Raw genomic sequence first — 110,840 nt, 5'->3', positions numbered from 1 at the left:
CTCTTCGAGGAACATCGTGGACGCCGCGGTGCGGTCGCTGCGTATCAGGCAGAACCTGGCGTCCCGCTGACGGGCCAGCAGGGTCGAGGCGATCGACAGCACAGGGGTGATCCCGCTGCCGCCGACCACCGCCGCGAAGTGCCCCGGCCGCGGGTGCAGGACGAAGCGCCCGGCCGGGCTCATCGCCTCCAGGACGTCGCCCACCGCGAGTTCCTTGTGGGCGAAGGTCGAGAACTCGCCCTCCTCCACGAGCCGCACGCCCACCCGCAGGGTGCGCGGCGCGGCCCCGTGCGGTGCCGGGTCGCACAGTGAGTACGTCCGCCGGATCTCGCGGCCGTCGGCCGTGCGGCGCAGGGCGATGTGCTGGCCGGGCGTGTAGCGGTAGATCTCGCCCAGTTCCTCGGGCACATCGAGGGTGACGGCCACCGCGTCGTCCGTGAGCCGGTCGACCTCCGCCACCCGCAGCGGGTGGAAGGCGCCATGCGCCCCGGGGACGGGTGCCATCTACAGCTCCTTGAAGTGGTCGAACGGCTCGCGGCAGCTCTCGCAGCGGCGCAGCGCCTTGCACGAGGTGGACGAGAAGCGGTTGAGCAGGACGGTGTCGAGGGAGCCGCAGTGCGGGCAGCGCACCGCGAGCTCCAGCGGTATCGGCCCGCCGCCGGGCGCGGCCTGCCGCGGGGGAGCGATGCCGTACTCGGTGAGCTTGCGGCGGCCCTCGTCGGTGATGGCGTCGGTGGACCAGGGCGGTGAGAGCACCGTGCGGACCGACACCTCGGTCATGCCGCGCTCGCGCAGCACCTGCGTCACGTCCGCGGCCATGGTGTCCAGGGCGGGGCAGGCGGTGTAGGTCGGGGTGAGCTCGACCTCGACGCTGCCGGGGCCGGTGAGGTGGACGCCGCGGAGGATGCCCAGGTCCTGGAGGGTGAGGACGGGCAGCTCGGGGTCGGGCACGGCGCCGACGGCCGCGCGCAGCTCCGCCTCCAGCGCGCTGAGGCCCGCGGTCACCATGTCGCCCCCGGGTGTGCGCGGTGCAGGTGCTGCATCTCCGCGAGCATCCGCCCGAAGGGCTCGGTGTGGATGCCCTGCCGGCCGGCCCCGGCGGACCAGGGTGTCGTGCTGGGGCCCTCGGGGAGCGTCAGCGTGGCCCGGCCGAGGACGTCGGAGAGGGCGGCGAGCCAGGGCTCGCGCAGCTGCGGGAGGGCCACCGGCAGGCCTTCGACGGGCTGGAACATCTCGCCGGTGTAGCGCCACAAGGTGTCCAGGGCGCGCTGCATCCGTGTCCGGCTCTCCTCGGTGCCGTCGCCGAGGCGCAGGGTCCACTGGACGGCGTGGTCGCGGTGGTAGGCGACCTCCTTGACGGCCTTGCCGGCGAGCGCGGCGAGACCGGTCACCTCGGGGCCGCCCTTGGCGCGGGCCAGTTCGCCGTACATCAGCTCCTGGTACAGGGAGAAGTAGAGCTGGCGGGCGATGGTGTGGGCGAAGTCGCCGTTGGGCTGCTCGACGAGCTGGAGGTTGCGGAACTCCCGCTCCTCGCGCAGGTAGGCGAGTGCGTCCTCGTCACCGGCGAGGGACAGCAGCACGCGGGCCTGGCCGAGCAGGTCGAGGGCGATGTTGGCGAGGGCGACCTCCTCCTCCAGGACCGGGGCGTGCCCCGCCCACTCCCCCAGGCGCTGCGCGAGCACCAGCGCGTCGTCCCCCAGTGCGAGTGCGGCGTTCACAGGTGCTCCACTCCCTCGGGGATCTCGTAGAAGGTCGGGTGGCGGTACGGCTTGTCCGCGGACGGGGCGAAGAAGGGGTCCTTCTCGTCGGGCGAGGAGGCGGTGATCTGGGTGGAGGGGACCACCCAGATGGACACGCCCTCGCTGCGCCGGGTGTACAGGTCGCGGGCCTGCCGCAGCGCCATGGTGGCGTCCGGGGCGTGCAGGCTGCCGGCGTGGGTGTGGCTCAGTCCGCGTCGGCTGCGGACGAAGACCTCCCACAGCGGCCACTCCTGGGCGCTGGTCGTCATCGCTCTCCCCCTTCGGTCCCGGCCGTGCGACGGGCCGCTTGCTGCTTGGCCGCATGGGCGGCGGCCGCCTCGCGGACCCACGCGCCCTCTTCGTGGGCGGTGCGCCGCTGGCTCAGGCGCTGTTCGTTGCACGGCCCGTTGCCGCGCAGGACTTCCTGGAACTCGGTCCAGTCGATGGCTCCGTAGTCGTGGCAGCCGCGCTCCTCGTTCCACCGCAGGTCGGGGTCGGGGAGCGTGAGGCCGAGGATCTCGGCCTGGGGGACGCAGATGTCCACGAAGCGCTGCCGCAGTTCGTCGTTGGAGTGCCGCTTGATCTTCCAGATCGTGGACTGGGCGGAGTGGGCGGACTCGCCGTCGGGCGGGCCGAACATCATCAGCGAGGGCCACCACCAGCGGTCGACGGCGTCCTGGGCCATGGCGTGCTGCTCGGCGGTGCCCTTGCTGAGGGCGAGCAGCAGCTCGTACCCCTGGCGCTGGTGGAAGGACTCCTCCTTGCAGATGCGGATCATGGCGCGGGCGTACGGGCCGTAGGAGCAGCGGCACAGCGGCACCTGGTTGGTGATCGCGGCGCCGTCCACGAGCCAGCCGATGGCGCCGACGTCGGCCCAGGTCAGCGTGGGGTAGTTGAAGATCGAGGAGTAGCGCTGACGGCCGGCGTGGAGCTTGTCGAGCAGCTCGTCGCGGCTGACGCCGAGGGTCTCGGTGGCGCTGTAGAGGTACAGGCCGTGGCCGGCCTCGTCCTGGACCTTGGCCATGAGGATGGCCTTGCGCCGCAGGGAGGGCGCGCGGGTGATCCAGTTGGCCTCCGGCTGCATGCCGATGATCTCGGAGTGGGCGTGCTGTGCCATCTGCCGGACCAGCGTGGCCCGGTAGGCGTCCGGCATCCAGTCGCGAGGCTCGATCCTCGCTTCGGCGGCGACCGCCGCGTCGAATGCGGCGAGGAGTCCGGATCCCGTCTCCGTGGTCTCCGTGCTCTCCCCGGCCGCGGCCGCTGTCGTCATGCGAGGCCCCTTCCCTCCCGACCGACCGATCGTTCGGTTCAATGGTCGGGGGTGCCCGGGAGGGTGTCAAGGCCGGGCGGGGCCTGTGGAAAACCGCGAGCGAGGGGCCGCCGCACCCCCTCGTGGCGCTGCCGCGCCGGCCGCCGCGGAGCCCGCCGGCCGGTACCGAAGGCCGGGACGGCTGTACCGCCGCTGCGTGGCATGAGTACCGTTCCGTGCTGAGTGAACCGCGCGGGACGCCGGACCCGCCGGATGTACCGGACACACCGGACGCACGGGAACAGGAGCGAGAGCCACCATGGAGCCACCCGAAGGGCCCGGGGGAGCGACCGGGATATTCGCGCTGTCGCGGCCCTCCCGGATCGCGGTCGCGTTCGCGCTGGCCGCGGCGCTGGTCGGGGTGGCCGTGCACCTCCTCATGGTGTTCCTGCACGTCGCCCCGGAGAACACCCTCTCCAAGCAGCACGGCGACCTGGTCGGCGACTACGTCTACCCCGAGTTCGAGCAGAACTGGAAGCTCTTCGCGCCCAACCCGCTCCAGCAGAACATCCACGTCTGGGCGCGCGCCGAGGTCCGCAAGGCGGACGCCGGCGAGTCGACCACCGGCTGGGTCGACCTCACGGCCATGGACATCGCCGCGATCCGGCACAACATCGCCCCCAGCCACACCCAGCAGAACGAGCTGCGCCGGGCCTGGACCTTCTACAGCACCACGCACGGCGACCAGAACAAGCCGATCGGCCTGCGCGGCGACCTCAGCCGCGAGTACCTGCAAAGGATCGTGGAGCGGCGCCTCGGCCCCCGGCTCGACGGCGGCGACGTGGAACGCGTCCAGGTGCGCACCGGCACGACGGCGGTCGCCGCACCGGTCTGGAACCCCGAGAACACCGACACGCGCACCACCTTCCAGGTGCTCCCGTGGTGGATCGCGACCCCGCGGAGCCAGTCCGCCGCCGCGGGGCAGGAGGACGCGTCGTGACCGAGCCCGTGAACACTCCGGACCACTCCGTTGTCCCGGCTCCCTCGCCCGTTCCCGACCCCGCTTCCGCGCCCGTTCCCACTCCGTCCGAGGTGCCGTCGCCCTTCGCGGGCCTGGCCACCGCGGCCGACCGCGGGCTGACACGCGCCCTCGTCCGCGTCACCGGCACCGCCATCGGCCCGTACCAGAGCGCGGTCGTCCGGATCGGCATCGCGCTGACCTGGCTGCTGTTCCTGCTCCGCGAGTTCCCGCACCGCGACGAGCTCTACGGACCCGACGGCGTGTGGGGCTGGGCCCAGGCGAGCCGGCTGATCGCGGACAACCACGCCTTCACCGTCCTGATGTGGAGCGACGGTCGCGTCTGGTTCGAGTTCGTCTATGCCGCCGGCATCGCCGCGAGCGTCATGCTGCTGCTGGGCTGGCGCACCCGGACCGCCTCGCTGCTGTTCATGATCGGCGTGCTGTCGCTGCAGAACCGCAGCGTCTTCATGGGGGACGGCGGCGACAACGTCGTCCACCTGATGGCGATCTACCTGGTCTTCACCCGCTGCGGCCAGGTGTGGTCGCTCGACGCCCGCCGCCGCGCGCGCAGCGGGGACGAGCAGCAGGGCGAGGCCACCGGGATCGCCCTGTGGATCGTCCTGGGCCTGTTCCTCCTGATCGCGCAGTTGCTCGGCAGCACCGGCCTGACCTGGGCCGACGGGATGCTGCCGTGGCTCGGCTGGACCCCGTTCCTCTGGGGCGTCCTGCTGCTCCAGGCGGTGTGGTGGGCAGTGCGCCGCTATGCGCCCGGTGAGCCGCGCACGCTCCTCGACGTGTTCGCCAACATCACGCACAACGCGGCGATGCTGGTCATCGTCGTCGAGGTGTGCCTGATCTACGCCACGGCCGGCTGGTACAAGATCCAGGGCTCGCGCTGGCAGGACGGCACCGCGCTGTACTACCCGCTCCACCTGGACGACTTCAGCCCGTGGCCGGAGCTGTCGCACGCGATGGCGAGCAGCGGCCTGATGGTCATGGTGATCACGTACGGGACGGTGATCGTCCAGGTCGCCTTCCCGTTCACCCTCTTCAACCGCCGCGTGAAGAACGTGCTGCTCGCGCTGATGATCGTTGAGCACGCCTCGATCGCCGTCGTCCTCGGCCTGCCGATCTTCTCCCTGGCGATGATCGCGGCCGACGCGGTCTTCCTTCCGACGGGTTTCCTGCGCTGGGCCGGCGACCGCGCCGGCCGGCTGGTGCGCCGGGGACGCGCGGGCCGTGGCGACGCCGGCGGGCGCCCCGTGGTGCCGGCCCCCGGCCGCGGCACCGCGGAGCCCGCGGCTACGGACCTTCCGGTGTGACGACGGCCGTGTCCGGCAGCCAGTGGAACAGGGCCATGCCGACCGTCGTCGCGAGGTTGAAGCTGGAGACCTGGGGGCGCATCGGCACGGCCAGCAGCCGGGTGGCCCGGGCCCGCAGACCGGGCGAGATCCCGTGCCGCTCCGAGCCGAAGGCCAGCAGCGCGTCGTCGGGAAGGGGCACGCGGCGGATGTCCTCGCCCTCGGGGTCCAGGACATAGAGCGGTCCGGGGGGCAGCGCGTCGGGGGCCAGCCGCTCCACCGCGGTCGCGTAGTGCAGCCCGGCCCCGGCCCGGACGACGTTCGGGTGCCAGGGGTCCAGGTCGTCGGGGCCGCCGACCGTGACGACTCCGGTGGCGCCGAAGCCCGCCGCGAGACGGATGACGGCGCCGACGTTGCCGAGATTGCGCGGGCCGTCGAGGACGACGACGGGCGCCTTGCGCGGCTGCTCGGACAGGACGCGCAGATTCGCCTCCCGGCCGGGGCGCGCGGCGAGGGCGGCGATGCCCGTCGGGTGGATCCGGGGCACGAGTTCGCGCAGGACGTCCGCGGGGACCTCGACGGCCTGGGTGTCGACGGCCGCGGCCACGTCCTTGGCCAGGTCGGCCGCCAGGGCCAGGACCGCGGCCTTGTCGGACGTGAGCACGGTGTGGATCCGGGCCCCGAAGCGCAGCGCGTGCTTCAGCGCGTGGAAGCCGTCCAGCAGGACGGCTCCAGGTGCGGCCTCCCGCCATTCCCGGGTGATCCGCCGGGTGTCGTCCGTGCTCATGGCCTCAGCCTAGGGGCAGCGCTCAGGCCTCCCGGACCGGCGGATTGGCGGGGGAGAACTCGGGGGCGCCCCAGCGCAGGGTGCTCAGGCCGGGCAGTTCGACGGCCTCGGTGACGGTGAAGTCCACGCCGCGTCCGTCCTCGCCGTCCGGGTCGCCGTCCCACGCGACGCGGGCCGTGCCGGTCAGCATGAGGACGCCGCCGGTCCGCCAGTCGGGGAAGAGCAGCCCGGTCGCGGGCCGGGTGGTGATGTTGCCCAGCGTCATGAACATGGAGTTGCCGCTGTAGTCCGGCCAGCGCAGCCGGTGGCCGTCCGTCACCGTCACGAAGCCGGGGTTGCCACCGCGATGGGAGGCGTCGGCGGCACCGTCGGGGCCGGATGTCGCGACGAAGAAGGTGTCCGCGGCGCGGATCCATTCCTGCTGGGCGGCGGTCAGCCCGCTGCCGTGCGTGGCCCGGCCGCCCGTGGCCGGGGGCAGCCCCGCGGCGGTCAGCTCGCGTCGCTGGATGTACTTGGGGCAGTTGGCGTACACCTGCTCGGTGCGGATCAGCAGGCCGTCGCCGTCCGGGCGGGCGGTGCCGTTGACCCGCATACGGCGCCGGGTCTCCGGTTCGACGGCGATCGTCCCGACCCGGGCCGGGCCCGCGAGGGCGGCGGCCAGCGGATCGTCGGGGTGCGGCCGGGCGGCGACGGCGACCGTGTGCGCGTCGGGGGAGCGCACGAAGCCGGGCGGGCCGGTGAGCAGCGAGGCCCACAGCCGTCCCCGCGCGTCGGCGGCGCCGACGACGATCATCCGGCGCTGTTCCAGGAAGGCCGCGGCGACGGCGGGGACGTCGTCACGGATGCCGCGGCCCACATGGTCGGCGCGGACCAGGACGCCGGCGCGGGTCTGCACGGCCCGCTCGCCGGGGTGGTAGGTGCTCGCCGTGTCGGTCGTCATGCCGTGGTCCTTCCTGGACAGCGGGTCGGGACGTGCGCGTGTGCGTTGCGCGCGGTTAGAAGAACCCGCAGGTGGGGGCTTCCGCGTGCGGTGCGGGGGCGGTGTCGGCGCCGGAGGCGGTGAAGATCTCCAGCCGGATGCCGTCCGGGTCGGCGAAGAAGATGCCGCCGGACGGGGCGCCCTCGCCGTGCGGGACCACGCCGTCGTGGGCGAACGAGGCGCCGAGCTCGCGCAGCACGTCCTCGGCGGCCCGGACCTCCTCGACCGAGTCGACCTGGAAGGACAGGTGGTGCAGGCCCGGCCGGGATGCGGCGAAGTCGCCCTCGCTCTGCTGCCACAGGGTCAGGACCAGGGCGCCGCCCAGCGAAAGGAACGCCCAGCGGCGGTCCCCGTCGGCGCCCTCGGCGGCATCGAAGCCGAAGACCCGCTGGTAGAAGGCGAGGGAGCGGTCGAGGTCCGTGACGTTGAGGCCGACGTGGCCCGTCTGCAGGGAGGTGGGTGCGGCGGCTGTGGTCATGGGGGCGGTGACTCCCTCGGTCGTGGTCGCCCGGCTCGTCCGGGTTAACCGTTCTCTACGAACGTAAGGGTTAGCCTGGAGACGGTCAACCGGTATCAACCCCTAAGGGGGTTAGAGTGGGGGGCATGTCGTCGCCCGTGATCGACCCGCGTCCGCTGCCCGGGGAACCCCTTTCGCTGGACCTCCTCAACACGCGGTGGATGACCGGTGACGGGCCGCGGGACCTGCTGGCCGAGCCCGACGGCCTGACGGTCTGGCTGGCGGCGAACAAGCTGGCGGGGCACTGCCCGCAGGATGCGGCGGCACGGGAGGCGCTGCTCGCCGCCCGGGAGGCACTCGCGGTGGCGGTGCGCGATCCCGGGGCGCCGTCGCGGGAGGCACTGGACGGGCTGAACGCGGTACTCGCCCACGGGCGGGTCCGGCGCCTCATCGGGCCCGACGGACGCCCGGCGGAGGAAGTCGAGACCGACCTGCCGGCCTGGCGGGCACCGTGGATCGCCGTCAACGACTACGTGGAGCTGCTGGCCGCCGATCCGGGGCGGATCCGGGCCTGCGCCCACGACCGCTGCGTCCTGCACTTCTTCGACACCTCGCAGAACCGCCGGCGCCGCTGGTGCTCGATGGCGGTGTGCGGCAACCGCGCGAAGGCGTCGCGGCACCACGCGCGCACAAAGGAGCCCCGTCCGGAGTGACAGGGCTCCTCCGGACGGGGCAGTGGTGCGGGCGCTCGCGGATCAGGCGGGGCGGCGGACCTCGATGACCCGGAAGCGGTTCGCGACGAAGGCGCCGTCGCACAGCGCGGCATTGGCGGCGGGGTTGCCGCCCGAGCCGTGGAAGTCGGAGAAGGCGGCCGTCTGGTTGACGTACACCCCGCCGGTCAGGTTGAGGGAGAGCTGGGCGGCCTCCTCCAGGCAGACCTCCTCGACCTTCCCCTCCACCTCGGGGGAGGTCGTGTAGGCGCCGACCGTCATGGCGCCCTTCTCGCGGACGGTGCGCCGCAGGAGCTCCAGCGCGTCGTCCGTGGAGTCCATGGCCACGGCGAAGGACACCGGCCCGAAGCACTCCGACATGTAGGCGGCCTCGTCGTCCGGCTTGGCGCCGTCCAGCTTGACCATCAGCGGGGTGCGGACCACGGCGCCGGGGAACTCGGGGTGGGCGACCTCGCGCGAGGCGAGGGCGACCTCGCCGAGAGAGGCGGCGGCCTCCAGCCGGGCCTTCACATCGGGGTTGACCAGGGCGCCGAGCAGGGCGTTGGCGCGGGCGTCGTCGCCGAGCAGACCGCTCACGGCCGCCGCGAGGTCGGCCGTCACCTCGTCGAAGCTCTTGTGGCCGGCGTCGGTCGGCACGCCGTCGCGGGGGATGAGGAAGTTCTGCGGGGTGGTGCACATCTGGCCGCTGTAGAGCGACAGGGAGAAGGCCAGGTTGGACAGCAGGCCCTTGTAGTCGTCCGTGGAGTCGATCAGGACGGTGTTGACGCCGGCCTTCTCGGTGTAGACCTGCGCCTGGCGGGCGTTGGCCTCCAGCCAGTCGCCGAAGGCGGTGGAGCCGGTGTAGTCGATGATGCGGATCTCCGGCCGCAGGGCGAGGGTCTTGGCCAGGCCCTCGCCGGGGCGCTCGGCCGCCAGGCACACCAGGTTCGGGTCGAAGCCGGTCTCGGCGAGCACCTCGCGCGCGATGCGCACGGTCAGCGCGAGCGGCAGCACGGCCCGCGGGTGCGGCTTGACCAGCACGGGGTTGCCGGTCGCCAGGGAGGCGAACAGGCCCGGGTAGCCGTTCCATGTCGGGAAGGTGTTGCAGCCGATCACCAGCGCGACGCCGCGCGGCACCGCCGTGAAGGCCTTGCGCAGGACCAGCGGGTCCCGCTTGCCCTGCGGCTTGGTCCACTCGGCCGCGCCCGGGGTGCGCACCTGCTCCGCGTAGGCGTACGCGACGGCCTCCAGACCGCGGTCCTGGGCGTGCGGGCCGCCGGCCTGGAAGGCCATCATGAAGGCCTGGCCGGAGGTGTGCATGACGGCGTGGGCCATCTCCGTGGTGCGCGCGTTGATCCGCGCCAGGATCTCCAGGCACACCAGGGCGCGCGTCTCGGGGCCCGCCTCGCGCCAGGCCGGCATGGCGGCCCGCATCGCGGGGAGCAGCACGTCCACGTCGGGGTGCGGGTACTCGGTGCCGAGCTCGATCCCGTACGGGGAGAGCTCACCGCCGGTCCAGCCGTCGGTGCCGGGCTGCCCCAGGTCGAAGCGGGTGCCGTGGAGCGCGTCGAACGCGGCCTTGCCGGTCTCCGCGTCGGCGTATGCCTTGGGGTGCTCGGGGTACGGAGACCAGTACTCGCGAGTACGGATTGCCTCGAGGGCCTTGTCGAGCGTCTCGCGATGCTTTTCGATCAGCGGGACAGCGGTGAGAACGGCAGCCATGGGGGCCAACTCCTCGTCGAGCTGGTGCTACGGGTGGGCAGGGTGCTGGCAACACGGCTAGATTAACCGAATGTTCGGTCGGGACAAGGGGGCCTGCCGAACCTGTGGACAAGTGGCGAGGAGCAGAGGCGACGATGAGCGCTCTTGACCGATCCAGCACGATCGCCGTTGTCGGCACGGGCACCATGGGCCAGGGAATCGCGCAGGTGGCGCTGGTCGCGGGGCACTCGGTGCTGCTGCACGACACCGGCCCGGGCCGTGCCGAGCAGGCCGAGCGGGCCGTCGCGGAGCGGCTGGACCGGCTGGTCGAGAAGGGCCGCATGACCCCCGGGGAGCGCGACGCGGCATGCGGCCGGCTGGCCGCCGCGCCGGCGATCGAGGACCTGGCAGGAGCGTCGCTGGTCGTCGAGGCGATCCTGGAGGAGCTCGGCGCCAAGCAGCAGCTCTTCACCGCGCTGGAGAGCGTGGTCGCGGAGGACTGCCTGCTGGCCACCAACACCTCCTCCCTGTCGGTCACCGCCGTGGGCGGCGCGCTGCGCCGGCCGGGCCGCCTGGTGGGGCTGCACTTCTTCAACCCCGCCCCGCTGCTCCCCCTGGTGGAGGTGGTGTCCGGCGCCGCCACCGACGAGGCGGCCGCGCAGACCGCGTACGACACGGCCGCCGCCTGGGGCAAGACTCCGGTGCGCTGCACCGACACCCCCGGTTTCATCGTCAACCGCGTCGCGCGCCCCTTCTACGCCGAGGCGTTCCGCCTGTACGAGGAGCGGGTCGCGGACCCGGCCACCATCGACGCGGTGCTGCGGGAGAGCGGCGGCTTCCGCATGGGGCCGTTCGAACTGACCGACCTGATCGGCCAGGACGTGAACGAGGCGGTCACGCGGTCGGTGTGGGACTCCTTCTTCCAGGACCCGAAGTTCACCCCGTCCCTCGCGCAGCGCCGCCTGGTGGAGTCCGGGTGGCTGGGGCGCAAGGCGGGGCACGGCTGGTACGACCACGCGCCGGGCGCGACGCCGCCCCTGCCGCACACGGCCGGGCCCGAGGACCCGCCCTCCAAGGTGACCGCGCACGTGAGCCCGTCCGGTCCGGCGGGCCGGCTGCCCGGGATGATCGCCGAGGCGGGCATCGAGGTGGTGGCCGGCGACGTCTCCGACGCCTCCGACGCCTACCTGGAGCTGCCCGGCGGCGGGCGGCTCTACCTGGCCAACGGCATCCAGGCCACGCCGGACCACCTGGAGGACGACGACGCCGGCGACTGGGTGCAGTTCGACCTGGCGCTGGACTACCGTGCCGCCACCCGTATCGCCGTCGCACCCGCCGACACGGCTCGTCCGGAGACGGTGCGGGCCGCGATCGGGCTGTTCCAGGCGCTGGGCAAGGAGGTCAGCGTCATCGACGACGCACCGGGCATGATCGTCAGCCGTACCGTGGCGATGCTCGTGGACTTCGCCGCCGACGCGGTCGCGCGCGGTGTCGCCTCGCCGCAGGACATCGACGCCGCGATGCGGCTGGGCGTGAACTACCCGCGCGGGCCGCTGGCGTGGGGCGACGAGCTGGGCCCGGCGTGGGTCGTCGAGGTGCTGCGCGGTCTGCACGAGGCCTGTCCCACCGGCCGTTACGCGCCGTCCCGCCTGCTGAACCGGCGCGCGGCGGCCAAGGGGGGACTGCTCTAATCATGACCATGGCACCGCGCGACACCTCCGCCCCGAAGCGGGACACCTACACTCCGGACTCGCTGCTCGCCGTCGCCGTGCAGGTCTTCAACGAGCGCGGCTACGACGGCACGTCCATGGAGCATCTGTCGCAGGCCGCGGGCATCTCCAAGTCCTCCATCTACCACCATGTGCGGGGCAAGGAGGAACTGCTGCAGCGGGCCGTCGGGCGCGCCCTGGACGGCCTGTTCGGCATCCTGGAGGAGCCGGCGGCGCGGCGCGGGCGCGCCGTCGAGCGCCTGGAGTACGTCACGCGGCGCACCACCGAGGTGCTGATGACGGAGTTGCCCTACGTCACGCTGCTGCTGCGGGTGCGCGGCAACACCAAGACCGAGCGCTGGGCCATGGAGCGCCGCAGGGAGTTCGACCACCGGGTCGCCGATCTGCTGAAGTCCGCGGTGTCGGAGGGCGATCTGCGGGTGGACGTGGCGCCGAGGCTCGCCACCAGGCTGCTCTTCGGGATGATCAACTCCCTTGTCGAGTGGTACCGGCCGCATGTGCCGGGCGCCGGGAACGCGGGGCCGGCGGCGGAGGCGGCGGAGCAGGAGGACGCGGCGGTCGTGGACGCCGTGGTGCGCCTGGCGTTCGACGGGCTGCGGATATCTTGACGTTGGTCTAGTCCAACCCTCACGCTCGGCGCATGCTGCCCTTGACGGTCCGTGCCCGTGTACGCGCCCCGCTGGCCACCGCCGTGCTGCTGCTTCTCGCGGGCTGCGGGGGCACGGGAAACGGGAAGGCCGCCGCCGGGGCAACGCCGCCGGAGGACTTCGGGTGTCTCACCGAGGCACAGGCCAAGTCCGGGACCACCTCCTACGACGACACCGAGGGCAACCCGGTGGACGCCTGGCTCGGCGGCAAGGGCGCCGCGGCCGTGCTGCTGATGCACCAGTCGGACGGCGACCTGTGCCAGTGGATGCCGCAGGCGGAACTGCTGGCCGGGGACGGCTACCGCGTGCTGGTCGTCGACTCCAACGGCAGCGAGGTGCCCGAGGTCGTCGCCGGCGTGGCCCTGCTGCGCGCCAAGGGCGCCCGGCATGTGCTGCTCATGGGCGCGTCCAAGGGCGGCACGGGCGTCCTCGCGGGGGCCGTGGAGGTGAACCCGCCGGTCGACGCCGTGGTCTCGCTGTCCGCCCCCGAGTACTACGGGGTGACGGACGCCGCTTCCGCGGTCCCCCGTCTGACGGCGCCGGTGCTCTACATGGCCGCGGCCGGCGACACCGAGTTCGCCGAGGCCGGCAAGGCCCTGCACAAGGCGACGACGAAGGCCCCCGAGAACCGGCTGGAGATCGTCGGCGGCCCCATGCACGGGGTGGGCATGCTCACCGACGACGCCAACTGGGCCACCGTGACGGACTTCCTGGCGAAGTACGCGGGCGGCTCCGGCGGGGGCGGCGCCGGCTAATCGGTCAGTACCCGGTCGGTCTCCTCGAAGACCAGCAGAGTGCGGCTGCTGAGCACCTCCGGCACCGCCTGGATCCGGGTGAGCACCAGCTCCCGCAGGCTGCGGTTGTCCGGCGTGTGCACGAGCATCAGCACATCGAAGTCCCCGCTGACCAGGGCGATGTGCGCCACCCCCGGCAGCTCCAGCAGCTTCTCGCGCACGGTGCGCCAGGAGTTCTGCACGATCTTCAAGGTGATGTACGCGGACGCGCCCTGACCTGCCCGTTCGTGGTCGACGCGGGCGGTGAAGCCGCGGATGACGCCGTCCTCGATGAGCCGGTTGATGCGGGCGTACGCGTTCGCCCGTGACACGTGGACCCGCTCGGCGACCGACCGTATCGACGCCCGGCCGTCCTCCTGGAGGTAGCGCAGGATCGTGCGGTCGATCGCGTCCAGCGGCCGGACCGCCGCGGCGGGGTCGGCCGCCGCCGCGGGCTGGGCCTCGGGGGAGCTCCCCCGAGAAATTTGGGAATCCGTCACGCCCCCGAGCCTCCCTACCATGGACGTACTGGCTCCATCTCAGGCTGTGCAGAACCGTTTGTCCACAGGCGGAACACACCTGTAGCCAAACTGCCTCCGGCGACCGAACAATCGGTAGGGGGAGCGATACCCGCTGCCCCGATTCGAACACGCCCACGAGGAGGTGCTCGCGATGACCGTCCTGGACCAGCCTGTCTGGCACCCCCGCACCGATCCGGCGCCGCTGCTGCCCGATGCCGAGCCGTACCGGCTGCTCGGCACCCCTGCGGCCGGCGCCCTCGATGCCGGACTTCTGACCTCGATGTACGGACAGCTGGTGCGCGGCCGCCGGTACAACCGGCAGGCCACCGCGCTGACCAAGCAGGGCCGGCTCGCCGTGTACCCCTCCAGCACCGGCCAGGAGGCCTGCGAGATCGCCGCCGCGCTCGCCCTGGAGCCGCGGGACTGGCTGTTCCCCAGCTATCGCGACACCCTCGCCGCCGTCGCCCGCGGCGTCGACCCCGTCGAGGCGCTGACGCTGCTGCGCGGCGACTGGCACACCGGCTACGACCCGCACGAGCACCGCGTCGCCCCCCTCAGCACCCCGCTCGCCACCCAGCTCCCGCACGCCGTCGGCCTCGCGCACGCCGCCCGCCTCAAGGGCGACGACGTCGTGGCGCTCGCCATGGTCGGCGACGGCGGCACCAGTGAGGGCGACTTCCACGAGGCGCTGAACTTCGCCGCCGTCTGGCGCGCGCCCGTGGTCTTCCTCGTGCAGAACAACGGCTTCGCCATCTCGGTGCCCCTCGCCAAGCAGACGGCCGCGCCCTCGCTGGCGCACAAGGCCGTCGGATACGGCATGCCCGGCCGCCTTGTGGACGGAAACGACATCGCGGCCGTGCACTCGGTACTGGCCGAGGCCGTCGCCCGCGCCCGCGAGGGCGGCGGACCCACCTTGGTGGAGGCCGTCACCTACCGCATCGACGCCCACACCAACGCCGACGACGCCACCCGCTACCGCGAGGACGCCGAGGTCGAGGCCTGGCGCGAGCACGACCCGATCGCCGTGATGGAGCGCGCGCTGCGCTCCCGCGACCTGCTCGACGAGGCGCTGACCGCGCAGGCCGAGAAGGACGCCGAGGCCATGGCGGCCGATCTGCGCGAGCGTATGAACCAGGACCCGGTCCTGGACCCGATGGATCTGTTCGCCCACGTCTACGCCGAGCCGACCCCGCAGCTGCGGGAGCAGGCCGCGATGCTGCAGGCCGAGCTGGAGGCCGAGGCCCAGTCATGAGCACCACGACCACGACCCCGGTCGCCGCCGCGCGCAAGCCCGCGACCATGGCGCAGGCCCTCAACCGGGCCCTGCGCGACGCCCTCGCCGCCGACCCGGCCGTCCATCTCTTCGGCGAGGACATCGGCACCCTCGGCGGCGTCTTCCGCATCACCGACGGCCTCGCCGCGGAATTCGGCGACACCCGGTGCACCGACACCCCGCTCGCCGAGGCCGGCATCCTCGGCACCGCCGTCGGCATGGCGATGTACGGCATGCGCCCCGTCGTCGAGATGCAGTTCGACGCATTTGCCTACCCCGCGTTCGAGCAGCTGGTCAGCCATGTCGCCCGGATGCGCAACCGCACGCGCGGCACGATGCCGCTGCCCATCACCATCCGTGTGCCCTTCGGCGGTGGCATCGGCGGCGTGGAGCACCACAGCGACTCCTCCGAGGCGTACTACACCCACACCCCGGGCCTGCACGTCGTCACCCCGGCCACCGTCGCCGACGCCTACGGCCTGCTGCGTGCGTCGATAGCCTCCGACGACCCGGTGATCTTCCTGGAGCCCAAGCGGCTGTACTGGTCGAAGGCCGACTGGTCGGCGGAGGCACCGGAGCAGGTGGCGCCGATCGGCACGGCGGTGGTCCGGCGTCCCGGCCGCTCGGCGACGCTGATCACCTACGGCCCCTCGGTGCCGGTCTGCATGGAGGCCGCGGAGGCCGCCGTGCACGAGGGCTGGGACCTGGAGGTCGTGGACCTGCGCAGCCTGGTGCCCTTCGACGACGAGACGGTGGTGGCGTCGGTGCGGCGCACCGGGCGCGCGGTCGTCGTCCAGGAGGCCTCCGGCTTCGGCGGCATCGGCGCGGAGATCGCCGCCCGGGTCACCGAGCGCTGCTTCCACTACCTGGAGGCCCCGGTCCTGCGGGTCGCCGGGTTCGACATCCCGTATCCGCCGCCGATGCTGGAGCGGCACCACCTGCCCGGTGTCGACCGCATCCTCGACACCGTCGGCCGGCTGCAGTGGGAAGGGGCGTGATGGCCGTCGTCCGCGAGTTCCTGCTGCCCGATCTCGGCGAGGGCCTGACCGAGGCCGAGATCGTGCGGTGGATGGTGCGGGTCGGTGACGTCGTCGCCATCGACCAGCCGGTCGTCGAGGTCGAGACGGCCAAGGCCGTGGTGGAGGTGCCGTGCCCCTACGGGGGGGTCGTCACCGCCCGCTTCGGCGAGGAGGGCCAGACCCTCGACGTCGGGCGCCCGCTGATCACCGTCGCGGTGGAGTCCCGGTCCCCGGAGGACGCGGGTCCGGCGGGCGCCGGCGGTGCCGCGCCCGGCGGGGACTCCGGTTCCGGGAACGTCCTGGTCGGCTACGGGACGAGCGGTCCCGCGGCGCGGCGCCGGCGGGTCCGCCAGGTGCTCGCGACGGCGGCCGCCCCCGCGGTTGTCACCGCGCCCGCGCCTGCGCCCGCGCCCGCGCCTGCTCCCGCCCCGCGCCTTGTGGCCGACGACCGCTCGGCCGGGCCGGTGGCGGTCATCTCGCCGCTGGTGCGGCGCATCGCCCGCGAGCACGGGCTCGACCTGCGCGCGCTGAAGGGGACCGGCCCCGACGGGCTGATCCTGCGTGCGGACGTCGAGCGCGCCGTCGCGGTGCCCGCGGCGGAGACCGCGCCCGCGGCGCCGGCCGCCGAGGGCACCCGCGTACCGCTCAAGGGCATCCGCGGAGCCGTCGCCGAGAAGCTCAGCCGCAGCCGCCGGGAGATCCCGGACGCCACGTGCTGGGTGGACGCCGACGCCACCGAACTGCTCGCGGCGCGGGCCGCGATGAACGCGGCGGGCGGTCCGAAGGTGTCCGTACTTGCCCTGCTCGCGCGTATCTGCACCGCGGCGCTCGCCCGCCACCCCGACCTCAACGCCACGGTGGACACCGAGCGCGGCGAGATCGTCCGGCTGCCCGCCGTGCACCTGGGCTTCGCCGCCCAGACCGACCGGGGCCTGGTCGTCCCCGTCGTACGGGACGCGCAGGCACGCACCACGGACGAGCTCTCGGCGGAGATCGTCCGGCTCACCGAGGCCGCGCGGGCCGGCCGGCTGACCCCGGCCGAACTGACCGGCGGCACCTTCACGCTCAACAACTACGGCGTCTTCGGCGTCGACGGCTCCACGCCGATCATCAACCACCCCGAGGCCGCGATGCTGGGAGTCGGCCGGATAGCGCCCAAGCCATGGGTGCACCAAGGGGAGCTGGCGGTGCGTCAGGTCGTGCAGCTGTCCTTCACCTTCGACCACCGGGTCTGCGACGGCGGCACCGCCGGCGGGTTCCTGCGCTACGTGGCCGACTGCGTGGAGCAGCCCGCGGTCCTGCTGCGGGGGGTGTGAGTACGGCTCACTGGGCGATACTCCGGGCATGACTTCGCAGCCGGGCGCGGCCGTGCCCCCAGACGAGCCCTTCGACGCCGTCGTCCTCGCCGGTGGCGCCGCGCGGCGCCTCGGCGGGGCCGACAAGCCCGGACTGCCGGTCGCGGGGCGGGCGTTGATCGACCGGGTCCTGGACGCGTGCGCCGGCGCGGGTACGACGGTCGTCGTCGGCCCGCGCCGCGCCACCGCCCGCCCGGTCGTCTGGGCCCGCGAGGAACCGCCCGGCGGCGGCCCGCTGCCCGCCCTCGCGGCGGGACTGCGCGCGGGCGTGACCGCCGACGTCGTCGTCGTGCTCGCCGCCGACCTGCCCTTCCTGTCCCCCGCGACGGTACGGGCGCTGCTCACGGAGCTGGCGGCCCCGGAGTCCGGCCACGACCAGGGGGACCCGGACGGGGCCGCGGCCCCCGACGGCGTCGTCCTCACCGACCCGGACGGCCGCGACCAGCCGCTGGCGGCGGCCTACCGCACGGAGTCGCTGCGCCGTGAGATCGCGCTGCTCGCCTCGGAGCACGGCGGTCTGTCCGGTCTGCCGCTGCGCCTGCTCACCGCGGAACTGCGGCTGCGGCGGCTGGCCGACCCCACGGGCCGGGCCTCCTTCGACTGCGACACCTGGGACGACCTCTCCACAGCGAGGGCCCGGATCAGGGAGCATGGGACCGTGCTGGACGAATGGATTGCCACGGTCAAGGCGGAACTCGGCATCGACCTCGACGTCGACACCAAAGTGCTGCTGGATCTCGCGCGCGACGCCGCGCACGGGGTGGCGCGCCCCGCGGCGCCCCTCACCACCTTCCTGGTCGGCTACGCGGCCGCCGCGGCCGGCGGCGGCGAGCAGGCCGTCGCCGAGGCCGCCCGGCGGGCGGCCGAACTGGCCGAGCGCTGGGCGAAGGAGGCGGACGCCGGGGAAGCGGAGGCATGAGCGTTCCCGGCGCACCCGACGAGACCCGCAGGCGAGGCGCACGGGACACCCCGACCGGACCGGACACCCCGACCGGACCGGACAGCGCGCCGCCGGTCGACCTCGCGGCCGCCGAGGCGGCGGTCGACGACGAGCTGGACCAGGCCCTCGCTCTCGCCAACGCGCGTCGCGGCCGCCCCCACCGGCACGCCCCGGCGACCCCGCGCCCGGAAGGCACCGCCCCCGTGCCCCACGCCCACCAGGACACCGACATCCCGCATCCGCCGCACCAGCCGCGTCCCGGTCACGTTCACCGCGACACCCCCTGGCCCGAGGCCCGCCGCATCGCCGCCGCGGCCGGTTCGCCCCTGCGGCGGGTGCTCAAGCCGCTCGCGCAGGCCCTCGGCTGCGCGCTCGCCGAGCCGTTGACGGCCCTGACCGACCTGCCGTCCTTCGACACCTCCGCGATGGACGGCTGGGCCGTCGCGGGACCGGGCCCCTGGCGGCCCGAGGGCCGGGTGCTGGCCGGTGAACGCGCCCTGGCCGCACTGCCGGACGGCCACGCGACCGGCATCGCCACCGGCGCGCTGCTCCCGGCCGGGACGACCGCCGTGCTGCGCAGCGAGTACAGCCGGGTCGGCGCGGACGGCCTGCTGCACGCCACCCGGGGCGGCCCCGGACCCGGGCAGGACGTGCGCCCGCGCGGCCAGGAGTGCCGCAGCGGCGACGAGTTGCTGGCCACCGGCGCCCTCGTCACGCCCGCGGTGCTGGGCCTGGCCGCCGCGGCGGGTTACGACGAGCTGCCGGTGACGGTCCGCCCGGCGGTCGAGATCCTGGTCATCGGCGACGAGTTGCTGGACCGCGGCCTGCCCGGTTCCGGCCGGGTACGGGACGCGCTCGGCCCGTTCCTGCCCGCCTGGCTCACCGCGCTGGGCGCCGATGTCGTCGCGTACCGCCGCCTGAAGGACGACGCCGGCCTGCTGCGGGAGGCGGTCACCGCTTCCGGCGCCGATCTGGTGGTCACCACCGGCGGTACGGCGGGCGGCCCGGTCGACTTCCTGCACCCGGTGCTCGCGGGTATCGGCGCGCGGCTGCTCGTGGACGGAGTCGCCGTCCGGCCGGGCCACCCCATGGTGCTCGCCGGACTTCCCGGCGGGGGCGGCCACTTGGTGGGCCTCCCGGGCAATCCGCTGGCGGCCGTCTCCGGGGTGCTCACGCTGGTCGTGCCCCTGATGCGCGCGCTCGCGGGCCGGCCCGCGCCGGTGCCGTCCGCGGTCCGCCTCACCGGCGACGTCCCCGGCCACCCCACCGACACCCGCCTGGTGCCGGTGGTCCTGGACGAGGAGTTGCAGGCCGTGCCACTGCGCTTCAGCGGGCCGGCCATGCTGCGCGGCATCGCCACCGCCGACGGGATGGCCGTGATCCCGCCGGGCGGGGCCGCCAAGGGCGACACCACGGCCGTGCTGGAGACCGGCTGGGGCCGCCTGTGACGCCGGGCCGGGGCGACCCCGACGGCTCGGCCGGGCCGGGCGGTTCGGGCCGCTCGCCGTTCCGGCAGGCACTGTCGGCGGGCCAGGGCGGCCATGACGGGGCGCCGTTCCTCCGGCTGCCGCACAGCGCCGCCCGCAGTCCGCTGCGGCAGGTCGCCACGCGCCTGGTGTACGCGCTGGCCTGCCTGTTCGCCACCGTGGGCATCGTCTATGCCGACCGGGGCGGCTACCACGACAACGCGGGCGGCCCGATGTCGTTCCTGGACTGCCTCTACTACGCCACCGTGACCCTCTCGACCACCGGCTACGGCGACATCGTCCCCTACAGCGCGGGCGCCCGGCTGACCAATGTGCTGCTGGTGACGCCGCTGCGCGTGCTCTTCCTGATCATCCTGGTCGGCACCACTCTCGAAGTGCTCACCGAACGCACCCGTGAGCAGTACCGCCAACAGCGCTGGAGGTCCTCGGTGCGCGACCACACCGTGATCGTCGGATACGGCACCAAGGGCCGGTCCGCCGCCAGGACATTGACCGGTCACGGCGTGCCCGCCAAGAACATCGTGGTCGTCGATCCCGAACCCAAGGCGGTGGACGCCGCCGTGGCCGCCGGTTTCGTCGGCGTGGCGGGCGACGGCACCCGCAACGGCGTCCTGATGCGGGCGGAGATCCAGCGCGCCAAGGAGCTCATCATCGCCGCGCAGCGCGACGACACCGCCGTCCTGGTCGCCTTGACGGCACGTCAGCTCAATCCGCGGATCACCATCGTCGCCTCGGTCCGCGAGGAGGAGAACGCCCCGCTGCTGCGCCAGTCGGGTGCGGACGCGGTCGTCACGAGTTCCGGTGCGGCGGGGCGGCTGCTCGGGATGTCGATGCTCAGCCCCAGCGCGGGCGAGGTGATGGAGGAGCTGATCACCTACGGCAGCGGCCTGGACCTCATCGAGCGTCCTGTGACCAAGGCCGAGGCCGGGCGCTCCCCGCGGGAGATCGGCGACCTGGTGGTGGCCGTCAAGCGCGGCCACCGCCTCCTCGACCACGACGACGCCGAGGCGGCCGTGCTCCGGCTGACCGACCGGGTCATCGTTATCCACAGGGTGGACCGGCGGGACCCGATTCCGCCCGTGCAGCGGTAGCGTCGGCTCCATGCATGCGATCACGATCCCCGAACCCGGCGGTCCGGAAGCGCTTGTCTGGGCCGAGGTCCCCGATCCCGTACCCGCCGAGGGCGAGGTGCTGGTCGAGGTGGCCGCCAGCGCCGTCAACCGCGCGGACCTGCTGCAACGGCAGGGCTTCTACGACCCGCCGCCCGGCGCGTCCCCCTACCCCGGCCTGGAGTGCTCCGGCCGGGTCGCCGCGCTCGGCCCCGGCGTCACCGGCTGGGCCGTGGGCGACGAGGTCTGCGCCCTGCTGGCCGGCGGCGGTTACGCGCAGAAGGTCGCCGTGCCGGTCGGGCAGCTGCTGCCCGTCCCCAAGGGAGTGTCGCTCGTGGACGCGGCGGCCCTGCCGGAGGTCGTGTGCACGGTGTGGTCGAACGTCTTCATGGTGGCGCACCTGCGCCCGGGCGAGACGCTGCTCGTGCACGGCGGTTCCAGCGGTATCGGCACCATGGCGATCCAGCTGGCCAAGGCCGTGGGCGCGAAGGTCGCCGTCACGGCCGGCAGCGCGGAGAAGCTGGAGCGCTGCCGCGAGCTCGGGGCGGACCTCGGGATCGACTACCACGACCAGGACTTCGCGGCGGCGGTACGGGACGTGTTCGGCGGCGCGGACGTCATCCTCGACATCATCGGCGCCAAGTACCTGGACAGGAACATCGACGCCCTCGCGGTGAACGGCCGGCTGGCCGTCATCGGCATGCAGGGCGGCGTCAAGGCCGAACTCAACCTCGGCAAGCTGCTCTCCAAGCGGGCCGCGATCACGGCGACCTCGCTGCGCGGGCGCCCGCTGGAGGAGAAGACGGCGATCGTCGCCGCCGTCCGCGAGCACGTGTGGCCGCTGCTGGAGGCGGGCACGGTGGCCCCGGTGGTGGACCGCACCTACCCCATGGAGCAGGCCCCGCAGGCGCATCGCGTGGTCGAGGAGAGCTCCCACGTGGGCAAGGTCCTTCTGACGGTCTAGGCGTCCGGGCCACGGGGTGCCCGGCCCCGTGGCCCGTGTGACGCTGGGCGCATGGACTGGCGACGTGCGGTGGCGGCCGCCTCCGCGCTCGTGGCCGGGTTCGGCGTCACCGGGGCCGCGTCACCGGGGCCCGGGCCGGGCTCCTCGCCGACGGCCGGGCTGGCCGGGAGCGTGCCCGGCGAGGGGCGGCGGCATCCCGGCCGCCCGGAGGGGCCGCCGTCTCCGCCGTCCGGGCAGCCGGTGTCGCAGGGGCCGCGGCAGGTCTTCGACGACGGGGAGTCCTCGGGCCCCGAGGCCGTGCCGAGCCCTTCGGGGCGGGTGCTGGAGGTGCTGCCACTGGGCGCCGGGCTGCTCCTGATCGGCCTGGGCCTGGGCTTCCTCGGGTGGCGGCTGCGACGCGGCGGCTGAGGAACGCCGCCTGGACGCCGCACGGCCCGGGGGCGTCCCGGCGGCTTTGTGGCGTCGCGCTGGGGTAACGCCCGCTTTCAGGGGGCAGAAAACCTTCGCAAGCGCCGGTGCGCGACAATGGCGGCATGGAGATGCCGATGAACGAACGGTCGCAGGAGAGCCCGCAGGTCCTGGTCGTCGGCCCGGACGGAATGGCCCTCGGCGGCGGACACGCCGGACGCGCCGGAGAAGGCGACGAGCAGCGCGAGGTCCCCGTGACGGAGATGGTCGAACAGCCCGCGAAGGTCATGCGGATCGGCAGCATGATCAAGCAGCTTCTGGAGGAGGTCAAGGCGGCGCCGCTGGACGAGGCCAGCCGGGTCCGCCTGAAGGAGATCCACCACAGCTCCGTCAAGGAGCTGGAGGCGGGGCTGGCCCCCGAGCTGGTCGAGGAGCTGGAGCGGCTGTCGCTGCCCTTCGCCGAGGACGGCGTGCCGAGCGACGCCGAGCTGCGGATCGCGCAGGCGCAGCTGGTGGGCTGGCTGGAGGGCCTCTTCCACGGCATCCAGACGGCGCTGTTCGCGCAGCAGATGGCGGCCCGCGCGCAGCTGGAGCAGATGCGCCGCGCGCTGCCGCCCGGCGCGGTCCACGAGGGCGACGAGGACGGGCACCTGCCCGGCGGCGCCCGCTCGGGCCCGTATCTGTAGGACCACCTCCGTACCGGTAGGTACAGGGCGGCGGGGGCCGGGGGCGGCCCTCCCCGCGCCGGCCCGGTCTGCCGGCGCGCGTGCGGCCGGCGGGCTCAGCCGCTCTCGCCGGTGGAGACCCAGATGGTGACGGTGTCCCCGGGCCGGAGCGGGTCGTAGCGCTTGGGCTGCTGGTCGATGACCGCGCCCTTGCCGTAGACCTGCTCGTTGCGGTACTTGATCTCGTACTTCCAGCCCGCCTCCGTCATGCAGGCCTTCACCGAGTCCACGTACTTGGTGAAGAAGTCCGGCATGATCACCGAGTTGTCGTCCTGGTAGTCCTTGGTGGCGTCGGTGCACCGCGCGGCGTCGATGGTCCGGCTCTGGTCGGCCTGACTGACGCCCGGCGCGGGCTGGTTGTCACCGGACGACCCCGACGACTCCGACGACTCCGAGGACCGGGACGAGTCCTGCCCGCGGGAGCCGTTCGTCGCGGGGGCGCTCGTCCGGGACCGGTCGGTGGGTGTGAGGCCGTCGGCGCCGGTGGTGGTCCCGCTGCCGTTGTCCTTGAGCGACAGGGCGATGACCACGACCACGACGATCGCGATGACCGCGACCGTGGCGCCGATGGCGACCACCGCCGTCGACACCCCGCCGCCGCGCCGGCCGCCCCCGGGGGGCTGGTTCTGCATGGTGTACGGGGTGGTGGAGTGCTGGGCGGGGTACTGCTGCCCGCCGTTGTGCGGATAGCCGTACGCGGGCCGGGAGCCCGGCGGCGGGGTCTGCGCGGCCTGGCCCCAGCCGCCCTGCTGCTGGACGGGCTGGACGGGCTGCGCCGGCTGGTACGGATTCGGCGGGGTCGAGGAGTGCGGCGGGTACCCCTGCTGCACGGGGGTCTGCGGGCCCCGCGGATCGCTCTGGACCGGCGGGAAGACCGCCTGCGAGACCGCCTCGCCGCGGCCGCGGGCCCGCGGCCCCTCGCCTATGATCAGCGGCGTTGTGCCGGCGCCCCGCTCGGGCGCGGCCACGCGGTCGGTCTCGGCCTTCATCGCGTCGGCGGTCGGGAAGCGCTCGGCCGGGTTCTTCCGCAGGGCGCGGGCGACGAGCGCGTCGACGCCGGGCCGTACCGCGCGGTTGAGCCCGGAGGGGGCCGGCGGCGGCTCCTGGACGTGCTGGTAGGCGATGGACAGCGGGGAGTCCCCGTCGAACGGCAGCCGCCCGGTGAGCAGCTCGAAGAGCATGCAGCCCACGGAGTACAGGTCGGAGCGCTCGTCCACGCCGCGGCCGAGGGCCTGCTCGGGGGACAGGTACTGCGGGGTGCCGACCACCATGCCGGTCTGCGTCATCGACGTGACGCCGGACTGCATCGCGCGGGCGATGCCGAAGTCCATCACCTTGACGACGCCGCGGCGGGTCAGCATCACGTTGCCCGGCTTGATGTCGCGGTGCACCAGGCCCACGCCGTGGCTCTCCGAGAGTGCCGCCAGCACGTCGGAGACGATCTTCAGGGCCTTCTCCGTCGGCATCGCGCCGTACTGCGCGATGTCCTCGTCGAGCACCGTGCGCAGCGGTTTTCCCTCGACGTACTCCATGACGATGTACGGGACCACGGCGCCGTCGACGACGTCCTCGCCGGAGTCGAAGACCGAGACGATGTTGGTGTGGTTGAGCTTCGCGACGGCCTGGGCCTCGCGCCGGAACCGCTCCCGGAAGGACTGCTCGCGGCCGAGGTCGGTGTGCAGGGTCTTGACGGCCACGGGCCGGTCGAGCACGGTGTCATGGGCCAGGTGCACCGAGGCCATGCCGCCCTGCCCCAGCAGGTCGCGCAGCACGTAGCGGCCGCCGCCGACCGAACGCCCCGCATGCGTGCCCTGCGCGCCGTCCCCGCCCATACGTACCCGTCCCCCTGAACGTTCCCCCTGAGCGCACCAGGCGCACAAGAATCTTGTCCCGACCCTGAGCGCCCAGTCTGCCCGACCCCCTACTCAGGTCAAGTTCGTTGACCCGTTCGTCACCGGATGCGTATGAATCCCTTCACAAGTGGCTCAGCCACACGACCGCCGCCGAACGCGGTAGCGTGGTCCGCCGGAGGACCCTGTACGGCGACGATCGACGGCGAGGACTGATGGCACAGACGACAGCCGCCGGCGGCACTGACGAGCCCTCTGCCGGTGGTGCGGGTGTGCCCGACGCACCGGACCAGTGGGGCACCTCGGGGCTGGTGGGTGACGGCCGTTACCGGCTGACCCGGCGGCTGGGCCGCGGTGGCATGGCGGAGGTCTTCGCCGCCGAGGACGTGCGGCTCGGGCGGACGGTGGCGGTGAAGCTGCTGCGCCCGGACCTGGCGGAGGACCCGGTCTCCAAGGCCCGTTTCACGCGCGAGGCCCAGTCCGTCGCGGGGCTCAACCACCATGCGGTGGTGGCGGTCTACGACACGGGCGAGGACGTCACGCCGGGCGGCACCGTCCCGTACATCGTCATGGAGCTGGTCGAGGGCAGAACCATCCGCGACCTGCTGGTCGGTTCGGACGAACCGCCGCCGGTGGACCAGGCGCTGATCATCGTCTCGGGCGTGCTGGAGGCGCTGGCCTACAGCCACGCGCACGGCATCGTGCACCGGGACATCAAGCCCGCGAACGTCATCATCACCAACACCGGCGCGGTGAAGGTGATGGACTTCGGCATCGCGCGGGCGCTGCACGGCGCCTCGACCACGATGACCCAGACCGGCATGGTCATGGGCACCCCGCAGTACCTGTCGCCGGAGCAGGCCCTCGGCAAGACCGTCGACGCGCGCTCCGACCTGTACGCGACGGGCTGCCTGCTGTACGAACTCCTCGCGCTGCGACCGCCGTTCACCGGCGAGACGCCGCTGTCGGTGGTCTACCAGCACGTGCAGGACGAGGCGCGTCCGCCGTCGCAGGCCAGCGACCGGGTGCCGCCGGAGCTGGACGGCCTGGTGCTGCACGCGCTGGCCAAGCACCCCGACGACCGTTTCCAGACCGCCGAGGAGATGCGCGGCGTCGTCCAGTACGCGCTGGGCATGATGAACGAGCGCGGCGGTCACACGGGCACCTGGGACACCGGTTTCGTGCCGGCGCACAACGGCGGTTCCACGTCGGCGATGGGCATGCCGGGCCAGTACGCCCAGCCGCACCCGGAGCACACCACCGCCGAGTTCCAGCCCCCGCTGCTGCTCGGCCCGCCCGGGGGCGACGGCGGCGACCACTCCTACGGCGACCCGCGTCCGCCCGGCGGGGGCGACGGCAACCGCTGGGTGAAGCCCGCCCTGTTCGTGGTGGCGGCGGTGCTCGCGGTCGCGCTCGGCATCTACTTCGCGGTCAACCACGCGGGGGGCGGCGCCAAGCCGCCGGCCGACGAGGTGACGCCGACGCAGACGCAGACCACGCAGCAGTCCTCGCAGCCGACCGAGGACACCACGCACGGCAGTACGCAGGAGACCACCGGCACGATCTCCGGCCGGCCGTCGGAGAGTTCGACCCCGTCGCTCTCCTCGACGCCCTCGTGGTCGCCCTCGGCGAGTCAGCCGACCACGGCCAAACCGACCACGAGCGTGCCGACCACCCCGGCCACCTCCGCGCCGCCCAGCGCGTCGCCCCCGGACACCGGGACGACCGAGGGCGGCAGCGGCGAGACGTCCGGCAACGGCGGCAGTGCGGGAGCCGGCGGCCCGGGCGGCGACGGCGGCAACACGGCCGCGGGTGCCGACGCCGGGGGCGTCACTCCGTGAAGGCGTCCATGACGGCCTCGTACGCCCCGGTCCACCAGACGACCAGGGCGGACGAGGCCGGGAAGAGCGGGTCGGCGCGCCGGTCGTCGCGCAGGTAGCGCCAGCTCAGCATCCAGAAGTCGTTGAGCCGTTCCCACCACACGCGGTGCACGGCGGCGGCGAGTTCGGCCTCCGGGACGGCGGCGGCGCGGCGGTAGGCGCGCGCGTAGGCACGGATCTTGTCCAGTTCCAGGGTGCCGCCGGGCGTCACGAAGAAGATGGCGGCGGCCCGTACGGCCTCCTCGGCGCGCGGCTGCACGCCGAGCCGGTCCCAGTCGACGATGGCGACGGGTTCGTCCTCGCGGTAGAGCAGGTTCAGCGGGTGGAAGTCGCCGTGCACCCAGCCGGTGACGGGTTCCGCCGCGTCGGGTTCCGGGGGGCGCCGGTGGGCGTGCCGGTCGAGCATCGCGCGCCGCTCCACCAGCCGGTACTCGGCGAGTTCGTCGAAGGCCTCACGCGGTGCCTGGTCGCGCACCCGCCGCAGCAGCGTCCCGATGAGGGCGTAGGTGTCCTGCGGGTCGGCGCCCGCGTGGCCGCCGGCCGGGCGGCCGGGCTCCTCGCCGGGGGCGGGCTGCACCTGGGCGAGCAGGGTGTGGACGAGGCCGAGCAGGGCGCCGAGGCGCCGGGACTCGGCGGTGGTCAGTTCGCTGCCCTCGCGGTGCCGGCCCTCGACCCAGGGGTAGAGGGCGAAGCGGCGCCCGTCGAGTTCGGCGACGGTGCGGCCGTCGGAGTCGGGCAGCGGCGGGGCGACGGGCAGGCCGAGGGCACCGAGGCGCTGGGTGGCGCGGTGCTGGCGGGCGATGACCGCGGAGTCGGCGGTGGCGGGCTCGACGTACAGCTTGAGGAAGAAGCTGCCGCGGGTGGTCGCCAGCCGGAATCCCTTGTTGAGCAGGCCTTGGGCCACGGGTTCGCAGGACAGCGGATCGCCGGCGTCGGCGTATCGGCGCAGCAGGGCGTGCAGGGTCCCGCCGGAGGGCGGCGCCGTCGCCGTACTCCCGATCACCAGGCAGATGCTAGATCATTTCGGTGGTGGACTCGCGGGTCGAGGCGTACGTACACATAGCCCGGTGACGGGGTTGTATCGTTTCGGGGTTCTGTGCCGAAAAGCGCACGCTGCTCCTCCGAGGGCTCGAAGGCCCGTGCCGTCCCGAGGAACTGCACCGCCCATCCGGCCTCGACGTCGTCGGCCTGGTAGGCGACGACGGTGCCGTCGACGCCCCAGGCGCGGCGGGTGCGGATCAGCACGGCGCCGTCGTGGACGACGTGCCGTGCGACGGCGATGTACGGCAGTGCCCGGCGGGTCAACGCCAACCGGCCGTACCGGGCCTTTCCCAGCAAGGCCAGCGCGGCGTGCCCCTCGAACTCCATGGCTCCACCTTGCCGGGGCGGCGGGACGTGGTTGCAGAGCACTCCGCCCCCAGCCCCCGGGGCCGATGGTCCCTTACCGGTCGGAATCGGGCGAGGTCGTGACCGTCATGCCGGGAACGCCGGGAATGCCGAGCACGCGATCCCGCAGCACCGGGAAGTCGGCGCGGGTCTTCGCGACGAGGCCGGGGTCGAGGTCGACGGTGAGCACCTCCTCGGCGGGGCCCGCCTCGGCGAGGACCACGCCCCAGGGGTCGACGACCAGGCTGTGCCCGGCGAGCTCGACGCCGGCGTGCGTCCCGGCGGTCCCGCAGGCCAGGACGAAGGCCTGGGACTCCACGGCCCGGGCGCGGGCGAGCAGGGTCCAGTGCTCGCGGCGCCGGGCGGGCCAGCCGGCGGGGAGGACGACGAGTTCCGCGCCCGCGTCGACCAGCAGCCGGAACTGCTCGGGGAAGCGCAGGTCGTAGCAGGTGGCGAGGCCCACGCCGACGCCCTGGACCCGGGTGGTCACGATCCGGTCGCCGCCGCTCATGAGGACGGCCTCGCCGCGGTCGAAGCCGAAGCGGTGGATCTTGCGGTAGCTCGCCCGCAGTTCGCCGTCCGGGGAGAAGAGCAGGGAGGTGTTGTACAGGGAGCCGTCGGCCGCCCGTTCGACGACGGAGCCCGCGTGCAGCCAGACGCCCGCGTCGAGCGCGGCGGCGCTCATGACCTGGGCGGTGGGTCCGTCGAGGGGTTCCGCCTCGGCCTCGAAGAGGTCGGCGGCGAAGGCGCCGACCGGCCAGAGCTCGGGCAGCACGACGAGGTCGGACCCGGCCCGGTCCCGTACGAGCGCGGCGGCGCGTTCGCGCCGGGCGTGCACCGGTTCCGCCGGGTCGACGTCCATCTGGATCAGGGAAACGCGCACCGTACCACCGCCCATGAGTCGGGACATCCTGCCGGGCCTACGATCGTCACACGAAAGCACTCCCGTGGTGTCACTGCGCAGCGTAATTTAAGGCGCACACCACGACCGCGCACCGACCGTCGAGGGGTCCCGTGACCGGCACCGTCCACAGCCAGCTCCAGCCGTACATCGACGCCTGGACCCACTCCATAGAATCCATAGCCGAGTTGGTCCGCCCCGTTCCGGCGGGCGCATGGAACCGGCCGACCGAGTGCCCTTACTGGTCCGTCCGTGACGTTGTGTCACACGTGATCGGTTTTGAATGCGAACTGCTCGGCGATCCGCGCCCGATCCACACACTTCCGAGCGATCTGCGTCACATGACCTCGGAGTACGCCCGCTATGTGGAGGTGCCGGTCGACAAGCGGCGCCACCACACCCCGCCCGAGGTGTTCGGCGAGCTCGACTACACGATCATCCGCCGGGCCCGCCAGCTGCGGAACGAGACCCGCGCCCCGCAGGACACCGTCCGCGGCCCGATGGGCAAGGAGATGACCCTCGAAGGGCTGCTGAAGTGGCGGGTCTTCGACGTCTGGGTGCACGAGCAGGACTTGCGCCGCGCGCTGGGCGAGCCGGGCAACCTCGACTCCCCCGCCGCGGTCCTCGCCCGCGACTGGATCCTGGCCGAACTGCCGAAGGCCGTCGCCGAGCGGGCGGGCGCGCCGGCCGGCTCCGCGGTCGTCTTCGACGTCCACGGGGAGCAGGAGTTCATGCGCACCGTCCGGGTCGGCGCCGACGGCAAGGGCTCGATCGACGGCAGCGTCTCCCTGGGGCCCGCGGTGACGATGACCATGGACTGGGAGACCTTCGTCCGGCTGACCTGCGGCCGCACCCGGGCCAAGGCGGTCGAGGACCGGATGAAGATCGAGGGCGACCAGACGCTGGCCGAGGCGATCCTGGCCCACATCGCGATCACGCAGTGAGCCGGGAGGGGGCGTTCATGTCCCGGCCGGGACGTGGACGCTCTCGACGCGGCTGACCGCGATCCGCTGCCGCTCCAGCCGCGCCGCGCGGCCGCGCAACCGCAGGATCTGGACGGTGCCGGCCGCCTGGAGGACGAAGACGCTGCTCCAGGCGATCCGGTAGTCGCCGCCGCTCGCGTCCAGCAGGATGCCGATGGCCAGCAGCGCGGCCATCGAGGCGGTGAAGCCGCCGATGTTGACGATGCCGGAGGCCGTGCCGAGACGCTCCGGGGGGTTGGCCGGGCGGGCGAAGTCGAAGCCGATCATCGACGCCGGCCCGCAGGTCCCCAGGACGACGCAGAGCAGCACCAGCAGCCACAGCGGGGCGTGCTCGGACGGCCACACCAGGACCGCCGCCCACATCACGGCGGTGGCGCCGACGACGCCCAGGGTGAGCGGCATCCGGGCGCCGTGGTGGCGGCCGATGATCTGGCCGAAGAGCATGCCGAAGACCATGTTGGCGACGACGACCACCGTCAGCAGGGTGCCGGCCGCCTCGCGGGACAGCCCCTGCGCCTCGACGAGGTAGGGCAGCCCCCACAGCAGCAGGAACACCATGCCGGAGAACTGCGTGGTGAAGTGCGTCCACATCCCGAGCCGGGTGCCCGGCTCCCGCCAGGCCGCGGCGATCTGCCGCTTCACGTAGCCGCGCCCGTGGTGCTCGGCGGGGGCGGGCTCGAAGCCCTCGGGGTGGTCCTTCATGAACAGCAGGACGAGGACGAGGACGAGCGCGCCGCCCAGGGCCGTGCCGACGAAGGTCGGCGTCCAGCCGGCGGAGTGCAGCAGCCGTGCCAGCAGCACGGTGCTGAGCAGGTTGCCCGCGACGCCGAACAGCGCCGCGCCCTGCGCGATCATCGGCCCCCTGCGGGCCGGGAACCACCGCGAGCCCAGCCGCAGCACGCTCACGAACGTCATGGCGTCGCCGCAGCCCAGCACCGCGCGGGCGGCGAGCGCCATGCCGTAACCGTGCGACAGGGCGAAGCCGAGCTGGCCCGCGGTGAAGAGCACGACGCCGATGGTCAGCACCCGCTTGGTGCCGAGCCGGTCGACCATCAGGCCGACGGGTATCTGCATCCCGGCGTAGACCAGCACCTGCAGGATCGAGAACGTGGACAGCGCGGACGCGCCTATGTGGAAGCGGTCGGCGGCGTCGATGCCGGCGACGCCGAGGCTGGTGCGGTGCACGACCGCGACCATGTAGACGAGGGTGCCGATGCCCCAGACCCCGACCGCCCTGGCGCCACCGGGCGGTTCACCGGTGGTGGTGACTGTCGATCCCATTACTCCCCCCGGGCCAAGTGGTTCACCCAGCTGACGTGGCGTTCGACCAGAGCGGCGGCCGCGCCGGCGTCCCCGGCGCGCAACGCGTCGAGGATCTCGGTGTGTTCGGTGATGTTCTTGGCGATGCGGCCGGGGTCGGCGTGCATGGTCGCCACCCCCATCCGCAGCTGACGGTCCCTCAACTGGTCGTACAGATGGGACATGATGCGGTTGCCGGCGGCACGCACGATTTCGGCGTGAAAGCTGCGGTCCGCCATGGCGAAGGCGGCGAGGTCGCCGGTGGCCGCGTGGCCGCGCTGCTCGTCCAGCAGCTCCTCCAGCCGGGACAGCAGCGGCGCGGGGACGGGTTCCAATTTCAGCACCGCGTGCCGCTCCACCAGCAGCCGGGTCTCCACGACGTCGGCGATCTCCTGTGCGGAGACCGGCAGCACCAGCGCGCCCTTCTTCGGGTACAGCTTCAGCAGCCCCTCGGCCTCCAGGCGCAGCAGCGCCTCCCGCACGGGGGTCCGCGACACGCCCACGGCCTCGGCGAGCTCGCCCTCGCTGAGGAGGGTGCCGCCCTCGTAGCTGCGGTCCAGGACGGCCCGCTTGACGTGGGTGTAGACCCGCTCGGCGGCGGGTGGCTGCTTGGGAGCGGGTTCGGCGGGCGCGGCGGTTGCGGCAGGGCTGTTGCTCATGATGCGCACATCATAGATACAACAGGTATGCGGCAGTAGCTCACGTCCGCGATACGGACGGGCACGCGGGGTGCCCCGTCAGTTTTTGGACGGTCCTGCCGGTCCGGAGGGCCCTGCCGGTCCTGACGTTCCCGGCGGCCCGGGGTCCTGGGGGCGGTCCGGGCGTTCGGGCCGCTCGGGGTGCAGCCGGGCGACGTAGGCCGCGGCCTGGGTGCGGCGCTGCATGCCGAGCTTGGCCAGCAGCGAGGAGACGTAGTTCTTGACCGTCTTCTCGGCCAGGTGCAGCCGCTCGCCTATCTGCCGGTTGGTGAGCCCCTCGCCGATCAGGTCCAGGATGCGCTTCTCCTGGTCGGTGAGGTCGGCCAGCCGGTCCTCCGCGCGCTCGGCGCCGCCCCCGCGCAGCCGCTCCATCACCCGGGCGGTCGCCGCGGGGTCCAGCAGCGACCTCCCGGCGGCGACGTCCCGCACGGCCCCCACCAGGTCGCTGGCGCGGATGTCCTTGAGCACGTAGCCGGCCGCGCCCGCCATGATCGCGTCGAAGAGCGCCTCGTCGTCCGCGTACGAGGTGAGCATCAGGCACTTGGTCTCCGGCTGCCGGGACCGGACCTCCCGGCAGACCTCCACGCCGCTGCCGTCGGGCAGCCGGACGTCCAGAAGGGCCACGTCGGGCCGGACCGCGGGCAGCCGCGCCAGTGCCTCGGCGGCCGTGCCGGCCTCGCCGACGACCTCGATGCCGGGCTCCGCGGAGAGCAATTCGTGCACTCCCCGCCGGACGACTTCGTGATCGTCGAGCAGGAATACCGCGATTGTCGACTTTTCGGGCACAACTTCAGCGTTGCACACCCGACCACGGCCGACCTCTTACGCAGATTCGATCCGCGGGATACCGTGCCGTTGTCCCGGTGGCCTGCGAGAACGTTCATTTACTAGGAAATCCAACCAAAACCGCAGGTAGAACCCTCTTCGCGCGAAAGCGGGAGGTGTGGGTAACGTTCACTTCGCAGGGCTGCCTGCCGGGGTCCATCAACACTTCCGGCTCGGCCGTGCCGCACACACCCCGTGCGCCGCGACGAGACGGTAGGAGCCGCACTGGCCGCCGGCGGATCCCGGGGGCCGGACAGACGGAGGAGCAAGCGTGAGCGTGAAAAGCACTGCCGCGAAGCCCCGTACGCCCCGTACGGGCACCCGCGGTGGCGCGAAGCGCCGTGAGGCCGAGCCGGAGCTGGTACAGCTCCTGACTCCCGAGGGCGATCGCGTCGAGCACAGTGAGTACTCCATCGACCTGAGCCCCGAAGAGCTGCGCGGTCTGTACCGGGACATGGTCCTGACCCGCCGGTTCGACGCGGAGGCCACGGCCCTGCAGCGGCAGGGCGAGCTCGGTCTGTGGGCCTCGCTGCTCGGCCAGGAGGCCGCGCAGATCGGCTCGGGCCGGGCGACCCGGCAGGACGACTACGTCTTCCCCACCTACCGCGAGCACGGCGTCGCCTGGTGCCGCGGGGTGGACCCGGTCAATCTGCTGGGCATGTTCCGCGGGGTCAACCACGGCGGCTGGGACCCCAACGAGAACAACTTCCACCTGTACACGATCGTCATCGGCTCCCAGACGCTGCACGCCACCGGCTACGCGATGGGCGTCGCCAAGGACGGCGCGGACTCCGCCGTCATCGCCTACTTCGGCGACGGTGCCTCCAGCCAGGGCGACGTCGCGGAGGCCTTCACCTTCGCCGCCGTCTACAACGCCCCCGTGGTGTTCTTCTGCCAGAACAACCAGTGGGCGATCTCCGAGCCCACCGAGAAGCAGAGCCGCGTCCCGATCTACCAGCGCGCCGCCGGCTTCGGCTTCCCAGGCGTGCGCGTGGACGGCAACGACGTCCTCGCGGTGCTCGCGGTCACCCGCGCCGCCCTGGAGCACGCCCGCTCCGGCCAGGGCCCGATGCTGGTCGAGGCCTTCACGTACCGCATGGGCGCCCACACCACCTCCGACGACCCCACCCGCTACCGCCTCGACGAGGAGCGCGAGCAGTGGGAGAGCAAGGACCCGATCCTGCGGCTGCGGGCCTACCTGGAGAAGGAGGGCATCGCCGACGAGGCCTTCCTCGCCGGGATCGAGGAGGAGAGCCTGGCGCTGGGCAAGCGGGTCCGCGAGGCCGTGCGCGCCATGCCCGACCCCGACCCGATGTCGATCTTCGAGAACGTCTACGCCGACGGACACGCGCTGGTCGACGAGGAGCGCGCCCAGTTCGCCGAGTACCTCGCCGCCTTCGAGGAGGGCCACTGACATGGCAACGATGACCATCGCCAAGGCCCTCAACGAGGCGCTGCGCAAGGCCCTGGACACCGACCCCAAGGTCGTCCTCATGGGCGAGGACATCGGCAAGCTCGGCGGTGTCTTCCGGATCACCGACGGCCTGCAGAAGGACTTCGGCGAGGAGCGGGTCATCGACACCCCGCTCGCCGAGTCCGGCATCGTCGGCACCGCGATCGGCCTGGCCCTGCGCGGCTACCGCCCGGTCGTGGAGATCCAGTTCGACGGTTTCGTGTACCCCGCGTACGACCAGATCGTCACCCAGCTCGCCAAGATGCACGCGCGCGCCCTGGGCAAGATCAAGCTGCCGGTCGTCATCCGCATCCCCTTCGGCGGCGGCATCGGCGCCGTGGAGCACCACAGCGAGTCGCCCGAGGCGTACTTCGCGCACACCGCCGGACTCAAGGTCGTCACTCCCTCGACCCCGCAGGACGCCTACTGGATGCTCCAGCAGGCGATCGAGTCCGACGACCCGGTGATCTTCCAGGAGCCCAAGCGCCGTTACTGGGACAAGGGCGAGGTCGACACCGAGTCCATCCCCGCGCCGCTGCACAAGGCCCGTACCGTCCTGGAGGGCACCGACCTCACGCTGGTCGCCTACGGCCCCATGGTGAAGGTCTGCCTGGAGGCCGCCGCGGCGGCCGCCGAGGAGGGCCGTAGCCTGGAGGTGGTGGACCTCCGGTCCCTGTCGCCGATGGACTTCGACGCGATCCAGGCCTCGGTCGAGAAGACCCGCCGCCTGGTCGTCGTGCACGAGGCCCCCGTCCAGCTGGGCACCGGCGCGGAGATCGCGGCCAGGATCACCGAGCGGTGCTTCTACCACCTCGAGGCACCCGTGCTGCGGGTCGGCGGCTTCCACGCGCCGTACCCGCCGGCCCGGGTCGAGGAGGAGTACCTGCCGGGCCTGGACCGTGTACTCGACGCGGTCGACCGCGCGCTGGCGTACTGAGGAGAGGGTTGTGACGACAGTGGCAGCACCGCAGCGCTTCCGCGAGTTCAAGATGCCGGACGTCGGCGAGGGACTCACGGAAGCGGAGATCCTCAAGTGGTACGTCAAGCCCGGTGACACCGTCACCGACGGCCAGGTGGTCTGCGAGGTCGAGACCGCCAAGGCCGCCGTCGAACTGCCGATCCCCTTCGACGGGATCGTGCACGAACTGCGCTTCCCCGAGGGCGAGACGGTCGACGTCGGCACCGTGATCATCTCGGTGGACACCGGCCAGGGCGAGGCGGAGGAGGCTCCGGCCGCCGCCCCCGCGCAGGCCGCCGCCCCCGAGCCCGTCGAGCCCGAGCAGAAGCGCCAGCCCGTACTGGTCGGCTACGGCGTGGCCGTCTCCTCGACCAAGCGCCGTCCGCGCAAGCAGGCCGCCGTACCGGCGCAGGGTGCCGCCGGCGCGATCCAGGCCGAGCTCAACGGGCACGCCCCGGCCGCCGTCCCGGCCGAGCCCGTGGCTCCGGCGGCGCCCGCCGCCCCCGCCGCGGGGTTCGCGCCGACCGAGGCGCGTCCGCTGGCCAAGCCGCCGGTGCGCAAGCTCGCCAAGAACCTCGGGGTGGACCTGGCGGGGATCACGCCGACCGGTCCCCAGGGCACCATCACCCGCGAGGACGTCCAGAACGCAGTCGCACCGGCCGCTCCCGCGGCACCGGCGGCCCTGGCCGCCCCGACGGCCGTCCAGACCGCCCCCGCTGCGGCAGCGACGACGACGGCGCCGCTGGAGACCCGCGTCCCGATCAAGGGCGTCCGCAAGGCCACGGCCGCCGCGATGGTGGCCAGCGCCTTCACCGCGCCGCACGTGACGGAGTTCGTCACCTTCGACATCACCCGCACCATGCGGCTGGTGCAGGAGCTCAAGACCGACCCGGCTTTCACCGGCCTCAAGGTCGGCCCGCTCCTGCTCGTCGCCAAGGCCCTGCTCGTGGCGATCCGGCGCAACCCGGAGATCAACGCCGCCTGGGACGAGGCGAACCAGGAGATCGTCCACAAGGGATACGTCAACCTCGGCATCGCCGCGGCCACCCCGCGCGGCCTGATCGTCCCCAACATCAAGGACGCCCAGGCCAAGACGCTGCCCGAACTGGCCGCCTCCCTCGGCGACCTGGTCGCCACGGCGCGCGAGGGCAAGACCTCGCCGGCCGACATGCAGGGCGGCACGGTCACCATCACCAACGTCGGTGTCTTCGGCATCGACACCGGCACGCCCATCCTCAACCCCGGGGAGTCCGCGATCCTCGCCTTCGGCGCGGTCAAGGACATGCCCTGGGTCCACAAGGGCAAGGTCAAGCCCCGCCAAGTCACCACGCTCGCGCTCTCCTTCGACCACCGCCTGGTGGACGGCGAGCTCGGCTCCAAGGTCCTCGCCGACGTCGCGGCGGTCCTGGAGTACCCCAAGCGCCTGATGACCTGGGCCTGATCACCCCCGTCACACCATCGAGAAGGGCCCGGACGTGTGTGCGTCCGGGCCCTTCTTGCGCGTGTCGCCCCCCACGGGGGCCGTATCTGTGACGTCATACGGCCATGGCGGTATCCATCTCGATGATCCTGCTGCTGGCAGTCCTCACGCTGGTGCTCCTGCGCGCCAAGTCGCTGAAGATCTCCCACGCCCTGCTCTGCATGCTCCTCGGCTTCTGCCTCGCGAGTTCCAGCCTGGCCCCCACCATTCACTCCGGCCTCATCGCCACCACCGACGTCGTGGGCGACCTACGCCCCTGAGCCGCCGCTCTGTCGGACCGCTCCGGCACACTGCGCCGGTATGGACACCCGACAGTTCTGGCGGCTCATCGACGACGCCCGCGCCCGAGTCCCCGACCCCGCGGACCCCGAGGTGGTCGCCGCCCGCGCTTCCGGCCTGCTCGCGGAGCAGCCCCCGGAGCGGATCGTCGCCGTCCAGCAGGCCCTGTGGGACCTCATGGCGGCCTCCTACCGAGCGCCCCTGTGGGCCGCCGCTTATCTGATCAACGGCGGCTGCTCCGACGACGGCTTCGACTTCCGCGGCTGGCTGATCACCCAGGGCCGCGAGGTCTTCGGCCGCGCCGTCTCCGACCCCGACTCCCTCGCCGGCCTCCCCGCCGTCCGCGCCGCGTGTGCCGCTACCGGCCCGGACCTCGAGGGCGAGGCGACCCTCGGCATCGCCTGGGACGCCTACCGTGCGGCGACCGGTGAGGACCTCCCCGACGACGCGTTCACCATCCGCTACCCGGATCTCGACCCCGCCTGGCGCTTCGACTTCGGTGACACGGCCGAGGTGGCCCGCCACCTGCCCGCGCTGGCGGCGCTCTGACCACCTCGCGCGGGTGGCATCCTTGCAGCATGAACGACGCCGCTCCCACCCCCCGCCGTGCCCGTGTCCGTGCCCCCGAGCTGATCGGCAAGGGCGGCTGGCTGAATACCGGCGGGAAGCAGCTGAACCTCTCCGACCTGCGCGGATCCATTGTTCTTCTCGATTTTTGGACGTTCTGCTGCATTAACTGCCTGCACGTCCTGGACGAGCTGCGCGAGCTGGAGGAGAAGCACCGCGACACCGTCGTGATCGTCGGCGTGCACTCGCCGAAGTTCGTGCACGAGGCGGAGCACCAGGCGGTCGTGGACGCCGTGGAGCGGTACGGGGTGCACCACCCCGTGCTGGACGACCCCGAGCTGGCGACGTGGAAGCAGTACGCCGTGCGGGCCTGGCCCACGCTCACGGTGATCGACCCCGAGGGCTACATCGTCGCCCAGCACTCCGGGGAGGGCCACGCGCACGCGCTGGAGGCGCTGGTCACGGAGCTGGAGGAGGAGCACGCGGCGAAGGGCACGCTGCGGCGCGGGGACGGGCCGTACGTGCCGCCGGAGCCGGTGGCGACGCATCTGCGGTTCCCGGGGAAGGCGCTGCGGCTGCCGTCGGGGAATCTGCTGGTGTCGGACACCACGCGGCACCAGCTGGTGGAGCTCGCGCCGGACACCGAGACCGTGGTGCGCCGGATCGGGGAGCCGGGCGACTTCAACGAGCCGCAGGGCCTGGCGCTGCTGCCGGACGGCAGGGTGGTCGTCGCGGACACCGTGAACCACCGGCTGCGCGCGTTCGACCCGGCCAGTGGCGCCCTGGAGACGGTGGCCGGGACGGGCAGGCAGTGGTGGCAGGGGTCGGCGACGTCGGGTGCGGCGCTGGAGGTGGACCTGTCCTCGCCGTGGGACGTGGCCTGGTGGGACGGCAAGGTGTGGATCGCGATGGCCGGTGTCCACCAGCTGTGGACGTACGACCCGCAGGACGGCACGGTGCGGGTCGCGGCCGGTACGACCAATGAGGGCCTGGTGGACGGCGCGGCGGACGAGGCGTGGTTCGCGCAGCCGTCCGGACTGGCGGCGGCCGGGGACCGGCTGTGGGTCGCCGACTCCGAGACCAGCGCGCTGCGCTGGGTGGAGCGGGCGGAGAGCAATGACGGCGCCGGCGACGGCTACGCGGTGCGCACGGCCGTCGGCACGGGACTGTTCGACTTCGGCCACCGTGACGGCCCGGCGGAGCAGGCGCTGCTCCAGCACCCGCTGGGTGTGACGGCGCTGCCCGACGGCTCGGTCGCGGTCAGCGACACGTACAACCACGCCCTGCGCCGGTTCGACCCGGCCTCGGGCGAGGTGACCACGCTGGCGACCGATCTGCGCGAGCCCTCCGGGGCCGTGCTGGACGGCGACGAGGTGGTGGTCGTGGAGTCGGCGCAGCACCGCCTGACGCGGCTGCGGCTGCCGGAGGAGGCCGTGCGGGTGGAGGCCGCGGCGCACCGTACGCAGCGTCCCGCCACGGAGGTGGCGCCGGGGGCGCTGCGGCTGGACGTGGTGTTCTCCGCGCCGGCCGGCCAGAAGCTGGACGAGCGCTACGGGCCGTCGACCCGGCTGCTGGTGAGCTCGACGCCGCCCGGGCTGCTGCTGGAGGGCGAGGGGAAGGGAACGGACCTGTTCCGGGACCTCGTGCTCAACGCCGAGGTGCCGGAGGGGGTGTTGCACGTGTCGGCGATGGCCGCCTCGTGCGACGACGACCCGGACAACGAGTTCCCGGCCTGCCATGTGCACCAGCAGGACTGGGGTGTCCCCGTGCGGCTGAGCGGCGACGGGGACACCCGTCTGGCCCTGGTGCTGGCGGGCATGGACGCCTGAGGCGCCGTCATGCCGGTCAGATGCGCGGGTAGTGGCGGTCCCGTTCCTCGATGACCGGCATCGGCTCCACGACGCGGCGCCGCCGGAAGATGCTGACGTACGCGGCCACGCCGATGACGCCGACCGCCATCATGATGAGGCCGACCAGGTCCAGGTTGACCCCGGCCATGTGCCAGTCGGTCGCGAAGGTGAGGATGGCCCCCACCGCGATCAGGCCGATGCAACCGCCGATGCCCATGATGTCCGCCTCCGAACTGGTTTGGCTCCAGGAGCTGTAGAGCTTCGCCTACCCGGGGGCGGACATCTCATGACCGCGGCGTGCGGTCAGTCCCCGAGGAAGGACTTGAGCGCGCTCGCGAGCAGGAACGGGTCGTCGGCGCCGCACAGTTCGCGTGCGGAGTGCATCGACAGGATCGGCACGCCGATGTCCACGGTCGCGATGCCGTGCCGGGCCGCGGTGATGGGGCCGATGGTCGTGCCGCAGGGCAGGGCGTTGTTGGACACGAAGAACTGCCACGGCACCCCCGCGCGGTCGCAGGCGGCGGCGAAGACGCCGCGGCCGGTGCCGTCGGTGGCGTAGCGCTGGTTGACGTTGACCTTGAGGATCGGACCGCCGTTGGGCATCGGCCGGTGCGTCGGGTCGTGCTTCTCGGTGTAGTTGGGGTGGACGGCGTGGCCGGTGTCGGCGGAGACGCACACCGTGCCGGCGAAGGCCCGCGCCCGGTCCTCGTAGCCGCCGCCGCGGGCGAAGACGGACCGCTCCAGGACGGTGCCGAGCAGCGGGCCGCCGGCGCCGGTGTCGGACTCGCTGCCGGTCTCCTCGTGGTCGAAGGCGGCCAGCACCGGGATGTACGGCAGGCCGGGCCCGGCGGCCGCGGCCAGGGCGGCGGTGCCGGCGTGGACGGAGAGCAGGTTGTCCAGCCGGCCGGCGGCCAGGAACTCGCGGTCGCGGCCGAGGTAGGCGGGCGGCTGGACGTCGTGGGTCATCAGGTCCCAGCCGACGATGTCGGCGGCGGCGACGCCGGTCTCCTCGGCGAGGAAGGCCATCAGCGCGCCCTCGTCGGGCTCGCCGAGGCCCCAGACCGGCTGCATGTGCCGCTGCTTGTCGAGCTTGAGCCCGCTCTCGTTGACGCCGCGGTCCAGGTGGACGGCGAGCTGCGGCACCCGCAGCAGTGCGCGGTCGATGTGGACCAGGGGCGTGCTGCCGTCGCGGAGCACCAGGCGGCCGGACAGCCCGAGGTCGCGGTCGAGCCAGGTGTTGAGCAGGGCGCCGCCGTAGATCTCCACGGCGATCTGGCGCCAGCCCAGGGCGCCGGAGTCGGGCCGGGGCTTGACGCGCAGGTTGGTGGAGTCGGTGTGCGCCCCGACGATCCGGAAGGGGGTCGCGGGGTCCGCGCCCTCGGGCACGTACCAGGCGACGATCGCCCCGCCCCTCAGCACGTACCTGCCGCCGGCCTCGGCGTTCCAGGCCTCGGTCTCGGAGACCTGGCGGAAGCCCGCCTTCTCCAGGCGCTCGGCGGCACTGGCGACCGCGTGGTACGGCGACGGGCTGGCCGCGATGAAGGCGGCGAGGTCATCGGTGTGGCTGCGGTCGAAGTGGGGCTGAGGGTTCATGGTTCAAGGATAGGGACGCACGGCGGCCCGCTCCTCGTCGCAGGAGCGGGCTGCCGTAGCCGCTGTCGGTCCCGGCCGGAACCGGTCAAACCATGATCAGAAGGCCTCTTCGGGCAGGTCCATCACGTCGAGGGTGACGCTCTCGGCGGCGGAGCGCGCCACGGAGACCTGCGGCAGGATCTCGGCGGCGAAGTGCCGGGCCGCCGCGATCTTGCCGGTGTAGAAGGGGACGTCCTTGGCGGAGGCGCCGGCGGCCAGCTTCCCGGCCGCCACCGCGGCGCCCTTGAGCAGCAGGTAGCCGACGACCACGTCGCCCGAGGCGAGCAGCAGGCGGGTGGTGTTGAGGCCGACCTTGTAGATGGACTTGACGTCCTTCTCGGTGGCGGCGAGGTCGGTCAGCATCTGGCCGACGATCGCCTCCAGGTCCACGGCGGCCTTGGCGAGGTGCTCGCGGGCGGCCGCCAGTTCCTGGCCGCCGGTGCCCTCGGCGAGGAACTTCTTGATCTCCTCGGAGAGGGTGGTCAGGGCCGCGCCCTGGTTGCGGACGATCTTCCGGAAGAAGTAGTCCTGGCCCTGGATCGCCGTGGTGCCCTCGTAGAGGGTGTCGATCTTGGCGTCGCGGATGTACTGCTCGATCGGGTACTCCTGCAGGAAGCCGGAGCCGCCGAAGATCTGCAGGGACTGCGCCAGCTGCTCGTAGCCCTTCTCGGAGCCGTAGCCCTTGACGATGGGCAGCAGAAGGTCGTTGAACGCCTCCAGCTCCGCGGTGTCCTCGCCGGTGACCTCGGCCGCGGCGATCGCGTCCTGGATGGAGGCGGTGAACAGCACCAGGGCGCGCATGCCCTCGGCGTAGGCCTTCTGCGTCAGCAGGGAGCGGCGCACGTCGGGGTGGTGGGTGATGGTGACCTTGGGGGCGGCCTTGTCCATGAACTGCGCCAGGTCGGGGCCCTGCACGCGCTCCTTGGCGTACTCCAGGGCGTTGAGGTAGCCGGTGGAGAGCGTGGAGATCGCCTTCGTGCCGACCATCATGCGGGCGAACTCGATGATGCGGAACATCTGGCGGATGCCGTCGTGCTTGTCGCCGATCAGCCAGCCCTTGGCGGGGTGCTTGTCGCCGAAGGTCATCTCGCAGGTGTTGGACGCCTTGAGGCCCATCTTGTGCTCGACGTTGGTGGCGTAGACGCCGTTGCGCTCGCCCAGCTCGCCGGTCTCGAAGTCGAAGAGGTACTTCGGGACGAGGAAGAGGGACAGGCCCTTGGTGCCGGCGCCGGCGCCCTCGGGGCGGGCGAGGACGTAGTGGAGGATGTTCTCCTCCATGTCGTGCTCACCGGAAGTGATGAAGCGCTTGACGCCCTCGATGTGCCAGGTGCCGTCCTCCTGGGGGACGGCCTTGGCGCGGCCGGCGCCGACGTCCGAGCCGGCGTCCGGCTCGGTGAGGACCATGGTGGAGCCCCAGGTCTTCTCGACGGCGATCGCGGCGATCTTCTTCTGGACCTCGTTGCCCTCCTCGAAGAGGATGCGGGCGAAGGCCGGGCCGGAGGAGTACATCCACAGGGCCGGGTTCGCGCCGAGGACCAGTTCCGCGTACGACCAGATCAGGGACGGCGGGGCGGTGGTGCCGCCGATCTCCTCGGGCAGGCCCAGCCGCCAGTACTCGGCGGCCATGAAGGCCTTGTAGCTCTTCTTGAAGGTGTCCGGGACCGGCGCCGTGTTCGTCTTGGGGTCGAAGACCGGCGGGGTGCGGTCGGCGTCGGCGAAGGAGTCGGCCAGCTCGTTCTCCGCGAGGCGCGTGATCTCACCGAGGATGTCCCTGGCGGTCTCGACGTCCATCTCGGCGAACGGGCCGGTGCCGTAGATCGTGTCGCGCCCGAGGACCTCGAAGAGGTTGAACTCGATGTCGCGAAGGTTTGACTTGTAGTGGCCCATGGCGACGGCTCCGTCGGGGATCGGTCGGACGGCGGGATGCTCGCAGTCCTCGCAGCTTTATCACTTACCAGTCGGTAATGATGCTACCCGTCGGTAATAAAAACAACCCCTATCCGGCCGGATGTGACGCGGGCCCTTCGACTTCTGGAGGAACACCCCCGTCGCGGCGCCTCAGTTCGTCCACGGCTCCAAAGGCCGCGGCCGCGATCGGCACCGCCAGCAGCATCCCGAGGATGCCGGCCAGGCTCGCCCCCGCGGTGATCGCGAGCAGCACCACGGCCGGGTGCATGTGGACGGTGCGGCTCTGGATCGTCGGCTGCAGCACGTGCCCCTCCAGCACCTGCACGGCCAGCACGACGCCCAGCGCCCACAGCGCCACCAGCCACCCCCGGTCCGCCAGCGCCACCAGGACCGCCACCGCGCCGGAGATGAACGCCCCCAGATACGGAATGTACGCCCCGACGAAGACGAGCGCGCCCAGTCCCACCGCCCCGGGAACCCGCAGGATCAGCAGCCCGACGGTGATGCACACGGCGTCGATCAGCGCGATCAGCGTCGTCCCCCGCATGAAGCCCTGCACCGCGGCGAACGTGCGATGGGCGATCCGCTCCAGCAGCGGGCCGATGCCGTGCGGGGCCAGCTCGCGCAGCAGGACCGGGAAGCGGCCGCCGTCGCGCAGGAAGAAGAAGGTCAGCAGCAGCGCCAGCACCGCGGTCGCGATGATCTGGCCCACGATGCTGATGCCCGACACCACCCCGGAGGCCGCCTTGGCGCCGTACTTGGTGACGAAGGACTTCAGGCTGTCCACGGTGTCGTCCAGGGTGGGCCCCGACAGGCCCAGCTCCGGCATCACCTTGTGCGCGACGTCCTTCAGCGCGGCCACGATCTGGTCCCCGGAGTGCATGAGGCTCTGCACCACGATGAACGCCGCGCCCGCGCCGAACACCAGCAGGGCCGCGCACGTCAGCGCCGCGGCCAGCGACCGCTGCACCCGCGCCGCCCGCAGCCACCGGTACAGCGGACCCAGCAGGGCGCTGCCCAGCAGGGCCAGCAGGACCGGCGTCACGACCGCCGCGAAGGTGACGACGAGCCAGACCACCAGCGCGCCCACTCCGGCGAGGAGCAGCACGACGGCGCACCACGCGCCCGTCCGTCGCGCGGCGGCCGGCAGGAGGGGCGCGTCCACCCGCCCACCGGATCACGGCCCCGCGATGTCCGCATGCCGGGCACGGCGAACGGGTGGCGCCACGCGGTCGGATACGCTATTGACGGTCCGTAGAGGAAATCCTCACCCACAGTAGCGACTTGGGAGCAGCCGGCAATGGCTCGACACCTCATCACCAGCGCCCTTCCGTACATCAACGGGATCAAGCACCTGGGCAACATGGTGGGGTCCATGCTCCCGGCCGACGTCTACTCCCGTTATCTGCGCCAGCGCGGCCACGAGGTCCTCTACATCTGCGCCACCGACGAGCACGGCACCCCGGCCGAGCTCGCCGCGCAGGAGGCGGGCCTGCCGGTCGCCGAGTTCTGCGCCCAGCAGCACGACGCGCAGAAGGCGGTCTACGACGGCTTCGCGCTCTCCTTCGACTACTTCGGCCGCAGCTCCTCGCAGCAGAACCGGGAGATCACCCAGGCCATCGCCCGGGAGCTCAAGGAGAACGGCTTCATCGAGGAGCGCGCCATCCGCCAGGTCTACTCCCTGGACGACGAGCGCTTCCTGCCCGACCGCTACATCGTCGGCACCTGCCCGCACTGCGGCTACGACAAGGCGCGCGGCGACCAGTGCGAGAACTGCACCCGCGTCCTGGACCCGACCGACCTCATCGAGCCGCGCTCCGCGATCAGCGGCAGCAGCCGGCTGGAGGTCCGCGAGACCAAGCACCTGTTCCTGCTCCAGTCCGAGCTCTCCCACGAGGTCGAGGCCTGGGTCGACGAGCACGGCAAGGACTGGCCGACGCTCGCCTCCTCCATCGCCCGCAAGTGGCTGACCGAGGGCCTCCAGGACCGCGCGATCACCCGCGACCTGGACTGGGGCGTGCCGGTGCCGGCCGACACCTGGCCGGACCTGGCGGCCGAGGGCAAGGTCTTCTACGTCTGGTTCGACGCGCCGATCGAGTACATCGGCGCCACCAAGGAGTGGTCGGACGCCGCCGGCGAGGACGGGACCCGCGACTGGCGCTCCTGGTGGTACGACGTCGACACCGACGTCCGCTACACCGAGTTCATGGCCAAGGACAACGTCCCCTTCCACACCGTGATGTTCCCGGCGACGCTGCTGGGCACCCGCGACAAGTGGAAGAAGGTCGACTACGTCAAGGCCTTCAACTGGCTGACCTACTACGGCGGCAAGTTCTCCACCTCGCAGCGCCGCGGCATCTTCACCGACGCCGCCCTGGAGATCCTGCCCGCCGACTACTGGCGGTACTTCCTCATCGCCAACGCGCCGGAGTCCGACGACACGTCCTTCACCTGGGAGCACTTCGCCGCCTCCGTCAACAAGGACCTCGCCGACACCCTCGGCAATTTCGTCAACCGCGTGCTGTCCTTCTCCCGCAAGCGCTTCGGCGACGAGGTGCCCGCGGGCTCCGCGGCGGGCGAGGCCGAGCAGCGCCTCGGCGCGCAGATCGCCGAACTCCTCGCCGAGTACGAGCGGCACATGGAGGACCTCCAGTTCCGCAAGGCCGCGCAGGCGCTGCGCGCCCTGTGGAGCGCCGGCAACTCCTACCTGGAGGAGAAGGCGCCCTGGCTGGAGATCAAGACAGATCCGGACGGCGCCGCCCTCACCCTGCGCACCGCCATGAACCTCATCCACCTGTACGCGGTGGTCTCCGAGCCCTTCATCCCGGCCTCCGCCGCCGCCATGCGCGGCGCGTTCGCGCTGGCGGACGACACCGCGGTCTGGGTCACCGCCGACGAGGCCCGCGCACTGTCCGCGGTCCCGGCGGGCACCGCCTTCACCGTCCCGCCGGTGCTCTTCGCCAAGATCACCGACGAGGACCTCGACGCCTACCGCGAGCGCTTCGGCGGCCAGCCGGAAGCCGCCTGATGAGCGCGCCGGCGCCCGCCCCGGGCAAGACCCCCAAGTCCCCGTTCCTGCTCCTGCTGTCGGTCGGCCTGACACTGGCGCTGCTGGTCGCGGCCGTCATCGTCACCGTCTCGCTGACGGGCGGGCACGACGCCCGCACGGGCGCCGCCCCGGACGCGGGCGGCGCCTGCCGCGGCAGCAACGTCACCCTCCACACGGTCTCCCAGCGTTTCCGGCTGAAGCTGCCGGACGACGCGAAGGACCTGCACTACCTGGCGCACTCCGGCGGCCTGTCCGGGGAGTACGACCTGGAGATGCGCTTCCGCACCACGGCGTCCGGCCTCCAGCACTTCCTCGCCGGCTCCGGCCTGCCGAAGCTCAGCGGCAACGTGGACGTCCTGCGCACCGGAGTGCCCGAGGCCGACCCCTGCCGCCAGGACGCCGAGGGCCTGCGCCACGCCAGCTACGCCGGCGACCAGGTCGCCGGTGGCGCCGACCACGGCGCCTACGTCCGCGGCGTCGCCGTCGACGACTCCGACCGCGCCCGCCCGGTCGTCGCCCTCATCGCCATGGACACCTGACCCCTCGGGGCCGTCGTCCCATGGGGCGTGCATGCACACATGCATGCACCCGTGCGACACTCTCCCCATGGTTGCTCTTCAGATCCGCGATGTGCCCGAGGACCTGCGTGACCGACTTGCGGCCATAGCGGAGGAACGAGGGCAGTCGCTTCAGGCGTACCTGCTCGACCTCGTCCGCGACGAGGTGCGGCGCAGGGACAACCTGGCCGTCCTCGAGCGGTTCTCGAGGTCCACGTACGGCACGCGGCTTTCCGGAAGCGACGTCACGGACGCGTTGCGTACGGCGCGGGCGGAACGGGACGCGGAGCTCGGAGTGCCGGGCGGCGACGAGTGATCGTCGTCGATGCGTCCGTCTTCGCCTTCTCCCTCCTGGACGACGGCGCGACCGGTGGGCGTTGCCGGAGCGCCCTGGCGGCGGACGACCGCTGGATCGCGCCGCAGCACTGGACGATCGAGGTCATGTCCGTGATCCGCGGCAATCTGCTCGGCGGCAAGATCACGGCCGACCATGCCGCGGACGCGGTGGAGGCACTCCGCGAGCTCGACCCCGTTGTCCCGTTGACCCGGGTTCTGCTGCCCCGTGTGTGGGAACTCCGGGGCGACCTCACCGCGTACGACGCGGCGTACGTGGCCGCCGCGGAGGTGTACGGCTGCCCGCTGCTCACCACCGACGGACGGATGGCCCGGGCCGCCGGGATCCGCTGCGCGGTCGAGGTCGTCGGCTGACCGGTGCGGTGCGGGCCGTCGGACGCCCGAAACGCCGAGGGGCCCGGAACCAACAGGTTCCGGGCCCCTCGGCGTCGATGCGTGCGGCGGGCCGTCAGGCCTTCTTCTCGGGCTTCACGGGGGGTAGCCGCAGCGCGAGGTGCAGCTCGCGCAGCCGGGCCTCGTCGACCTCGCTCGGGGCGCCCATCAGCAGGTCCTGGGCGTTCTGGTTGAGCGGGAAGGCGATGGTCTCGCGGATGTTGGGCTCGTCCGCGAGCAGCATGACCATGCGGTCGACGCCCGGGGCGATGCCGCCGTGCGGCGGGGCGCCGAAGTGGAAGGCGCGGAGCATGCCGCCGAACTCGTGCTCGACGGTCTCACGGGTGTAGCCGGCGATCTCGAACGCCTTGTACATGACGTCCGGTTCGTGGTTCCGGATGGCGCCGGAGGAGAGCTCGACGCCGTTGCAGACGATGTCGTACTGCCACGCAAGGATGTCCAGCGGGTCCTTGGTCTGCAGCGCCTCCAGGCCGCCCTGCGGCATGGAGAACGGGTTGTGGGAGAACTCGATCTGGCCGGTGTCCTCGTTCTTCTCGAACATCGGGAAGTCGACGATCCAGCAGAAGCGGAACACGTCCTCCTCGAACTGCCCGGCCCGCTTGGCGGCCTCGACGCGGACCGCGCTCATGATCTTGGAGACCTCGTCGAACTCGCCGGCGCCGAAGAAGACCGCGTGGCCCGGCTTGGCGTCGACGGCGGCGAGCAGTGCCTTGACGTCGTCCTCGGTGAGGAACTTGGCGATCGGGCCGGTGAGGGAGAGGTCGTCGCCGACCCGCACCCAGGCCAGGCCCTTGGCGCCCTGCTCGACGGCGTAGTCGCCGAGGCCGTCGAAGAACTTGCGCGGCTGGTCGGCGGTGTCCGGCACCGGGAGGGCGCGGACGTGCTTGCCGGCGAAGGCCTTGAAGCCGGAGTCGGCGAACAGGTCGGAGACGTCGACCAGTTCGAGCTTGGCGCGCAGGTCGGGCTTGTCGTTGCCGTACTTCACCATCGACTCGCGGAACGGGATCCGCGGGAACGGCGAGGTGACGTGGCGGCCGCCGCCGAACTCCTCGAAGAGGTCGGTCATGACCTTCTCGATGACGCCGAAGACGTCCTCCTGCTCGACGAAGCTCATCTCGACGTCGAGCTGGTAGAACTCGCCGGGCGAGCGGTCGGCGCGGCTGTCCTCGTCGCGGAAGCAGGGCGCGATCTGGAAGTAGCGGTCGAAGCCCGCGATCATCAGCAGCTGCTTGAACTGCTGCGGGGCCTGCGGGAGCGCGTAGAACTTGCCGGCGTGCACGCGGGAGGGCACCAGGAAGTCGCGCGCGCCCTCGGGGGAGGTCGCCGACAGGATCGGGGTGGCCAGCTCGTTGAAGCCGAGCGCGGTCATCTCGCGGCGCAGGAAGCTGATGACCTGGGTGCGCAGCATGATGTTGCGGTGCATGCGGGCGCGGCGCAGGTCGAGGAAGCGGTTGGTGAGCCGCATCTCCTCGTTGGCGTTGTCCTCGGGGAAGACCGGGAACGGCAGCTGGTCGGCGGCGCCGAGCACCTCCAGCTCGGTGACCTCGACCTCGACCTCGCCGGTGGGCAGATCGGGGTTGACGTTCTCCGCGGTACGGGCGAGCACGCGGCCGTCGACGCGGAGCACGGACTCCTTCGACTGGTGGCTCAGGGCCTCGTACGCGGGCGAGCCCGGTCGGGCGACGAGCTGGACCACGCCGTAGTGGTCACGGAGATCGACGAAGAGGATGCCGCCCAGATCCCGGCGATTGTGCAGCCATCCACTGAGGCGCACTTCCGCGTCTACGTCGGTGGCTCGCAGCTCACCGCAGGTGTGGGACCGGTACCGATGCATCGTTCGTCCAAGTCGTCTGAGTGCGGGGATGAGGCGCACCCAGTCTACGGGCCCGTGCACCCGCGACCCCATTCGTATCAAGGGTGCAAACAAACTTAAAATATGACAATGCTGCCTATGTGCATCGAGGACGTGCTGTCCGCGCTCGGCATCGGCGTATGGCGCTGGGACCTCACCAGCGACCTGGTGGAGCTCGACGCGGTCGGCGCGGGACTGATCGGGCTGGCACCCCGGCCGCAGAAGGTGCGCTCGGGGACGGTCCGCGCCTGCTACGACGCCTGCGACTACGTGGACATGTCGGCGGCGGTGGCCCTGGCGACGGCCGAGGGCACGCCGTCCGAGTCCCTGCTGCGGGTGGTCGGCCCGGACGGGAGCGTGGTGCGCACGGTCGCGCTGCGGACCCGCGGCGTGCACTCCGCCGGCGGGCTGCCGGCGGAGATGGTCGGCACCCTGCACGAGGTGCCCGCGGTACCCGGGGCGCCCCCGGGCGGGGTGAGCACCGCCGTGCGGGAGCCCGCCGACCGGCGGCGGGCCCGCGAGGCCTTCCTCCTGGACGCGGGCCGCGCGCTGGCCGAGGCCGACAGCACGCAGGAGGTGCTGCGGGTCGCCGCCCACCTGTCGATGCCCGGCTTCTCGCCGGACGGGCTGGCGGTCTTCTGCGTACGGGGCGACCATCTGTCGGTCATCGGGCACCACGGGCAGCAGCCCGGCACCGAGACGCCCTTCGTGGAGATGCCGCTGACCACCGACTACCCGGCGGCGGTGGCCGCCCGCACCGGCCAGGCGGTCTACCTGCCGAGCCCCGAGGCGTACGCGGCGGACTTCCCGGCGACCTGGCCGCTGGTGCGGGGCTTCGGCCGGCGCTCCTGGGCCTATCTGCCGCTGGTCGTCGCCGGGCGGTCGATCGGCGCGTGGATGGCCGCCTTCCGCGAGCCCGTCGCCTTCACCCCCGACGAGCGCTCGGTGCTGACCACCGTCGCGCGGATGCTCGCCCAGGCGCTGTCGCGGGCGCAGGTGCACGAGTCGGAGCGCGAGCTCTCCGACGGCCTGCGGCACACGATGCTGCCCACGCGCCGTCCGCACATCGACGGCATGACCGTGACCACGCGCTATGTGCCCACCGGCGGCGGACTGCAGGTCGGCGGCGACTGGTACGACGTGATCGACCTGCCCTCCGGGCGCACCGCGCTGGTCATCGGCGACGTGCAGGGCCACGACGTCCGGGCGGCCGGGCTGATGGGCCAGCTGCGGATCGCGCTGCGGGCGTACGCGGCGGAGGGGCACGGTCCCGACGCGGTGGTGTCGCGCACCTCGCGTTTCCTGGCCGGGCTGACCGGCTGCTCGCGCACCGAGGACGACCGCTTCGCGACGTGCGTGTACATGGAGGTCGACCCGGTGCGCGGCACGCTGGACGTGGTGCGGGCCGGGCACCTGGACCCGGCGGTCCGGCTGCGGGACGGCACCGTGCTGACGCGCCGGACGGCCGGCGGTCTGCCACTGGGCATCGCCCCGGACTCGGACTACCCGACCACCCGCTTCACCCTGGAGCCCGGCGAGACCGTGCTGATCTGCACCGACGGGCTGATCGAGACCGGCGGCCACGACCTGGACAGCGGCTGGGAGCGGCTGCGCCCCGTGCTGGAGTCCGGCCCCGCCGACGATCTGGAGGCGCTGGCCGACGCGATGGTCGGCGCGGTCCACGGGCCCGCCTCCCACCACACGACCGGCCCGCTCGCCGACCGCCGCCAGGACGACATCGCGCTGCTGCTCCTGCGCCGCACCGCCGGTGCGCCGGTCTGCGAGGTGCCGCTGCGCCGCAGTGTGCTCACCGTCTCCCAGACCGACCCCCGGGAGGTCGCGGCGGCCCGCGAGGAGGTCCGCGCGCTCCTGCACGACTGGACGTGTGCCGAGCAGGTCGACGCGGCGGTGCTGCTGGTCTCGGAACTGACCTCCAACGTGCTGCTGCACACGGACGAGGACGCCGCCCTCTCCGCCCAGCTGCGGGGGATGCCGGGCGGCCGGCGGCGGCTGCGGGTGGACGTGCGGGACCGCTGCGACGAGATGCCGCACCTGCGCACGCCCGGGGAGACGGCCTCGTCCGGGCGCGGGTTGCTGCTCGTCCAGGGCCTGGCGGACGCCTGGGGCGTGGATCCGCTGGGTGACGGGAAGTCGATCTGGTTCGAGCTGTACGAGGCGCCCACAGCGCCCACAGCGGGCTAGCGGCCCGATACGCTTGCCCCCGTGTACGGCTACGACCAGAACGCGATGGCGGGTGCCGCGCCCCCGATGGGCGGGGCGCCCATGGGTGGTGCGCCGATGGGCGGGGGGTACCCCGAACCGTCGCCGCCGTCGCTCGCGGACGCGGTGCGCGCGTTCACGACCGGCTCGATGTCGGCCGAGGACTTCCAGGCGGTCTTCGCCACCTCCAAGGTGTACTGCCCGCGCGGTGACAACCCGGGCTTCCTGGCGCTGCACGACACGCAGCAGCCGGTGATCCCGATGTTCTCCTCGCTCAAGCAGCTGCGCCGGTACGCGGGCAAGGAGTCCAAGTACTTCGTCATCACCGGTGCCGAGGTGCTGGACCTGCTGCCGACCGGCTACGGCTTCGTGCTGGACATGGAGGGCGAGCACCGGATGGTGTTCGACGCCAAGGCCGTGGAGCAGATGGTGGAGTTCACGATGCGCCGGATGTACGGCTGACACCTGCGACACCTGTGACACCTGGCCGCCGCCCTCGTGGGGGGCGGTAACCGGACAAACACCCTGGGAATGCTTGCGGGATGTTGCGGGTTCAACTATGTTGAACGTTGAACTAACCGAGGAGGATCCGGACCATGCCCGCAGTGACCGTCGAGAACCCGTTGACCCTGCCGCGTGTCACCGCTCCGGCGGGCGCGAACGCGCGTCGCGCGCTGCAGGTGACGACCGCCCCGAGCGGCTTCGAGGGCGAGGGCTTCCCGGTGCGCCGGGCCTTCGCCGGGATCGACTACAAGAACCTCGACCCGTTCATCATGATGGACCAGATGGGCGAGGTGGAGTACGCGCCGGGCGAGCCCAAGGGCACCCCCTGGCACCCGCACCGCGGCTTCGAGACCGTCACGTACATCATGGACGGCGCCTTCATCCACCAGGACTCGCACGGCGGCGGCGGCACCATCAGCGACGGTGACACCCAGTGGATGACGGCGGGCAGCGGCCTGCTGCACATCGAGACCCCGCCGGAGTCGCTGGTCATGAGCGGCGGTCTCTTCCACGGTCTGCAGCTGTGGGTGAACCTGCCGGCCAAGGACAAGATGATCGCGCCGAAGTACCAGGACATCCGCGGCGGCAACGTCAAGATGCTGGCCTCCGAGGACGGCGGCGCCCTCATCCGGATCATCGCGGGCGACATCGACGGCCACCAGGGCCCGGGCGCCACGCACACCCCGATCACCATGCTGCACGTGTCGGTGAACCCCGGTGCCCGGGTGACGCTGCCCTGGCGCGCGGACTTCAACGCCCTGGCGTACGGCCTGGCCGGCCGTGGCACCGCGGGCCCGGAGAACCGGCCGTTCCGAATGGGGCAGGCCGTGGTCTTCGGACGCGGTGACTCGCTCACCATCGCCGCCGACGAGACCCAGGAATCGCGCAGCCCCAACTTCGAGGTCGTGCTTCTCGGCGGCCTGCCGATCCGCGAGCCGATGATGCAGTACGGCCCGTTCGTGATGAACACCCACGCCGAACTCGCCCAGGCCTTCGAGGACTTCCAGGCGGGCCGGCTCGGCAGGATCCCCGCCGGTCAGGAGTGATCCGGCGCCGTCGCGGCGGCATTTTGCATAACGCGGCCCCGGCCGGGAATCCGATTCCCGTCCGGGGCCGTCGCATACGGTGGGGACAGTTCCGCGCGGCGGGTCGTTGCGGTCTTCGTTGGCTGGTGCATTCACCCTGAGTGACTGCACGTGCACTTGCACGTGCAGATGCACGTGACTTCGATCTCTGGCTATCATCTCCCCTGTCCTGCACGGTACTTAATCTGGAGAGAAGCATGCGCCACACGTACAACGGCATGGCCGCGTCCGATCTCTCCGGAGTGGTGTGGCAGAAGAGCCGGCACAGCAATGCCAACGGACAGTGCGTGGAACTGGCGGCGCTGCCGGGCGGTGGCGTGGCCGTCCGCAATTCACGTTTTCCGGACGGACCGGCGCTGATATACACGAAGGAAGAGATCGAATCCCTCATTCTCGGGATGAAGAACGGGGAGTTCGATCACTTTGTGGCGAACTGACCGCAGACGTCACTTAAAGTGACGCCGCGTCGGCATCCTCCGGCTCCGGCAGTGCGAACAGCGCCCAGACGACCTTGCCGGCCCCGCTCAGCGGGTGCCAGCCCCAGGTCTCGCTGAAGGACTCCACCAGGTGGAGCCCCCGGCCGGACTCCGCGACGAAGTCCGGCGCCTTGGTGACGGGCCCGTGACTGCTGGGATCGCGGACCGCGCAGACTACGCGCGTTGACCACCGCACCAGGCTGAGCCGGACGCACCCCTCCGTGGGCTCCTCGGGCAGCGCGTAGCGCAGGGCGTTGGTGACCAGTTCCGAGGCGACGAGTTCCACGCCGTCCTGAAGTGCGTCCAGATTCCATGAGCGCAGGGTGGACCGGGTGAACCGGCGCGCGTCACCGACCGCCTCATAGCGCGGCGGAAGCGGGCATGAGGTGGCGCTCGACGACGAAAGCCGCTCGGGGGCCAGCCCATTCCATAACGGCTGCAGTCCCGTCGAGCTATCGGTCCACATGCGCACCACCCGGTATCGGCACGTACGTCATCGTCCCGTACGGCCGCTGGACGATGCAAGGGGCGGATGCACGTGCATTTGCATGCTGCGATACAGGTGGGGCGGAAGTGACGATCGAGAGTGACCGATCGCGTACTCAACGCAGTGCAAAGGTGGCACACTGCTGGATGCCACGGGGAGAAGGTAGGCGGAGATGACCACAGTTCAGTCGGGAAGCGGATCCATGGTGCGCCGCATCCTCCTGGGCTCGCAGCTGCGCAGGCTGCGCGAATCCAAGGGCATCACCCGTGAGGCCGCCGGCTGGTCCATCCGTGCGTCCGAGTCGAAGATCAGCCGGATGGAGCTCGGGCGCGTGAGCTTCAAGGAGCGCGACGTGGCCGATCTGCTCACGCTCTACGGGATCTCCGACGACGCCGAGCGCTCCACGCTGCTCGGGCTGGTCCGCGAGGCCAACATCGCCGGCTGGTGGCACGGCTTCGGCGACGTCCTGCCCTCCTGGTTCCAGACGTACGTGGGCCTGGAGGAGTCGGCCGCACGCATCCGCAGCTTCGAGAGCCAGTTCGTGCACGGCCTGCTCCAGGCCGACGAGTACAGCCGCGCCGTCATCGAGCTGGGCCGTCCGGGGGCGCCGGCCGAGGAGATCGAGCGCCGGCTGGACCTGCGGCACAAGCGGCAGAAGCTGCTCACCAGTGAGAACGCCCCGGCAATCGTCGCGGTGATGGACGAGGCGGTGGTGCGGCGCAGTTTCGGGGGCGCCGAGGTCATGCGCGCCCAGTTGCGGCATCTCGTGGAGGTGTCCCACCAGCCGAATGTCACGGTGCAGCTGCTGCCGCTGGAGTTCACCGGCTATTCGGCGGGCGCGAGCGGCACCTTCACGCAGCTGACTTTCCCGGAATCGGATGTCTCCGATGTCGTCTATGTCGAGCAATTGACCGGTGCCATGTACATCGACAAGCGGGACGAAGTGGACCAGTACCACGTCGTGATGGAGAAGCTGTGCTCGGACAGCCTCTCGCCGCAGGCCACACGGGACCGGCTGAACGGCATCCTCCACGCGATGTGACCGCCCCGCGGTTTCCCCGAACGAGCGGGTATTTCACGGGTTTTCTTGCATTTCACCCGATCGAGTGAAGTGATCCTTGACATGCCGATCAGTTCATCGGCCCGGTGATCTCATGCTCCGGTGGACCGGTACCTGCGCACCTACGAACGCAACGGGTGCCTCGTGGTGGAACTCAGCGGGGAGATCGACGTCGAGGCGGCGGTGGCGATCACCCCGGTCCTCGACGAGCTCACCCAGGCTCCCGGCCCGTCCCTGGTGATCGACCTCGGCCGGGTCCGCTTCATCGACTGCTCGGGGATCTCGGTGCTGTGCCGGGCCCGCCGGCGCGTCCTCTCCCACGGCGGGGCCGTCCAGCTCGTCTGCGCCCGCCCCATGACGTTGCGCATCCTGCGCGCCACCGGGCTCATGAGCGCCTTCCGGCCGGTCGCGGACCTCGACGCGGCGCTGGCGCGCCTGCGCACCGACCCGCAGGGCCCGCCGGAGAGCGCCCCCGGTCCCGCGGTCTAGTCGGCGCAGATCGCCGTGACGAACTCGGCGACGCGCTCCTTCTCCAGGTGGCGGGCGATGTCCGCCTCGCTGATCATGCCGATCAGCCGGTGCGCGGGGTGGTCGATGACCGGGAGCCGGCGGACCCTGGCCTCCTCCATCACTTCGAGGATCCGGTCCACCTCCTCGTCGCCCTCGATGATCTCCGGCCGTCCCTGGGCGAGTTCGCCGCAGGTCACCTCGGACGGGTCGCGCCCCTCCGCGACGCACTTCAGCACGATGTCCCGGTCGGTGACGATGCCGACCAGGACGTCGTCGTCCCCGCAGATCGGCAGGGCACCGACCCCCTGCTCGCTCATGATCCGGGCCGCGTCGGCCAGGTTCTCGCGCTCACCGATGCACATGGCGCCGGGATGCATGATGTCCAGGGCCGTGGTCATGACGGCGCCTCCTCCATGGCGTAAGTCGCCTCTTCCTTGCGTCCATCGTCACCCTGGTGGAGCAGTTCCGCGAGAGGGCGCACCCTGGAAGGGACACCGGGGACCGCAGGAGGTGCACGTCATGCAGACCCTCGTCGGATGGCACATCGAGATGGACTTCCATGAGGAAGGGGCCAGGACCAAGGCCGCGGCGCTGCTCCGCCTCCCGGACGGCACGGAGGTCAGGTCGCACGGCCACGCCAACCGCCATCCCGCCGACCCCTCCCAGGACCGGGTCGGCGAGGAACTCGCCGCCGCGCGGGCGCTGAACGATCTGGCCCGGCAGCTGCTGGGGAAGGCGGCGCACGAGATCGAGGAGGTCACCCACATCTCGGCGCACCCGCGGATCTGACCGCGGACCCGGCCGCCGGCCGGTCGGCCACGGCCCGTCAGAGCCAGTCGCGCCGCTTGAACACCAGGTAGAGGCTGACGCAGACCACGCCCATCAGCACGATCGCGAAGGGGTAGCCGAGCAGCCAGTGCAGCTCGGGCATGTGGTCGAAGTTCATGCCGTAGATCGTGCCGACGAGCGTGGGCGCGAACAGGATGGCGGCCCATGAGGAGATCCTCTTGATCTCCTCGTTCTGCGCGAAGCCCGCTTCCGCCAGCGCCCGCATCTCGGCGTTCTGCTGCTGGGCGACGAGCGTGGCGTTGAGCGTCAGCAGGTCGCCGAGCGCCTGGCGGAAGCCGTCGACGCGCTCGATGGTGTGGGTGACGTGGTCGGCGACGTCGCGCAGGTAGCGCTGGAGCTCCTCGCCGGTGCCGTACTTCTCGAAGCCCGCCTGGAGCCCCTCCAGCATCGGGGTGAGCGGCCGGGTGGCGCGCTGGAACTCCAGCACCTCCTGGGAGAGCTCGTAGATCCGGCGGGAGACCTGCGGGTCCCCGCCGAAGACCTGGATCTCGCTCTCCTCCATGTCCTTCTCGACACCCGCCACGACCGGCGCGTAACCGTCGACGACCGTGTCGAGTATCGCGTAGAGCACGGCCTCGGGGCCGAGCGTGAGCAGCTCGGGGTTGCTCTCCATGCGGCGGCGCACCGCGGACAGGTCGGGCGCCGAGCCGTGCCGCACGGTCAGTACGAAGCCGGGGCCGACGAAGATGTGCAGCTCCGCGAAGTCGACCTCCTCGGGGAGGTCCAGATAGCGCGCCGCGCGCAGCACGACGAACAGGGTGTCCCCGTACCGCTCCAGCTTGGGGCGCTGGTGGGCCTGGATGGCGTCCTCCAGCGCGAGCGGGTGCAGGTCGAACTCCTTGGCCAGCGAGACCAGCTCGGCCTCGGTCGGCCGGAACAGCCCGATCCACGCCATCGCGCCCGGTTCGGCGCGCAGTTGCGCGTACGCCTCGGCGAGGGAGGACGGGGTCGCGATGCGGCGGCCGCCGCGGTAGAGGCCGGCGTCCATGACGCTGCTGACCGCCACCCCGCCGGCGTCGGGCGACTCGGGCTCCAGGGACACGTGCTCCGCGCCGGAGGGCGGCGCGGGCTGCGGCGTGGGACGGGCGTGCTTGGCCGCCCTCGCCCTCGCCCGCTCCTTCGCCGAGTTCCTCAGCGCGCGCAGGGTCCGCAGACGACGTCCTGACACGGGCCACACCCCCTCTCAAGGGACACTTGTGCAGCCTAGCCGCGAAGTTTCGCGATCCGCCGGGTGCGGGGCGGCTGGGCGAGCAGCGGGAAACGGGCGGCCATCGGGCCGAGCCGGTCCCGGTCGGTGTCGCTCAGGGGCGCCCGCCCGGTGGCGGCGCGTGCGTACCGCGTGTCGTCCCAGTCCGCCGGCACCCGGCGGCCGAGGAGGCCGTCGAGCGTGCGGCGCACCTCACCGTGGCCCGCCGCCGAAGGACCCGGAGTGCCGGTCAGGCCCACCACGAGGTCGAGGTGATGGATCGTCGCCTCCACGGCCGGCCTGCGCATCACATCGCCGGCGCTGAGCACGTGGCCCTGGGGCGCGACGGGTGCACGGGCGCTCGCGCGCCGGGCGGCGTGCGTCACCGCCGCCGCGGTCCCCGGATACAGGTCGCGCAGCTGGTCGACGCGGAGGAACAGGCCGGCGGAGACCCTGACGAATCCCCGGGTGCCGATCGCGTCCACCGCGCCGTCCCGCCGAAGGCCCTGCCAAGAGGTGACGGCATCCCGGTCCGGCGGGCGCCCGGCAGGTGTGTGCAGGGCGACCGGACCGCGCTGCGCGTCCTCGAGGCAGTGGAGGAGCAGGTCGCGCACCGACCATCCGGCACAGCCGGTCGGCAGCCACGACAGCTGGTTGTCCATCGTCGCGACCGCGGCGCTGAAGGCGCCGTAGGCCGCGTCCAGCACCTCGGCAGGAGGGGGCGGGCAACCGTCCGTGCCGGTGTCGTCGGACATGCGGCCACCCTGGCAACGGGGCGCCCCCGGGCACAAGGCCGCGGCCGTCCGGGACGCGCCGGCGCCCGTCTGCCACGCAGGACACCGGGCCGCACGCCGGGAGGGGCCGAACGGGTGACGACCGTCCCGGCGACGTATCGGCACCCGTGCGCGCCTCGTTGGACAGTTCCCATCCGTGATCACTGATTGGAACCACGCTCGTGAACCGTATCGCCAAGGCCGCCGCTCTCACCGCCGCTGCGAGTGCCGCCGTCGTCGGCAGCGCCGGTGGCGCCCTCGCTCTCGACGGCCACGGGCACGGCGGCTCCCACGCCCAGGGCAAGGCCATCGGCTCCCCCGGTGTCATCAGCGGCAACGTCATCCAGGTGCCGGTGAACATCCCGGTCAACGTGTGCGGCAACTCCGTCAACCTCATCCTGTCCCTGGTCAACCCGACCCTGGGCAACGTCTGCATCAACCGCTGAACCCGGCGGGCCGGCGCCGGGGACCCGGCGCCGGCCCGATCGTGGACACCGCGGTCCTACGGCGGCCTCCGGGCCGCCGTTCGCATGTCCGCCCGCGCCCCGCCGCGGCCGCCGTTCGAACGGCGGTCCGCACGCGGCGGGCGGCGACGGGGGCCCGCGAGTAACCTGAGTCGCGGGGGCCGCGGCAGCCGATCACCAGGGACGCGACGGACCCGACTCCGGCGCCTTCGCCGCGGGCCTGCTCCTCATCGTCCTTCCCGTCCTTCCCGATGTCCGTGATCCCATGGGCGGTCCTCGCCGAGTGGGAAGAACGGTGGACGGAGCGTAACGTTGCGGGCGGATACGGAGTGGCTGGCCATGGGGACACCCGAGGAACACGCGGTCGCCGGCGTGGCGGATGCCGTCACGCTGGTGCTCGATGCCCGGGGCCTCGTACTGGCCTGGCCGCCGGCCGCGTGTCGGCTGCTCGGACGCGCCGCCGACGAGGTCGTGGGCCGGCCCGCGCAGGATCTGCTGGCCCCGCAGGACACGACGCGGCTCCCGGAGATCCGTTCGCGCTGCCGTTCCGAGGGCGGCTGGACCGGGGCGCTGCGGCTGCTGCACGCGGACGGCTCCGTGCGGACGCTCGGTGTACGCGTGGCGGCCCTGCCCGCGGAGGCCACCGGTTCCGGGGCCCGCTGGCTGGTGCTGGCCGCGGACTCCTCGCTCACGGCGCGCTCGGACGCCTCCGGGCTGACCACGACGATGCTGGAGCGGATCGTCGGCCAGACGCCGATCGGGCTGGCGGTGGTCGACACCGAGCTGCGCTGCGTGTGGTCGAACGCGGCACTGGAGCGGTTCGGCGGCGGCCCCGCCCAGGAGCGGATCGGGCGGCGGCTCGCGGAGATCCAGCCCGGTCTGAACGCCACGGTGCTGGAGGCGCAGATGCGCCAGGTCCTGGAGACCGGCGTGCCGGTGATCGACTACGAGCACGTGGGCCGCTTTCGTACCGCCCCGCGCCGGGAGCAGGCGCACTCGATGTCCTTCGTCCGCCTGGAGGACGAGCGCGGTGTCCCGGTCGGGGTCTGCTACTCCGTGATCGACATCAGCGAGCGCTGGCGGGCCCGCCAGCGGCTGTCGCTGCTGGACCGCGCGAGCGAGCAGATCGGCCGCACGCTGGACGTCATGCACACCGCGCAGGACCTGGCGGACGTGGTGGTGCCGGACCTGGCCGACTACGTGACCGTGGAGCTGCTGGAGTCGGTCATCAAGGGCGCCGAGCCGCAGCCCGGCCCGATCGACGACCCGCTCACCACGACGCTGCGCCGCGCGGGCATGCGGGCGGCCCGGCAGGGCGAGCCGGAACCGGCCTTCGGCTTCGGGGCGGTCACCGCCTACCTGCCGGACTCACCGCCGATCCGGGCGCTGACCGACGGCCGGTCGTGGTTCACGCCCCGGCTCGACCCGCTGGGGCTGGAGTGGTCCGCGGGCGTGCCCGGGGGCCGGGCGCGGCGGTTCGGCGAACTCGGCCTGCACACCGCCATGGTGGTGCCGATCCGCGCCCGGGGGGTCACCCTCGGCGTGACCCTGTTCTTCCGGGTCCGCAGGGCCGAGCCCTTCGACGCGGAGGACCTGCGGCTGGCCGAGGAGGTGATGGCGCGCGCCGCCGTGTGCGTGGACAACGCCCGCCGCTACACGCGCGAGCGGGATGCCGCGCTGGTGCTCCAGCGCAGTCTGCTGCCGCACGTCTTCCCCCCGCAGGACGCCGTGGACGTGGCCACCTACTACCGTCCGGCCGACGAGCTGTCGGGGGTGGGCGGGGACTGGTTCGACGTCGTCCCGCTGTCCGGCGCCCGGGTCGCCCTGGTGGTCGGCGAGGTGGTCGGCCACGGTATCGACGCGGCGGCCACCATGGGGCAGTTGCGCACGGCGGTGCGGACGCTGGCCGATCTCGACCTGCCGCCCGAGGAGTTGATGGCGCACCTGGACGACCTGGTGGTGCAGGTGGCCAGGGAGCAGCGCGACGCCCTGCCGGCGGGCGGGGACGCCGGGGTGCTCGGGTCGAGCTGCCTGTACGTGACGTACGACCCGGTGAGCCGGCAGTGCGCCATGGCCAGTGCCGGGCATCTGCCGCCCGCGGTGCTGTCGCCGGGACGTGACGCGGTGCTCTTTCCGGACGTGCCGATCGGGCCCTCGCTGGGTCTGGGCGGACTGCCCTTCGAATCCGCGGAGTTGACGCTCGAGGAGGGCAGCGTGCTGGCCCTCTACACCGACGGCCTGCTCGCCTCCCCGGGCAATCCGAACGCCATGACCTTGCAGGACACCGGGCGCGACCGGCTGCGCGCGGCGCTGGAGGGCGGCGACCTCCCGCTGGACGGCCTGTGCCGCAGCGTCGTCGACGAACTCGCCCCGACACGGCCGACGGACGACGTGGCGCTGCTGCTGGCCAGGACGCACAGTCTCGACGCGGGCCGCGTCGCCTCCTGGGAGCTGGCCAGCGACCCGGCCGTGGTGGGCCGGGCCCGTGAGATGTCCACCCGGCAGCTCGACCAGTGGGGGCTGCCCGGTCTCGCGTTCACGACCGAACTCGTGGTGAGCGAGCTGGTCACCAACGCGATCCGGCACGCCTCCGGTCCCATCCGGCTGCGGCTGATCCTGCAACGGGCGCTGATCTGCGAGGTCTCGGACTCCAGCAGCACCTCGCCGCACCTGCGGCATCCCCGCACCCTGGACGAGGGCGGCCGGGGGCTCTTCCTGATCTCCCAGTTCGCCCAGCGCTGGGGGACCCGCTACACGGGCGAGGGGAAGATCATCTGGGCCGAGCAGTTCCTGGACGGCCAGGGTCCGGGCACCGGTGCCGGTACCGACGCGGGCGGGATCCCGCTGCACGAACGGGTCTGACCGACTCCATTTCCGATGGTCCAGACCTATTGACCGGCTGGTCCAGACCTTTCTACGCTCTGCGAGTGAACTGTGGTGGGCATGACATCGCGTCAACGGCCCGCCAGGCGGCAAGGTTTCCCCGTCGGCCCCCCACTCGAGGAGCACCCCTTGAGCACTGGAGACACCCCACGCACCTCACGCATCAGACGCCTGCGGGCCTCGGCGGTCGCGGGTTTCACCGCGCTGCTGCTGCCCGTCGCGGCACTGGTCGGTCTGGCCACCCCGGCGCACGCCGCGGGCACCACCGCCACGTACACCAAGACCCAGGACTGGGGAACGGGGTTCGAGGGCAAGTGGACCATCACCAACAGCGGCACCACCAGCATCAGTAGCTGGACCGTCGAGTGGGACTACCCCTCCGGAACCTCGGTGACCTCGGCGTGGGACGCCGACGTCACCAGCTCCGGCACCCACTGGACCGCCAGGAACAAGAGCTGGAACGGCACCCTGGCCCCGGGCGCCAGCGTCAGCTTCGGCTTCAACGGCGCGGGCAGCGGCAGCCCCAGCGGCTGCAAGCTCAACGGCGGCTCCTGCACCGGCGGCGGCGTCGACCCGACCCCGACACCTACCCCGACGCCCACACCCACGCCCACGCCCACCCCGACCCCCACCCCGACGCCGACCCCCACCGGCCCCGCGGGGAACAAGATCCGGCTCGGCTACTTCGCCGAGTGGGGCGTCTACGGACGCAACTACCACGTCAAGAACCTGGTGACCTCCGGCTCGGCGAGCAAGCTGACCCACATCAACTACGCCTTCGGCAACGTCACCAACGGCCAGTGCGCCATCGGCGACTCCTATGCCGACTACGACAAGGCCTACACCGCGGACCAGAGCGTCGACGGCGTCGCCGACACCTGGGACACCGGCGCGCTGCGCGGCAGCTTCAACCAGCTGCGCAAGCTGAAGAAGCAGTACCCGAACATCAAGATCCTGTGGTCGTTCGGCGGCTGGACCTGGTCCGGCGGCTTCGCCCAGGCGGCCGCCAACCCGACCGCCTTCGCCAACTCCTGCTACAGCCTGGTCGAGGACCCGCGCTGGGCCGACGTCTTCGACGGCATCGACATCGACTGGGAGTACCCCAACGCCTGCGGGCTGAGCTGCGACACCAGCGGGGCCTCGTCGTTCAAGACCCTGATGTCCGCGCTGCGCACCCGCTTCGGCTCCAGCAACCTGGTCACCGCGGCCATCACCGCCGACGGCACCAACGGCGGCAAGATCGACGCCGCCGACTACGCGGGCGCCGCGCAGTACGTGAACTACTACAACGTGATGACGTACGACTACTTCGGCGCCTTCGACGCGGACGGCCCGACCGCCCCGCACTCCCCGCTCACCTCCTACAGCGGCATCCCGATCGCCGGGTTCTACTCCGACGCGGCGATCCAGAAGCTGAAGAGCAAGGGCATCCCGTCGAACAAGCTCAACCTGGGCATCGGCTTCTACGGCCGCGGCTGGACCGGTGTCACGCAGGACGCCCCCGGCGGCTCGGCGACCGGCGCCGCACCGGGCACGTACGAGGCGGGCAACGAGGACTACAAGGTCCTCAAGAACAGCTGCCCGGTCACCGGCACCGTCGCGGGCACCGCGTACGCCCACTGCGGCAGCAACTGGTGGAGCTACGACACCCCGTCCACCATCGCGGGCAAGATGACCTACGTGAAGAACCAGGGCCTCGGCGGCGCGTTCTTCTGGGAGTTCAGCGGCGACACCAGCAACGGTGAGCTGGTCACCGCGATCAACAACGGCCTGAGCTAGTCCGGCCGTTGCGAGGCCGGGAAGGCGGCACCACCGCCTTCCCGGCCTCCTCCGTCCTCAGGCCGTGCAGCGGGAGCCGTCGAGGGAGAACGACGCGGGCACGCCGTCGCCGCGGTCCCGGGCGCCGATGAAGCCGAAGGTGGCCGAACCGCCCGTGGCGAGCGAGTCGTTGTACCCCTTCCCGCGGACCGCGACCGAGGTGCCGGACTGCGAGAAGTCCGCGTCCCACATCTGCGTCACGCGCTCCCCGTCCGGGAACGTCCACTCCAGCCGCCAGTCCGACACCGGGACGCGGGTCGTGACGGTCACCGCCGCCTGGAAGCCGCTGCTCCACCGGTCGACCAGCGTGTACGCGACGGAACAGGTCGCCGGCCGGGTGGAGGCCGGGGCGTGCGAGGACCGCGCGGGCGGGGCGCTGCGCTCAGGGGTGCGGTCCGGCGCGGCGGGGATCGTGTGCTCGGCCGCGGACGGTTCGGTGTCGCCCGGGAAGGACCCGTCGTCCGCGGGGTCCTGCGACACGGTGGGCGACGGGTCGCCCGGCGCGGCGGGTCCGGGCAGGGGCGACAGATCCGGGTCGGTGCCGCCCTGCGCGGTGGGCGCGGCGGACGCGGCCCGCGGTGCGGAGTCGTCGGCGGTCACCAGGACCGTCAGCCCGACCACGGCGGCCAGCAGGCCGGCGGCGGCCACGACGGCCACCCTGCCTCCGGGGACGCGCCCGCGAAGGCCCACGCGAAGGCCCCGGTGGAGGCGTCCACGGCCGCGTCCCGCCGGGCGCCGGAGCCGGCGCGGCGGCGTGGGACCGGCGTACGGGAACGGCGGTTGCGCCCCGCCGGTGCCAGCCGCCCGGCGGCGGGCCTCCAGGTACGACGGGCCCGCCCAGCCGAGCACGCCCTCCGCCAGCGCCTGCGCCAGACCTTCGCCGTGCGGGGTCAGGCAGACCAGCGCCTTCGCACACTCCGGGCACCGGTCGAGGTGCCGGCGCAGCTCCACCGGCACGGGCTCCTGCGGGGTGCGCGCGGCCGCGTCCAGGAGAGCGGACCAGCCGGCGCACTCCGGTGTCGGGGGCTCCGCCACGTGCGCCCGCAGGCAGTGCTCGCGGAAGACCTCCCGCACGTGGTGCATCTCGTGGGGATCGGCCGCCGGACGGCACTCCACCTCCGCGTACCAGAGCGCCTCCGCTGCCCGCTCCGGCATCGCCCGCAGGCCGCGCAGCGCCAGGGGCTCCGGGCGCCGCGCCCCCGTGCGGGCCCTGCGGGCGGCGCGCTCCGCGTTCAGCCAGATCCGCAGTTCCGGCTGCAGGCTGTCGCCGTCGCCGGCGGCCGCCCAGTGCGCGGTGCTGTCCCGGACGGCCGTCAGCAGGAACGGCAGGCACGGCAGCCCCGCGCCACCGGAGCCGGACGCGTACGGGTCCTTGGCCGCCGCCAGCCCGCGGTCGAAGGCGTCGGCGGCCAGCCGGCCGCCGGACTCGGGGGTGAGGGTGCACAACTGCGCGAAGCAGAGCACTTCCCCCCAGTACTCGGACAGCAGGACGGCCTCGGGGACCGGGGCTGCGGCAGTCATGGAGCGGGGGACCACCCTTCGGCGTCGGGGGAGGCTGCGCCTTTGTGGTGCGGGGAGCCTTTCACGCTTCCTGCACAAGTAGCAAGACGCGATGTCCTTTGCCCGAAAGGGGTGTTGGCGGGTCTTCGACGGGACGCGCGGTGTCGTTCTGTGAGCGGATGAGGACGGGTGCGGCGCGGGTGCGGTGAGCTCGTCGTGGGGTTCGGGCTGTTGGCCTTGCCGTGGTGCGGTCCGTGCCGGCTGACGTGGCGGCTCGCTGTGGTCGCGCGCGGACAGCAGGTCTTCACCGCTTCGGGAGACACCGCCGTCCGGGACGGTGCGGCGGCGTTGGCCGGTCCGCTGAAAGAGCCCGGCGCGCACGTACGGCTCGGCACCGCATCCACCGCACACGAAAACGAACACATGCCCTCCGCCAGCGAATCAGCGGGCATCGTCGCAGCTCCACGGCAGACCGGCGAACGTGTTGTTCGGGCGGCGCGTGCCGTGTGGTGGGCCATCGGCGTTGCCCGGTTCCCGGGCCGGGCACAGCGCCCGCTCGGGGAGAGGGGGCCAGGCGGGCGGGTCAGGCGGTTCCGTCCGCCGGGGCGGGGGCGCGGGGGAGGGCCGCGCGGATGACGGGGAGGGTGAGGACCGCGGCCACCGCGGCGAGTTGCCAGAGGGCGCCGAAGCCGAGGACGCCGGTGGTGCCCAGCAGGACCGACAGCGGGCCGGCGGCGGCGAGTCCGACCGGGCCCAGGGCGAAGGCGCCGAAGGCGCCGTACGCGCTGACCCGGGCGACGGTCCCGGGCGGTACCTGGGACTGGGTGACGGTCGCGTAGAGGGTGCCGCAGACGGCCGAGCCGACGCCCGCGGCCAGCGCCGCGGCGCAGACCCACGGCAGCGCCCGTCCGCTCGCGAGGGCGGCCGAGGGCAGGGCCCAGCCCACGGTGGCGGCCGTGGCGACGAACAGCGGCCGGCGCGGCCGGCGGCCCAGCATGGCCGCGCCGCCGGCGACCGCGCCCGCCCCGTACGCGGCCATGACCAGGCCCCATGAGGCGGCCCCGCCGAGCCGGCGCTGGGCGACGAGGGGGCCGAGGACCAGGAACGGCGCCCACACCAGGAGGTTGAACAGGCAGACGTGGAGGGAGGTGACCCACAGCCAGGTCCGGGAGCGGAACTCCGCCCAGCCCTCGCGCAGGTCGGCGAGGAAGGACGTCACGGGCCCGGCGCTCCCGGCCGTACGGGGCAGCAGGAGCAGCGCGACGACGCTGACGGCGTAGCTGGCGGCGTCCACGGCGAACACGGTCGCCGCCCCCGCGGTCGCGGTCAGTACGCCGGCGAGCGCGGGCCCGGCCACCGACGCGGCCGAACGGGCCACTCCCAGCAGCGCGTTGCCGTCCGACAGCGCGTCGCCGCGCACGATGCGCGGCACGAGCGCGTCGAGTGCCGGGGTGAACAGGGCCTCGGCGGCGCCCCAGACGACGACCAGCGCTATGAGCGTGCCCAGGTGCGGTGCGCCGCCCAGCAGGGTCAGGGCCAGGCCGCCCTGGGTGAGGCAGCGGATGACGTCGGCGGTGAGCATCACCCGCCGGCTGCCCCAGCGGTCGCTGAGGACTCCGCCGGCGAGGAGCACCAGGACCAGCGGCAGGATCCGGGCGGTGAGGACGAGGCCGAGTTCGGTGCCGCCGCCGTGCTCCAGGACGGCGAACGCCAGCGCGACCGACGCCATCGACGAGCCGAGCAGGGAGGTGGCGTAGCCGGTGAAGAACCGGCGGAAGTCGCGTTCCCGCAGTACGGCGGGGCGGAGGCGGAGGTCGAAGGGCATGGGCGCAGCGTGCAGGGCCGGTTCTCCGACACGCCAGGCGTGCGGCCGAAATTATTGAGTCTGCTTGCATCAACTTAGGATGGGTGCACTTGCGAACGGCAGGTCATTTACTGCGGTTAGATGGGGTGGGGCATGAGCCGACCGGTGGAGTACGCCGTCGCCGTCGACCGTTATCTCTCCGCCACCGCGCTGGGCGCGGGCTCGCGCCGGGTCTACCGGATCGCCCTGGTCACCTGGGCGTGGGGCCTCGTCGGACGCGCCGCTCCCCTGGGGCGCGGGCGCCGCAACGCCGCGCCGCCCGCCGTCCCGCTGGCGCTCCTGGACACCCCGCAGGCGGCGGCGCGGCTGCGCGAGGCCTTCACCGCGCGGTCCGCCGCGGTCGGTGCCCGTACCGCCAACCGCGAACTGTCCGTCCTCGCCGCCGCGGTGACCTGGTGGCGGGCGCAGGGCTGGCTGACCGGCGACCCCCTGGAGGGTCTGCGGGCGCTGCCCCTGCCGGTGCCGCGGGAGGGGGAGGCCGGTCCGCCCGCGGAGGACCGCGCCTTGGCGGTGCTCCGGCTGCCCGCCCCGCTGCGCGAACAGGCCCTGTGGCACCTGCTGTACGACACCGGCGCGTCCATCGAGCGGGTCCTCGCCCTGGACGTCGGCGACCTGGACCTGCCGGGCCGCCGCACCCGCGAGCGCGTCGGCGGGACGCCGCTTCGCTGGGGCGGGGCGACGGGCCGGCTGCTCACGCTGCTGACGCTCGGCCGCGTCGGCGGACCGGTGTTCCGTACCGGCCGCGGCCGGCTGTCCTACCGCCGGGCCGCCGAGGTCTTCACCGCCGCCACGCGCCCGCTCGATCCGGACGGGCACGGCTGGACACTGCGGGACCTGCGCGGCTCCGGGCGGCGGTGACCCGCGGCCTCAGCCGCCGTGGGTGAAGCGGCCCGTCACCGAGATCGTCGCGGGGCCCTTGATCATGCCGAGCCGGTTCCAGGTGAGGCCGAAGTCGGCCCGGTCGACGACGGCTTCGACGGTGAGGACGACCGCGTCGGGGGCGGCGGTGTCGGCCCGGCCGGTCAGGGCGAGCGGGCGGGTGGTGCCGCGCACGGTCAGTTCGCCGTCGACCGTGAGGGCGCCGTCCGCTCCGGCGACGACCCGGTGGGCGGTGAAGACGATCGCGGGGTGGGCCGCGACGTCGAAGAACTCGGCCGACTTCAGGTGGGTGTCGCGCTGGGAGTTGCCGGTGCCGACAGAGGCGGCCTCGACGGTGAGCGTGCCGTGCGCGCTGCCGTCGGGGGCGAGTTCGCCGGTTCCGCCGACGGTGGCGAAGGCGCCCTTGACGGTGGCCGCGCCCCACATTGTCTTGTGGGTGAGCCGGACCGAGGAGCCCGCGGGGTCGAGGATCCACGTGCCCGTGCGCAGGCCGGCGGGGGTGGTGGACGAGTCGGTCATGGGGAACCGCATCCTTTGATTGCTAGCCAGATATTAAGTAGCTGGTTAGACAATAGCTGGCGTTGGTACCCTGGGCAATGTGACGACGGAGATCCACACCGGGCCGGACGGCGGGGGCGCCTGCCCCGGCGCCGCGGACCTGGAACTGCTCGCACGCTGGCACGAGGTGCAGTCGGGCTTCCGCCGCGTGACCGATCAACTGCTGGCGGATGTGGAGGCGCGCTCGGGGCTGGCCCCGTCCTCGTTCCAGGCGCTGTGGTTCCTCATGACCGCGCCGGAGCGCTCCGCGCCGATGTACCAGCTCGCGGGCACGCTCGGCTTCACGACGGCGGGCACCACCAAGGTCGCCGACCGGCTCACTGAGGCCGGCCTCATCGAGCGCCGTCCGTGCCGGAGCGACCGGCGTGTCACGCTGGCGGCGCTCACCGAACGCGGGTTGGAGGTGGCGGCGACGGCCGCCCGTACGCTCGCCGACGCGCTGCGGGAGCGCGTCGTCGCCCCCCTCGGCGGCACGGAGCGCTTCGCCGCGCTCGCGGACGCGGTCGTCGCCGTGGACCCGGAGCCGGCCGGCCGCCCTCCGTGCGGTTCCTGAACGCCGGACGTCAGACGTCGACCGCGACCGAGCGCGGGTCGAAGCCGAAGGGGAGTTCCAGGCGGTGGCGGCGCATCAGGGCGTCGTCGGAGAGCAGTTGCTGCGTGCGGCCGTCGGCCGCGATGATGCCGCCGCTGAGGACCACCGCGCGGGAGCAGAGTTCCAGGGCGTAGGGCAGGTCGTGGGTGACCATCAGCACCGTGACGTCCAGCGACCGCAGGATGTCGGCGAGTTCGCGGCGCGAGGCCGGGTCGAGGTTGGAGGAGGGCTCGTCCAGGACGAGGATCTCCGGTTCCATGGCGAGCACGGTGGCGACCGCGACCCGGCGCCGCTGGCCGAAGGACAGGTGGTGCGGCGGCCGGTCGGCGAACTCCGCCATGCCGACCCGCTCCAGCGCCTTGCGGACGCAGGCCTCCAGTTCGGGGCCGCGCAGCCCGGCCGCTGCCGGGCCGAAGGCGACGTCCTCGCGGACGGTCGGCATGAACAGCTGGTCGTCCGGGTCCTGGAAGACGATGCCGACGCGGCGGCGGATCTCGGCGAGGTGCTTGCGGTCGCCGACGGGCAGGCCCGCGACGGTGACGGTGCCCGCGCCCGCCTCCAGGATGCCGTTGAGGTGCAGGACGAGGGTGGTCTTGCCGGCGCCGTTGGGGCCGAGCAGCGCGACCCGCTCCCCGCGGCCGATGGTCAGGTCCACGCCGAACAGCGCCTGGTGGCCGTCGGGGTAGGCATAGGCGAGGCCCTTGACCTCGAGCGATGGGGTCATGCGAACCATCCCGTCAGGCAGACCAGCAGTGCGGCGGCCGGGAGCACGGCCGCGTACGACCACTGTGCGCGGGACGCCGTGACGTCGTCGATCACCGGCATGCTGCCGGCGTAGCCGCGGCTGACCATGGCCAGATGGACACGCTCGCCGCGTTCGTAGGAGCGGATGAACAGGGCGCCCGCGGACTTGGCGAGCACACCCCAGTGGCGCGGGCCGCGGGCCTCGAAGCCGCGTGAGGCGCGGGCGACGCGCATGCGGCGCATCTCGTCGGTGATGACGTCGCCGTAGCGGATCATGAAGGAGGCGATCTGCACCAGCAGCGCGGGCAGCCGCAACCGCTGGAGGCCCAGCAGGAGTTCGCGCAGTTCCGTGGTGGAGGCCAGCAGGACGGAGGCGGCGACGCCGAGGGTGCCCTTGGCGAGGATGTTCCAGGCGCCCCACAGGCCGTTGACGCTCACCGACAGCCCGAGCACCTCGGTGTGCGGGCCCTCGGCGACGAACGGCATCAGGACGGCGAAGGCGACGAACGGCACCTCGATCAGCAGCCGTCGCAGCAGGAAGCCCGCCGGTACCCGGGCCACCGCGGCCACCGTGGCCAGCAGCACGGCGTACAGGCCGAAGGCCCATACCGCGGTGCGCGGGGTGGAGACCACGACGAGGACGAAGCAGAAGACCGCGGCGATCTTGCACTGCGGGGGCAGCGCGTGCACCGGCGAGTGCCCGTGCCGGTAGAGCCGGTGTGCGTGCCCCGCGCCCATCCGTCAGGCCTCGTCCGTGCGCGGCCGGCGGCGGACGACCCAGAAGACGCCGCTGCCGAGAGCGAGGGTGGCGCCGACGCCGAGGATTCCCGCGAGGCCGCCGGACAGCCGGGCGTTGCCGACGTCCTTCGTCTGATAGTCCGCCAGCGGGGAGTCCTTCGCCGCGTGGTTCTCCGTCTTCTTGTCGATGCCGTGGTCGGCGGCGACCTTCTCCAGTCCGTCGGGGCTGGAGGACGCGTAGTAGCTGACGAACCCGGCGAGCACCAGGGCCGCGATCAGCCCGGCGATCCACAGCGGCCGTACACCGCCGCGCTTGGGGGTGGGTGTCACGGCCGCCATCAGACGGTCGCCTCCTTCAGCTCCAGCGGACGGCGCAGGTCACGGGCGCCGTGGACGAGGTCGGGACGGACGGCGATCACGGCGCCGACGGTCGCGGCGGTGATGAACGCCTCGCCGATGCCGATGAGTACATGGACGCCGACCATGGCGGTGAAGACCTTGCCGAGGGGGACGTCGGTCGTGCCGCCGAGCGCGTAGATCGCGGTGAAGGCGACGGAGGCCGCCGGTACGGAGAGCAGGGCGGCCACGAAGGCCGCGCCCGTCACCGCCCCGCGTGTGCGTGGCAGCACCTTCACCAGGCCGCGGAAGACGGCGTAGGCGACGACGACCGTCACGATCGCCATGTCGGTGATGTTCACGCCGAGCGCGGTGAGTCCGCCGTCGGCGAAGAGCACCCCTTGGATGAGCAGCACCACCGACACGCACAGCACGCCGGTGTACGGGCCCACCAGGATCGCGGCGAGCGCGCCTCCCAGGAGGTGGCCGCTGGTGCCCGCGGCGACGGGGAAGTTGAGCATCTGCACGGCGAAGATGAAGGCGGAGACGAGTCCGGCCAGGGGCGCGGTGCGCTCGTCGAGTTCACGCCGGGCACCGCGCAGGCTCACGGCGACGGCCGCCGCCGCCACGGCCCCGGTCGCCACCGACACCGGGGCGTCGATGAATCCGTCGGGTACATGCATGAGGAGTGCTCCGCTTCGGAGTCGGCCTGGTCGAACGCGCTCATCATACGGTCTTATTGCGACATCTTTGCAAGAGCCTGAGAGGCGCGAAAACGTTCCTCTTGCGTGTACCGGCCGTTGGCGGCCAAGTCCCCTTCACGGCGCCGGTCGTTCAGGCGAGCGGCCGCCCTGCCGTGAGGTTCCAGCGCCCGGACCGCCCGCTGAATTCCGTCGCCGTGAGCGGGGGGACGTCGATCCGCCAGAACGACTGCTCCGGCGTGCCCAGCGTCCTGACCGCGCAGGCCCGCACGATCTCCGGCTCCACGACGGCGACCACCCGGCCGGGCGCGGCCGCCAGCCCGTCCAGCCAGCCGCCGACCCGTGCGCACAGGTCGCGCAGCGACTCGGCGTCGTGCGGCGCGGCGTCGGGGTCGGACAGCCAGGCGGCGACCGCGTCGGGTTCCTCGGCGCTCACCTCGGCCAGCGTGCGGCCGCGCCAGCGGCCCAGTGCCCAGCCGTCGGGGGCGTCCCCGTCGGGGGCCAGGCCCAGTGCCTCGGCGGTCGCCCGGCAGCGCGCCGAGGGCGACACCAGGACCCGGCCGGCGGCGGGCAGGTGCCCGGCCACCGCGCGGGCGGTCTCCAGCGCCTTGCCGTCCGGCGGCACGTCGTCGTCGAAGCGGGCCTCCCGCAGGGCGGCCGTGACGACCGGCGAGATCAGGGTCACCCGGGTGGTCATGTGCTCTCCTTCGCTGTCCGCGAAGCTTCGCCCCGCGGGGTCCGGGCGCGGAACGGCCCTTCCGCCGGGTGCCCTTGGCCGTCGGCACGGGTGGTGGGACAGTTGCGCGGATCCGGCACGGTCGCGCCACTGTAAGCCGGGCACGGCGCCCGCGCGATCGTGCCGTCGGCGGTGCTCCCCGGGGTCCTCCGGTTCGTGGCGGCCGAGCGGGGCCCGACGCCGCTGGTCAACGCGGGGCGCGGGCCGGGTCGTTCGCGGCGATCAGCGCGTGCAGCCGGTCGGCGGCAGTGCGCCCGAAGTCCGGGTCGTTGAGGTGCGTGTCGTACGCCGCCACCTCCACCCGGCTGCCGCGCAGGCCGTCGCGCAGCGCCGTGAACAGCACCTCGTCGACGGACGGGTCGTGGTACGGCCCGCCCGGGGCGCCGAGCGTGGACAGGCCGCGCAGCGGGAGCAGCAGGGCCGCGGGACCGGTCGCGGCGCGCAGTTTCTCGGCGACCTGGCGGCCGAGCGCGGCGCACTCGGCGGCGGTGGTGCGGATGACGGTGACCGAGGGGTTGTGCACATGGACGTGGCGGGACCGGAAACGATCCGGCAGTGACGCGAGCGGACCGAACTTGACCATGTCCAGCGCCCCGGGGCTCACCACCTGCGGCACCCCGGCCCGGCCCGCCGCCCGCAGCCGGTCCGGGCCCGCGCCGAAGGTGCCGCCGACCAGGTCGTCGGCGAGTTCGCTGAGGGTCAGGTCCAGGACGCCGGAGAACATCCCCTGCGCGGCGAGGGTCTCGAGGGAGCGGCCGCCGGACCCGACGGAGTGGAAGACCAGCACCTCGTAGCCGAGGTCGGTCAGCCGCTGCCGGGCGGCGTCCACGCCCGGGGTGGTCACGCCCGCCATGCTGGCCGCCACCAGCGGCCGGTCGTCCGCGGGCGGCGGCGCGTCCGTGGCGAAGCCCGTGGCCATGGCGGCGATGGCGTCGGCCGCGTTCGCCAGGATCGGCGCCGAGACGCGGTTGACGCCCGCGATGTCGACGACGCTGTACATCATCGCGATGTCGGCCGCCCCGACGTACGGCGAGACGTCGCCCGCCGCCATCGAGGACACCATCAGCTTCGGCACGCCCAGCGGCAGGGCGCGCATCGCGCGGGTCGCGATCGACGTGCCCCCGCTGCCCCCGATGGCCAGCACACCGTGCAGCCGCCCCCGCGCGTGCAGCCGGCGCACCACCTCGGCGGCGCCCTCGGCCATCGTGGTCACGGCGATGCCCCGGTCCCCCTGGGCGCGCAGCCGTGCGATGTCGGCGCCCGCCGCGCGGGCCACCTCGGCGCGCGCGATGTCGGCGGGCACCCGGGGCTCGCCGGCGACCCCGGTGTCGATGAGGACGACGTCGACGGCGCGCCGCAGCAGGCGCTCGCGCAGCCATCCGTACTCCGCACCCTTGGTGTCCAGCGTTCCCAGCAGCGCAACCACCGGCATGGATCACAGTGTTGGGGGGATCGGCGGATGTGACAAGGCCTCATGCCGGGGGCACGCGGCGGAGCAGCAGCAGCGCCGTGTCGTCGGCCCGGTGCGCCGAGGCGCCGTCGTAGTGGACGAGGGTCTCGGCGAGCTGGTCCATCGGAACCCGCCCGGCGCCGGCGAGGGTCCGCGCGAGGCGCGCGATGGCGGCGTCCAGGTCGGTGCCGGGGCTCTCGACCAGCCCGTCGGTGTAGAGCGCGAGCACCGCCCCCGGCGGCAGCGGCACCTGGGCGGTGGGGTACTCGGCCCGCGGGTCGATGCCCAGCAGCGGCCCCGGCGGGGTGGTGAGCACCTCGGCATCTCCCTCGGGCCGGCGCAGCAGCGGCGGCGGATGTCCGGCGGTGGCCAGCCGCGCCATTCCCTCGTCGAGGTCGAGATGGACGTACAGGCAGCTGGTGAAGAGCCCCGTGTCGAGCTCGTCGAGCAGCCGGTTGGTGCGGGCGAGCACCTCGTCGGGCGAGGCGCCCGCGGTGGCGTGCGCGTGCACGGCGGTGCGGACCTGGCCCATCAGCGCGGCGGCGTTGACGTTGTGGCCCTGCACGTCGCCGATGACGGCGGCCGCGCAGGTGTCGCCGAGCCGGATCAGGTCGTAGAAGTCGCCGCCGATCTCCATGCCGCTGGTGGCCGGCAGGTAGCGGGCGGCGACCTCCAGTCCGGGCAGCGAGGGCAGCGTGTGGGGCAGCAGCCCGGCCTGCAGGCCGTGGGCGAGCTGGTGCTTGGCGTCGTAGATGCGGGCGCGGTCCAGGGCCTGCGCGGTGAGCGCGGTCAGCGAGGCCATGACGCTGCGCTCGTCACTGCGGAACGAGTGCGGCTGGTCGTAGCCGAGGAGGCAGCAGCCGACCGGGCGGCCCGAGGCGATCAGCGGCAGGAACGCCCAGGCCGACTTCCGCAGGGTGCCGGCCAGTCCCGGATAGGCCCGCAGCAACTCCTCGGGGGAGCCGTAGAAGCGGGGCACCCCGGTGCGCAGGGCACGGCTCGCAGGGGTCTGCCGCGAGCCGAGCGGGGTGCCGTCGAGCGCCGCCATGGCGTCCTCGCCGTAGCCGCGGTGGCCGATCACCCGCAGCCGGCCGCCCTCGGAGACGAAGAGCGCGAAGGCGTCCGCGCCGAAGGCGGACGGGAACATGTCGGCCACCAGCTCGACCACGTCGCGGACCCCGACCGCCTCGGCGAGCGCACCGGCGAGCTGCATCAGGTGGTAGATCGCCGTGACCCGGTCCGGGGTCCTGCGGGCCTCGTCCTGCCGGCAGTTCTTGGGCGGCCCCGGCCGCGCTTCCGGACGGTGGTCGGTGGGGGAGATCCGTACGCTCACGCCGGTCGCGTCCGGATAGAGCTGGAAGAGCATCCAGTGGTCCGGCGGGCGGCGGGCGATGAACGACGTCGGCTGCCCGGAGAGCACGGCGCCGCGGTAGCGGTCCTCGTGCACCGGGTCGTTCAGCCAGGGCAGCACCTGCCAGGGCAGCGCACCGAGCAGGACCCGGGCGGGCTCGCCGAGCAGCGGTTCGGCACGGTCGCTGACGTAGACGATCCGGCCGCTCTGGTCCAGGGCGCACGCGCCCTCGGGCAGCCGTCCGACGAAGTCGGCGGCCGCCTGCGCCTCGTCCGGCTCCGCCGTCCTGGCGCGGGGCCGTTCCAGCACCCGCGGCAGCGGGCCGGGGTGGACCGGGGCGCCGGCCGACTCCGCGCGCAGCAGGTGCTCGCACATGCGCCGGCAGGCGCGGCCGATCGCGGCGTGGTCCGCCCCCGCCGGCCGTTCGGGACGCGAACCGGGCCAGGTCAGCATCAGCGCGCCGCGCATGACGTGACCGGCGGACGGTACGGGGGCGGCGGCCAGGGCCAGGTCGTAGGGCAGGACCAGCGCGGTCTGCGGATAGCGCTCGGCCAGCTCCTCCCGCGTGCCCAGCCACACCAGGCGCCCGGTGCGGACGGCGTCCGCCACCGGTCCCGACCGGTCCAGTGTCATCCGCGCCCACGGCGTCACCAGCTCCCGCGGCGCCCCGGTCAGCACCTCCAGGCCCAGCACCCGCCCCTCGGGCAGCATCAGGAAGACCGCGCCGATGTGCGCGTTCGTGGCGCGCACGACCTCGGCGAGCGTCTCGTCCAGTTGCTCCCGTACGGGGGCGATGACCACCATGACGGGCCCACCGTTCATGCCGATCGGCTCTCTAATGGGACGATACGCCTCATTCCACCCCCCGTCCCTGCCGAGCCGCCCGGCCGGCGCCCCGGCTACGACGGGTACGCCGCCGGGGCGGGGGCCACGAGGTCGATGGCGGTGCCGACCTGGTCGGCGAGGGTGACGGCGACCAGCCGGGCCTGCGGGGAGGGCACGGCGCCGGGCGTGGGGCGGAGCATGAAGCGGCCGTGGAAGCGGCCGTTGTGGAAGACCCGCAGTTCGACCTCCGTGTCCGGCAGGCCCTGGCGGTCGGCGTCCCAGGCGCGGCGGCCCCAGAAGATCGTGCCGTCGGCCTCGAGCCGCGGCGGGTGGCCGACCAGGGTGCCGTACTCGAAGCGGCAGCCGCGCAGCTGGAGCAGGCTCACGAGCTGGTCGCCGACGTGCTGGACGACCCGGTGCGGCGAGGGCGCGGACTGGGTGAGCCGGGCGGTCTCGTGGATGCGGGAAAGGTGGTCCGCGTCCGTGGCGGCGACGGCCTCCAGCCGCCGCGTCCGGGCGGCCAGCCGGGAGACGGCCAGCCCGACCACGAGCAGCAGCACGGCGGTGGCGATGTCGCCCGGTCCCGCGATGGTGAACCGCCCGTAGGGCGGGGCGAAGAAGAAGTCGAACCATGCCGCGGCCGACAGCGCGGCGACGGCCCCGGCGGCACGGCTGCCGAGAACGGCCACCGCGACCACCGCGACCACCAGCACCAGGGCCACCAGCGGGGCGGAGAGGTCCGCCCGGAAGGGCAGCAGCACCGCGGCGGCGGCGAGCGGCAGCAGGACCGCGGCCGGCAGGGCGAGCCTGCGCGGGAACGAGAACGGGAACGGGGACGGGGACGGATGGTGGAGCACGGCCCTCACCTGATTCGGCTGGTCCGGACAGTTCCGGTGGAGCGAAGTCCCTCCTGGGGAAAGGTCACATGGGCCCGGCGGCACGCAGTGGCAGCTGCCGGGCGTTGCGGCGCCGCACGGACTCGAAGAGCTCCTGCAACGACGGGCGCGGCACGGACAGGACCGGGCAGACCGCGTCCCGTACGCACCGGTGGGCCACCGGCGGCGACAGCAGCCGGCGCAGCAGGCCGGGGCGCCCGGCGCCGACCACCAGCAGGTCGTCCTCGCGGTCGGCGATGTGCACCAGGCAGCGGGCCGCGGGGCCGCGGGCGATGAGCGCCTGGACCCCGAGGCCGGCCGGCGCGCCCCCGAAGGCGTTGTCCATCGCGGTCAGCAGCCGCAGCCGGGCCTGCTCCTGCCCGGCGTGCAGCAGCGGCGGGCACGGCCGCCGCCGGTAGGCGAAGTCGCCGCCCGGGGGCTCCCAGGCGTGCACCACGACCAGTGCCGCGCCACGGCGGCGGGCCTCGGCGGCCGCCCGGTGCAGTGCCGCGAGGCTGCCCAGCGAACCGCTGACCCCCACGACCACACGACGGTGTCCGGCGTCTTCCATACCTCCATGGAAGCGCCGCCCGCCTCCGCGCGCGGGGGCTCTTGTCGCCGCCCTGTCGCCGCCGCGGGCAGCCTTGACGCTTCCCTGACCGTGCCGCCAGCGCACCGTCAACGCTTGGCCCGCGGACGTCAACGTCGCGTCAGGGACGGGCCCGTACCCGGATGTGCCGGGCATAGCGTCATTGCTGGCCGCGGACCACGTCCGGTCCGGGCCACCGTCACGAACGAACCTCACAGGAGGATCGCCATGAGCGAGACATGGTGCGGGGACGACCCGGAACCTTCCGAACCCGTCCCGGCCGGACACCCCCACAGGGAGACGCTCTACGTCCCCGTCCGGCCGGGTCCCGCCGGGTGCGTCGCGCGCATGTTCCGCACGCCCCTGGGCGGCCGTACGGCCGTCGCCTTCACCAGTGAGGAACGCCTGGCCGCCACGCTCGGCCCCGGCCAGGAGTGGATCAGGCTCGGCGAGCCCGCGCTGCGGGCACTCGCCGAACCGCTGGGGGTCACCACCCTCACCGTGGACCCGCAGTTCGCCGCGCCCGCCGTGGGCGCCACCGCGGACTGGGACCCGCGGGCCGTGCACACCGCCGACCACCTGCCGCTGCGCATCGGCTGAGGAGCGTCCTGCCATGACCATCTCTGAGACCACCGCCTTGACCGCGCTCGCCGCCGAAGGCGTCGACACCGGGCTGTCCGTCTGGCCGGCCTCCACGCGCACCGCGCCGCACGGCGAGCTGTCGGTGGGCGGCGTCGCCCTCACCGAACTCGCCGAGCGCTTCGGCACCCCGGCGTACGTCCTCGACGAGGGCGAGGTGCGGGCCCGCTGCCGCACCTACCGCGCCGCGTTCCCCGACGCCGACGTCCTCTACGCAGCCAAGGCGTTCCTGTGCCGGGCGATGGCCCACTGGGTCGAGGAGGAGGGCCTGGGCCTGGACGTCTGCTCGGCCGGCGAACTCGAACTCGCCGTCGTCACCGGCTTCCCGCCGGAGCGCATCGTGCTGCACGGCAACGCCAAGAGCCCCGAGGACCTGGCCACCGCGCTGCGCCTGGGCGTGGGCCGCATCGTCATCGACAGCACCGGGGAGATCGCCCGGCTGGCCGCCCAGGTGCCGGCCGGGTCCCGGCAGAAGGTGCTGCTGCGCATCGTGCCCGGCATCGCCGCGGGCGGTCACGCCGCGGTGCGCACCGGCACCGACGACCAGAAGTTCGGGCTGTCCCTCGCCGACGGCTCCGCGCAGCACGCGGTGGCCCGGGTCCTGGACCAGCCGCGGCTCGAACTGGTCGGCCTGCACTGCCACCTCGGCTCGCAGATCTCCAGCGTCAAGCCGTACCTGTCCGCCGTACGGCGACTGGTCGGGCTGCTCGCCGGGATCCGCCGCCAGCACGGGGTCACGCTCCCCGAACTGGACCTCGGCGGCGGCCACGCGGTGGCGTACCGGCCCGGCGAGGCGGCGCTCGACATCACCTCGCTGGCCTCCCGGGTCCGCGCCGAGCTCACCGCGAGCTGCGCGGCGGCCGGGCTGCCGGTCCCGCGGCTGACGGTCGAGCCGGGCCGCGCCATCGCGGGCCCCGCGGGTGTGGCGCTGTACCGGGTGCTGTCGGTCAAGCGCACCGGCGGCCAGGTCTTCGTGGCCGTGGACGGCGGCATGAGCGACAACCCGCGGCCCGCCCTGTACGGGGTGCGCTACGCGCCCCGGCTGATCGGCCGGCACTCCACGGAGGAGCCCGCGCTGGTCACCGTCGTGGGCCGGCACTGCGAGGCCGGCGACGTGCTGGCCTCCGCGGTCCCGCTGCCCGGCGACATCCGGCCGGGCGACCTGCTCGGCGTGCCGGTCGCGGGCGCCTACCACCTGTCGATGGCCTCGACGTACAACATGGTCGGCCGCCCGCCGGTGGTCGCCGTGGACAACGGCCGGGCCCGGCTGCTGGTGCGCCGTGAGTCGATGGAGGACTTCCGCAGGCGCGACATCGGCCTGTGACCGACTCCGGCCGGCCCCGGCGGTGCCCGGCCGGTACCTCCCGAGGGGCCGCCCGGGTCACGCCGGATAGGCGTGCACCTGGGCGGCCTTGACGGTGGCCCAGACCTCGGCCCCCGGGTGGAGGCCGAGTTCGGCGGTCGCGGCGGTCGACAGGTCGGCGGCGAGCGGGAGTTCGCCCTCGACGTCGACACGGATGCGGTCGCCGCGGGACTCCAGACCGGCCACCTTGCCGTGCCACAGGTTGCGGGCGCTCGTACCGGCGGGCCGCTCCCGGTACAGCGTGACCGCGTCGGGCGGGAACGCCGCGAAGGCCGGGCCCGTCAAAGCGTCGGCTGTGGTGATCGCCGGTCCGCCGGGGAGCGTCACGGCGAGGCCCGCGCCCTCGCCCCGGTAGAGGTTGAGACCCACCAGGTGCGCGATGTAGTCCGTGCGGGGGCGGCGGGCGACCTCGGCCGGGGTGCCCTCCTGGACGGCGCGGCCGTCCTCGATGACGACCAGCCGGTCGGCCAGCACCATCGCGTCCAGCGGGTCGTGCGTCACCAGCACGGCCACCGCCTCGAACTCCGCCAGATGGCGCCGCAGTTGCGAGCGGACCTCCAGCCGGGTGCGGGCGTCCAGCGCGGCCAGCGGCTCGTCCAGCAGCAGCAGCCGCGGCCGGGTCGCCAGCGCACGGGCCAGGGCGACGCGCTGCGCCTGCCCCCCGGACAGCCGCCGCGGCCGGGCCGCGGCGTGCTCGGCCAGCCCCATGCGCTCCAGCCACGCGGCGGCCTCGGTGCGCGCCCGCGCCTTCGGCACGCCCCGGCAGCGCGGGCCGAAGGCCACGTTCTCCAGCGCGGACAGGTGCGGGAAGAGCAGGTAGTCCTGGAAGACCACGCCGACCGGGCGGGTCTCGGGCGGCATCCCGTCCAGTTCCGTCCCGTCCAGCAGCAGCCGTCCGCCGGTCAGCGGCGTCAGCCCGGCCAGGGCGCGCAGCGCGGTGGTCTTGCCCGCGCCGTTGGGCCCGAGCAGCGCCAGGACCTCGCCGGGGGCGGCGGTCAGGGCGACGTCCAGGCGGAACGTGCCCCGCTCGACGAGGAGTTCGGCCAGCAGGCCGTCCGTGTCGCTCACGCGGCCGCCATCCAGCGGTCGCGCAGTCCGGCGAGGACCGCGACGGAGACGGCGAGCAGGACGAGGCTCAGCGCGATGGCCGCGGCCGGGTCGCTCTGCAGGGCCAGGTAGACGGCCAGCGGCATCGTCTGGGTGCGGCCGGGGAAGTTGCCGGCGAAGGTGATGGTGGCGCCGAACTCGCCGAGCGCGCGCGCCCACGCCAGGACGGACCCGGCGGCGATGCCCGGGGCGATCAGCGGCAGTGTGACGCGGCGGAACGCGGTGAAGCGGGAGGCGCCGAGCGTGGTGGCGGCCTCCTCGTAGCGGGGGTCGGCGGCGCGCAGCGTGCCCTCCACGCTGATCACCAGGAACGGCATGGCCACGAACGCCTCGGCGACGATCACCCCGGTCGTGGTGAACGGCAGCGTGAGCCCGAACCACTGGTCCAGGTACCGGCCCACGACGCCGTTGCGGCCCAGCGCCAGCAGCAGGGCGACACCGCCGACGACCGGGGGCAGCACCAGCGGCAGCGTCACCAGCGCCCGTACCACGCGGCGCCCGGGGAACTCGGTGCGTGCCAGCAGCCAGGCCAGGGGCACGCCCAGCACGAGCGTCACCGCGGTCGCGCAGGTCGCGCAGACCAGCGACAGCCGCAGCGCCTGCCACACCCCGGGGCTGGTCAGCTGGTGCGGGAGCTCGCTCCACGGGGTGCGCACCAGCAGCCCGGCGAGCGGCAGCACCAGGAAGGCGAGGCCGACCAGCGCGGGCAGCAGCAGGGGCAGCGGCACCGGGGAACGGTGACGGCGCGGCCGGGCCTTCACGGGGCCGGCCGCGCTGCCGAGGACGTCGTCCGTCACAGGCTGTCGTCCGTCACGGGTTGAGGAAGCCCGCGGCGCTCAGCACCTTGGCGCCCTCGGGGGACTCCACCAGGGCGATGAAGGCCTTGGCGGCCTCGGCGTTGGGGGCGTCCTTGAGCAGGACGATGGGGTAGTCGTTGATGACCTTGGCGGACTCGGGGAACTCCACGCCCTCCACCTTGCCACCGGCGGCCTTCACATCGGTCTTGTAGACCAGCGAGGCGTCGACCTCCTTGAGCTCGACCTTGGTCAGCGCGCTCTTGACGTCCTGCTCGTAGGAGACCGGCGTGAGCTTCAGGCCGCCCGCGTCCAGCGCCTTCTGGGCGGCGGCGCCGCAGGGCACCTCCTTGGCGCACAGGGCGACCTTGAGGCCGGAGGCGGTGAGGTCCTTGAGGGCGTCGACCTTCTTGGGGTTGCCGGGGACGACCGCGATCTCCAGCTGGTTGCGCACGAAGGTCTCCGGCTCCCCGGAGGCGTCGTTCGCGTCGGTGACGATCTTCATCGTCTTCGGGGAGGCGGCCGCGAAGACATCGGCCGGGGCGCCCGAGGTGATGCTCGCGGCGAGCGTGTCGCTGCCGCCGAAGTTGAAGGCCACCTTCGCACCGGGGTGCGCGGCCTCGAACTGCTTGCCCAGCTCGGTGAAGGTCTCCTTGAGCGAGGCCGCGGCGAAGACCGTGACCGTGCCCGTGAGGTTGTCGGCGGGCGAGGCCGAGGTGTCGGCCGAGGACGACGAGGCCGCCGAGGGCGAGGAGGACGCAGAGGCGTCCGACGAGTCGTCGCCGGAGGAGCAGGCGCTCAGGGCCAGCAGCACCGCGGTGCCTCCGACGGCCAGCTGCACAGCCCGGGTCCGGCGGTGCACGGAACGGTTCATCACGTGGTCATTCCCCCTCGGTAAGTGGTCGCGCCAGTGATCGATGATATGCCGCAGGTGCGGCACCGGAGGTCCCTGATGCATTGCATTAGCCAGACGATTCGACAACTCATCCCGTACCTGCGTTTCTGCGGGTGGTCCGCGTGGGTACCGTTGAGCGGGAGGTGCATGCCCGTGACCGCGCCCGTTCCCGCGCCACAGCCGCAGCTCGCCGGATTCGTGCTGAGCGGCGACCTCGCCCGCCCCGCCCCGCTCACCGTGCGCGATCTGCGCGCCTGGCCCCAGCACGAGGCGCGGGTCAGCTTCGAGTGCGCGACCAGCGGGACGCAGCACCACCGCTTCGAGGGGCCGCTGCTGCACGAGGTGCTGTGCGCCGCGGGCCCCGCCTTCGACCCGGCCCGGCGCAAGGACCGGCTGCGCTTCCTCATCGTCGTCACCGGCGCCGACGGCCACCACGCCCTGCTGTCCTGGGGCGAGATCGACCCCGACTTCGGGCGGGCCGCGGTGCTGCTGGCCACCCGTATCGACGGCACACCGCTCGACGGCTCGGGCCCGCAGCTGGTGCTCCCCCAGGACCGGTGCGGGGCACGGCACATCAGCGGCATCACCGCGATCCGGGTGGACGGCGGGTACACGGGCGCCGCGGCGGCCTGATCCCCGTACGATCGGCCGGATGCACGCCTCCTCCCCCTCGTCCTCTTCCTCCGCCCCTGACGCAACACCCGCATCACCTGTCACTTCCGTCTCACCCGCCGGTCTCGTCCGCGCCTTCCACACCGCCTTCGGCCTCGACGTGCGCTCCGCCCCCGCCGAGATCTCCCCCGCGCACGCCGCCCACCGCCAGGACCTGCTGGCGGAGGAGGTGGCCGAGGTCGCGGAGGCCTCCGCCGAGGGCTCGCTGCCCCACCTCGCGCACGAGCTGGCCGACGTGGTCTACATCGCGTACGGCACGGCGCTGGTCCACGGCATCGACCTCGACGCCGTGATCGCCGAGGTGCACCGCGCCAACATGTCCAAACTGGGCCCCGACGGGCGTCCGGCGCTGCGCGCCGACGGCAAGGTCCTCAAGGGCGAGCACTACCGCGCCCCGGACGTCGCCGGGGTACTGCGTGCCCAGGGCTGGACGCCCCCCGGGGCCTAGCGCACGGGCCGCGGCGGCGGGGCGGGCGCGGCCTCCCGTGCCGCGGCCGGGCCCTGGTGTCACGCTGGGATAACCAGGGTCGGACCCCGCCGAAGGGAGCGCCATGATCACCACAGACTTCGTCCCCGGTTCGCCGTGCTGGGTGGACCTCGGGGCGCCGGACGTGGATGCCGCGGCCGCCTTCTACGGCGCGGTCTTCGGCTGGGACTTCGAGCGGTTCGCCCTGGAGGACGCCGATTTCGGCCTCTTCCGGCTGCACGGGCGGACGGTGGGCGCGGTCGGCCGGCTCACCGAGGAGGGCGCCCGCCCCGCGTGGATGATCTACTTCCGCGCCCTCGACGTCGAGGTGACCACCTGGGCCGCGATGCGGGCGGGCGCCTCGGTGCGGCGGGAGCCGCACGACGTACAGGACGCCGGCAGGCTGGCGCAGCTCACCGACCCGCTGGGCGCCGAGTTCGCCGTGTGGCAGCCGCGGGGGACCCAGGGCTTCGGCACCGCCGACCTGCCGGGCTCCCTGTGCTGGACCGAGCTGTACACGACGGACGCGGCGGCCGCGAAGGAGTTCTACGGCTCCCTCTTCGGCTGGAAGACCGACGACATGCCGCTGCCCGGCGGGAGCGGGGCCACGTACACCGTGATCACACCCGCCGGGGAGAGCCAGGAACGGATGCAGGGCGGGCTGATGGAGATGGCCCCGGAGTTCCTCACGCTGAACGACGGGCGTCCCTACTGGCACCCGGTCTTCGCCGCCGAGGACTGCGACGACGTCGTCGCCCGCGTCACCGGCAACGGCGGTGCGCTCCAGATGGGCCCCGAGGACGCCGAGGGCGTCGGCCGGCTGGCGGTCTGCCTCGACCCGTCGGGTGCGGACTTCGTCCTGCTGACCCCGGCACCTCCCGCCTGAGCGGGGTCCGGGGGAGAATCGGGGGCATGACGGAGCGCAAACCACCCGGTGTCCCGTTCGAGTCGTGGGTCGACCACCAGATCCGCGACGCCGCCGAACGCGGCGCCTTCGAGGACCTGCCCGGGGCGGGCAGGCCGCTGCCCTCGCTGGACGAGCCCTACGACGAGCTGTGGTGGATCCGGCGGAAGATGGCCCGCGAGGGCCTGAGCCCGCTGCCGCCCGCCCTCGCGCTGCGCAAGGAGGCCGAGGACGCCCTGGCCAAGGCGCGCAAAGCCCCGTCCGAACGCCTGGTCCGGGCCATCCTGGACGGCGTCAACGACAAGATCCGCGCGGCGCTGCGCATGCCGCCGCCCGGTCCGCCGCTCGGGCTGAGGCCCTTCGACGTCGACCAGGTCGTGGCCGAATGGCGGGAGCGGAATCAGCCCTGACCCGGGTCATTCCGCGGACCGGGCCCCGTCCTCCCGCCCGCGGCGCACTTCCTGGAGCACCCAGGTGTTGCCGTCGGGGTCCGCGAAGTCGGCGAAGGAGTTGTACGGGGTGCGGTCCGGGTCGGTGCCGTCCACCCAGCCGGCCGGCGTCATGTGCCGTACGGCGCTCACGGTGACACCGCGGGCGGTCAACTCCGCGTGCGCGGCCTCGATGTCGTCGACGACGAGGTGCAGTCCGCGCACCGAACCGGGCGCCGCGTCCGTGATGCCCTTGCCCACCGCGACCGAGCACCCGGACCCGGGCGGGTCGAGCTGGACGACCCGGAAGTCGTCGCCCGCCCGGTGGTCGACATGCACGGCGAAGCCGAGCTGCTCGCTGTAGAAGGCCTTGGCGCGGTCGACGTCGGTGACCGGCAGCAGCACGAGTTCCAGCCTGAGATCCATGGGGCGTCCCCTTCCGTCGGTGCTACGGATCGTGCCACGCGCGCGGACGGACCCGCGGTCACTTCGCCCATCGTGCGTGCCGGTCCGTTCCGGGGAACGGGGGGCGCCGCGGCGGGCGGCGGCGCAGGGGGCTGCGGGCCGGTGGCGACGGTGCGCCGTCCGCTCGGGCGGACCCGGAGGGTCCCCGGTTGCGGGACGGGGTGGGCTGAAAAATAGTCGGAGGATGACAGACCGGCCGCGGGGCGGGATCCGGGACGGGCTCCGTGCCGTGCGTGCCGGTCTGCCGCGCCGGGCGCGGGAGCTGCGCGGGGGTGCCGAGCGGCGGTTCCCGGTCATCACCCGGCTGGCCGCGCGGCTGCTGACCGTGAACGTCCTCGACGCCGGGACCCGGCTGGCGGCGCAGGTCTTCCTCACCGCCGTGCCGCTAATTTTTGTCGTCACCTCCCTCGCGCCCGACGACCTGCGCCGCGACATCTTCGACTCGCTGGAGGTCCTGCTGGGGCTGGACGGCGCGTCGCAGCAGCAGTTGAGCCGGCTGGCGGAGGCCGAGGCGGGCAATCTGCGGGAGACGGTCGGCGCGGTGGGCAGCCTCATGGTGCTGCTGTCCGCGACCGCGTGCAGCCGGTCGATGCAGCGGGTCTGCGAACGGGCCTGGCGGCTGCCGAAGTCCGCTGCCCGGATCGCGGTGTGGCGGTGGTTCGCCTGGGTCGTGACGATGCTGGTCGTCGTCTTCCTGCTGGGTCCCCTGCGGGACGCCTTCGGTGTCGGCGAGTGGCTGGGCGTCCCCCTGTCGCTGGCGTGCGGCATCGCCGTGTGGTGGTGGACGCAGCACCTGCTGCTCGGGGGGCGGGTCGGCTGGCGGCGGCTGTTCCCCGGTGCCGTCCTCACCGCGGCGGTCCTGGAGGTCGCGTACCTCGCCGCCCCGCTCTACGTTCCCCGGGCCCTCAACCGCAGCCTGGAGGCCTACGGTTCGCTCGGCTCGGTCTTCACGCTGCTGTCCTGCCTCATCGCCGCCTGCGTCGCGGTCGCGGTGTGCATCACCTTCGGCGCCGTCCTTTCCCCCGAGCAGCCGCCCGCGGGGGTCAGTGGCGGAGGGCGGCGTCCACGGTCGCCCTGACGGTGCCGGTGAGGTCGCGGTGGCTGCGGGCGGTGGCGTGGGCGTTGCCGTGGGCGGGGACGCCGGGGACGGTGACGACGACCGCGTCGAGCAGCTTGCCGCCGGCGTCGCGGAAGGAGACCTGCACGGTGTAAGTGGCCTGCTTCGCGCCGTTGTTGGTGGCGGTGACGGGGACGGTGGCCCGGCCCTCGCCATGGGCCGTGGCGACGGTGCCGAGGCGGATGTCGGCCTTGGCGTCGACGCCGCCCTTGACGCGGGCGAGCTCCGAGGCCGCCGCGGCGGTCGCCGACGCCAGGGCTTCCCCTCCGCGGGCGGCCAGGGAGGACGCGGCGGAGGCGGCACGGGACCTGTCGACGGAGGGGAGTCGGCTGCCGTCCGAGCAGCCGCTCGCGGCACCTGCCGTGACGGTCAGTACGGCCGCCGCGCACATCGCGCGCCACCGGTTGTCTGGGGTCATCGCCTGCCTCCGTACCGCTTCTGACGCCTCATATGGCACATCCTGCACAATACGGATTAAATGACCGTGGCGCGTGGTCAGGGAAAAGGGGCGAGGAGATGGCAGGCACGGACCCCGAGGGCGATGACCTCGCCGGACTGCGCGCCCGGCTGGCCGCGCTGGAGGCGCGTGAGGCCCCGGCGCCCGCCGGCCGCCGCCGGCACCACCCGGTCAGGGCCTTCTTCTCCGCGCTGCTGATCGTCCTCGCCTGCGTCCTCGTCCCGCTCAGCGCCCTGGCCGTCTGGGTGAACTCGCAGATCGGCGACACCGACCGCTACGTCGCCACCGTGGCGCCCCTCGCCTCCGACCGCGACGTCCAGGACGCCGCCGCGAACCGCATCACCGGCGCCGTCATGCAGCACATCGACCTGAAATCCCTGCTGGACGAGGTCGCCCCGGCCGACCGCCCGCGACTCGACACCCTCCTGACCCGGCTGTCCGGCCCCCTGACCAGCGGCCTGGAGAGCCTGGTGCACAGCGCGGCCGAACGGGTCGTGCGCAGCGAGGCCTTCCGGACGCTGTGGGTGGAGGCCAACCGCCGCGTCCACGCCACCGTCGACAAGGCCCTCACCGGCCAGGGCGGCGGCGCGGTGCGGCTCACCAACGACACCGTCGCGATCGACCTGGCCCCGGTCATCGACCGGGTCAAGCAGCGCCTGGTCGACGCGGGCGTCACGATCGCCGCGAAGATCCCGCAGGTCCACACCGACTTCACCGTCGTCCGCTCGGAGAAGATCGGGAAGATCAGAACCGCGTTCCGGCTGCTGCAACTCGTCGGCTTCTGGCTGCCGGTCCTCACCGTCGTCCTGGCCGCGGTGGGCGTGCTGCTCGCCGCGCGGCGCCGCCGCTCCCTGGTCGCCGCGGCGCTCGGTTTCGCCGGGGCCGCCCTGGTGCTCGGCGTGGCCCTGACCGTGTTCCGGACGCTGTACCTGGACGCACTGCCCGCGAGCGTCTCGCAGCCCGCGGCGGCGACCGTCTACGACACCCTGATCCGCTTCCTGCGCGGAACCGTCCGCGCCGTGATCGTGCTCGGCGTGGTCGTGGCGCTCGGGGCATGGCTCAGCGGCCCCGGGCGGTACGCCGTCCGGGTGCGCGGGGTCTGGGAGTCCGTGCTCGGCGCCGCGGGGGACGCCGCGGAGCGGGCGGGAATGCGGACCGGACCCGTCGGCCCGTGGCTGGCCCGGCACAAGGTCCTGGTCGCCTGGGTCGTCGTCGCGGCGGCGGGGCTCGTGCTCGCCTTCTGGTCGTACCCGACGGGCTGGGTCGTCGTCTGGCTCGCGCTGGCCGTCGTCCTCGTCCTCGCCGCGGTCGAGTTCCTGGCCCGTCCGGTGCGGTCATGACGTTCGGACTGGCGCGCCGCCAAGTGCGGCCCAAGGTCCCGCTGCTGCACGGCGAGGGCGACAAGTCGCGGCTCACCAGCCTCCAGGGGCTGGCGGCGCTGTCGCTGGACGCGCTCAGCTCGGTGGCGTACGGCCCGGAGTCGATCGTCGTCGTCCTCATCGCGGCCGGCACGGCGGCACTGTCCGCGACGCTGCCGGTCATGCTGGTCATCGCCGCACTGCTGGTCGTGCTGGTGATCTCCTACGGGCAGGTCATCGCCGTCCACCCGGACGGCGGCGGGTCCTACGCGGTCGCCAAGAAGGACCTCGGACGGGGGGTCAGCCTGCTGGCCGCGGCCAGCCTGGTCGTGGACTACGTGCTCACCGTCGCCGTCAGCCTGGCGGCCGGCGCGGCCAGCCTCGCCTCCGCCTTCCCGTCCCTGACGCCGTACCTGCTGGAGATCTGCCTGGGCGGCCTCGGCCTGATCACCCTGGTGAACCTGCGGGGCGTCGCGGACAGCGCACGGGTGCTGATGCTGCCCGCGGTGCTGTTCGTCCTCAGCATCGGCGCGGTTGTGGTCGTGGGCCTGCTGCGCTCCCATCCGGTGGCGGTCGTCGGCACCGCGCAGGCCACGCACGCCACCGAGGCGCTGAGCCTGCTGCTGCTCCTGAAGGCGTTCTCCTCCGGCTGCTCCGCGCTCACCGGCGTGGAGGCCATCGCCAACGCCGTGCCGGCCTTCCGGCCGCCCAAGGTGCGGCGCGCCCAGCGGACCGAGCTGATGCTCGGCGTGCTGCTGGCGCTGATGCTCGTCGGGCTCGGCTTCCTGATCCGGCGCGACGAGGTGGCGCCGCGCGGCGGCGTGACGATCCTGGCGCAGCTCACCGCCGGTTCCTTCGGGGACGGCTGGCCCTACTACGCGACCAACCTCATCGTGACGTTCGTCCTGGGCCTGGCCGCGAACACCAGCTTCGGCGGGCTGCCCGTGCTGATGAGCCTGCTGGCGCGCGACGACCGGCTGCCGCACGTCTTCGGGCTGCGCGCCGAACGGCCGGTCTACCGCTACGGGGTGGTGGCCCTCGGGGTGGTGGCGGCGGTCCTGCTGATCGTCGTGGACGCCGACACCCAGCGGCTGATCCCGCTGTACGCGATCGGCGTGTTCATCGGCTTCACCGTCAGCCAGACCGGCCTGGTGCGGCACTGGGCCGGCGCCCGGCCGCGCGGCTGGCTGTCCCGGGCGCTGCTCAACGGCCTGGGGGCACTGCTGACCGCGCTCGCCGGGGTGATCCTGCTGACCAGCAAGTTCCTGGAGGGCGCCTGGGTGGTCGTCATCGCGGTGCCGCTGCTGATGCTGCTGTTCGCCCGCATCGAGCGGTACTACGCGCGGGTCCGCGAGGAACTCAGGCCCGGGCAGATCCCCGACGCCCCGCGGCGCACCGACAGCCTGGTCATCGTGCCGCTGGGCGAGGTCAGCCGGCTCGCCCGGCACGCGCTGACCGCGGCCATGGCGCTCGGCGACGAGGTGGTGGTCGTCGCCGTGCACTGCGACCCGGAGAAGAGCCGCAGCCTGCTGGAGACCTGGGAGCGCTGGCACCCCGGGGTGCGCCTGGACGTCATCGAGAGCCCGCACCGCTCCCTGGTGCAGCCGATCCTCGCCTACGTCAAGCGGGCCGCCGTCGGCGGGCGGCAGGTCGCCGTGCTCATCCCGGAGGTCGAGCCCCGGCACCGCCGCTACCGCATCCTGCAGAACCAGCGCGGCATCCTGCTCGCCACCGTCCTGCGGGCCCGGACCGACGTGGTGGTCTGCCTGGTGCCGTACCGCCTCGACATCTGACGGCGGCGGGTGGCCCCGCCGCCCGGCAACCGTTCCGGGCCGGGGCTGTACGGCGGCGCGTCCGAGGTGCTGCGGAGTGCGGCCTTCGGTGCGGCGCCGACGCTGTCGCGGGCCGCGCTGGAGCACCCGCCCGCCCGGCCCGCCGCGCTGCACCGGGCGACGGGACGGCCTCCCGGCGCGACGGCCTGTCAGGGACGCCCGACGGCGCACCGGGCCCGGGGGCGGGCGCCGCATCATTCCCGCCGGGGCCGCTGCGCCTACCATCACCGCCGTGAGAACCGATGCGCACACCGGCGGCCGCGTCCTGGTCGCCGACGACGACGCCGCCATACGCAGGTCCCTGGAGCGGGGGCTGCGGCTCGGCGGCTTCTCGGTGGCCCTGGCCGCCGGCGGGCACGCCGCGCTCGGCGCCGTCCGCGAGGGCGCGCCCGACGTGGTCGTACTCGACATCTCCATGCCGGACCTCAGCGGGATCGAGGTCTGCCGGACCCTGCGGGCGGAGCACAACGAGGTCCCCGTGCTGATGCTCTCCGCCCTCGACGAACTCGCCGACCGGGTCGCCGGACTCCAGGCGGGCGGCGACGACTACCTGGTCAAGCCGTTCGCCCTGGAGGAGCTCGTACTGCGGCTGCACGCCCTGCTGCGCCGCCGCCCGCCCGCGCCCTCCGACACGGTGCGGGCCGGCGGCCTGCTCGTCGACCCGGCGACCCGGCAGGCGCGCCTGGACGGGCAGCCGCTGGCGCTCACCCGGCGCGAGTTCGAGCTGCTGGAGGTCCTGGCCCGCAACGCGGGACTGGTGATGACCCGCGACCAGTTGCTCGACCGCGTCTGGGGCTACGACTTCGACGTGCGCACCGACGCCGTCGACACCTTCGTCAGCTACCTGCGGCGCAAGCTGGAGGCCGGCGGCCGCCCGCGCATCCTCCACACGGTGCGGGGCGTCGGCTTCGTCCTGCGCGACGACCGCACGGGCGGCCGGCCATGAGGCTGTCGACACGGGTCGCCCTCGCCGTGGGCGCCGTGGTGCCGCTGCTCGTGCTGGCCTCCGGCGCGCTGCTCATCCGGCTGGTCGCCTCGGACCTGCACGCCCAGCAGGACGCGCACCTGCGGGAGCGGGCCGCGGCGGTCGCGCCGGACGCCCGCGCCCTGCTGCGGGTCAGCGCGGCCGACCGCCCCGCGGCCGAACAGGCCCGCAGCCGACGGCTGTTCGCCTCGGCGCTCGACGTCGGCATCCGGCTCACCGGCCCGGACGGCACCGTCGAGGGCGGCCCGCTGCCCGCCGCCTCGGTCGTGCTGCCCGCCGCCGCGCCCCGCCCCGTCACGGTCGGCGCCGGGGGCGTGCGCTGGCGCGTGCTGTCGCGGCCGGTGGCCGGCTCGCGCAAGGCGGCCACCGGCACGCTGTGGGTCTTCTCGCCCGACGCGGCGACCGAGGCCCAACTGCGGCGGGTCCGCCTGCGCGTGCTGACCGTCGCCCTGCTCGCCGCACCCCTGTCCGGGCTGCTGGCCTGGGCCGCCGCCGGCCGGGCCGTACGACCGCTGCGCCGGCTCCAGCAGCGCGCGGGCGGACTCGACCCGCGGGTCAGCGCGGCCCGCCTGGAGCACACCCCGACCCGGCTCACCGAGGTCGACGACCTGGCGCGCACCCTGCAGACGGTGCTGTCCCGCTACGACGAGCAGGCCGCCCGGACCGGCGAAGCCCTCGCCACCGCCCGCTCGTTCGCGGCCACCGCCTCCCACGAACTGCGCAACCCGCTCATGAGCATCGGCACCAACCTCGACATCCTGACCCGGTACCCCGACCTGCCCGGCGGCGACCGCGCCGAGGTGCTGGCCGACCTGCGCGCCGAACACGCCCGCGTACTCGGCCTGCTGGTGATGCTGCGCGCCCTCGCCCAGGGCGACCTGGTCGAGGAGGACACCTTCGTGCCGGTCGACGCGGGCGAACTCGTGGACGCCGCTGTCGCCGGGCTGCGCCGCCGCCACCCCGAGGCCCGGGTGAGCGTCACCACCGCCCCGGGGCTGCTCGTGCGCGGCTGGGAGCAGGGACTGCGCTCCCTGACCGACAACCTGCTGACCAACGCGCTCGTCCACGGCCGCCCGGCGAGCGGCCCGCCCGCCGTCGAGGTCGTCCTGCGGCGCAGCCGCGACGAGCGGGCCCCCGCGGTCGTCCTCACCGTCGACGACCACGGCCCCGGCGTCCCGCCCGAGGCCCGCGCGGCGGTCTTCGAACGCTTCCACCACCGCCCCGGCAGCCCCGGTTCCGGCCTCGGACTCACCCTGGTCGCCCAGCAGATCGCCCTCCACCGCGGCACGGTCGCCGTCGCGGACCGCCCCGACGGCGGGCCGGGCGCGCGCTTCGAGATACGGCTGCCGCTCAGCGGGGTCCGCGGCGGCGAGCCGACGCTGCCACTGCTGCGCCGCGACTGGCTGTCGGCGCAACGGCGTGAGGAGCCACAGGGTTTCCACAAAGACGCTCCCTAGCTTTCCGGTCCGAGGGGCGTGCTCCGCGTCCCCGCGACCCGAAGGAGGACGTCATGCGACGCCGTACCACCGCCGTGGCCCTCGCCACCGTCGTCACCGTGCTGGGACTCGCCGCCCCGGCCGGCGCCGCTACCACCGCGCCGGGCCCGAAGGGCGACGGGGCCAAGGCGCTGTGCAAGCGCGCCGACCGGATCGACGCCCGCATCGACCGGGCACTGAAGCGGCTGAACGGGCCCGTCACGCAGCGCGGTTCGGTCAATCGCCTCCAGCAGCGCGTCGACAACGCCAAGGCGGCCGGCCACACGGAGATCGAGACGTACCTCAACGACCGGCTCACCTTCCGCACCTCCCTGGTGCCGACGCTGCAGCAGCGGCGCACGGACCTCGGCAAGGTCCAGGACTGGTGCGCCGCGCACCACGACGGCGCCGCCTCGTGACCCGCCGCCGCGCCGCCGCCCTGGCCGCCGCCGCCGCGGCCTGCACCGCCCTGCTGACCGCCTGCGAGCCGTCCGGCAGCGCCGCGCCCGCCCCGTCCGGCGGTCCCGCCTCCGTCGCCCCGGTCCCCTCCGACCTCAGCCGGATCGTGGACGACGCCGAGAGCGCGGCCGCCCGCGCGGACGCCGACGCGGCCCGCGGCGACGGCTGATCAGGCCGGGTCGAACAGGGCGCTCACCGATTCGCCGTCGTGGATCCGGCGCACGGCCTCGGCCAGCGCCGGCGCCACGGACAGCACCGTCAGCTTCGCCGTGCGCTGCGCCTCGGGGACGGGCACGGTGTCGGTGCACACGATCTCCAGCACGTCCGGCTCCTCCGACAGGCGCTTCAGGGCGCCCGCCGCGAACAGGCCGTGCGTGCAGGCGACGCGAATCGAGCGGGCGCCCAGTTCCCGCAGCCGTTCCAGCAGTTCCAGCACCGTGCTGCCCTTGGCGATCTCGTCGTCCAGGACGATCACGTCCCGCCCGGCGATCTCGCCGATCACCGCGCTGATGCTCACCCGGTCGTCGGCGAAGCGCTGCTTGGCCCCCGCCGCGACCGGCACACCCAGCATCCGGGCGAACGCGGCCGCCTCCTTGGCGTTGCCCAGGTCCGGCGAGACGACCGTGGCACGGGACAGGTCGTACCCGCGGAAGTGCGCCGCCAGTTCGCGCAGCGCGTGCAGATGGTCGACGGGCACGCTGAAGAAGCCGTGCACCTGCGGGGAGTGCAGCGTCATGGCGAGCACGCGGCTCGCGCCCGCCGCGACCAGCAGATCGGCGACCAGACGCCCCCCGATGGAGATGCGGGGGGCGTCCTTCTTGTCGGACCGCGCGTAGGAGTAGTGCGGCATCACCACGGTGATCCGTGCCGCGGACGCGCCCCGTGCCGCGTCGCACATCAACAGCAGCTCCACCAGGTGCTCCTGGACGGGCGCCACCAGCGGCTGGATCAGGAAGACGTCCCGCTCGCGGCAGTTGGCCTGCAACTGCACTTCCAGGCAGTCGTTGGCGAACCGGCTGACCCGCGCCGGGCTGAGCTTCACCCCCAGGTGGGCGCAGAGCTCGGAGGCGAGTTGAGGATGGGCACTGCCGCTGAAAACCGCGATGTCGCGCACGCTGCGCATCCTACGGGCGGCCCTCGCGGAACCGGCGCCTGACGGCCGCCCGCCAGGGGTGAATCGGGGGCGTGAGGGGCGGCTGCGCGCCCGGGGAGGTCGTCACGGGCACAGCATCGTGCGGGACGGGCGCCGCCGTCACGGGGATTTCTGCCGGGGGCCACGGCTGCCGGGCCGGTCGGAGGAGGGGGCGGCGTCACGCCCCCGACCCGGGGGCCACCTGGGGATTCGCGTAGGCTGCGGCTGCTGTGCCTGCCCGAATCCGCCGACGTGCGAGGTGTTCCCCGTGATGAACGACGCGTCCGTTCCCGTGGCCGTCGTCGGGGTCGGGGCGGACGGCTGGGACGGGCTGCCGGAGGCTTCGCGGGGGGTGCTGGCCGCGGCCGAGGTCGTGATCGGGGGGCCGCGCCAACTCGGGCTGCTGCCCGAAGAGGTCGCGGGCGAGCGGGTCGTGTGGCCGTCGCCGTTGCGGCCGGCCGTGCCGGGGCTGATGGCCGCGCACGCGGGACGCCGGATCGCGGTGCTGGCCAGCGGTGACCCCATGTTCCACGGGATCGGGCGCACGCTCACCGAGGTGCTGGGGGCCGGGCGGCTCCGGGTGCTGCCGCATCCCTCCTCGGTGGCGTACGCCTGCGCCCGGCTGGGCTGGGCGGTGGAGGACACCGAGGTCGTGAGCCTGGTCGGCCGTCCCCTCGCGGCGCTGTCCGCGGTCCTGTACGACGGGCGCCGCGTGCTGGCGCTGAGCGCGGGCGCCGGGACGCCCGCCGAGGTCGCCGGGCTGCTGAGGGAACGCGGCTTCGCCGGCAGCCGGATGCGGGTGCTGGAGCAGCTGGGCTCGGACCGCGAACGCGTCCTGGAGGGTACCGCCGACCGGTGGCCGCACGCCCCGGGCGATCCGCTGAACGTCGTCGCCGTGGAGTGCGCCGCCGATCCCGGTGCGCGCAGGCTGGGCGCGGTGCCCGGTCTGCCGGACGACGCGTACGAGCACGACGGCCAGCTGACGAAGCGTCACGTGCGGGCCGCCACCCTGGCCGCCCTGGCGCCCGCGCCCGGCGAGCTGCTGTGGGACGTCGGCGGCGGCTCGGGCTCGATCGCCGTCGAATGGATGCGGGCCCACCGCTCCTGCAGGGCGGTCACGGTGGAGCGCGACCCTGTCCGTGCGGAGCGCATCACCCGCAACGCCGCCGCGCTCGGCGTGCCCGCCCTGCGCGTGGTGACCGGCGGCGCGCCGGAGGCGCTGGCCGGACTCCCCGCCCCCGACGCGGTGTTCGTCGGCGGCGGACTCACCGCCCCCGGCCTGCTGGAAGCCTGCTGGGCGGCCCTGCGGCCGGGCGGCCGACTGGTCGCCAACACCGTCACGCTGGAGTCCGAGGCCCTGCTCGCACGGTGGTACGCCCGGCACGGCGGCGACCTCGTCCGCCTCGCCGTCGCCCACGCCGTGTCGGTCGGCGGTTTCACGGGCTGGCGGCAGGCCATGCCCGTCACCCAGTGGTCCGCCGTCAAGCCCGCAGGGGAGCAGTAGCCATGACCGTCCACTTCATCGGCGCCGGACCGGGCGCCGCCGACCTCATCACCGTGCGCGGGCTGCGGGTGCTGGCCCGCAGCCAGGTGTGCCTGTACGCCGGCAGCCTCGTGCCGCCCGAACTGCTCGCCGACTGCCCGCCGGACGCCCGCCTGGTGGACACCGCGCAGCTCACCCTCGACCAGATCACCGAGGAGTTCGTCCGCGCCCACGAGCAGGGCCACGACGTCGCCCGCCTGCACTCCGGCGACCCGTCGGTCTTCAGTGCCGTCGCCGAGCAGATGCGCCGCCTGGACGCGGCCGGCATCCCCTACGACGTCGTGCCCGGCGTCCCCGCGTTCGCGGCGGCCGCCGCCGCGCTCAAGCGGGAGCTGACGGTGCCGACCGTCGGTCAGACGGTGATCCTCACGCGGATCGCCCAGCAGGCCACGCCCATGCCGGAGGGCGAGGACCTGGCGACGCTCGGCCGCGGCGGCGCGCTGATCGTGCTGCACCTGGCCGCCCGCCACGTCGACCGGGTGGTCGCCGAACTCACCCCGAACTACGGCGCCGACTGCCCGGCGGCCGTCGTCGCGATGGCCTCGCGCCCCGACGAGCTGGTGCTGCGCGGGACGCTCGGCGACATCGCGGAGCGGGTGAAGGAGGCGGGCGTGGTCCGTACGGCCGTGATCATCGTCGGGCGCACCCTGGGCGCCGAGCAGTTCCGCGACAGCCATCTGTACTCGGCGGAGCGCGTCCACCGGCACGCGGCGGAGTGCGCGGCTCAGCCGCCGAGCGCGTAGTCGAACCAGATGCGGTGGGTGCCGTCGGTGTCGACGGCCAGCCCGCCGCCACCGGTGATTCCCGGCCAGCGCGCCGGTGCCGCTGCCCGGCACGACGGTGAAGAACTCCGCGGTGCGGTCCTCGCCCGACGTGGTCGCCGAGTGCGCGAAGTTGAAGGTGCCCTCGCGGCCGTTCAGCGCGCCCTCGAAGGATTCCATCGCGACGTAGGTGCCGATGCCGGTGCCCTGGTCGTATGCGGCGGTGAACAGGGTCGCCGAGCGGCCGGCGACCTCGCCCTCGAAGGTCTTCTCGATGGTGGCGACGCCGACGGGCGTCCCGGTGGTGACGGCGGGCTCCGGCACGAGCGCGGCCGGCACGAAGCTTGTGACGGTGAACGTTCCCTCGGCTCTCATGGCCCGAGCGTAGGGGCCGCCGCGCCGGCGCGCGGGTCGCTCGCCGCGGCCGGGCGTCACGACCCGCTGGGCGTGCCCCGTACAGTGCGCCCGTGAACGGCACACCGCAGCACGTCCTGATCCTCGGCGGCACCACGGAGGGCCGCGGCCTCGCGGAGGCGCTGGCCGGCGACCCCGGGGCATGGCGGGTGACCAGCTCGCTCGCCGGCCGGGTGGCCGCGCCCCGGCTGCCGCCGGGTGAGGTGCGGACGGGGGGGTTCGGCGGCACCGAGGGGCTGGTGCGGTGGCTGCGGGAGCACGCCGTCGACGTGGTGGTCGACGCCACGCATCCCTTCGCCGCCACGATGAGCGCCCACGCCGCCGAGGCCGCCGCGGCGGCCGGCGTGCCGCTGCTGGGCCTGCGCCGCCCCGGCTGGACGCCCGTGCCGGGCGACCGCTGGCACCCGGTGGACTCGCCGGCCGGGGCCGCCGCCCTGCTGCCCGCGCTCGGCGGGCGGGTGTTCCTGACCACGGGACGCACGGACCTGGCGGCCTTCGCCGGGGACACTGCCCGCTGGTTCCTGGTGCGGTCCGTCGACGCGCCGGAACCGCCGTACCCCGCGCGCATGGACGTCGTCCTGGACCGGGGGCCGTTCACCTACGACGGGGAGCGGGCGCTGATGACCCGCCACCGCGTCGACGTCCTGGTCACCAAGGACAGCGGCGGCGCGGCGACGGCCCCGAAGCTCGCCGTCGCGCGCGACCTCGGCCTGCCCGTGGTGATCGTGCGCCGTCCCCCCGCCCCGCCGGGCGTCCCGGCCGTCCCGGACGTGGCGGGCGCCCTGGAGTGGCTGCGCGGCGGGGATCAGGCCGGGTAGCGGCGCGGCGTCCAGACCACCGTGGTGCCGTCGCCGCGGCGCACGGCGCGGGTCTGCGAGGAGCCGACGAGCAGGACGCAGCGCATGTCCACGGTCGCCGGGTCCAGGTCCTCCAGCGTGGTGATCCGCACGGCCTGCTCCGGGCCGCCGACGTCGCGGGCGACGACCACCGGGGTGCCGGGCGCGCGGCCCTCCCGCAGCACCTTCAGCGCCTGTTCCAGTTGCTCCCGGCGGCTGCGGGACGCCGGGTTGTAGAGCGCGAGCACCAGGTCGGCGGTGGTTGTGGCGCGCAGCCGCTCCTCGATCACCGTCCAGGGCTTGAGCCGGTCGGACAGCGACACCACCGCGTAGTCGTGCCCCAGGGGCGCGCCCGCGAGTGCCGCCGCGGACTGGGCGGCGGTGATGCCGGGCACGACGCGCACCGGCACGTCGAGGTAGGGCTCGGCGGAGGCGGCCTCCAGCACGGCCGTCGCCATCGCGAAGACGCCGGGGTCGCCGGAGGACACGACGGCCACCCGCCGCCCGCGCCGCGCGAGATCGAGGGCGAACTCGGCGCGTTCGGCCTCGACGCGGTTGTCGGAGGCGTGCCGGAGCTGCCCGGGGCGGACGGGGACGCGGTCCATGTACGTGGTGTAGCCGACCAGTTCGTCGGCCTCGGCGAGCGCGGAGCGCGCCTCGGCGGTCAGCCACATCGGGCCGGCCGGGCCGAGTCCGACCACCACGACCTCGCCGGACGGCGCCTGCGGGGCGGGCCGTTCGTCGATGCGGCTGGGCAGGACCGCGACGGCGAAGTACGGCACCGATTCGGGGTCGACGTCGGCCAGCATCGCCAGGCGTTCGGCGTCCATGGTGGCGCGCTCGACGTAGTGCGCGTCCGCCAGCCGCCCCGCCGTCTCCAGCGCGCGGCGCACGGCGGGGAAGGTGCGGCCGAGTTTCATCACGGCCGCCGCGTCGGTGGCGGCGAGCCGGGCCGCGAGCTCCTCCTCCGGGAGTGTGCCGGGCAGGATCGTCAGCACCTCCTCGCCCTCCACCAGCGGGCGGCCGATGCGTGCGGCGGCGGCGCTCACGGAGGTGACGCCGGGGATCACCTCGGCCGGGTAGCGGTCGGCGAGCCGCTTGTGCATGTGCATGTACGAGCCGTAGAAGAGCGGATCGCCCTCGGCGAGCACGGCGACGGTGCGGCCCGCGTCGAGGTGTGCGGCGAGCAGTTCGGCGGACTCGGCGTAGAAGTCGTCCAGGGCGCCGCGGTAGCCGCCGGGGTGGTCGGTGGTCTCCGTCGTCACGGGGTACATCAGCCGCTCCTCGATCTGCTCGGGGCGGATGTGCGCCGCGGCGATCGAGCGGGCGATGCTGCGGCCGTGCCGGGCGCAGTGGTACGCGATGACGTCGGCGGAGCGGATGACGTCCACGGCCCGCACCGTCATCAGGGAGGGGTCGCCGGGGCCGAGGCCCACTCCGTACAGCCGGCCGGTGGTCATACGATCTCTTCCTGTGTGGCAAGGGCGTTGAGGGCGGCGGCCGCGATCGCGCTGCCGCCGCGCCGGCCGCGCACGATCAGGTGCTCCAGGCCGGAGGGGTGCGCGGCGAGGGCGTCCTTGGACTCGGCGGCGCCGACGAAACCGACCGGCACACCGATGACGGCGGCCGGGCGTGGGGCGCCCGCCTCGATCATCTCCAGCAGCCGGAAGAGCGAGGTGGGGGCGTTGCCGACGGCGACGACCGAGCCCTCCAGGCGGTCCCGCCACAGTTCCATCGCGGCGGCGCTGCGGGTGGTGCCGAGTTCGGTGGCGAGCGCGGGCACGGCGGGGTCGGACAGGGTGCAGACGACCTCGTTGTCCGCGGGCAGCCGCTTGCGGGTGACGCCGCTGGCGACCATCTGCACGTCGCAGAGGATCGGCGCCCCGGCGCGCAGCGCGGCGCGCGCGTCCGCGACCACGGATGGGCTGAAGGCCAGGTCGCGGACGAGGTCGGTCATGCCGCACGCGTGGATCATGCGGACGGCGACCTGTGCCATGTCCGGCGGCAGGGAGTCGAGTTCCGCCTCGGCGCGGATGATGGCAAAGGACCGGCGGTAGATCTCCGGGCCGTCCTTCTCGTACTCGGTCACGTCGTGGTCCTCGGTGGTGGTGGGGTCGTACGGCGGGCGGCGGCGACGGCGGCGGGCAGGTCCCGGACGGTCACGGCGGTGGTTGCGGGGGCGCCTGCGGGGATGCCGCTCACGGTGACGCGGTAGCGGTCGCCGGCGGTGGCCGTGACGTCGACCCGCGCGCCGTCGGGCCGGCCGCAGTGCCGGTCGCAGCCGGAGAAGTGGACGGGCAGCAGGGGCAGTCCGGTGCCGTCCGGCGCGTCGCGCACCGCGGTCGCGGCGTCCGCGCGCACGTCCGCCAGCGACTTGGCGCAGCCGGGCCGTCCCGCGCACGCGGTGACCCCGTGCCACGGCGAGTCCTCGCCGGTCAGGAAGCCCGCGTCCGCCAGGCGCCGCAGCACCTCGGGCGCCTCGGCCGCCGGGACGCCGGGGACGACGACGCCGCGCCAGGGTGTCACCCGTACCTGCCCGCCGGCCGCGGCGGCGGCCCGCGCCAGGACCCGCCATGCGCCGGTGGTCGCACGGCCCAGCCGCACCCCGGCCGACAGCGCCCGTGTCGCGCCGCCGGGTTGGGGGACGGCACCGAGCCGCGGCGCGGCCGGTCCGCCGTGCGGCGCCTGCGGAGCCGGGAGGGCATTCGTTCCGGGCAGCAGGCCCGCGACGCGGGCGCCCGTGGGGTCGACGTCGGCGAGGCGCCAGGCGCGGGCGGTGTGCCCGGCGGCGAGGGTGAGGAAGGCCTCGGCGGCGCGCACCGCCCAGCGGGGGGCGTCGGCGGCGGGGACGAGGGCGACGGGTGTGCCCGCGAGGCGGAGTTCGGCGGTGGCGCGGTCCGGCTGTGCGATCACCGTCACATCGGCGCCGAGCGCGGCGACGTCTCCGCGGCCGTCGTCGAGGGCGAAGAGGAAGCGTCCGGACAGCCCGGCGGCCGCGGGGCTCGCGCACAGCAGGGCGTCCAGTTCCCGTACCCAGGAGGCCACATCGGCGTGGCCGGTGCCGTCGAGCCCGCCCAGGGGGGAGGCGACGACATTGCGGGCCCGCTCGTGGGCGTACGAGGGGAGCAGTCCCGCGGCGGACAGCCGGTCCGCGAGTGCGGTGGCCGCGTCGGGGGCGCGCAGGCCGCGCAATTGGAGATTGCCCCGGGAGGTGAGATCGAGCCGGCCGTCGCCGAGGTCGTCGGCGGCGTCGGCCAGCACGTGTGCCTGACGATCCGTCAGCAGTCCGCCGGGTATGCGGATCCGGGCGAGCGGGCCGTCGTCGGCGGTGTGCAGCCGCAGTGCTCCGGGGCACGCGTCGTCGCGGGCCGTGCGCCCTGCCGCGGGTACGGCGAAGGCGCCGTTCACGGGGGATTCCGGGGCTGCGGGCATGGCCGCGAGCATACCGGTGGGCACCGGGGAGGTGTACGGCCCATGCAACGTCACCAGCCCTTACTATGCCGGTGGGACGGCCGCCAGGCCGCGCCCATGCCATCGACGGCGCCAGGGGAGGAAACCGGTGCGAATCCGGTGCGGTCCCGCCACTGTCATCGCGGCCCACGGGTAATGCCGGGCCGCGGGAGCCAGGAACTCCCGCCGTCACCCACCGGCCCGGGGCGCGGACCCCGAGGAAGGCACGCCCGACGTGATCCTGCTGCTCTCGACGTCCGACACCGATCTGCTCAGCGCCCGCGCGGCGCAGGGCCCGGTCCCCTACCGCCTCGCCAACCCGGCCCGGCTCACCGCGGGGGAACTGCCCGCGCTCCTCGACGGCACCGACCTGGTCGTGGTCCGTCTGCTCGGCGGGCGCCGGGCCTGGGAGGAGGGCCTGGACGCGCTGCTCGCCGGGCCGCGCCCCGTGGTCGTGCTCACCGGTGAACAGGCCCCCGACGCCCAGTTGATGGAGCTGTCCACCGTCCCGGTCGGCATCGCCGCCGAGGCCCACGCCTACCTCGCGCACGGCGGTCCCGCCAACCTCGCGCAGCTGGCCCGCTTCCTCTCCGACACCGTGCTGCTGTCCGGCCACGGCTTCGAGCCCCCGGCCCCCGCCCCGTCCTGGGGCCGCCTGGAGCGTGCCGAAGCCGTCACCGGGGGTCCGCTGGTCGCCGTCCTCTACTACCGAGCCCACCACATGAGCGGCAACACCGCCTTCGTGGAGGCGCTGTGCACCGCGATCGAGGGGGCCGGGGGCCGGGCGCTGCCGCTGTACGTCGCCTCGCTGCGCGCCCCCGAGCCGGAGTTGCTGGCCGCGCTGACCGGCGTGGACGCGATCGTCACCACCGTGCTGGCCGCCGGCGGGACCCGGCCCGCCGAGGCCTCCGCGGGAGGCGACGAGGAGGCGTGGGACGCGGGCGCGCTGACCTCGCTCGACGTACCGGTGCTCCAGGCGCTGTGCCTGACCTCGTCGCGGGCGGTGTGGGAGGAGAGCGACGAGGGGCTCTCCCCGATGGACGCCGCGACGCAGGTCGCCGTGCCCGAGTTCGACGGCCGGCTGATCACCGTCCCGTTCTCCTTCAAGGAGGTCGACGAGGACGGCCTGCCGGTCTACACCCCCGACCCCGAGCGGGCCGCCCGCGTCGCCGGGATCGCCGTGCGCCACGCGCGGCTGCGGCACATACCGCCCGCGGAGCGCCGGCTCGCGCTGGTGCTGTCCGCGTACCCGACCAAGCACGCCCGCATCGGCAACGCGGTGGGCCTGGACACCCCGGCCAGCGCGGTGGCGCTGCTGCGCAGACTGCGCGCGGAGGGCTACGACTTCGGGCCCGCCGAGGAGATCCCGGGCCTGTCCTCGGGCGACGGCGACGAGCTGATCCGCGCCCTGATCGAGGCGGGCGGCCACGACCAGGACTGGCTGACCGAGGAGCAGCTGGCCCGGAACCCGGTGCGGGTCCCGGCCGCGGACTACCGGCGCTGGTTCGCCGCGCTGCCGCAGGAGCTGCGGGACGCGGTGACGGAGCACTGGGGGCCGCCGCCCGGCTCGATGTTCGTGGACACCAGCGCCAATCCCGAGGGCGACATCGTGCTGGCCGCGCTGCGCCGCGGCAATCTGCTGATCGTCATCCAGCCGCCGCGCGGCTTCGGCGAGAACCCGATCGCGATCTACCACGACCCGGATCTGCCGCCCTCCCACCACTACCTCGCCGCCTACCGCTGGATCGCCACGGCGCGGTCCGACGGCGGCTTCGGCGCCGACGCGATGATCCACCTGGGCAAGCACGGCAACCTGGAGTGGCTGCCCGGCAAGAACGCGGCGCTGTCCGCCGCCTGCGGCCCCGACGCCGCCCTCGGCGACCTGCCGCTGATCTACCCCTTCCTCGTCAACGACCCCGGCGAGGGCACCCAGGCCAAGCGCCGCGCCCACGCCACGCTCGTGGACCACCTGGTGCCGCCGATGGCCCGCGCCGACTCCTACGGCGACATCGCGCGCCTGGAGCAGCTGCTCGACGAGCACGCGGCGATCGCGTCCATGGACCCGGCCAAGCTGCCCGCCGTCCGCGCCCAGATCTGGACGCTGATCCAGGCGGCCAAGCTCGACCACGACCTCGGTCTGGAGGACCGGCCGCACGACGCCGAGTTCGACGACTTCCTGCTCCATGTCGACGGCTGGCTCTGCGAGATCAAGGACGCCCAGATCCGCGACGGCCTGCACGTGCTCGGCCAGGCGCCCGCCGGCGCCGAGCGGGTCAACCTGGTGCTGGCGATCCTGCGCGCCCGGCAGATCTGGGGCGGCACCGCCGCCCTGCCGGGGCTGCGCGAGGCCCTGGGCCTGGACGAGTCGAAGGCCACCCGCCTGTCGGCCGACGCCGCCGAGGAGCAGGCCCGCGCACTGGTGCAGGCGATGGAGGACGCCGGCTGGGCCCCGGAGGCTGTTGCCGGGGTCGCCGAGGGCCTGCCCGGCGACGTCGCCCGGGTGCTGGACTTCGCGGCCCGGCAGGTCGTGCCCCGGCTGGCCCGGACGACCGACGAGATCGACGCCGTCGTGCACGCGCTGGACGGCGGCTTCGTGCAGGCCGGCCCCTCGGGGTCCCCGCTGCGCGGCCTGGTCAACGTCCTGCCGACCGGCCGCAACTTCTACTCCGTCGACCCCAAGGCCGTGCCCAGCCGGCTCGCCTGGGAGACCGGGCAGGCGCTGGCGGACTCACTGCTCACCCGCTACCGCGAGGACAACGACGGCACCTGGCCGCAGTCGGTGGGCCTGTCGCTGTGGGGGACCAGCGCGATGCGCACCTCGGGGGACGACGTCGCCGAGGCGCTGGCGCTGCTGGGCGTGCGCCCGGTGTGGGACGACGCGTCCCGCCGCGTCACCGGTGTGGAGGCGGTGCCCGCCGCGGAGCTGGGCCGTCCGCGGGTCGATGTCACGCTGCGCATCAGCGGCTTCTTCCGCGACGCCTTCCCGCACGTGGTGGGCCTGCTGGACGACGCGGTGCGGCTGGTCGCGGGCCTCGACGAGCCGGACGAGGCGAACTTCGTGCGCGCCCACACCCGCGCCGACCTCGCCGCCCACGGCGACGAACGCCGCGCCACCACGCGGATCTTCGGCTCCCGCCCCGGCACCTACGGCGCGGGCCTGCTCCAGCTCATCGACAGCCGCGACTGGCGCAGCGACGCCGACCTCGCCGAGGTGTACACCGTCTGGGGCGGCTACGCGTACGGCCGCGGCCTCGACGGGCGCCCGGCGCGCGAGGAGATGGAGACCGCCTACCGGCGGATCGCGGTGGCGGCGAAGAACACCGACACCCGCGAGCACGACATCGCCGACTCCGACGACTACTACCAGTACCACGGCGGCATGGTCGCCACCGTCCGCGCGCTGACCGGCCGTTCGCCGGAGGCCTACATCGGCGACTCCACCCGCCCCGAGACCGTCCGCACCCGGTCCCTGGTGGAGGAGACCTCCCGGGTGTTCCGCGCCCGTGTGGTCAACCCCCGCTGGATCGAGGCGATGCGGCGGCACGGCTACAAGGGCGCGTTCGAACTGGCCGCGACCGTCGACTACCTCTTCGGCTACGACGCGACCACCGGTGTCGTCGCCGACTGGATGTACGACAAGCTGGCCCGCACCTACGTCATGGACCCGGAGAACCGCGCCTTCCTCCAGGAGGCCAACCCGTGGGCCCTGCACGGCATGGCGGAGCGGCTGCTGGAGGCCGAGTCCCGGGGCATGTGGGCGGAGCCCGACCCGGAGGTCGTCGCGGCCCTGCGGGAGGCGTTCCTGGAGACCGAGGGCGACCTGGAGGGCGGCGAGTAGGGGGGCGCACGCCGGCTTGTGGCGCGGTGGTCGACTGGGCGTAACGCCCTCGTCGGACGGCGCTGCCATCCTGACGGTATGGACGCCACCGCGCTCGCACGTACGTTGCTGGAACCCGTACCGGCCAACAGGACCGCGGGGATCGAGGTGGTCCGCGCCGAGGACGGTGCCGCGGAAGTGGCGCTGGAGACGCCGGACGCGCTGCGGAACGTCATCGGGAGCCTGCACGCGAGCGGGCTCGTCACGCTGATCGACGCGGCCGGGCTGGCCGCGCTCGTCGCGGCCTGCGAGGAGCCCGCCCAGTTCGAGGGCGTCGTGCCGCTGGGCGCGGCGGCCACGTTGGAGTTCCTGGCGCCGGCCCGGGGGCGGCTGGTGGCCTCGTGCGTGCTCGGGGCGGACGAACGCGCGGCGCTGCGGCCCCTGCTGGCGGGGGAGAGCGACCGGGCCAGGATCGCCACGGTCGCCGAGGTCAGGGACGCGGCGGGCGAGGTGGTGTGCCGGGGCGGTTTCGACTGGAGCGTGCGCCGGCTGCCCGGTCCCCGGTAGCGCGGGTTCCGCGCGCATCGGGGAAACGCCCGGCGAACTTCTGACGGCGGGACAGGACACCCGTCGCCAGGGCCCGTTCCCGCTCGTACGGTGACCGGACCTGACCCGACCTGACCGGTACTGAGAGCACCACGGACACGGCTGCTGCACGGGGGATGCGAGAACGCGCATGGACGACTGGCTGAGTGCCGACAACATCGTGGCGGTGCTGACCGCGATCGTCGGTCTGGTGGTTTCCGTCGGGGTGGTCTGGTACGAGCGCCGGGTACCGCGCCGCAAGCGCATCGGCTACCGCGTCCAGATGGACACCCCGATCGGCAGCGACGACCCGGACGGCGAGACCGGCACGACCAATGTGCGGCTGGGTCTCTTCAACGACCTGCCGGACATGGTGGACGCCACCCTCGTCCTGCTGCGCATCGAGAACGACGGCGGCGAGAGCATCGCCGACAGCGACTACACCAACCGCGACCCGCACCGGGCCCTGAACGTGGTCTTCGCCGGCCGCCTGGTCCGGGGTGTGGCCGTCACCCAGGCCGACACCGGCTCGCTGATGGACCACTTCGCCCCGGTCGGCGGCGAGGGCGGGGTCCGCCACGAGGGCAACGTCATCCACCTGCCCCGGGTGCCGCTCAACCGGGGCCAGCACTACAAGCTGCTGGTGCTGCTCACCGGCGGCCATGTCGGCGGCGGCGTCCGGATCACCGGCGGCATCCGCGACGGTGTGGTCGTCCCCAACAAGGCGATGCCCGTCGACGCCGCGCCCCCGCTGTTCAGCCGGGCGACCCGGTGGATCACGATCCTGCTCACCGTCTGCGTCACGGTGCTGGCCACCATCATCGTCGTCCGCGAGGACGCGCCCCCGCCCCTCGACTGCGCCACCGGCCGGCTGACCGTCACCGGGTCCACGGCCTTCGCCCCGGTCATGAAGGAGATCGCCCGCCACTACGCCGCCGACTGCGCCGGTTCCGAGATCAGGGTCGAGGCGGACTCCAGCGACCGGGGCGTCCGCGACCTGGCGAAGGCCGGCGAGGCGGGCCACGGCTCCGCGGTGGTGGCGATGTCCGACGGCCCGAGGCCGGAGTCGGGCCCGTCGAAGCTCCAGGAGAACCGGATCGCCGTCTCGGCCTTCGCGCTCGTCGTGAACGACGCCATACCGGTGCGCGATCTGACGATCGATCAGATCCGTGGCATCTTCCGCGGCTCCGTCGTCAACTGGAAGGACGTCGGGGGCCCGGACCGCGCGATCTCCCTCGTCAGCCGCAACTCCGAGTCCGGTACCCGCGACATCTTCCGCAGGCGGGTCCTCGGCGGCGCGAGCGAGCCCGGGTTCACCTCCCGGGACTGCGTGACCAAGAACTTCGGCGCCGACCCGGTGATCCGCTGCGAACTCGACAGCACCGAGGACGTCCTGGCCGAGGTCGGCCAGGTCCCCGGCGCCATCGGCTACGCCGAACTGGGCGCCGCCAAGGCCTCCCCGCACGTGCACATCCTGGCGATCAACGGCCGGGCCCCCTCGACCGGCGCCGACGGCGACACCCGCTACCCCTTCAACGAGATCGAGTACGCCTACACCTACGGCACTCCCGACGCCGACTCCCTGACCGCCAGCTTCCTCCACTACCTGCGCCTCGGGCCCGGCCAGGCCATCGTCGCCTCCCACGGGCACCTCCCCTGCGACACCCCCGCGGGCTTCCTGCGCTGCGCCCGCTGACCGCCGAGGGCTTTGCCTGCCCATGACAAGAAGTGCGGACGGGCGTCACACGGTCGTCGCCCGGCGTACGCGTGGAGCCCTTTTCCTCAAGGGGCATGGACCACATCACGTTTCTCGTGGCGGTCGTGATCGTGACCGCGCTGGCCTTCGACTTCACCAACGGCTTCCACGACACCGCGAATGCGATGGCGACGTCCATCGCGACGGGAGCCCTGCGACCGCGCACCGCGGTCCTCATCAGCGGCGTGCTGAACATCGTCGGCGCCTTCCTGTCCACGGAGGTCGCGAAGACGATCTCCGGCGGGATCGTCGACGACACCCTGGTCACCCCGGGAATGATCTTCGCGGGGCTGGTCGGCGCGGTGCTGTGGAACCTCATGACCTGGCTGCTGGGACTGCCGTCGAGCAGCTCGCACGCCCTGTTCGGCGGCCTCGTCGGCGCCGTGTGGGTGGGCGCCGGCAGCAAGGGCGTGCACTTCGACAAGGTGGTCGAGAAGGTACTGATCCCCGCGGTGGCGTCCCCCCTGGTGGCGGGGATCGCGGCACTGCTCGCGACGTACCTGGCGTACCGGATCACCGCGCGGGCACGGCAGCAGTCGGTGACCCGGGGCTTCCGGCTCGGGCAGATCGCGTCGGCGTCGCTGGTGTCGCTGGCGCACGGCACGAACGACGCCCAGAAGACGATGGGCGTGATCACCCTCACGCTGATCTCCGCCGGTGCCCTCGGGCACGACGCGGGGCCGCCGGTGTGGGTGATCGCGGCGGCGGGCCTGGCCATCGGGCTCGGCACCTACCTGGGCGGCTGGCGGATCATCCGCACCATGGGCAAGGGGCTCACCGACATCCAGTCGCCGCAGGGCTTCGCGGCGGAGGCGGCCTCCACCACCGTCATCCTGACCTCCGCGCACCTGGGCTTCGCGCTGTCCACGACGCAGGTGTGCTCGGGCGGCATCCTGGGCGCGGGGCTGGGCCGCCGGCTGGCCGAGGTCCGCTGGGGGACCGCGGGCCGCATGGTGATCGCCTGGCTGGTGACACTCCCCGCCGCCGCGCTGGTCGGCGGGGTCTCGGCGAGCGTCGTGCAGCACGGCGGCACCGCGGGCACCGTCGTGATCGCCGTGGTGGCGGTGGCCGTGGCGGCGTTCATCGTCGTGCTCTCGCGCCGCAACCCGGTGCACGCCCACAATGTCAACGACACGCATACCGTGGCGCTGCGCCCCTCCGCGACCTCCGCCCCGTCGGCCGCCTGAGCGCGTCCGACCGCGTCCGACAAGGAGAAATGCGATGCACCTGGACTGGAGTGCCCTCGGCGAAGTGGCCGCCGTCAGCACTGGCGTTACGGTGGGTGTGGTTGTCGTCTTCGCACTCGGTGTCCTCGGCCTCTCCCGGGCCGAGGCCTCCCGCGACGGCGCGACCCTCTCGTACGCGACCGCGGGCCTGTGCTTCCTGGCCTGTGCCGCGGTGGTGGCGTACGGCATCTATCTGATCGTTCCCCAGTTCCACTCCTGAGAGGCGAGGCGACATGACGACGCTCCCGCACCCCGCCGATCCGGACCTGCTGGCCGGTATGCAGGTCGACTACACCGACCAGGACGAGCCCGTGCTCATCCGTCCCGACGGCACCCCCGTCGAGACCTGGCGCGAGAACTACCCGTACGACCAGCGCATGGAGCGCAAGGAGTACGAGTGGCACAAGCGGCTCCAGCAGATCGAGCTGCTGAAACTGCAGAGCTGGATCAAGGAGACCGGGCGCCGGCTGGTGATCGTCTTCGAGGGACGTGACGCGGCCGGCAAGGGCGGCACGATCAAGCGGTTCACCGAGCACCTGAACCCGCGTGGCGCCCGGGTCGTCGCCCTGGTCAAACCGACCGAGCGCGAGCGCGGCCAGTGGTACTTCCAGCGGTACGTCGACCACCTGCCGACGGCCGGCGAGATCGTCATGTTCGACCGCTCCTGGTACAACCGGGCCGGTGTCGAGCGGGTCATGGGCTTCTGCACGGACGACGAGTACCAGCGTTTCATGCGCCAGGCGCCCGCGTTCGAGCGGATGCTCGTGGACGACGGCATCGACCTGGTGAAGTTCTGGTTCTCGGTGTCCCGCGAGGAGCAGCGCACCCGCTTCACCATCCGGCAGGTCGACCCGGTGCGGCAGTGGAAGCTCAGCCCCATGGACCTGGCGTCCCTGGACCGCTGGGACGACTACACCGAGGCCAAGGTCGCGATGTTCCGCGAGACGGACACCGAGCAGGCGCCCTGGACGGTCGTGAAGAGCAACGACAAGAAGCGCGCCCGCGTCGAGGCCATGCGCAGCGTGCTCGCCCGCTTCGACTACCCGGACAAGGACGAGGAGGTCGTCGGCGTCCCCGATCCGCGGATCGTCGGTGCCGCCGCCAACCTGCTGGAGGCGGGCGAGGCCTGACCTGCCGTACGCACGGAGAACACGGCCGAGGCCGCCCCGGGGATCCGGGGCGGCCTCGTCGTCGAGCGGGGTGTGCGGGGCGTCAGTTGGTGAAGTAGATGTACTTCCAGTCGCCGTACGTCGTGGCGTTCAGGCTGTCGCCCGAGCTGCCCTTGACGTAGGAGACGCGCACCCGGGCCCGGATGCCGGCCTCGCCCGGCCCCGGCAGGGTGATGAGCGCCTTGCCGGCGGTCCCGATAGGGAAGTACTCCGTGTCGGTCGGGTACCAGGTGCCCTGGTAGTAGACCTCGACGTCGAACCGCTCCTTGCGGTTCGTGGCGTAGGTCATCGTCGTGCTGAACAGCGGCGCGGCGTTCTTGCGGAACCAGTAGTAGTTCGTCGAGCCGATCTTGCCCGTCTTGTAGTGGCGCGAGACGGACGTGGTGAGCTTGATCTGCGTGCCGACCGCGCGCGACACCGACTTCGGCGCGTAGGAGAAGTCACCGCCGAACGACGCCCAGAAGGTGGTGTTGCGGCTGAGCTTGTAGGTCACCTTCAGGTCGCCCGCGGAGTTCACCGTGCCGGTCTTGACCAGCTTCTTCGTGCCGCCCGCCGGCTGGGCCCAGATCGACACCACGCGGCTCTTGCCGGTCTTGCCGAGGTGCCCGGTGACGGTCGCCGTCGCCCCGTAGGAGTACGTCGAGTGGTTGGTCTTGATGCCGACCGAGGTGGCCAGGCGGGAAACCGCGACGGTGTCCTTGCCGGTGGCGGGGTTGTGCTGGGCGTTGCCCGCGTACGTGGCGGTGTAGGTGACGGTGCCGCCGGTGGTCGGGGTGTCCGTGAAGCTGAACGTGCCGTTGGACGCGACCGTCTTGGTGCCGAGCGACTTGCCCTTGGGGTACGTGAGGTCGGTACGGATCACCGTGACCTTGGTACCGGTCGGGAAGGACACGCTCGACGTGAGCCTGCCCGTCACCGTGATCTTGCTGGACCGCTTCGCGGAGGAGGGGGCGCTCACCGTGAGGGTCGAGGAGACCCGGGCGACGCTGACGGTGTCCTTCGCGGTGGCGGCGGCGTGCTTGGTGTCGCCGGCGTAGCTGACCGTGTAGGTGTTGCCGCCCAGCGCGGACGGTACGTTCCGGAAGGTGAACGTACCGTTGGACGCGATCCCGATGGTGCCCAGCAGCGTGCCGGACGGGTGGGCCGAGTCCGTGCGCGTCACCGTGAGCCTGGTGCCGGCCGGGAAGGGCACGGGCGAGCCGAGGGTGCCGGTGACGACGACCTCACGGCCGGGGAGGCCCGTGCTCGGGGCGTTCACCGTGAGCGTGGTGGCGGTGCGGGCGACGCTGACGCCGGCGCTGCCGGAGGCGGCGTCGTGGTCGGTGTCGCCGGCGTAGCTGACGGTGTAGGTGGTGGTGCCCAGTGCGGACGGGGTGTCCTTGAGCGAGAAGGTGCCGTCGGCGGCGACCGTCGCGGTGCCCACCGGCGTGCCGGTCGCGGCGGAGTCGGTGCGGGTCACGGTGACCGTGCTGCCGTCCGCGAAGGGCACGGAGGAGGCCAGGGTGCCGGTGAGGGTGATCTCGTCGCCGGGAAGGGCGGTGCTCGGGGCGTTCACCGTGAGCGTGGTGGCGGTGCGGGCGACGCTGACGCCGGCGCTGCCGGAGGCGGCGTCGTGGTCGGTGTCGCCGGCGTA

The 110,840-nt window shown here is 73.3% G+C and carries 107 protein-coding genes, 2 pseudogenes and 1 riboswitch (1 of these 110 cut by a window edge); of the genes and pseudogenes, 61 read left to right on the top strand and 48 right to left on the bottom strand.

Annotation, left to right across the window (positions count from 1 at the left end; translation table 11 throughout):
• The 5 genes in view from ACIP9H_RS26620 to paaA are tightly spaced (each overlapping or abutting the next) and all read right to left on the bottom strand, a layout consistent with a single transcriptional unit that may run on beyond the window.
• A protein-coding gene (locus tag ACIP9H_RS26620) for a 2Fe-2S iron-sulfur cluster-binding protein (protein ID WP_401588418.1) crosses the window boundary here: on the bottom strand, positions 1 to 504 show its 5' portion. 576 nt of this gene lie to the left of the window's left edge; only the first 504 of its 1,080 coding nucleotides appear in the window; the start codon lies at positions 502 to 504; its stop codon lies off the left edge, out of view.
• A complete protein-coding gene (paaD, locus tag ACIP9H_RS26615; RefSeq protein WP_401588421.1) occupies positions 505 to 1,008 on the bottom strand; it encodes a 1,2-phenylacetyl-CoA epoxidase subunit PaaD in 504 nt (167 codons plus the stop codon).
• Positions 1,002 to 1,718: a 1,2-phenylacetyl-CoA epoxidase subunit PaaC gene (gene paaC / locus ACIP9H_RS26610; protein WP_401588423.1), complete on the bottom strand. Its 717-nt coding sequence runs from the start codon at positions 1,716 to 1,718 to the stop codon at positions 1,002 to 1,004. The genes paaD and paaC overlap by 7 nt, the downstream gene beginning before the upstream one ends.
• The gene (gene paaB / locus ACIP9H_RS26605) at positions 1,715 to 2,008 is read right to left on the bottom strand and encodes a 1,2-phenylacetyl-CoA epoxidase subunit PaaB (RefSeq protein ID WP_360904658.1); all 294 of its coding nucleotides are present in this window, start codon (positions 2,006 to 2,008) and stop codon (positions 1,715 to 1,717) included. The genes paaC and paaB overlap by 4 nt, the downstream gene beginning before the upstream one ends.
• Positions 2,005 to 3,009: a 1,2-phenylacetyl-CoA epoxidase subunit PaaA gene (paaA, locus tag ACIP9H_RS26600; protein ID WP_401588426.1), complete on the bottom strand. Its 1,005-nt coding sequence runs from the start codon at positions 3,007 to 3,009 to the stop codon at positions 2,005 to 2,007. Before paaA ends, paaB begins: the two co-directional genes overlap by 4 nt.
• 298 nt (positions 3,010 to 3,307) lie before the next feature.
• Between paaA and ACIP9H_RS26595 the strand changes: the two genes are divergently transcribed.
• Both ACIP9H_RS26595 and ACIP9H_RS26590 read left to right on the top strand, forming a co-directional pair.
• Positions 3,308 to 3,988 (top strand): DUF5819 family protein, encoded by a 681-nt coding sequence (locus ACIP9H_RS26595; protein WP_401588429.1) that lies wholly within the window; start codon positions 3,308 to 3,310, stop codon positions 3,986 to 3,988.
• Positions 3,985 to 5,331 (top strand): HTTM domain-containing protein, encoded by a 1,347-nt coding sequence (locus tag ACIP9H_RS26590; protein WP_401588431.1) that lies wholly within the window; start codon positions 3,985 to 3,987, stop codon positions 5,329 to 5,331. The genes ACIP9H_RS26595 and ACIP9H_RS26590 overlap by 4 nt, the downstream gene beginning before the upstream one ends.
• Here the strand turns inward: ACIP9H_RS26590 and ACIP9H_RS26585 are convergent.
• From ACIP9H_RS26585 to ACIP9H_RS26575, 3 genes are read right to left on the bottom strand one after another with little or no spacing between them, the layout of a single operon-like run.
• Positions 5,312 to 6,097 (bottom strand): TrmH family RNA methyltransferase, encoded by a 786-nt coding sequence (locus ACIP9H_RS26585; RefSeq protein ID WP_401961177.1) that lies wholly within the window; start codon positions 6,095 to 6,097, stop codon positions 5,312 to 5,314. The genes ACIP9H_RS26590 and ACIP9H_RS26585 overlap by 20 nt on opposite strands.
• Before the next feature lie 22 nt (positions 6,098 to 6,119).
• Positions 6,120 to 7,037, bottom strand: a complete 918-nt coding sequence (locus tag ACIP9H_RS26580; RefSeq protein WP_401961175.1) for a pyridoxamine 5'-phosphate oxidase family protein — start codon at positions 7,035 to 7,037, stop codon at positions 6,120 to 6,122.
• Between the two features lie 55 nt (positions 7,038 to 7,092).
• A complete protein-coding gene (locus ACIP9H_RS26575; RefSeq protein ID WP_401588439.1) occupies positions 7,093 to 7,554 on the bottom strand; it encodes a VOC family protein in 462 nt (153 codons plus the stop codon).
• 125 nt (positions 7,555 to 7,679) lie between these two features.
• Here ACIP9H_RS26575 and ACIP9H_RS26570 point away from each other — a divergent pair, with 125 nt between their 5' ends.
• Positions 7,680 to 8,246: a CGNR zinc finger domain-containing protein gene (locus ACIP9H_RS26570; RefSeq protein WP_401961173.1), complete on the top strand. Its 567-nt coding sequence runs from the start codon at positions 7,680 to 7,682 to the stop codon at positions 8,244 to 8,246.
• Positions 8,247 to 8,288: 42 nt separating this feature from the next.
• On the opposite strand, the gene paaN is transcribed toward ACIP9H_RS26570, so the two are convergent.
• Positions 8,289 to 9,965 (bottom strand): phenylacetic acid degradation protein PaaN, encoded by a 1,677-nt coding sequence (paaN, locus tag ACIP9H_RS26565; RefSeq protein ID WP_401588444.1) that lies wholly within the window; start codon positions 9,963 to 9,965, stop codon positions 8,289 to 8,291.
• Positions 9,966 to 10,099: 134 nt separating this feature from the next.
• Here paaN and ACIP9H_RS26560 point away from each other — a divergent pair, with 134 nt between their 5' ends.
• Genes ACIP9H_RS26560 through ACIP9H_RS26550 form a run of 3 tightly spaced genes read left to right on the top strand, consistent with a single transcriptional unit; the run spans position 10,100 to position 13,076 of the window.
• A complete protein-coding gene (locus ACIP9H_RS26560; RefSeq protein ID WP_401588446.1) occupies positions 10,100 to 11,635 on the top strand; it encodes a 3-hydroxyacyl-CoA dehydrogenase in 1,536 nt (511 codons plus the stop codon).
• 2 nt (positions 11,636 to 11,637) lie between these two features.
• Positions 11,638 to 12,282: a TetR/AcrR family transcriptional regulator gene (locus ACIP9H_RS26555; protein WP_401588449.1), complete on the top strand. Its 645-nt coding sequence runs from the start codon at positions 11,638 to 11,640 to the stop codon at positions 12,280 to 12,282.
• A gap of 32 nt (positions 12,283 to 12,314) precedes the next feature.
• The gene (locus ACIP9H_RS26550; RefSeq protein ID WP_401588452.1) at positions 12,315 to 13,076 is read left to right on the top strand and encodes an alpha/beta hydrolase family protein; all 762 of its coding nucleotides are present in this window, start codon (positions 12,315 to 12,317) and stop codon (positions 13,074 to 13,076) included.
• On the opposite strand, the gene ACIP9H_RS26545 is transcribed toward ACIP9H_RS26550, so the two are convergent.
• Positions 13,073 to 13,615, bottom strand: coding sequence for an Lrp/AsnC family transcriptional regulator (locus ACIP9H_RS26545; protein ID WP_360904689.1), 543 nt, complete (start codon positions 13,613 to 13,615; stop codon positions 13,073 to 13,075). The genes ACIP9H_RS26550 and ACIP9H_RS26545 overlap by 4 nt on opposite strands.
• A 151-nt stretch (positions 13,616 to 13,766) precedes the next feature.
• On the opposite strand from ACIP9H_RS26545, the gene pdhA (ACIP9H_RS26540) reads away from it, so the two are divergent.
• From pdhA (ACIP9H_RS26540) to ACIP9H_RS26500, 9 genes are all read left to right on the top strand, one after another.
• Positions 13,767 to 14,867: a pyruvate dehydrogenase (acetyl-transferring) E1 component subunit alpha gene (gene pdhA / locus ACIP9H_RS26540; RefSeq protein ID WP_401588455.1), complete on the top strand. Its 1,101-nt coding sequence runs from the start codon at positions 13,767 to 13,769 to the stop codon at positions 14,865 to 14,867.
• A complete protein-coding gene (locus ACIP9H_RS26535) occupies positions 14,864 to 15,886 on the top strand; it encodes an alpha-ketoacid dehydrogenase subunit beta (protein ID WP_401588457.1) in 1,023 nt (340 codons plus the stop codon). Before pdhA (ACIP9H_RS26540) ends, ACIP9H_RS26535 begins: the two co-directional genes overlap by 4 nt.
• Entirely contained in the window at positions 15,886 to 17,223 is a 1,338-nt protein-coding gene (locus ACIP9H_RS26530; RefSeq protein ID WP_401588460.1) for a dihydrolipoamide acetyltransferase family protein, read from the top strand. Before ACIP9H_RS26535 ends, ACIP9H_RS26530 begins: the two co-directional genes overlap by 1 nt.
• A gap of 28 nt (positions 17,224 to 17,251) precedes the next feature.
• Positions 17,252 to 18,181, top strand: coding sequence for an NTP transferase domain-containing protein (locus ACIP9H_RS26525; RefSeq protein WP_401961168.1), 930 nt, complete (start codon positions 17,252 to 17,254; stop codon positions 18,179 to 18,181).
• Positions 18,178 to 19,650 (top strand): molybdopterin-binding protein, encoded by a 1,473-nt coding sequence (locus tag ACIP9H_RS26520; protein WP_401961165.1) that lies wholly within the window; start codon positions 18,178 to 18,180, stop codon positions 19,648 to 19,650. The genes ACIP9H_RS26525 and ACIP9H_RS26520 overlap by 4 nt, the downstream gene beginning before the upstream one ends.
• 116 nt (positions 19,651 to 19,766) lie before the next feature.
• On the top strand, positions 19,767 to 20,780 hold the full coding sequence (locus ACIP9H_RS26515) for a potassium channel family protein (RefSeq protein ID WP_401588861.1): 1,014 nt from the start codon (positions 19,767 to 19,769) through the stop codon (positions 20,778 to 20,780).
• Positions 20,781 to 20,790: 10 nt separating this feature from the next.
• Positions 20,791 to 21,762 (top strand): NAD(P)H-quinone oxidoreductase, encoded by a 972-nt coding sequence (locus tag ACIP9H_RS26510; protein WP_401588467.1) that lies wholly within the window; start codon positions 20,791 to 20,793, stop codon positions 21,760 to 21,762.
• Between the two features lie 51 nt (positions 21,763 to 21,813).
• Complete coding sequence (locus ACIP9H_RS26505; protein WP_401588470.1) at positions 21,814 to 22,170, top strand: hypothetical protein; 357 nt, start codon at positions 21,814 to 21,816, stop codon at positions 22,168 to 22,170.
• A 125-nt stretch (positions 22,171 to 22,295) separates the two neighbouring features.
• Positions 22,296 to 22,856, top strand: coding sequence for a bacterial proteasome activator family protein (locus tag ACIP9H_RS26500; RefSeq protein ID WP_401588473.1), 561 nt, complete (start codon positions 22,296 to 22,298; stop codon positions 22,854 to 22,856).
• A 95-nt stretch (positions 22,857 to 22,951) separates the two neighbouring features.
• Here ACIP9H_RS26500 and ACIP9H_RS26495 read toward each other — a convergent pair whose 3' ends face one another.
• A complete protein-coding gene (locus ACIP9H_RS26495) occupies positions 22,952 to 24,727 on the bottom strand; it encodes a protein kinase (protein ID WP_401588475.1) in 1,776 nt (591 codons plus the stop codon).
• Between the two features lie 233 nt (positions 24,728 to 24,960).
• On the opposite strand from ACIP9H_RS26495, the gene ACIP9H_RS26490 reads away from it, so the two are divergent.
• Positions 24,961 to 26,586 carry a protein kinase gene (locus ACIP9H_RS26490; protein ID WP_401588477.1) on the top strand — a complete coding sequence of 542 codons (1,626 nt, stop codon included), beginning with the start codon at positions 24,961 to 24,963 and terminating at the stop codon, positions 26,584 to 26,586.
• Here ACIP9H_RS26490 and ACIP9H_RS26485 read toward each other — a convergent pair.
• From ACIP9H_RS26485 to ACIP9H_RS26475, 3 genes are all read right to left on the bottom strand, one after another.
• A complete protein-coding gene (locus ACIP9H_RS26485; RefSeq protein WP_401588863.1) occupies positions 26,576 to 27,631 on the bottom strand; it encodes a phosphotransferase in 1,056 nt (351 codons plus the stop codon). The two genes, ACIP9H_RS26490 and ACIP9H_RS26485, sit on opposite strands and share 11 nt — an antisense overlap.
• A complete protein-coding gene (locus ACIP9H_RS26480) occupies positions 27,625 to 27,993 on the bottom strand; it encodes a pyridoxamine 5'-phosphate oxidase family protein (RefSeq protein ID WP_401961160.1) in 369 nt (122 codons plus the stop codon). The genes ACIP9H_RS26485 and ACIP9H_RS26480 overlap by 7 nt, the downstream gene beginning before the upstream one ends.
• Positions 27,994 to 28,066: 73 nt before the next feature.
• Positions 28,067 to 28,894, bottom strand: a complete 828-nt coding sequence (locus ACIP9H_RS26475; RefSeq protein ID WP_401588866.1) for a carbon-nitrogen family hydrolase — start codon at positions 28,892 to 28,894, stop codon at positions 28,067 to 28,069.
• Between the two features lie 131 nt (positions 28,895 to 29,025).
• Here ACIP9H_RS26475 and ACIP9H_RS26470 point away from each other — a divergent pair, with 131 nt between their 5' ends.
• The gene (locus ACIP9H_RS26470; protein WP_401588482.1) at positions 29,026 to 29,856 is read left to right on the top strand and encodes a maleylpyruvate isomerase family mycothiol-dependent enzyme; all 831 of its coding nucleotides are present in this window, start codon (positions 29,026 to 29,028) and stop codon (positions 29,854 to 29,856) included.
• A gap of 15 nt (positions 29,857 to 29,871) precedes the next feature.
• Here ACIP9H_RS26470 and ACIP9H_RS26465 read toward each other — a convergent pair whose 3' ends face one another.
• From ACIP9H_RS26465 to ACIP9H_RS26455, 3 genes are all read right to left on the bottom strand, one after another.
• Positions 29,872 to 31,176 (bottom strand): nitrate/nitrite transporter, encoded by a 1,305-nt coding sequence (locus tag ACIP9H_RS26465; protein WP_401588484.1) that lies wholly within the window; start codon positions 31,174 to 31,176, stop codon positions 29,872 to 29,874.
• Positions 31,176 to 31,853, bottom strand: coding sequence for a GntR family transcriptional regulator (locus ACIP9H_RS26460; protein ID WP_360904729.1), 678 nt, complete (start codon positions 31,851 to 31,853; stop codon positions 31,176 to 31,178). The genes ACIP9H_RS26465 and ACIP9H_RS26460 overlap by 1 nt, the downstream gene beginning before the upstream one ends.
• Positions 31,854 to 31,931: 78 nt before the next feature.
• A complete protein-coding gene (locus ACIP9H_RS26455) occupies positions 31,932 to 32,678 on the bottom strand; it encodes a response regulator (RefSeq protein WP_401588487.1) in 747 nt (248 codons plus the stop codon).
• Between the two features lie 310 nt (positions 32,679 to 32,988).
• Here ACIP9H_RS26455 and pdhA (ACIP9H_RS26450) point away from each other — a divergent pair, with 310 nt between their 5' ends.
• From pdhA (ACIP9H_RS26450) to ACIP9H_RS26425, 6 genes are all read left to right on the top strand, one after another.
• Positions 32,989 to 34,131: a pyruvate dehydrogenase (acetyl-transferring) E1 component subunit alpha gene (gene pdhA, locus ACIP9H_RS26450; RefSeq protein ID WP_401588490.1), complete on the top strand. Its 1,143-nt coding sequence runs from the start codon at positions 32,989 to 32,991 to the stop codon at positions 34,129 to 34,131.
• 1 nt (position 34,132) lies between these two features.
• Positions 34,133 to 35,107, top strand: coding sequence for an alpha-ketoacid dehydrogenase subunit beta (locus ACIP9H_RS26445; RefSeq protein ID WP_401588493.1), 975 nt, complete (start codon positions 34,133 to 34,135; stop codon positions 35,105 to 35,107).
• A gap of 52 nt (positions 35,108 to 35,159) precedes the next feature.
• Positions 35,160 to 36,569 carry a dihydrolipoamide acetyltransferase family protein gene (locus ACIP9H_RS26440; RefSeq protein WP_401588868.1) on the top strand — a complete coding sequence of 470 codons (1,410 nt, stop codon included), beginning with the start codon at positions 35,160 to 35,162 and terminating at the stop codon, positions 36,567 to 36,569.
• A gap of 104 nt (positions 36,570 to 36,673) precedes the next feature.
• A complete protein-coding gene (locus ACIP9H_RS26435) occupies positions 36,674 to 36,868 on the top strand; it encodes a hypothetical protein (protein WP_360904741.1) in 195 nt (64 codons plus the stop codon).
• Positions 36,869 to 36,908: 40 nt separating this feature from the next.
• Entirely contained in the window at positions 36,909 to 37,436 is a 528-nt protein-coding gene (locus ACIP9H_RS26430) for a DUF4240 domain-containing protein (RefSeq protein WP_401588496.1), read from the top strand.
• Positions 37,437 to 37,465: 29 nt separating this feature from the next.
• Positions 37,466 to 39,283 (top strand): NHL domain-containing thioredoxin family protein, encoded by a 1,818-nt coding sequence (locus ACIP9H_RS26425; protein WP_401588498.1) that lies wholly within the window; start codon positions 37,466 to 37,468, stop codon positions 39,281 to 39,283.
• A 16-nt stretch (positions 39,284 to 39,299) separates the two neighbouring features.
• Here ACIP9H_RS26425 and ACIP9H_RS26420 read toward each other — a convergent pair whose 3' ends face one another.
• The 4 genes from ACIP9H_RS26420 to ACIP9H_RS26405 all read right to left on the bottom strand — a co-directional run bounded on the left by ACIP9H_RS26420 (position 39,300) and on the right by ACIP9H_RS26405 (position 44,009).
• Positions 39,300 to 39,521, bottom strand: a complete 222-nt coding sequence (locus ACIP9H_RS26420; protein WP_401588501.1) for a hypothetical protein — start codon at positions 39,519 to 39,521, stop codon at positions 39,300 to 39,302.
• 86 nt (positions 39,522 to 39,607) lie between these two features.
• Positions 39,608 to 40,897: a M18 family aminopeptidase gene (locus tag ACIP9H_RS26415; RefSeq protein ID WP_401588504.1), complete on the bottom strand. Its 1,290-nt coding sequence runs from the start codon at positions 40,895 to 40,897 to the stop codon at positions 39,608 to 39,610.
• Positions 40,898 to 40,993: 96 nt separating this feature from the next.
• Positions 40,994 to 42,823: an acyl-CoA dehydrogenase gene (locus ACIP9H_RS26410; protein WP_401588507.1), complete on the bottom strand. Its 1,830-nt coding sequence runs from the start codon at positions 42,821 to 42,823 to the stop codon at positions 40,994 to 40,996.
• Between the two features lie 109 nt (positions 42,824 to 42,932).
• Complete coding sequence (locus ACIP9H_RS26405) at positions 42,933 to 44,009, bottom strand: AI-2E family transporter (RefSeq protein ID WP_401588509.1); 1,077 nt, start codon at positions 44,007 to 44,009, stop codon at positions 42,933 to 42,935.
• 135 nt (positions 44,010 to 44,144) lie between these two features.
• Between ACIP9H_RS26405 and metG the strand changes: the two genes are divergently transcribed.
• From metG to ACIP9H_RS26385, 4 genes are all read left to right on the top strand, one after another.
• Positions 44,145 to 45,872 (top strand): methionine--tRNA ligase, encoded by a 1,728-nt coding sequence (gene metG, locus ACIP9H_RS26400; RefSeq protein ID WP_401588512.1) that lies wholly within the window; start codon positions 44,145 to 44,147, stop codon positions 45,870 to 45,872.
• Complete coding sequence (locus ACIP9H_RS26395; protein ID WP_401961151.1) at positions 45,872 to 46,432, top strand: hypothetical protein; 561 nt, start codon at positions 45,872 to 45,874, stop codon at positions 46,430 to 46,432. Before metG ends, ACIP9H_RS26395 begins: the two co-directional genes overlap by 1 nt.
• A 67-nt stretch (positions 46,433 to 46,499) precedes the next feature.
• Complete coding sequence (locus ACIP9H_RS26390; protein ID WP_401588517.1) at positions 46,500 to 46,766, top strand: hypothetical protein; 267 nt, start codon at positions 46,500 to 46,502, stop codon at positions 46,764 to 46,766.
• On the top strand, positions 46,763 to 47,158 hold the full coding sequence (locus ACIP9H_RS26385; RefSeq protein WP_401588520.1) for a type II toxin-antitoxin system VapC family toxin: 396 nt from the start codon (positions 46,763 to 46,765) through the stop codon (positions 47,156 to 47,158). The genes ACIP9H_RS26390 and ACIP9H_RS26385 overlap by 4 nt, the downstream gene beginning before the upstream one ends.
• 94 nt (positions 47,159 to 47,252) lie before the next feature.
• On the opposite strand, the gene aspS is transcribed toward ACIP9H_RS26385, so the two are convergent.
• A complete protein-coding gene (aspS, locus tag ACIP9H_RS26380; RefSeq protein WP_401588522.1) occupies positions 47,253 to 49,031 on the bottom strand; it encodes an aspartate--tRNA ligase in 1,779 nt (592 codons plus the stop codon).
• A gap of 117 nt (positions 49,032 to 49,148) precedes the next feature.
• Here aspS and ACIP9H_RS26375 point away from each other — a divergent pair, with 117 nt between their 5' ends.
• The 4 genes from ACIP9H_RS26375 (at position 49,149) to ACIP9H_RS26360 (ending at position 53,295) form a co-directional block, all read left to right on the top strand.
• Positions 49,149 to 51,251, top strand: coding sequence for a SpoIIE family protein phosphatase (locus ACIP9H_RS26375; protein ID WP_401588871.1), 2,103 nt, complete (start codon positions 49,149 to 49,151; stop codon positions 51,249 to 51,251).
• A 21-nt stretch (positions 51,252 to 51,272) separates the two neighbouring features.
• Positions 51,273 to 51,731, top strand: a complete 459-nt coding sequence (locus ACIP9H_RS26370; RefSeq protein ID WP_401588525.1) for an SseB family protein — start codon at positions 51,273 to 51,275, stop codon at positions 51,729 to 51,731.
• Between the two features lie 134 nt (positions 51,732 to 51,865).
• Entirely contained in the window at positions 51,866 to 52,819 is a 954-nt protein-coding gene (locus ACIP9H_RS26365; RefSeq protein WP_401588528.1) for a pirin family protein, read from the top strand.
• A gap of 236 nt (positions 52,820 to 53,055) precedes the next feature.
• The gene (locus tag ACIP9H_RS26360; RefSeq protein WP_360904782.1) at positions 53,056 to 53,295 is read left to right on the top strand and encodes a DUF397 domain-containing protein; all 240 of its coding nucleotides are present in this window, start codon (positions 53,056 to 53,058) and stop codon (positions 53,293 to 53,295) included.
• A 13-nt stretch (positions 53,296 to 53,308) separates the two neighbouring features.
• Here the strand turns inward: ACIP9H_RS26360 and ACIP9H_RS26355 are convergent, their stop codons facing one another.
• Positions 53,309 to 53,800, bottom strand: a complete 492-nt coding sequence (locus ACIP9H_RS26355; RefSeq protein WP_401588531.1) for an ATP-binding protein — start codon at positions 53,798 to 53,800, stop codon at positions 53,309 to 53,311.
• Between the two features lie 193 nt (positions 53,801 to 53,993).
• Between ACIP9H_RS26355 and ACIP9H_RS26350 the strand changes: the two genes are divergently transcribed.
• Positions 53,994 to 54,863: a helix-turn-helix domain-containing protein gene (locus ACIP9H_RS26350; RefSeq protein ID WP_401588534.1), complete on the top strand. Its 870-nt coding sequence runs from the start codon at positions 53,994 to 53,996 to the stop codon at positions 54,861 to 54,863.
• A gap of 120 nt (positions 54,864 to 54,983) precedes the next feature.
• Positions 54,984 to 55,370 (top strand): STAS domain-containing protein, encoded by a 387-nt coding sequence (locus tag ACIP9H_RS26345; protein ID WP_401588537.1) that lies wholly within the window; start codon positions 54,984 to 54,986, stop codon positions 55,368 to 55,370.
• Here the strand turns inward: ACIP9H_RS26345 and ACIP9H_RS26340 are convergent.
• Positions 55,367 to 55,789, bottom strand: a complete 423-nt coding sequence (locus tag ACIP9H_RS26340) for a CBS domain-containing protein (RefSeq protein ID WP_401588539.1) — start codon at positions 55,787 to 55,789, stop codon at positions 55,367 to 55,369. The two genes, ACIP9H_RS26345 and ACIP9H_RS26340, sit on opposite strands and share 4 nt — an antisense overlap.
• A 121-nt stretch (positions 55,790 to 55,910) precedes the next feature.
• Between ACIP9H_RS26340 and ACIP9H_RS26335 the strand changes: the two genes are divergently transcribed.
• Positions 55,911 to 56,180 (top strand): DUF1876 domain-containing protein, encoded by a 270-nt coding sequence (locus tag ACIP9H_RS26335; RefSeq protein ID WP_360904798.1) that lies wholly within the window; start codon positions 55,911 to 55,913, stop codon positions 56,178 to 56,180.
• Positions 56,181 to 56,217: 37 nt separating this feature from the next.
• On the opposite strand, the gene ACIP9H_RS26330 is transcribed toward ACIP9H_RS26335, so the two are convergent.
• Positions 56,218 to 57,408, bottom strand: coding sequence for a magnesium and cobalt transport protein CorA (locus ACIP9H_RS26330; protein WP_401588543.1), 1,191 nt, complete (start codon positions 57,406 to 57,408; stop codon positions 56,218 to 56,220).
• 35 nt (positions 57,409 to 57,443) lie between these two features.
• Positions 57,444 to 58,181 (bottom strand): maleylpyruvate isomerase N-terminal domain-containing protein, encoded by a 738-nt coding sequence (locus ACIP9H_RS26325; protein WP_401588546.1) that lies wholly within the window; start codon positions 58,179 to 58,181, stop codon positions 57,444 to 57,446.
• Positions 58,182 to 58,381: 200 nt separating this feature from the next.
• On the opposite strand from ACIP9H_RS26325, the gene ACIP9H_RS26320 reads away from it, so the two are divergent.
• The 3 genes from ACIP9H_RS26320 to ACIP9H_RS26310 all read left to right on the top strand — a co-directional run bounded on the left by ACIP9H_RS26320 (position 58,382) and on the right by ACIP9H_RS26310 (position 63,325).
• Positions 58,382 to 58,645, top strand: a complete 264-nt coding sequence (locus ACIP9H_RS26320) for a chaplin (protein WP_360904804.1) — start codon at positions 58,382 to 58,384, stop codon at positions 58,643 to 58,645.
• A 357-nt stretch (positions 58,646 to 59,002) separates the two neighbouring features.
• A complete protein-coding gene (locus ACIP9H_RS26315; RefSeq protein ID WP_401588550.1) occupies positions 59,003 to 61,525 on the top strand; it encodes a SpoIIE family protein phosphatase in 2,523 nt (840 codons plus the stop codon).
• Positions 61,526 to 61,675: 150 nt separating this feature from the next.
• Positions 61,676 to 63,325 (top strand): glycosyl hydrolase family 18 protein, encoded by a 1,650-nt coding sequence (locus ACIP9H_RS26310; RefSeq protein WP_401961144.1) that lies wholly within the window; start codon positions 61,676 to 61,678, stop codon positions 63,323 to 63,325.
• Positions 63,326 to 63,382: 57 nt separating this feature from the next.
• Here the strand turns inward: ACIP9H_RS26310 and ACIP9H_RS26305 are convergent, their stop codons facing one another.
• On the bottom strand, positions 63,383 to 64,885 hold the full coding sequence (locus ACIP9H_RS26305; RefSeq protein ID WP_401588555.1) for a cellulose binding domain-containing protein: 1,503 nt from the start codon (positions 64,883 to 64,885) through the stop codon (positions 63,383 to 63,385).
• A 562-nt stretch (positions 64,886 to 65,447) separates the two neighbouring features.
• Complete coding sequence (locus tag ACIP9H_RS26300) at positions 65,448 to 66,689, bottom strand: MFS transporter (protein WP_401588557.1); 1,242 nt, start codon at positions 66,687 to 66,689, stop codon at positions 65,448 to 65,450.
• A gap of 132 nt (positions 66,690 to 66,821) precedes the next feature.
• Between ACIP9H_RS26300 and ACIP9H_RS26295 the strand changes: the two genes are divergently transcribed.
• Positions 66,822 to 67,586 carry a hypothetical protein gene (locus ACIP9H_RS26295; protein ID WP_401588559.1) on the top strand — a complete coding sequence of 255 codons (765 nt, stop codon included), beginning with the start codon at positions 66,822 to 66,824 and terminating at the stop codon, positions 67,584 to 67,586.
• A 9-nt stretch (positions 67,587 to 67,595) separates the two neighbouring features.
• Here ACIP9H_RS26295 and ACIP9H_RS26290 read toward each other — a convergent pair whose 3' ends face one another.
• Positions 67,596 to 68,126 carry a YceI family protein gene (locus ACIP9H_RS26290; RefSeq protein WP_401588562.1) on the bottom strand — a complete coding sequence of 177 codons (531 nt, stop codon included), beginning with the start codon at positions 68,124 to 68,126 and terminating at the stop codon, positions 67,596 to 67,598.
• 79 nt (positions 68,127 to 68,205) lie between these two features.
• Here ACIP9H_RS26290 and ACIP9H_RS26285 point away from each other — a divergent pair, with 79 nt between their 5' ends.
• Positions 68,206 to 68,718 (top strand): MarR family winged helix-turn-helix transcriptional regulator, encoded by a 513-nt coding sequence (locus tag ACIP9H_RS26285; protein WP_401588565.1) that lies wholly within the window; start codon positions 68,206 to 68,208, stop codon positions 68,716 to 68,718.
• A 10-nt stretch (positions 68,719 to 68,728) separates the two neighbouring features.
• On the opposite strand, the gene ACIP9H_RS26280 is transcribed toward ACIP9H_RS26285, so the two are convergent.
• The 8 genes and pseudogenes from ACIP9H_RS26280 to ACIP9H_RS26245 form a co-directional block, all read right to left on the bottom strand.
• Positions 68,729 to 69,481: an energy-coupling factor ABC transporter ATP-binding protein gene (locus ACIP9H_RS26280; RefSeq protein ID WP_401588567.1), complete on the bottom strand. Its 753-nt coding sequence runs from the start codon at positions 69,479 to 69,481 to the stop codon at positions 68,729 to 68,731.
• The gene (cbiQ, locus tag ACIP9H_RS26275; protein ID WP_401588570.1) at positions 69,478 to 70,239 is read right to left on the bottom strand and encodes a cobalt ECF transporter T component CbiQ; all 762 of its coding nucleotides are present in this window, start codon (positions 70,237 to 70,239) and stop codon (positions 69,478 to 69,480) included. Before cbiQ ends, ACIP9H_RS26280 begins: the two co-directional genes overlap by 4 nt.
• 3 nt (positions 70,240 to 70,242) lie before the next feature.
• Positions 70,243 to 71,258 (bottom strand): annotated as a pseudogene (locus ACIP9H_RS26270) (energy-coupling factor ABC transporter permease).
• A 151-nt stretch (positions 71,259 to 71,409) separates the two neighbouring features.
• A complete protein-coding gene (locus ACIP9H_RS26265) occupies positions 71,410 to 71,973 on the bottom strand; it encodes a histidine phosphatase family protein (protein ID WP_401588573.1) in 564 nt (187 codons plus the stop codon).
• Positions 71,974 to 72,199: 226 nt separating this feature from the next.
• Positions 72,200 to 73,444 (bottom strand): Tm-1-like ATP-binding domain-containing protein, encoded by a 1,245-nt coding sequence (locus ACIP9H_RS26260; RefSeq protein WP_401588576.1) that lies wholly within the window; start codon positions 73,442 to 73,444, stop codon positions 72,200 to 72,202.
• Positions 73,445 to 73,484: 40 nt separating this feature from the next.
• Positions 73,485 to 75,635 carry a SpoIIE family protein phosphatase gene (locus ACIP9H_RS26255; RefSeq protein WP_401588579.1) on the bottom strand — a complete coding sequence of 717 codons (2,151 nt, stop codon included), beginning with the start codon at positions 75,633 to 75,635 and terminating at the stop codon, positions 73,485 to 73,487.
• Between the two features lie 77 nt (positions 75,636 to 75,712).
• The gene (locus tag ACIP9H_RS26250) at positions 75,713 to 76,495 is read right to left on the bottom strand and encodes a DUF4118 domain-containing protein (protein WP_401588582.1); all 783 of its coding nucleotides are present in this window, start codon (positions 76,493 to 76,495) and stop codon (positions 75,713 to 75,715) included.
• A 64-nt stretch (positions 76,496 to 76,559) separates the two neighbouring features.
• Entirely contained in the window at positions 76,560 to 77,084 is a 525-nt protein-coding gene (locus tag ACIP9H_RS26245) for a universal stress protein (protein WP_401588585.1), read from the bottom strand.
• 246 nt (positions 77,085 to 77,330) lie between these two features.
• On the opposite strand from ACIP9H_RS26245, the gene ACIP9H_RS26240 reads away from it, so the two are divergent.
• Both ACIP9H_RS26240 and lysA read left to right on the top strand, forming a co-directional pair.
• Positions 77,331 to 77,702 (top strand): SAV_915 family protein, encoded by a 372-nt coding sequence (locus tag ACIP9H_RS26240; protein ID WP_401588588.1) that lies wholly within the window; start codon positions 77,331 to 77,333, stop codon positions 77,700 to 77,702.
• Between the two features lie 13 nt (positions 77,703 to 77,715).
• Entirely contained in the window at positions 77,716 to 79,065 is a 1,350-nt protein-coding gene (gene lysA, locus ACIP9H_RS26235) for a diaminopimelate decarboxylase (RefSeq protein WP_401588591.1), read from the top strand.
• Between the two features lie 57 nt (positions 79,066 to 79,122).
• Here the strand turns inward: lysA and ACIP9H_RS26230 are convergent, their stop codons facing one another.
• From ACIP9H_RS26230 to modA, 3 genes are read right to left on the bottom strand one after another with little or no spacing between them, the layout of a single operon-like run.
• Entirely contained in the window at positions 79,123 to 80,187 is a 1,065-nt protein-coding gene (locus ACIP9H_RS26230; RefSeq protein WP_401588874.1) for an ABC transporter ATP-binding protein, read from the bottom strand.
• Positions 80,169 to 81,008, bottom strand: coding sequence for an ABC transporter permease (locus ACIP9H_RS26225; RefSeq protein ID WP_401588593.1), 840 nt, complete (start codon positions 81,006 to 81,008; stop codon positions 80,169 to 80,171). Before ACIP9H_RS26225 ends, ACIP9H_RS26230 begins: the two co-directional genes overlap by 19 nt.
• A 13-nt stretch (positions 81,009 to 81,021) precedes the next feature.
• Positions 81,022 to 81,879 (bottom strand): molybdate ABC transporter substrate-binding protein, encoded by an 858-nt coding sequence (gene modA, locus ACIP9H_RS26220; protein ID WP_401588596.1) that lies wholly within the window; start codon positions 81,877 to 81,879, stop codon positions 81,022 to 81,024.
• 174 nt (positions 81,880 to 82,053) lie between these two features.
• On the opposite strand from modA, the gene ACIP9H_RS26215 reads away from it, so the two are divergent.
• The 4 genes from ACIP9H_RS26215 (at position 82,054) to ACIP9H_RS26200 (ending at position 84,352) form a co-directional block, all read left to right on the top strand.
• The gene (locus ACIP9H_RS26215) at positions 82,054 to 82,533 is read left to right on the top strand and encodes a molybdopterin-dependent oxidoreductase (protein ID WP_401588598.1); all 480 of its coding nucleotides are present in this window, start codon (positions 82,054 to 82,056) and stop codon (positions 82,531 to 82,533) included.
• A 19-nt stretch (positions 82,534 to 82,552) separates the two neighbouring features.
• Positions 82,553 to 83,020 (top strand): MazG nucleotide pyrophosphohydrolase domain-containing protein, encoded by a 468-nt coding sequence (locus ACIP9H_RS26210; protein WP_401588601.1) that lies wholly within the window; start codon positions 82,553 to 82,555, stop codon positions 83,018 to 83,020.
• A gap of 103 nt (positions 83,021 to 83,123) precedes the next feature.
• Positions 83,124 to 83,924: a VOC family protein gene (locus tag ACIP9H_RS26205; protein WP_401588603.1), complete on the top strand. Its 801-nt coding sequence runs from the start codon at positions 83,124 to 83,126 to the stop codon at positions 83,922 to 83,924.
• Between the two features lie 26 nt (positions 83,925 to 83,950).
• A complete protein-coding gene (locus ACIP9H_RS26200) occupies positions 83,951 to 84,352 on the top strand; it encodes a DUF1992 domain-containing protein (protein WP_401588606.1) in 402 nt (133 codons plus the stop codon).
• A 6-nt stretch (positions 84,353 to 84,358) separates the two neighbouring features.
• Here the strand turns inward: ACIP9H_RS26200 and ACIP9H_RS26195 are convergent, their stop codons facing one another.
• A complete protein-coding gene (locus ACIP9H_RS26195) occupies positions 84,359 to 84,796 on the bottom strand; it encodes a glyoxalase superfamily protein (RefSeq protein ID WP_401588609.1) in 438 nt (145 codons plus the stop codon).
• Between the two features lie 223 nt (positions 84,797 to 85,019).
• On the opposite strand from ACIP9H_RS26195, the gene ACIP9H_RS26190 reads away from it, so the two are divergent.
• Positions 85,020 to 85,913: a YhjD/YihY/BrkB family envelope integrity protein gene (locus ACIP9H_RS26190; protein WP_401588612.1), complete on the top strand. Its 894-nt coding sequence runs from the start codon at positions 85,020 to 85,022 to the stop codon at positions 85,911 to 85,913.
• On the opposite strand, the gene ACIP9H_RS26185 is transcribed toward ACIP9H_RS26190, so the two are convergent.
• Positions 85,879 to 86,370 carry a hypothetical protein gene (locus ACIP9H_RS26185; RefSeq protein ID WP_401588615.1) on the bottom strand — a complete coding sequence of 164 codons (492 nt, stop codon included), beginning with the start codon at positions 86,368 to 86,370 and terminating at the stop codon, positions 85,879 to 85,881. The genes ACIP9H_RS26190 and ACIP9H_RS26185 overlap by 35 nt on opposite strands.
• A gap of 98 nt (positions 86,371 to 86,468) precedes the next feature.
• On the opposite strand from ACIP9H_RS26185, the gene ACIP9H_RS26180 reads away from it, so the two are divergent.
• The 6 genes from ACIP9H_RS26180 (at position 86,469) to ACIP9H_RS26155 (ending at position 92,687) form a co-directional block, all read left to right on the top strand.
• Complete coding sequence (locus ACIP9H_RS26180) at positions 86,469 to 87,749, top strand: hypothetical protein (protein ID WP_401588618.1); 1,281 nt, start codon at positions 86,469 to 86,471, stop codon at positions 87,747 to 87,749.
• A complete protein-coding gene (locus ACIP9H_RS26175; protein WP_401588620.1) occupies positions 87,746 to 89,560 on the top strand; it encodes an APC family permease in 1,815 nt (604 codons plus the stop codon). The genes ACIP9H_RS26180 and ACIP9H_RS26175 overlap by 4 nt, the downstream gene beginning before the upstream one ends.
• Before the next feature lie 271 nt (positions 89,561 to 89,831).
• On the top strand, positions 89,832 to 90,545 hold the full coding sequence (locus ACIP9H_RS26170) for a response regulator transcription factor (RefSeq protein ID WP_401588623.1): 714 nt from the start codon (positions 89,832 to 89,834) through the stop codon (positions 90,543 to 90,545).
• Entirely contained in the window at positions 90,542 to 92,041 is a 1,500-nt protein-coding gene (locus ACIP9H_RS26165) for a sensor histidine kinase (RefSeq protein ID WP_401588625.1), read from the top strand. The genes ACIP9H_RS26170 and ACIP9H_RS26165 overlap by 4 nt, the downstream gene beginning before the upstream one ends.
• Positions 92,042 to 92,094: 53 nt before the next feature.
• On the top strand, positions 92,095 to 92,478 hold the full coding sequence (locus ACIP9H_RS26160; RefSeq protein ID WP_401588627.1) for a hypothetical protein: 384 nt from the start codon (positions 92,095 to 92,097) through the stop codon (positions 92,476 to 92,478).
• Entirely contained in the window at positions 92,475 to 92,687 is a 213-nt protein-coding gene (locus ACIP9H_RS26155) for a hypothetical protein (RefSeq protein ID WP_401588630.1), read from the top strand. The genes ACIP9H_RS26160 and ACIP9H_RS26155 overlap by 4 nt, the downstream gene beginning before the upstream one ends.
• Here ACIP9H_RS26155 and ACIP9H_RS26150 read toward each other — a convergent pair whose 3' ends face one another.
• The gene (locus ACIP9H_RS26150; RefSeq protein WP_401588633.1) at positions 92,688 to 93,632 is read right to left on the bottom strand and encodes a ribose-phosphate diphosphokinase; all 945 of its coding nucleotides are present in this window, start codon (positions 93,630 to 93,632) and stop codon (positions 92,688 to 92,690) included.
• Positions 93,633 to 93,921: 289 nt separating this feature from the next.
• On the opposite strand from ACIP9H_RS26150, the gene cbiE reads away from it, so the two are divergent.
• A complete protein-coding gene (gene cbiE / locus ACIP9H_RS26145) occupies positions 93,922 to 95,154 on the top strand; it encodes a precorrin-6y C5,15-methyltransferase (decarboxylating) subunit CbiE (protein WP_401961132.1) in 1,233 nt (410 codons plus the stop codon).
• Between the two features lie 2 nt (positions 95,155 to 95,156).
• Complete coding sequence (gene cobM, locus ACIP9H_RS26140) at positions 95,157 to 95,936, top strand: precorrin-4 C(11)-methyltransferase (RefSeq protein WP_401588638.1); 780 nt, start codon at positions 95,157 to 95,159, stop codon at positions 95,934 to 95,936.
• A gap of 120 nt (positions 95,937 to 96,056) precedes the next feature.
• Here the strand turns inward: cobM and ACIP9H_RS26135 are convergent.
• Positions 96,057 to 96,329: pseudogene (locus ACIP9H_RS26135) on the bottom strand (DUF3224 domain-containing protein); the annotation flags it as partial.
• A gap of 92 nt (positions 96,330 to 96,421) precedes the next feature.
• Between ACIP9H_RS26135 and ACIP9H_RS26130 the strand changes: the two are divergent.
• Positions 96,422 to 97,186 carry a cobalt-precorrin-6A reductase gene (locus tag ACIP9H_RS26130; protein ID WP_401588641.1) on the top strand — a complete coding sequence of 255 codons (765 nt, stop codon included), beginning with the start codon at positions 96,422 to 96,424 and terminating at the stop codon, positions 97,184 to 97,186.
• Here ACIP9H_RS26130 and ACIP9H_RS26125 read toward each other — a convergent pair.
• Genes ACIP9H_RS26125 through cobG form a run of 3 tightly spaced genes read right to left on the bottom strand, consistent with a single transcriptional unit; the run spans position 97,174 to position 100,636 of the window.
• Positions 97,174 to 98,664 (bottom strand): precorrin-2 C(20)-methyltransferase, encoded by a 1,491-nt coding sequence (locus ACIP9H_RS26125; protein ID WP_401588644.1) that lies wholly within the window; start codon positions 98,662 to 98,664, stop codon positions 97,174 to 97,176. The two genes, ACIP9H_RS26130 and ACIP9H_RS26125, sit on opposite strands and share 13 nt — an antisense overlap.
• A complete protein-coding gene (locus ACIP9H_RS26120) occupies positions 98,661 to 99,293 on the bottom strand; it encodes a precorrin-8X methylmutase (protein WP_401588647.1) in 633 nt (210 codons plus the stop codon). The genes ACIP9H_RS26125 and ACIP9H_RS26120 overlap by 4 nt, the downstream gene beginning before the upstream one ends.
• Positions 99,290 to 100,636, bottom strand: coding sequence for a precorrin-3B synthase (cobG, locus tag ACIP9H_RS26115; protein WP_401588649.1), 1,347 nt, complete (start codon positions 100,634 to 100,636; stop codon positions 99,290 to 99,292). Before cobG ends, ACIP9H_RS26120 begins: the two co-directional genes overlap by 4 nt.
• Before the next feature lie 117 nt (positions 100,637 to 100,753).
• A riboswitch (cobalamin riboswitch) is annotated at positions 100,754 to 100,837 on the top strand.
• A gap of 52 nt (positions 100,838 to 100,889) precedes the next feature.
• On the opposite strand from cobG, the gene cobN reads away from it, so the two are divergent.
• The 6 genes from cobN to ppk2 all read left to right on the top strand — a co-directional run bounded on the left by cobN (position 100,890) and on the right by ppk2 (position 109,168).
• Complete coding sequence (cobN, locus tag ACIP9H_RS26110; RefSeq protein ID WP_401588651.1) at positions 100,890 to 104,492, top strand: cobaltochelatase subunit CobN; 3,603 nt, start codon at positions 100,890 to 100,892, stop codon at positions 104,490 to 104,492.
• A gap of 78 nt (positions 104,493 to 104,570) precedes the next feature.
• Positions 104,571 to 105,038, top strand: a complete 468-nt coding sequence (locus ACIP9H_RS26105) for a PaaI family thioesterase (RefSeq protein ID WP_401588654.1) — start codon at positions 104,571 to 104,573, stop codon at positions 105,036 to 105,038.
• A 169-nt stretch (positions 105,039 to 105,207) separates the two neighbouring features.
• Positions 105,208 to 106,752: a substrate-binding domain-containing protein gene (locus ACIP9H_RS26100; protein ID WP_401588657.1), complete on the top strand. Its 1,545-nt coding sequence runs from the start codon at positions 105,208 to 105,210 to the stop codon at positions 106,750 to 106,752.
• Between the two features lie 95 nt (positions 106,753 to 106,847).
• Positions 106,848 to 107,999 carry an anion permease gene (locus ACIP9H_RS26095; protein ID WP_401588660.1) on the top strand — a complete coding sequence of 384 codons (1,152 nt, stop codon included), beginning with the start codon at positions 106,848 to 106,850 and terminating at the stop codon, positions 107,997 to 107,999.
• 34 nt (positions 108,000 to 108,033) lie between these two features.
• Complete coding sequence (locus tag ACIP9H_RS26090) at positions 108,034 to 108,258, top strand: hypothetical protein (protein ID WP_360904936.1); 225 nt, start codon at positions 108,034 to 108,036, stop codon at positions 108,256 to 108,258.
• A 13-nt stretch (positions 108,259 to 108,271) separates the two neighbouring features.
• Entirely contained in the window at positions 108,272 to 109,168 is an 897-nt protein-coding gene (ppk2, locus tag ACIP9H_RS26085) for a polyphosphate kinase 2 (protein ID WP_360904939.1), read from the top strand.
• Positions 109,169 to 109,250: 82 nt separating this feature from the next.
• Here the strand turns inward: ppk2 and ACIP9H_RS26080 are convergent.
• The coding region (locus ACIP9H_RS26080) for an Ig-like domain repeat protein (RefSeq protein ID WP_401961128.1) at positions 109,251 to 110,840 on the bottom strand (1,590 nt) is incomplete at its 5' end.

The sequence above is a fragment of the Streptomyces sp. NPDC088732 genome (assembly GCF_044751205.1).
GTDB lineage: Bacteria > Actinomycetota > Actinomycetes > Streptomycetales > Streptomycetaceae > Actinacidiphila.
Note: the sequence above shows the minus strand (reverse complement) of the source record. Positions and strands in the feature narration are given on the sequence as shown.

Coding starts and splice junctions, on each gene's coding strand:
- paaD (WP_401588421.1), bottom strand. CDS start 1,008: ATGGTGACCGCGGGCCTCAGCGCGCTGGAGGCGGAGCTGCGCGCGGCC.
- paaB (WP_360904658.1), bottom strand. CDS start 2,008: ATGACGACCAGCGCCCAGGAGTGGCCGCTGTGGGAGGTCTTCGTCCGC.
- paaA (WP_401588426.1), bottom strand. CDS start 3,009: ATGACGACAGCGGCCGCGGCCGGGGAGAGCACGGAGACCACGGAGACG.
- ACIP9H_RS26595 (WP_401588429.1), top strand. CDS start 3,308: ATGGAGCCACCCGAAGGGCCCGGGGGAGCGACCGGGATATTCGCGCTG.
- ACIP9H_RS26585 (WP_401961177.1), bottom strand. CDS start 6,097: ATGAGCACGGACGACACCCGGCGGATCACCCGGGAATGGCGGGAGGCC.
- ACIP9H_RS26580 (WP_401961175.1), bottom strand. CDS start 7,037: ATGACGACCGACACGGCGAGCACCTACCACCCCGGCGAGCGGGCCGTG.
- ACIP9H_RS26575 (WP_401588439.1), bottom strand. CDS start 7,554: ATGACCACAGCCGCCGCACCCACCTCCCTGCAGACGGGCCACGTCGGC.
- ACIP9H_RS26570 (WP_401961173.1), top strand. CDS start 7,680: ATGTCGTCGCCCGTGATCGACCCGCGTCCGCTGCCCGGGGAACCCCTT.
- paaN (WP_401588444.1), bottom strand. CDS start 9,965: ATGGCTGCCGTTCTCACCGCTGTCCCGCTGATCGAAAAGCATCGCGAG.
- ACIP9H_RS26560 (WP_401588446.1), top strand. CDS start 10,100: ATGAGCGCTCTTGACCGATCCAGCACGATCGCCGTTGTCGGCACGGGC.
- ACIP9H_RS26555 (WP_401588449.1), top strand. CDS start 11,638: ATGACCATGGCACCGCGCGACACCTCCGCCCCGAAGCGGGACACCTAC.
- ACIP9H_RS26550 (WP_401588452.1), top strand. CDS start 12,315: ATGCTGCCCTTGACGGTCCGTGCCCGTGTACGCGCCCCGCTGGCCACC.
- ACIP9H_RS26545 (WP_360904689.1), bottom strand. CDS start 13,615: ATGGTAGGGAGGCTCGGGGGCGTGACGGATTCCCAAATTTCTCGGGGG.
- pdhA (WP_401588455.1), top strand. CDS start 13,767: ATGACCGTCCTGGACCAGCCTGTCTGGCACCCCCGCACCGATCCGGCG.
- ACIP9H_RS26535 (WP_401588457.1), top strand. CDS start 14,864: ATGAGCACCACGACCACGACCCCGGTCGCCGCCGCGCGCAAGCCCGCG.
- ACIP9H_RS26530 (WP_401588460.1), top strand. CDS start 15,886: ATGGCCGTCGTCCGCGAGTTCCTGCTGCCCGATCTCGGCGAGGGCCTG.
- ACIP9H_RS26525 (WP_401961168.1), top strand. CDS start 17,252: ATGACTTCGCAGCCGGGCGCGGCCGTGCCCCCAGACGAGCCCTTCGAC.
- ACIP9H_RS26520 (WP_401961165.1), top strand. CDS start 18,178: ATGAGCGTTCCCGGCGCACCCGACGAGACCCGCAGGCGAGGCGCACGG.
- ACIP9H_RS26510 (WP_401588467.1), top strand. CDS start 20,791: ATGCATGCGATCACGATCCCCGAACCCGGCGGTCCGGAAGCGCTTGTC.
- ACIP9H_RS26505 (WP_401588470.1), top strand. CDS start 21,814: ATGGACTGGCGACGTGCGGTGGCGGCCGCCTCCGCGCTCGTGGCCGGG.
- ACIP9H_RS26500 (WP_401588473.1), top strand. CDS start 22,296: ATGGAGATGCCGATGAACGAACGGTCGCAGGAGAGCCCGCAGGTCCTG.
- ACIP9H_RS26495 (WP_401588475.1), bottom strand. CDS start 24,727: ATGGGCGGGGACGGCGCGCAGGGCACGCATGCGGGGCGTTCGGTCGGC.
- ACIP9H_RS26490 (WP_401588477.1), top strand. CDS start 24,961: ATGGCACAGACGACAGCCGCCGGCGGCACTGACGAGCCCTCTGCCGGT.
- ACIP9H_RS26480 (WP_401961160.1), bottom strand. CDS start 27,993: ATGGAGTTCGAGGGGCACGCCGCGCTGGCCTTGCTGGGAAAGGCCCGG.
- ACIP9H_RS26465 (WP_401588484.1), bottom strand. CDS start 31,176: ATGGGATCGACAGTCACCACCACCGGTGAACCGCCCGGTGGCGCCAGG.
- ACIP9H_RS26460 (WP_360904729.1), bottom strand. CDS start 31,853: ATGAGCAACAGCCCTGCCGCAACCGCCGCGCCCGCCGAACCCGCTCCC.
- ACIP9H_RS26445 (WP_401588493.1), top strand. CDS start 34,133: ATGGCAACGATGACCATCGCCAAGGCCCTCAACGAGGCGCTGCGCAAG.
- ACIP9H_RS26440 (WP_401588868.1), top strand. CDS start 35,160: ATGCCGGACGTCGGCGAGGGACTCACGGAAGCGGAGATCCTCAAGTGG.
- ACIP9H_RS26435 (WP_360904741.1), top strand. CDS start 36,674: ATGGCGGTATCCATCTCGATGATCCTGCTGCTGGCAGTCCTCACGCTG.
- ACIP9H_RS26430 (WP_401588496.1), top strand. CDS start 36,909: ATGGACACCCGACAGTTCTGGCGGCTCATCGACGACGCCCGCGCCCGA.
- ACIP9H_RS26425 (WP_401588498.1), top strand. CDS start 37,466: ATGAACGACGCCGCTCCCACCCCCCGCCGTGCCCGTGTCCGTGCCCCC.
- ACIP9H_RS26420 (WP_401588501.1), bottom strand. CDS start 39,521: ATGGGCATCGGCGGTTGCATCGGCCTGATCGCGGTGGGGGCCATCCTC.
- ACIP9H_RS26415 (WP_401588504.1), bottom strand. CDS start 40,897: ATGAACCCTCAGCCCCACTTCGACCGCAGCCACACCGATGACCTCGCC.
- ACIP9H_RS26410 (WP_401588507.1), bottom strand. CDS start 42,823: ATGGGCCACTACAAGTCAAACCTTCGCGACATCGAGTTCAACCTCTTC.
- metG (WP_401588512.1), top strand. CDS start 44,145: ATGGCTCGACACCTCATCACCAGCGCCCTTCCGTACATCAACGGGATC.
- ACIP9H_RS26395 (WP_401961151.1), top strand. CDS start 45,872: ATGAGCGCGCCGGCGCCCGCCCCGGGCAAGACCCCCAAGTCCCCGTTC.
- ACIP9H_RS26390 (WP_401588517.1), top strand. CDS start 46,500: ATGGTTGCTCTTCAGATCCGCGATGTGCCCGAGGACCTGCGTGACCGA.
- aspS (WP_401588522.1), bottom strand. CDS start 49,031: ATGCATCGGTACCGGTCCCACACCTGCGGTGAGCTGCGAGCCACCGAC.
- ACIP9H_RS26375 (WP_401588871.1), top strand. CDS start 49,149: ATGTGCATCGAGGACGTGCTGTCCGCGCTCGGCATCGGCGTATGGCGC.
- ACIP9H_RS26365 (WP_401588528.1), top strand. CDS start 51,866: ATGCCCGCAGTGACCGTCGAGAACCCGTTGACCCTGCCGCGTGTCACC.
- ACIP9H_RS26360 (WP_360904782.1), top strand. CDS start 53,056: ATGCGCCACACGTACAACGGCATGGCCGCGTCCGATCTCTCCGGAGTG.
- ACIP9H_RS26355 (WP_401588531.1), bottom strand. CDS start 53,800: ATGTGGACCGATAGCTCGACGGGACTGCAGCCGTTATGGAATGGGCTG.
- ACIP9H_RS26350 (WP_401588534.1), top strand. CDS start 53,994: ATGACCACAGTTCAGTCGGGAAGCGGATCCATGGTGCGCCGCATCCTC.
- ACIP9H_RS26340 (WP_401588539.1), bottom strand. CDS start 55,789: ATGACCACGGCCCTGGACATCATGCATCCCGGCGCCATGTGCATCGGT.
- ACIP9H_RS26335 (WP_360904798.1), top strand. CDS start 55,911: ATGCAGACCCTCGTCGGATGGCACATCGAGATGGACTTCCATGAGGAA.
- ACIP9H_RS26325 (WP_401588546.1), bottom strand. CDS start 58,181: ATGTCCGACGACACCGGCACGGACGGTTGCCCGCCCCCTCCTGCCGAG.
- ACIP9H_RS26315 (WP_401588550.1), top strand. CDS start 59,003: ATGGGGACACCCGAGGAACACGCGGTCGCCGGCGTGGCGGATGCCGTC.
- ACIP9H_RS26305 (WP_401588555.1), bottom strand. CDS start 64,885: ATGACTGCCGCAGCCCCGGTCCCCGAGGCCGTCCTGCTGTCCGAGTAC.
- ACIP9H_RS26300 (WP_401588557.1), bottom strand. CDS start 66,689: ATGCCCTTCGACCTCCGCCTCCGCCCCGCCGTACTGCGGGAACGCGAC.
- ACIP9H_RS26295 (WP_401588559.1), top strand. CDS start 66,822: ATGAGCCGACCGGTGGAGTACGCCGTCGCCGTCGACCGTTATCTCTCC.
- ACIP9H_RS26290 (WP_401588562.1), bottom strand. CDS start 68,126: ATGACCGACTCGTCCACCACCCCCGCCGGCCTGCGCACGGGCACGTGG.
- ACIP9H_RS26280 (WP_401588567.1), bottom strand. CDS start 69,481: ATGACCCCATCGCTCGAGGTCAAGGGCCTCGCCTATGCCTACCCCGAC.
- cbiQ (WP_401588570.1), bottom strand. CDS start 70,239: ATGGGCGCGGGGCACGCACACCGGCTCTACCGGCACGGGCACTCGCCG.
- ACIP9H_RS26265 (WP_401588573.1), bottom strand. CDS start 71,973: ATGACCACCCGGGTGACCCTGATCTCGCCGGTCGTCACGGCCGCCCTG.
- ACIP9H_RS26260 (WP_401588576.1), bottom strand. CDS start 73,444: ATGCCGGTGGTTGCGCTGCTGGGAACGCTGGACACCAAGGGTGCGGAG.
- ACIP9H_RS26255 (WP_401588579.1), bottom strand. CDS start 75,635: ATGAACGGTGGGCCCGTCATGGTGGTCATCGCCCCCGTACGGGAGCAA.
- ACIP9H_RS26245 (WP_401588585.1), bottom strand. CDS start 77,084: ATGGAAGACGCCGGACACCGTCGTGTGGTCGTGGGGGTCAGCGGTTCG.
- ACIP9H_RS26240 (WP_401588588.1), top strand. CDS start 77,331: ATGAGCGAGACATGGTGCGGGGACGACCCGGAACCTTCCGAACCCGTC.
- lysA (WP_401588591.1), top strand. CDS start 77,716: ATGACCATCTCTGAGACCACCGCCTTGACCGCGCTCGCCGCCGAAGGC.
- modA (WP_401588596.1), bottom strand. CDS start 81,879: ATGAACCGTTCCGTGCACCGCCGGACCCGGGCTGTGCAGCTGGCCGTC.
- ACIP9H_RS26210 (WP_401588601.1), top strand. CDS start 82,553: ATGCACGCCTCCTCCCCCTCGTCCTCTTCCTCCGCCCCTGACGCAACA.
- ACIP9H_RS26205 (WP_401588603.1), top strand. CDS start 83,124: ATGATCACCACAGACTTCGTCCCCGGTTCGCCGTGCTGGGTGGACCTC.
- ACIP9H_RS26200 (WP_401588606.1), top strand. CDS start 83,951: ATGACGGAGCGCAAACCACCCGGTGTCCCGTTCGAGTCGTGGGTCGAC.
- ACIP9H_RS26195 (WP_401588609.1), bottom strand. CDS start 84,796: ATGGATCTCAGGCTGGAACTCGTGCTGCTGCCGGTCACCGACGTCGAC.
- ACIP9H_RS26190 (WP_401588612.1), top strand. CDS start 85,020: ATGACAGACCGGCCGCGGGGCGGGATCCGGGACGGGCTCCGTGCCGTG.
- ACIP9H_RS26185 (WP_401588615.1), bottom strand. CDS start 86,370: ATGACCCCAGACAACCGGTGGCGCGCGATGTGCGCGGCGGCCGTACTG.
- ACIP9H_RS26180 (WP_401588618.1), top strand. CDS start 86,469: ATGGCAGGCACGGACCCCGAGGGCGATGACCTCGCCGGACTGCGCGCC.
- ACIP9H_RS26175 (WP_401588620.1), top strand. CDS start 87,746: ATGACGTTCGGACTGGCGCGCCGCCAAGTGCGGCCCAAGGTCCCGCTG.
- ACIP9H_RS26165 (WP_401588625.1), top strand. CDS start 90,542: ATGAGGCTGTCGACACGGGTCGCCCTCGCCGTGGGCGCCGTGGTGCCG.
- ACIP9H_RS26160 (WP_401588627.1), top strand. CDS start 92,095: ATGCGACGCCGTACCACCGCCGTGGCCCTCGCCACCGTCGTCACCGTG.
- cbiE (WP_401961132.1), top strand. CDS start 93,922: ATGAACGACGCGTCCGTTCCCGTGGCCGTCGTCGGGGTCGGGGCGGAC.
- cobM (WP_401588638.1), top strand. CDS start 95,157: ATGACCGTCCACTTCATCGGCGCCGGACCGGGCGCCGCCGACCTCATC.
- ACIP9H_RS26125 (WP_401588644.1), bottom strand. CDS start 98,664: ATGACCACCGGCCGGCTGTACGGAGTGGGCCTCGGCCCCGGCGACCCC.
- cobG (WP_401588649.1), bottom strand. CDS start 100,636: ATGCCCGCAGCCCCGGAATCCCCCGTGAACGGCGCCTTCGCCGTACCC.
- ACIP9H_RS26105 (WP_401588654.1), top strand. CDS start 104,571: ATGGACGCCACCGCGCTCGCACGTACGTTGCTGGAACCCGTACCGGCC.
- ACIP9H_RS26100 (WP_401588657.1), top strand. CDS start 105,208: ATGGACGACTGGCTGAGTGCCGACAACATCGTGGCGGTGCTGACCGCG.
- ACIP9H_RS26095 (WP_401588660.1), top strand. CDS start 106,848: ATGGACCACATCACGTTTCTCGTGGCGGTCGTGATCGTGACCGCGCTG.
- ACIP9H_RS26090 (WP_360904936.1), top strand. CDS start 108,034: ATGCACCTGGACTGGAGTGCCCTCGGCGAAGTGGCCGCCGTCAGCACT.
- ppk2 (WP_360904939.1), top strand. CDS start 108,272: ATGACGACGCTCCCGCACCCCGCCGATCCGGACCTGCTGGCCGGTATG.